General features: G+C 74.6%; 93 protein-coding genes (1 of these 93 only partly in view). 44 read left to right on the forward strand and 49 right to left on the reverse strand.

The window, feature by feature from the left end; genetic code table 11:
• Positions 1–310: 310 nt before the first annotated feature.
• Positions 311–1,222, forward strand: a complete 912-nt coding sequence (locus tag ACIRST_RS04485; protein WP_350525766.1) for a LysR family transcriptional regulator — start codon at positions 311–313, stop codon at positions 1,220–1,222.
• 184 nt (positions 1,223–1,406) lie between these two features.
• Here ACIRST_RS04485 and ACIRST_RS04490 read toward each other — a convergent pair whose 3' ends face one another.
• On the reverse strand, positions 1,407–1,610 hold the full coding sequence (locus tag ACIRST_RS04490) for a hypothetical protein (RefSeq protein ID WP_402799979.1): 204 nt from the start codon (positions 1,608–1,610) through the stop codon (positions 1,407–1,409).
• 82 nt (positions 1,611–1,692) lie between these two features.
• Here ACIRST_RS04490 and ACIRST_RS04495 point away from each other — a divergent pair, with 82 nt between their 5' ends.
• The 5 genes from ACIRST_RS04495 to ACIRST_RS04515 all read left to right on the forward strand — a co-directional run bounded on the left by ACIRST_RS04495 (position 1,693) and on the right by ACIRST_RS04515 (position 7,308).
• Positions 1,693–2,235, forward strand: coding sequence for a TetR/AcrR family transcriptional regulator (locus ACIRST_RS04495; protein ID WP_350525768.1), 543 nt, complete (start codon positions 1,693–1,695; stop codon positions 2,233–2,235).
• A gap of 181 nt (positions 2,236–2,416) precedes the next feature.
• Positions 2,417–3,571 (forward strand): alpha/beta hydrolase-fold protein, encoded by a 1,155-nt coding sequence (locus tag ACIRST_RS04500; RefSeq protein ID WP_350525769.1) that lies wholly within the window; start codon positions 2,417–2,419, stop codon positions 3,569–3,571.
• A 74-nt stretch (positions 3,572–3,645) separates the two neighbouring features.
• The gene (locus ACIRST_RS04505) at positions 3,646–4,599 is read left to right on the forward strand and encodes a Gfo/Idh/MocA family protein (RefSeq protein WP_402799982.1); all 954 of its coding nucleotides are present in this window, start codon (positions 3,646–3,648) and stop codon (positions 4,597–4,599) included.
• Positions 4,600–4,825: 226 nt separating this feature from the next.
• A complete protein-coding gene (locus ACIRST_RS04510) occupies positions 4,826–6,694 on the forward strand; it encodes an endonuclease/exonuclease/phosphatase family protein (protein WP_402799985.1) in 1,869 nt (622 codons plus the stop codon).
• Positions 6,695–6,783: 89 nt separating this feature from the next.
• The gene (locus tag ACIRST_RS04515) at positions 6,784–7,308 is read left to right on the forward strand and encodes a GNAT family N-acetyltransferase (protein WP_402799987.1); all 525 of its coding nucleotides are present in this window, start codon (positions 6,784–6,786) and stop codon (positions 7,306–7,308) included.
• Between the two features lie 73 nt (positions 7,309–7,381).
• On the opposite strand, the gene ACIRST_RS04520 is transcribed toward ACIRST_RS04515, so the two are convergent.
• Entirely contained in the window at positions 7,382–9,778 is a 2,397-nt protein-coding gene (locus ACIRST_RS04520) for an ATP-binding cassette domain-containing protein (protein ID WP_402799989.1), read from the reverse strand.
• Between the two features lie 212 nt (positions 9,779–9,990).
• Positions 9,991–10,404 (reverse strand): VOC family protein, encoded by a 414-nt coding sequence (locus ACIRST_RS04525; protein WP_402799991.1) that lies wholly within the window; start codon positions 10,402–10,404, stop codon positions 9,991–9,993.
• A 359-nt stretch (positions 10,405–10,763) separates the two neighbouring features.
• Between ACIRST_RS04525 and ACIRST_RS04530 the strand changes: the two genes are divergently transcribed.
• A complete protein-coding gene (locus ACIRST_RS04530; protein WP_402799993.1) occupies positions 10,764–11,084 on the forward strand; it encodes a hypothetical protein in 321 nt (106 codons plus the stop codon).
• 187 nt (positions 11,085–11,271) lie between these two features.
• Here ACIRST_RS04530 and ACIRST_RS04535 read toward each other — a convergent pair whose 3' ends face one another.
• The 5 genes from ACIRST_RS04535 to ACIRST_RS04555 form a co-directional block, all read right to left on the reverse strand.
• Positions 11,272–11,592 carry a hypothetical protein gene (locus tag ACIRST_RS04535; RefSeq protein ID WP_402799995.1) on the reverse strand — a complete coding sequence of 107 codons (321 nt, stop codon included), beginning with the start codon at positions 11,590–11,592 and terminating at the stop codon, positions 11,272–11,274.
• Between the two features lie 80 nt (positions 11,593–11,672).
• Positions 11,673–11,900, reverse strand: a complete 228-nt coding sequence (locus tag ACIRST_RS04540; RefSeq protein WP_350525184.1) for a hypothetical protein — start codon at positions 11,898–11,900, stop codon at positions 11,673–11,675.
• A gap of 81 nt (positions 11,901–11,981) precedes the next feature.
• On the reverse strand, positions 11,982–12,251 hold the full coding sequence (locus ACIRST_RS04545) for a hypothetical protein (RefSeq protein WP_402799998.1): 270 nt from the start codon (positions 12,249–12,251) through the stop codon (positions 11,982–11,984).
• Between the two features lie 30 nt (positions 12,252–12,281).
• Positions 12,282–12,473, reverse strand: coding sequence for a hypothetical protein (locus ACIRST_RS04550; RefSeq protein WP_350525186.1), 192 nt, complete (start codon positions 12,471–12,473; stop codon positions 12,282–12,284).
• Between the two features lie 96 nt (positions 12,474–12,569).
• The gene (locus tag ACIRST_RS04555; RefSeq protein ID WP_402800000.1) at positions 12,570–15,080 is read right to left on the reverse strand and encodes a S8 family serine peptidase; all 2,511 of its coding nucleotides are present in this window, start codon (positions 15,078–15,080) and stop codon (positions 12,570–12,572) included.
• Between the two features lie 679 nt (positions 15,081–15,759).
• Here ACIRST_RS04555 and ACIRST_RS04560 point away from each other — a divergent pair.
• The 8 genes from ACIRST_RS04560 (at position 15,760) to ACIRST_RS04595 (ending at position 28,688) form a co-directional block, all read left to right on the forward strand.
• Entirely contained in the window at positions 15,760–16,395 is a 636-nt protein-coding gene (locus ACIRST_RS04560) for a BTAD domain-containing putative transcriptional regulator (protein WP_350525188.1), read from the forward strand.
• A gap of 234 nt (positions 16,396–16,629) precedes the next feature.
• On the forward strand, positions 16,630–18,429 hold the full coding sequence (locus ACIRST_RS04565; RefSeq protein ID WP_402800146.1) for an acyclic terpene utilization AtuA family protein: 1,800 nt from the start codon (positions 16,630–16,632) through the stop codon (positions 18,427–18,429).
• Positions 18,426–20,024 carry a carboxyl transferase domain-containing protein gene (locus ACIRST_RS04570; RefSeq protein WP_350525189.1) on the forward strand — a complete coding sequence of 533 codons (1,599 nt, stop codon included), beginning with the start codon at positions 18,426–18,428 and terminating at the stop codon, positions 20,022–20,024. The genes ACIRST_RS04565 and ACIRST_RS04570 overlap by 4 nt, the downstream gene beginning before the upstream one ends.
• A 40-nt stretch (positions 20,025–20,064) precedes the next feature.
• A complete protein-coding gene (locus ACIRST_RS04575) occupies positions 20,065–22,095 on the forward strand; it encodes an acetyl/propionyl/methylcrotonyl-CoA carboxylase subunit alpha (RefSeq protein WP_402800003.1) in 2,031 nt (676 codons plus the stop codon).
• A 14-nt stretch (positions 22,096–22,109) separates the two neighbouring features.
• Complete coding sequence (locus ACIRST_RS04580; RefSeq protein WP_350525191.1) at positions 22,110–23,282, forward strand: acyl-CoA dehydrogenase; 1,173 nt, start codon at positions 22,110–22,112, stop codon at positions 23,280–23,282.
• Positions 23,283–23,646: 364 nt separating this feature from the next.
• Positions 23,647–25,245: a 4-coumarate--CoA ligase family protein gene (locus tag ACIRST_RS04585; RefSeq protein ID WP_350525192.1), complete on the forward strand. Its 1,599-nt coding sequence runs from the start codon at positions 23,647–23,649 to the stop codon at positions 25,243–25,245.
• Between the two features lie 88 nt (positions 25,246–25,333).
• A complete protein-coding gene (locus ACIRST_RS04590) occupies positions 25,334–25,954 on the forward strand; it encodes a TetR/AcrR family transcriptional regulator (protein ID WP_396553599.1) in 621 nt (206 codons plus the stop codon).
• A 148-nt stretch (positions 25,955–26,102) separates the two neighbouring features.
• Complete coding sequence (locus tag ACIRST_RS04595) at positions 26,103–28,688, forward strand: SpoIIE family protein phosphatase (RefSeq protein ID WP_402800006.1); 2,586 nt, start codon at positions 26,103–26,105, stop codon at positions 28,686–28,688.
• A gap of 99 nt (positions 28,689–28,787) precedes the next feature.
• Here ACIRST_RS04595 and ACIRST_RS04600 read toward each other — a convergent pair whose 3' ends face one another.
• The 8 genes from ACIRST_RS04600 to ACIRST_RS04635 form a co-directional block, all read right to left on the reverse strand.
• Positions 28,788–30,410, reverse strand: a complete 1,623-nt coding sequence (locus ACIRST_RS04600; RefSeq protein ID WP_402800009.1) for an MFS transporter — start codon at positions 30,408–30,410, stop codon at positions 28,788–28,790.
• A 99-nt stretch (positions 30,411–30,509) separates the two neighbouring features.
• Positions 30,510–31,106 carry a helix-turn-helix domain-containing protein gene (locus ACIRST_RS04605; RefSeq protein ID WP_350525196.1) on the reverse strand — a complete coding sequence of 199 codons (597 nt, stop codon included), beginning with the start codon at positions 31,104–31,106 and terminating at the stop codon, positions 30,510–30,512.
• A 190-nt stretch (positions 31,107–31,296) separates the two neighbouring features.
• Positions 31,297–31,689: a cell division protein SepF gene (locus ACIRST_RS04610; RefSeq protein ID WP_350525197.1), complete on the reverse strand. Its 393-nt coding sequence runs from the start codon at positions 31,687–31,689 to the stop codon at positions 31,297–31,299.
• 283 nt (positions 31,690–31,972) lie between these two features.
• Entirely contained in the window at positions 31,973–32,488 is a 516-nt protein-coding gene (locus ACIRST_RS04615; RefSeq protein WP_402800012.1) for a DinB family protein, read from the reverse strand.
• Positions 32,489–32,592: 104 nt separating this feature from the next.
• Positions 32,593–33,288, reverse strand: a complete 696-nt coding sequence (locus ACIRST_RS04620) for a TVP38/TMEM64 family protein (protein WP_402800014.1) — start codon at positions 33,286–33,288, stop codon at positions 32,593–32,595.
• Between the two features lie 181 nt (positions 33,289–33,469).
• Complete coding sequence (locus ACIRST_RS04625) at positions 33,470–34,015, reverse strand: RICIN domain-containing protein (RefSeq protein ID WP_402800016.1); 546 nt, start codon at positions 34,013–34,015, stop codon at positions 33,470–33,472.
• 23 nt (positions 34,016–34,038) lie between these two features.
• Positions 34,039–34,809 (reverse strand): dienelactone hydrolase family protein, encoded by a 771-nt coding sequence (locus tag ACIRST_RS04630; RefSeq protein WP_402800018.1) that lies wholly within the window; start codon positions 34,807–34,809, stop codon positions 34,039–34,041.
• Between the two features lie 92 nt (positions 34,810–34,901).
• Positions 34,902–36,143 carry an MFS transporter gene (locus ACIRST_RS04635; protein WP_402800020.1) on the reverse strand — a complete coding sequence of 414 codons (1,242 nt, stop codon included), beginning with the start codon at positions 36,141–36,143 and terminating at the stop codon, positions 34,902–34,904.
• 181 nt (positions 36,144–36,324) lie between these two features.
• On the opposite strand from ACIRST_RS04635, the gene ACIRST_RS04640 reads away from it, so the two are divergent.
• From ACIRST_RS04640 to ACIRST_RS04665, 6 genes are all read left to right on the forward strand, one after another.
• The gene (locus ACIRST_RS04640; RefSeq protein WP_350525203.1) at positions 36,325–37,515 is read left to right on the forward strand and encodes an ROK family transcriptional regulator; all 1,191 of its coding nucleotides are present in this window, start codon (positions 36,325–36,327) and stop codon (positions 37,513–37,515) included.
• 221 nt (positions 37,516–37,736) lie between these two features.
• A complete protein-coding gene (locus ACIRST_RS04645) occupies positions 37,737–38,153 on the forward strand; it encodes a TOBE domain-containing protein (RefSeq protein ID WP_350525204.1) in 417 nt (138 codons plus the stop codon).
• A 41-nt stretch (positions 38,154–38,194) separates the two neighbouring features.
• Positions 38,195–38,932, forward strand: a complete 738-nt coding sequence (locus tag ACIRST_RS04650) for a glycerophosphodiester phosphodiesterase (RefSeq protein ID WP_350525205.1) — start codon at positions 38,195–38,197, stop codon at positions 38,930–38,932.
• Positions 38,929–40,038: a winged helix DNA-binding domain-containing protein gene (locus tag ACIRST_RS04655; protein ID WP_402800023.1), complete on the forward strand. Its 1,110-nt coding sequence runs from the start codon at positions 38,929–38,931 to the stop codon at positions 40,036–40,038. Before ACIRST_RS04650 ends, ACIRST_RS04655 begins: the two co-directional genes overlap by 4 nt.
• Before the next feature lie 91 nt (positions 40,039–40,129).
• On the forward strand, positions 40,130–41,212 hold the full coding sequence (locus ACIRST_RS04660; RefSeq protein ID WP_350525207.1) for an AI-2E family transporter: 1,083 nt from the start codon (positions 40,130–40,132) through the stop codon (positions 41,210–41,212).
• A 78-nt stretch (positions 41,213–41,290) separates the two neighbouring features.
• Positions 41,291–42,172, forward strand: a complete 882-nt coding sequence (locus ACIRST_RS04665; RefSeq protein WP_402800025.1) for a virginiamycin B lyase — start codon at positions 41,291–41,293, stop codon at positions 42,170–42,172.
• Positions 42,173–42,238: 66 nt separating this feature from the next.
• On the opposite strand, the gene ACIRST_RS04670 is transcribed toward ACIRST_RS04665, so the two are convergent.
• From ACIRST_RS04670 to ACIRST_RS04680, 3 genes are read right to left on the reverse strand one after another with little or no spacing between them, the layout of a single operon-like run.
• Positions 42,239–42,796, reverse strand: coding sequence for a GAF domain-containing protein (locus ACIRST_RS04670; protein ID WP_350525209.1), 558 nt, complete (start codon positions 42,794–42,796; stop codon positions 42,239–42,241).
• Positions 42,780–43,631, reverse strand: coding sequence for a S8 family peptidase (locus ACIRST_RS04675; protein ID WP_402800028.1), 852 nt, complete (start codon positions 43,629–43,631; stop codon positions 42,780–42,782). Before ACIRST_RS04675 ends, ACIRST_RS04670 begins: the two co-directional genes overlap by 17 nt.
• A complete protein-coding gene (locus ACIRST_RS04680) occupies positions 43,628–46,741 on the reverse strand; it encodes an adenylate/guanylate cyclase domain-containing protein (RefSeq protein ID WP_402800030.1) in 3,114 nt (1,037 codons plus the stop codon). The genes ACIRST_RS04675 and ACIRST_RS04680 overlap by 4 nt, the downstream gene beginning before the upstream one ends.
• 389 nt (positions 46,742–47,130) lie before the next feature.
• Between ACIRST_RS04680 and ACIRST_RS04685 the strand changes: the two genes are divergently transcribed.
• The 3 genes from ACIRST_RS04685 (at position 47,131) to lanKC (ending at position 51,269) form a co-directional block, all read left to right on the forward strand.
• Positions 47,131–47,304, forward strand: a complete 174-nt coding sequence (locus tag ACIRST_RS04685; protein WP_350525212.1) for a hypothetical protein — start codon at positions 47,131–47,133, stop codon at positions 47,302–47,304.
• Positions 47,305–47,468: 164 nt separating this feature from the next.
• Positions 47,469–48,689 carry an MFS transporter gene (locus ACIRST_RS04690; protein WP_350525213.1) on the forward strand — a complete coding sequence of 407 codons (1,221 nt, stop codon included), beginning with the start codon at positions 47,469–47,471 and terminating at the stop codon, positions 48,687–48,689.
• 48 nt (positions 48,690–48,737) lie between these two features.
• Complete coding sequence (gene lanKC, locus ACIRST_RS04695) at positions 48,738–51,269, forward strand: class III lanthionine synthetase LanKC (protein WP_402800033.1); 2,532 nt, start codon at positions 48,738–48,740, stop codon at positions 51,267–51,269.
• Between the two features lie 49 nt (positions 51,270–51,318).
• On the opposite strand, the gene ACIRST_RS04700 is transcribed toward lanKC, so the two are convergent.
• Positions 51,319–53,157, reverse strand: coding sequence for a BTAD domain-containing putative transcriptional regulator (locus ACIRST_RS04700; protein WP_402800035.1), 1,839 nt, complete (start codon positions 53,155–53,157; stop codon positions 51,319–51,321).
• Positions 53,158–53,889: 732 nt separating this feature from the next.
• Between ACIRST_RS04700 and ctaD the strand changes: the two genes are divergently transcribed.
• From ctaD to paaI, 5 genes are all read left to right on the forward strand, one after another.
• Complete coding sequence (ctaD, locus tag ACIRST_RS04705; RefSeq protein WP_402800147.1) at positions 53,890–55,602, forward strand: cytochrome c oxidase subunit I; 1,713 nt, start codon at positions 53,890–53,892, stop codon at positions 55,600–55,602.
• A 125-nt stretch (positions 55,603–55,727) separates the two neighbouring features.
• Entirely contained in the window at positions 55,728–56,261 is a 534-nt protein-coding gene (locus tag ACIRST_RS04710; protein ID WP_402800037.1) for a hypothetical protein, read from the forward strand.
• Positions 56,262–56,397: 136 nt separating this feature from the next.
• Positions 56,398–57,117, forward strand: coding sequence for a response regulator (locus tag ACIRST_RS04715; RefSeq protein ID WP_396552101.1), 720 nt, complete (start codon positions 56,398–56,400; stop codon positions 57,115–57,117).
• Positions 57,118–57,272: 155 nt separating this feature from the next.
• Complete coding sequence (locus ACIRST_RS04720; protein ID WP_402800040.1) at positions 57,273–57,677, forward strand: pyridoxamine 5'-phosphate oxidase family protein; 405 nt, start codon at positions 57,273–57,275, stop codon at positions 57,675–57,677.
• Between the two features lie 60 nt (positions 57,678–57,737).
• Positions 57,738–58,151: a hydroxyphenylacetyl-CoA thioesterase PaaI gene (paaI, locus tag ACIRST_RS04725; RefSeq protein ID WP_350525219.1), complete on the forward strand. Its 414-nt coding sequence runs from the start codon at positions 57,738–57,740 to the stop codon at positions 58,149–58,151.
• A 9-nt stretch (positions 58,152–58,160) separates the two neighbouring features.
• On the opposite strand, the gene ACIRST_RS04730 is transcribed toward paaI, so the two are convergent.
• The 10 genes from ACIRST_RS04730 to ACIRST_RS04775 form a co-directional block, all read right to left on the reverse strand.
• A complete protein-coding gene (locus ACIRST_RS04730; RefSeq protein ID WP_402800042.1) occupies positions 58,161–59,417 on the reverse strand; it encodes a phenylacetate--CoA ligase family protein in 1,257 nt (418 codons plus the stop codon).
• Between the two features lie 105 nt (positions 59,418–59,522).
• A complete protein-coding gene (locus ACIRST_RS04735; protein WP_402800044.1) occupies positions 59,523–60,467 on the reverse strand; it encodes an SDR family NAD(P)-dependent oxidoreductase in 945 nt (314 codons plus the stop codon).
• Complete coding sequence (locus tag ACIRST_RS04740; RefSeq protein WP_402800047.1) at positions 60,464–61,756, reverse strand: MFS transporter; 1,293 nt, start codon at positions 61,754–61,756, stop codon at positions 60,464–60,466. Before ACIRST_RS04740 ends, ACIRST_RS04735 begins: the two co-directional genes overlap by 4 nt.
• Positions 61,753–62,979 (reverse strand): AMP-binding protein, encoded by a 1,227-nt coding sequence (locus ACIRST_RS04745; RefSeq protein ID WP_402800049.1) that lies wholly within the window; start codon positions 62,977–62,979, stop codon positions 61,753–61,755. Before ACIRST_RS04745 ends, ACIRST_RS04740 begins: the two co-directional genes overlap by 4 nt.
• Positions 62,976–64,085 (reverse strand): RimK family alpha-L-glutamate ligase, encoded by a 1,110-nt coding sequence (locus tag ACIRST_RS04750; RefSeq protein WP_402800051.1) that lies wholly within the window; start codon positions 64,083–64,085, stop codon positions 62,976–62,978. The genes ACIRST_RS04745 and ACIRST_RS04750 overlap by 4 nt, the downstream gene beginning before the upstream one ends.
• Positions 64,082–65,605: a KamA family radical SAM protein gene (locus ACIRST_RS04755; RefSeq protein ID WP_402800053.1), complete on the reverse strand. Its 1,524-nt coding sequence runs from the start codon at positions 65,603–65,605 to the stop codon at positions 64,082–64,084. Before ACIRST_RS04755 ends, ACIRST_RS04750 begins: the two co-directional genes overlap by 4 nt.
• An 18-nt stretch (positions 65,606–65,623) precedes the next feature.
• The gene (locus ACIRST_RS04760; RefSeq protein WP_402800055.1) at positions 65,624–67,330 is read right to left on the reverse strand and encodes a class I adenylate-forming enzyme family protein; all 1,707 of its coding nucleotides are present in this window, start codon (positions 67,328–67,330) and stop codon (positions 65,624–65,626) included.
• A 252-nt stretch (positions 67,331–67,582) separates the two neighbouring features.
• Positions 67,583–68,929 carry a flavin monoamine oxidase family protein gene (locus tag ACIRST_RS04765; RefSeq protein ID WP_402800057.1) on the reverse strand — a complete coding sequence of 449 codons (1,347 nt, stop codon included), beginning with the start codon at positions 68,927–68,929 and terminating at the stop codon, positions 67,583–67,585.
• Positions 68,930–69,015: 86 nt separating this feature from the next.
• Positions 69,016–69,258: a phosphopantetheine-binding protein gene (locus ACIRST_RS04770; RefSeq protein WP_402800059.1), complete on the reverse strand. Its 243-nt coding sequence runs from the start codon at positions 69,256–69,258 to the stop codon at positions 69,016–69,018.
• A complete protein-coding gene (locus ACIRST_RS04775) occupies positions 69,248–70,816 on the reverse strand; it encodes an AMP-binding protein (protein WP_402800062.1) in 1,569 nt (522 codons plus the stop codon). The genes ACIRST_RS04770 and ACIRST_RS04775 overlap by 11 nt, the downstream gene beginning before the upstream one ends.
• A 353-nt stretch (positions 70,817–71,169) precedes the next feature.
• Between ACIRST_RS04775 and ACIRST_RS04780 the strand changes: the two genes are divergently transcribed.
• The 3 genes from ACIRST_RS04780 (at position 71,170) to ACIRST_RS04790 (ending at position 76,361) form a co-directional block, all read left to right on the forward strand.
• Positions 71,170–73,170: an ATP-binding protein gene (locus ACIRST_RS04780; protein WP_402800065.1), complete on the forward strand. Its 2,001-nt coding sequence runs from the start codon at positions 71,170–71,172 to the stop codon at positions 73,168–73,170.
• Between the two features lie 145 nt (positions 73,171–73,315).
• On the forward strand, positions 73,316–74,878 hold the full coding sequence (locus ACIRST_RS04785) for an MFS transporter (protein ID WP_402800067.1): 1,563 nt from the start codon (positions 73,316–73,318) through the stop codon (positions 74,876–74,878).
• A gap of 115 nt (positions 74,879–74,993) precedes the next feature.
• Positions 74,994–76,361, forward strand: coding sequence for a carotenoid oxygenase family protein (locus tag ACIRST_RS04790; protein ID WP_402800069.1), 1,368 nt, complete (start codon positions 74,994–74,996; stop codon positions 76,359–76,361).
• 167 nt (positions 76,362–76,528) lie between these two features.
• On the opposite strand, the gene ACIRST_RS04795 is transcribed toward ACIRST_RS04790, so the two are convergent.
• Positions 76,529–78,226 (reverse strand): GAF domain-containing protein, encoded by a 1,698-nt coding sequence (locus ACIRST_RS04795; RefSeq protein ID WP_402800149.1) that lies wholly within the window; start codon positions 78,224–78,226, stop codon positions 76,529–76,531.
• Between the two features lie 337 nt (positions 78,227–78,563).
• Between ACIRST_RS04795 and ACIRST_RS04800 the strand changes: the two genes are divergently transcribed.
• On the forward strand, positions 78,564–79,439 hold the full coding sequence (locus ACIRST_RS04800; RefSeq protein WP_402800071.1) for a universal stress protein: 876 nt from the start codon (positions 78,564–78,566) through the stop codon (positions 79,437–79,439).
• Positions 79,440–79,593: 154 nt separating this feature from the next.
• Positions 79,594–80,646: an Acg family FMN-binding oxidoreductase gene (locus ACIRST_RS04805; RefSeq protein ID WP_402800073.1), complete on the forward strand. Its 1,053-nt coding sequence runs from the start codon at positions 79,594–79,596 to the stop codon at positions 80,644–80,646.
• Between the two features lie 74 nt (positions 80,647–80,720).
• On the opposite strand, the gene ACIRST_RS04810 is transcribed toward ACIRST_RS04805, so the two are convergent.
• Genes ACIRST_RS04810 through ACIRST_RS04820 form a run of 3 tightly spaced genes read right to left on the reverse strand, consistent with a single transcriptional unit; the run spans position 80,721 to position 83,742 of the window.
• Positions 80,721–81,230, reverse strand: a complete 510-nt coding sequence (locus tag ACIRST_RS04810) for a copper chaperone PCu(A)C (RefSeq protein ID WP_402800074.1) — start codon at positions 81,228–81,230, stop codon at positions 80,721–80,723.
• Positions 81,231–81,271: 41 nt separating this feature from the next.
• Complete coding sequence (locus tag ACIRST_RS04815; protein ID WP_402800075.1) at positions 81,272–83,542, reverse strand: heavy metal translocating P-type ATPase; 2,271 nt, start codon at positions 83,540–83,542, stop codon at positions 81,272–81,274.
• The gene (locus ACIRST_RS04820) at positions 83,539–83,742 is read right to left on the reverse strand and encodes a hypothetical protein (protein ID WP_350525237.1); all 204 of its coding nucleotides are present in this window, start codon (positions 83,740–83,742) and stop codon (positions 83,539–83,541) included. Before ACIRST_RS04820 ends, ACIRST_RS04815 begins: the two co-directional genes overlap by 4 nt.
• Positions 83,743–84,004: 262 nt before the next feature.
• Here ACIRST_RS04820 and ACIRST_RS04825 point away from each other — a divergent pair, with 262 nt between their 5' ends.
• Positions 84,005–85,720, forward strand: a complete 1,716-nt coding sequence (locus ACIRST_RS04825) for a TROVE domain-containing protein (RefSeq protein WP_402800077.1) — start codon at positions 84,005–84,007, stop codon at positions 85,718–85,720.
• Positions 85,721–85,760: 40 nt separating this feature from the next.
• On the opposite strand, the gene ACIRST_RS04830 is transcribed toward ACIRST_RS04825, so the two are convergent.
• A complete protein-coding gene (locus ACIRST_RS04830; RefSeq protein ID WP_402800079.1) occupies positions 85,761–86,156 on the reverse strand; it encodes an NTP pyrophosphohydrolase in 396 nt (131 codons plus the stop codon).
• Positions 86,157–86,342: 186 nt separating this feature from the next.
• On the opposite strand from ACIRST_RS04830, the gene ACIRST_RS04835 reads away from it, so the two are divergent.
• From ACIRST_RS04835 to ACIRST_RS04845, 3 genes are all read left to right on the forward strand, one after another.
• Complete coding sequence (locus tag ACIRST_RS04835) at positions 86,343–86,837, forward strand: hypothetical protein (RefSeq protein WP_350525240.1); 495 nt, start codon at positions 86,343–86,345, stop codon at positions 86,835–86,837.
• 89 nt (positions 86,838–86,926) lie between these two features.
• Positions 86,927–87,475 carry a hypothetical protein gene (locus ACIRST_RS04840; RefSeq protein WP_402800080.1) on the forward strand — a complete coding sequence of 183 codons (549 nt, stop codon included), beginning with the start codon at positions 86,927–86,929 and terminating at the stop codon, positions 87,473–87,475.
• On the forward strand, positions 87,472–88,644 hold the full coding sequence (locus tag ACIRST_RS04845) for an MAB_1171c family putative transporter (protein WP_402800082.1): 1,173 nt from the start codon (positions 87,472–87,474) through the stop codon (positions 88,642–88,644). Before ACIRST_RS04840 ends, ACIRST_RS04845 begins: the two co-directional genes overlap by 4 nt.
• A 60-nt stretch (positions 88,645–88,704) precedes the next feature.
• Here ACIRST_RS04845 and ACIRST_RS04850 read toward each other — a convergent pair whose 3' ends face one another.
• The 6 genes from ACIRST_RS04850 to ACIRST_RS04875 all read right to left on the reverse strand — a co-directional run bounded on the left by ACIRST_RS04850 (position 88,705) and on the right by ACIRST_RS04875 (position 96,661).
• Complete coding sequence (locus ACIRST_RS04850) at positions 88,705–89,910, reverse strand: transglycosylase family protein (protein WP_402800083.1); 1,206 nt, start codon at positions 89,908–89,910, stop codon at positions 88,705–88,707.
• Positions 89,911–89,939: 29 nt separating this feature from the next.
• Positions 89,940–91,961 carry a glycoside hydrolase domain-containing protein gene (locus ACIRST_RS04855; RefSeq protein WP_402800084.1) on the reverse strand — a complete coding sequence of 674 codons (2,022 nt, stop codon included), beginning with the start codon at positions 91,959–91,961 and terminating at the stop codon, positions 89,940–89,942.
• Positions 91,962–92,103: 142 nt separating this feature from the next.
• The gene (locus tag ACIRST_RS04860) at positions 92,104–93,528 is read right to left on the reverse strand and encodes a CHAP domain-containing protein (protein ID WP_402800086.1); all 1,425 of its coding nucleotides are present in this window, start codon (positions 93,526–93,528) and stop codon (positions 92,104–92,106) included.
• Between the two features lie 91 nt (positions 93,529–93,619).
• On the reverse strand, positions 93,620–94,075 hold the full coding sequence (locus tag ACIRST_RS04865; protein ID WP_350526820.1) for a hypothetical protein: 456 nt from the start codon (positions 94,073–94,075) through the stop codon (positions 93,620–93,622).
• 801 nt (positions 94,076–94,876) lie between these two features.
• Positions 94,877–95,287: a PPOX class F420-dependent oxidoreductase gene (locus ACIRST_RS04870; protein WP_402800088.1), complete on the reverse strand. Its 411-nt coding sequence runs from the start codon at positions 95,285–95,287 to the stop codon at positions 94,877–94,879.
• Positions 95,288–95,359: 72 nt separating this feature from the next.
• Complete coding sequence (locus ACIRST_RS04875; protein ID WP_402800150.1) at positions 95,360–96,661, reverse strand: D-alanyl-D-alanine carboxypeptidase family protein; 1,302 nt, start codon at positions 96,659–96,661, stop codon at positions 95,360–95,362.
• 274 nt (positions 96,662–96,935) lie between these two features.
• Here ACIRST_RS04875 and ACIRST_RS04880 point away from each other — a divergent pair, with 274 nt between their 5' ends.
• Positions 96,936–97,133: a hypothetical protein gene (locus ACIRST_RS04880; protein WP_350526818.1), complete on the forward strand. Its 198-nt coding sequence runs from the start codon at positions 96,936–96,938 to the stop codon at positions 97,131–97,133.
• A gap of 27 nt (positions 97,134–97,160) precedes the next feature.
• Here ACIRST_RS04880 and ACIRST_RS04885 read toward each other — a convergent pair whose 3' ends face one another.
• Positions 97,161–98,549 carry a serine/threonine-protein kinase gene (locus ACIRST_RS04885; protein ID WP_402800090.1) on the reverse strand — a complete coding sequence of 463 codons (1,389 nt, stop codon included), beginning with the start codon at positions 98,547–98,549 and terminating at the stop codon, positions 97,161–97,163.
• Between the two features lie 227 nt (positions 98,550–98,776).
• Positions 98,777–100,561, reverse strand: coding sequence for a S8 family peptidase (locus tag ACIRST_RS04890; protein WP_402800152.1), 1,785 nt, complete (start codon positions 100,559–100,561; stop codon positions 98,777–98,779).
• 275 nt (positions 100,562–100,836) lie between these two features.
• Here ACIRST_RS04890 and ACIRST_RS04895 point away from each other — a divergent pair, with 275 nt between their 5' ends.
• Entirely contained in the window at positions 100,837–102,015 is a 1,179-nt protein-coding gene (locus ACIRST_RS04895; RefSeq protein ID WP_402800093.1) for a HEAT repeat domain-containing protein, read from the forward strand.
• Here ACIRST_RS04895 and ACIRST_RS04900 read toward each other — a convergent pair.
• A complete protein-coding gene (locus ACIRST_RS04900) occupies positions 102,012–102,797 on the reverse strand; it encodes a TetR/AcrR family transcriptional regulator (protein ID WP_402800095.1) in 786 nt (261 codons plus the stop codon). The genes ACIRST_RS04895 and ACIRST_RS04900 overlap by 4 nt on opposite strands.
• A gap of 81 nt (positions 102,798–102,878) precedes the next feature.
• Between ACIRST_RS04900 and ACIRST_RS04905 the strand changes: the two genes are divergently transcribed.
• Positions 102,879–103,730: a siderophore-interacting protein gene (locus tag ACIRST_RS04905; protein WP_402800097.1), complete on the forward strand. Its 852-nt coding sequence runs from the start codon at positions 102,879–102,881 to the stop codon at positions 103,728–103,730.
• A gap of 251 nt (positions 103,731–103,981) precedes the next feature.
• Here ACIRST_RS04905 and ACIRST_RS04910 read toward each other — a convergent pair whose 3' ends face one another.
• The gene (locus tag ACIRST_RS04910; protein ID WP_396552074.1) at positions 103,982–104,149 is read right to left on the reverse strand and encodes a hypothetical protein; all 168 of its coding nucleotides are present in this window, start codon (positions 104,147–104,149) and stop codon (positions 103,982–103,984) included.
• Here ACIRST_RS04910 and ACIRST_RS04915 point away from each other — a divergent pair.
• A complete protein-coding gene (locus ACIRST_RS04915; RefSeq protein ID WP_402800099.1) occupies positions 104,148–107,600 on the forward strand; it encodes a S8 family serine peptidase in 3,453 nt (1,150 codons plus the stop codon). The two genes, ACIRST_RS04910 and ACIRST_RS04915, sit on opposite strands and share 2 nt — an antisense overlap.
• 138 nt (positions 107,601–107,738) lie before the next feature.
• Positions 107,739–108,719 carry an alpha/beta hydrolase gene (locus tag ACIRST_RS04920; RefSeq protein ID WP_350525358.1) on the forward strand — a complete coding sequence of 327 codons (981 nt, stop codon included), beginning with the start codon at positions 107,739–107,741 and terminating at the stop codon, positions 108,717–108,719.
• A gap of 145 nt (positions 108,720–108,864) precedes the next feature.
• On the opposite strand, the gene ACIRST_RS04925 is transcribed toward ACIRST_RS04920, so the two are convergent.
• From ACIRST_RS04925 to ACIRST_RS04940, 4 genes are all read right to left on the reverse strand, one after another.
• Positions 108,865–109,377 carry a hypothetical protein gene (locus tag ACIRST_RS04925; RefSeq protein ID WP_402800101.1) on the reverse strand — a complete coding sequence of 171 codons (513 nt, stop codon included), beginning with the start codon at positions 109,375–109,377 and terminating at the stop codon, positions 108,865–108,867.
• 50 nt (positions 109,378–109,427) lie between these two features.
• Entirely contained in the window at positions 109,428–110,948 is a 1,521-nt protein-coding gene (locus ACIRST_RS04930; RefSeq protein WP_402800103.1) for a VWA domain-containing protein, read from the reverse strand.
• On the reverse strand, positions 110,945–111,835 hold the full coding sequence (locus ACIRST_RS04935) for an AAA family ATPase (RefSeq protein ID WP_402800104.1): 891 nt from the start codon (positions 111,833–111,835) through the stop codon (positions 110,945–110,947). Before ACIRST_RS04935 ends, ACIRST_RS04930 begins: the two co-directional genes overlap by 4 nt.
• 168 nt (positions 111,836–112,003) lie before the next feature.
• On the reverse strand, positions 112,004–112,672 hold the full coding sequence (locus tag ACIRST_RS04940) for a Tat pathway signal sequence domain protein (RefSeq protein ID WP_350525354.1): 669 nt from the start codon (positions 112,670–112,672) through the stop codon (positions 112,004–112,006).
• A gap of 560 nt (positions 112,673–113,232) precedes the next feature.
• On the opposite strand from ACIRST_RS04940, the gene ACIRST_RS04945 reads away from it, so the two are divergent.
• Positions 113,233–113,731, forward strand: the 5' portion of a protein-coding gene (locus ACIRST_RS04945) for a TetR/AcrR family transcriptional regulator (protein WP_350525353.1). 368 nt of this gene lie beyond the right edge of the window; the window shows 499 of its 867 coding nt (coding positions 1–499); the start codon lies at positions 113,233–113,235; the stop codon falls past the right edge of the window.

Here is a 113,731-nt window from a genome sequence, read left to right on the forward strand (position 1 = left end):
TCATCCTCCCCAGATGTCGGTGCCGGGCCCGCTCGACCCCCGCGGCCCGGTTCGGCACGAGCCAAGCGCCGGGCGGCGCCGGTGGTCAACGAACGGAAGCGATCTCGTCCGGAAATACGCCACCGGCTGTACCTCCGGCCGGAAGCGGGCCGTGCGGGCCGTGCGGGCCGTGCGGCGGTGCGGTGCCGGTCCGCTGCGGTGGTTCGGGGAGGGTGCTCGCTGCGCCTGGCCGCCGCGCTGGGGTCGCTCCGATGTGCCGGGTTCGGTCCGGGGCGCCCGGTCCACTCCGCCGCGCTGGCAGAATTGGCCTGTGATCGACGCACGACGGCTGCGGACCCTGCGGGCCGTGGCGGACCACCGCACCGTGACCGCCGCGGCGGCCGCCCTCTACCTGACCCCCTCCGCGGTCTCCCAGCAGCTGGCCGCCCTGGAGCAGGAGACCGGGCACCACCTGCTCGCCCGCGAGGGCCGCGGCGTGCGGCTGACCGCCGCCGGGGAGATCCTGCTCGGCCACGCCGACGTCGTGCTCGCCCAGCTGGAGCGGGCCGAGGCCGACCTCGCCGCCTACAGCGCGGGCGTCTCCGGGGAGGTCACGGTCGCCTCCTTCGCCACCGGCATCGGGCTGGTGCTCGCCCCCGCCATCGGGCTGCTCGGCGAGCGCGCGCCGGGCGTGCGGCTCAAGGTGCTGGACGCGGAGGGCGACGCCAGCCTGCCGATGGTCCTGGACGGCCGGGCCGACCTCGCGGTGGCCGTCGAGTACCGCGGCGCACCGCGCGCCGACGACGCCCGGCTGACCCGGGTGCCGCTGTACGCCGAGCCCTTCGAGGCCGTCCTGCCGCTCGGCCACCGGCTGGCCGGCGAGTCCGGCCCGCTCGCCGTCGCCGAGCTCGCCGACGAGCCCTGGATCGGCCCCTACCCGGGCAACCCCTGCCACGACGTGGTCCTGCTGGCCTGCGAGAACGCCGGGTTCCAGCCCCGGCTGCTGCACTCCTCCGACGACTTCCGCGCCGTGGTGGCGCTGGCCTCGGCGGGCGCCGGGGTCGCGCTCGTCCCGCGCTCGGCGCTGCGCGGGGTGGACCTCTCCCGGGTGGCGGTCCGCCCGGTGGACAGCGAGCTCGCCACCCGTAGGGTCTTCGCCGCCGTCCGGGCCGGCGCCGACGGGCACCCGCTGATCCGCCCGGTCCTCGACGCCCTCGCCGAAGCGGCCGCCGCGGGCGCGTAGCGCCGGGCCGGTGCGTCCGGAGGGCGCGGGGTGCCGGGACGACGCGGGGGTCCGGAAAGGCCTGTGCGGCTGCTCGGCGTCCCGGGTCGGGCGGCCGCGCCGGGTGCAGGTGGCGTGGCGTCCCGGCGCGGGCGGCCGTGCAGCCGCCGGTCCGTGGGGGCGGTCGGGTGTCCGACCGCCTGGGTCACCAGGTGGTGAGGGTGATCAGCCGGACGGCGGGGGCGGAGACCACCTGCACCGTCCCGGTGCCGGGGATCCGCAGCTTGACGAACCCGCCCTGGAACGACACCAGCGCCCGGGGCACCGAGGCGACGACCCGGCCGTCGCCGTTCATCACCGTGTAGCCGTCGACCAGTTCGACACTGGCCTCGGCCCAGTCCTCGTTCATGCGTCCCCCCGCTGTACGACTGTCCCGGTGAAACGGTACCGATCGGTGCCGTTTGGCGTCAAGGGTGGTTAGGATCGGTGGCATGGCAGTCAACGCACGGGCGCGCCTGCTGAACACGGCAGAGTCCCTCTTCTACGCCAACGGGATCCACGCGGTCGGGGTGGAGCGCATCCTGTCCGAGTCCGGCGTGGGCCGGGCGTCCTTCTACCGGCACTTCGCCGGCAAGGAGGCCCTGGTGACGGCGGTCCTGGAGGGCCGTGACGAACGGTTCCGGGCCTGGCTCGCCGAGCGGGTCGCGGCCCACGGCGGCCACCCGCTGCACGTCTTCGACGCGCTCGCCGAACGGTTCGCGGCGCAGGACTACCGCGGCTGCGTCGCGATCAACACGATGACCGAGATCGCCGACCCCGCCAGCCCGGCGCGCGAGATGGCGGCGCTGCACAAGCGGCGCGTCGTCGAACTGGTGGAGCAGCTCATGCGGAACGCCGACATCCCCGAACCGGCCTCCCGCGCCCGGGAGTTCGCCCTGCTGATGGACGGCGCCATCGTCACCGCCCTGCGCGAGGGCACCCCGGACGCCGCCTGGCGCGCCCGCGGCATCGCGGAGTCCCTGCTGGCCGCCTGAGCCGCCGCGGCGACCGCGCTCGCCCCCGGATTCGGCCGCGGCCTCGACCCCGGGGCCGACCGGGACGGACGGCTGCTCCCAGGAACCTTCCAGGAAGGGGCAACCGAACAGCCGTTCCGAGCCGTCTCCCGTGCGACCGGGCACACGGGCCCGGACGGCACAGAAACCGGGCACGCACGCAATGAACCTGACTGGCACTCCCGTTCTCGTCCTCACCATCGTCCTGTTCGGCGCCGCCCTGGCGCTGGCCATGGCGCAATGGCTGGGCAGAGGCCGCCTCCTGGGGCCGGCCCGGACGGTGGAGGGGCGGCGCAGGCCGCTGCGCGCGCTCTCGTACCTCGGCACGGTGCTGCTCTGTCAGTTCACCGCCGTGGCGATGGTCTTCGTGATCGTCAACGACGAGAACCAGCTGTACGACACCTGGGGCGACCTGCTGGGCACCGCCAGCCACGTCCGGGCCGTGCCGGAGCCCCCGAAGGACGAGGGCCTGACCGGCGGCCCGTCCGGAGCCCCCGTGGCGAAGGTGCCGCAGGCCTTCCACGCGCCCGACTCGGACGCGGTGCCCAGGAACGTGAAGCAGGCCGACCTCAAGGGCAGGCTCTCCGGAGTCGACGGCGAGGTGCTGGTCTGGACGCCGCCGCAGTACGACGACCCGGCGTTCAAGGACAAGACCTTCCCGGTGGTCGAACTGCTCGTCGGGTACCCCGGATCCTCCAGCGCCTGGTTCGGCGACGACGCCATGGCGGTGACGAAGCAGCTCGAACCGTTGATGAAGTCCGGTCAGGTGACGCCGTTCATCCTGGTCGCACCGCGCGTCACCCTCCTCGGCAAGAACGACAGCGGGTGCGCCGACATCCCGGGCAAGGTCAACGCCGAGACGTGGCTCTCCCGGGACGTCCCGCAGATGGTCGTCGACAACTTCCGGGCCGACGCCACCGCGGACCGCTGGGCCGTGTCCGGCTACTCGGCCGGCGCGCACTGCGCCCTGCGCCTCGCGCTCTCCCACCCCAACCGCTACCGCGCCGCGGTCAGCATGTCCGGCTACAACGACCCGGCCGGTGAGCCGAGTTCACTGACCGGCAAGGACGCGAAGCTGCGGGAGAGCGACAACCCGCTGAACATCCTCACCCACGCCACGACCCCGCCGAACGTCGCGCTCTACGTGACCGGCAAGCGGGGCGACGGGCTGGAGGACGGGCTCGCCCTCCAGCGCGCGGCGAAGAGCCCGACCACCGTCACCCCGTTCGAGACCACCGGACCGCACCTGACCTCGACCTGGAAGCCCCTGGTCGTTCCGACCTTCACGTGGCTGACCGGCATCATCCCGCCCCGCTGACGGGTTGGTGGAGCACGGGAGCGGGTGCATAGGGTGGCGGGTGACGGTGTCGGCGCGCGTGTGTGGAGAATCCGATGAGTACGACCTCTGTTCCTGACGGCCCGCTCCCGGTGGGGGTCATCGGGCTCGGTGACATCGCGCAGAAGGCGTACCTGCCGGTCCTGACCGCGCTGCCGGGGCTGGACCTGCGCCTGATGACCCGGGACGCGGCGAAGCTGGACCGGATCGGGGACGCGCACCGGATCGCCCCGGAGAAGCGCTTCACCGATCTGGGGGAGCTGATCGGCAGCGGGATCCGGGCGGCGTTCGTCCATGCCGCGACCAGCCAGCACGTGCCGATCGTGGAGCAGTTGCTGACGGCCGGCGTGGACGTGTACGTGGACAAGCCGCTGGACTACACCGTGGACGGCTCCCGCCGGCTGGTCGACCTCGCCGACCGTACGGGCCGCTCGCTGATGGTCGGCTTCAACCGGCGCCACGCGCCCGGCTACGTCCAGGCCAAGGAGCGCCCGCGCGACCTCATCGTGCTGCAGAAGAACCGCGAGGGCCTGCCCGAGGAGGCCCGCGCCCTCGTCTACGACGACTTCATCCACGTGGTGGACGTGCTGCGCTTCCTCGTCCCCGGCGAGATCGAGCACGTGGACGTCCGCTCGCGGGTGCGGGACGGCCTGGTGGAGCACGTGGTGCTCACCCTCGCCGGGCAGGGCTTCACCGCGCTGGGGATCATGAACCGGCTCTCCGGCTCGACCGAGGAGGTGCTGGAGGTCTCCGGTGGCGACTCCAAGCGCGAGGTGCACAACCTCGCCGAGGTGATCGACCACCGCGGTCAGCCCACCGTCCGCCGCCGCGGGGACTGGGTGCCGGTCGCCCGGCAGCGCGGCATCGAGCAGTGCGTGCTCGCCTTCCTCGACGCCGTCCGCACCGGCAGGACCCTCGACGCCCACGACGCGCTGCGCACCCACGAGCTGTGCGAGCTGGTCGTCGAGCGGATCGAGTCTTCCTGGGAGTCCGCTGGGAGCGGGCTGTGAGCACGCTGGACTGACCGACGGTCAAGTCACCCGGGCGGAACCGACAGTTCACCGACGAGGTCTTGTCGGGGCATTTTCTACGCGCGTATCTTGAGGGGCGCCGCGGGGGGCGGCCGTCCGTCCCCTGCTCTGTCTCTACGCGAGTAGCGCGCGCTTCGAGCGCGCCTCCGCCCGGACCGCCGTGCCACCGACCGTGCCGCACGGCGGAGCTAGGAGCCCTGCCCAGGTGACCACTGCCCCCGCACCCCGCCCGCGTCGGACCCTGCTGCGCGCCGCGCTCGTCCCGGCCTCGCTGGCCGCGTCGCTGGTGCTCGTCCCGCTCCCGGTGGCCAACGCCGCCGGCGCGGCCACCCCCGCCCCGACCGAGGCCGGCCCGCTGCGGATCCACGACATCCAGGGCACCACCCGGATATCCCCGCAGGCCGGCAAGCCCGTCACCGGCGTGCCCGGCATCGTCACCGGCGTGCGCGCGTACGGCAGTTCCAAGGGCTTCTGGATCCAGGACCCGAACCCGGACGCCGACCCGGCCACCAGCGAGGGCATCTTCGTCTTCACCGGCGGCAACCCGACCGTCAAGGTCGGCGACTCGGTGCTGGTGAGCGGCAAGATCACCGAGTACTACCCGAGCCTCTCCGGCGGCTCGCAGTCCGTCACCGAGATCTCCGCCCCCGGCATCACCGTCGTCTCCTCCGGCAACCCGCTGCCCGCCCCGGTCGTCGTCGACACCCGCAACATCCCCGGCACCTACTCCCCGGCGGCCGGCGCCGACGGCACCATCGAGGGCGGCAAGCTCGACCCGGAGAAGTACACCCTGGACTTCTACGAGTCCCTGGAGGGCATGCTCGTCCAGGTCAAGGACGTCCGGGTGATCCAGGCGACCGACAAGTACAACGAGCTGTGGGTCGCCGCCGACCGCCAGGACCAGCGCAGCAAGCGCGGCGGCGTCCTGTACGAGTCCTACCGCGAGCCCAACGTCGGCCGCCTGATGATCCAGCAGCTCGCCCCGGTCTCCCAGCAGCCCTTCCCGGTGGCCAACGTCGGCGACGAGCTGACCGGCACCACCACCGGCCCGCTGGACTACAACAACTTCGGCGGCTACACCCTCGTCGCCGGCACCATGGGCACCCTGAAGGACAACCACCTCCAGCGCGAGGTCACCGCCCAGGCGAGCGACCGCGAACTCACCCTCGCCACCTACAACGTGGAGAACCTGGCCCCGAACAACCCGGACTCCAAGTTCGCCGAGCTGGCCCAGGGCATCGTCACCAACCTGCGCTCGCCCGACGTCGTCGCCCTGGAGGAGATCCAGGACAACAACGGCTCCAAGAACGACGGCACCGTCGACGCGAGCCAGACCGTCGCCAAGTTCATCGCCGCGATCAAGGCGGCCGGCGGCCCGGCCTACGACTGGCGCTCGATCGACCCGCAGGACGGCAAGGACGGCGGCGAGCCCGGCGGCAACATCCGCCAGGTCTTCCTGTTCAACCCGCAGCGGGTCTCCTTCACCGACATCGCGGGCGGCGGCACCACCACCGCCGTCGGCGTCACCGGCACCGGCGCCGCCACCGCGCTGACCGCCTCCCCCGGCCGGATCGAGCCGAACGACGAGGCGTGGACCAACAGCCGCAAGCCGCTGGTCGGCCAGTTCGTCTTCCGCGGCCAGAAGGTCTTCGTGATCGCCAACCACTTCAACAGCAAGGGCGGCGACCAGGGCATCGACAGCCGGTTCCAGCAGCCGACCCGCAGCTCCGAGGTGCAGCGGCTCAAGCAGGCCACCGTCGAGCAGTCCTTCGTCGCCCAGCTGCTGGCCGCCGACAAGGAGGCCAAGGTCGTCTCCCTCGGCGACTTCAACGACTACCAGTTCTCGCCCGCGCTGGCCGCGCTCACCAAGGGCGGCGTGCTGCGCGACCTGGTGAACGAGCTGCCGGAGACCGAGCAGTACTCCTACGTCTACCAGGGCAACTCGCAGGTGCTGGACCACATCCTGGTCAGCCCCGAGGTCGGCTACGCCAAGTACGACGTGGTGCACATCAACTCCGAGTTCGCCCAGCAGGCGAGCGACCACGACCCGCAGGTGGTCCGCATCAAGCCGTAGTCCGGAATACGGCTATCCTGCCTCCGCCGCCGGTGACCACCGGTGGCGGAGGCAGCGTCGTGTGACGCCTCGGGCTGACGGGGGAGAACGTGCAGTACCGGATCGAGCGGATCGGCCGCGAGGACTGGCAGCAGCTGCGGAAGGTGCGCCTCGCCCAACTCCTCGACACGCCGATGGCGTTCGGCGAGACCCACGAGTACGCGAGCCACCAGGGCGAGGGCAACTGGCGGGCCCGGACGGACTGGGTCAACGAGCCCGACAAGGTCGGCCTGGTCGCGGTCGACCCGGAGGGGGAGTGGGTCGGCACCATGCTGTCGACCGCCAGCAAGGACCGGGCCGGCGCCGTCGACCTGATCGGCGTCTGGGTGGACCCGGCGCACCGCGGCCGCGAGCGCGGCGTCGCCGACGCCATGCTGGACACGGCCCTCGCCTGGGCGCGCGGCCGGGGCGCCGACCTCATGCTGCTCGGCGTGCACGAGGCGAACCCCCGCGCCGCGGCCTTCTACCTGCGGCGCGGGTTCGCGTACACCGGCGGCGAGACGCCCTACGTGCTGGACGCCTCGGCGCGGATCCTGGAGATGGCCCTCCCGCTGGAGCCGTCCGACACGCCCTGACCGACGTACGCCGCCGGCCGCCGGCCAACCGACGCACGCCGCCGGCCGCCGGTTAACCGACCTACGCCGCCGGCTAACCGACGTACGCCGCCAGGGCCTCGCCGGTCGGCGTGGAGCGGGCGGCGACCAGGTCGGCCGGGGTGCCCTCGAAGACCACCCGCCCGCCGTCGTGCCCGGCGCCCGGGCCGAGGTCGATGATCCAGTCGGCGTGCGCCATGACCGCCGGGTGGTGCTCGATCACGATCACCGACTTGCCGGACTCGACCAGCCGGTCCAGCAGCCCGAGCAGCTGCTCGACGTCGGCCAGGTGCAGGCCGGTGGTCGGCTCGTCCAGGACGTAGACCCCGCCCTTGTCCGCCATGTGGGTGGCCAGCTTGAGCCGCTGCCGCTCACCGCCGGAGAGCGTGGTGAGCGGCTGGCCGAGGCTGACGTAGCCCAGCCCGACGTCCGCCAGCCGCTCCAGGATCCGGTGGGCGGCCGGGAGCGCGGCCTCGCCCGAACCGAAGAACCCCTCGGCCTCCGTCACCGACATCGCCAGCACCTCGGCGATGTCCCGTCCGCCAAGCCGGTACTCCAGCACGGCCGGCTGGTACCGCTTGCCCTCGCAGTCCTCGCAGGTGCTGGCCACCCCGGCCATCATCGCCAGGTCGGTGAAGACCACCCCGGCGCCGTTGCAGGTCGGGCAGGCACCCTCGGAGTTGGCGCTGAACAGGGCCGGCTTGACGCCGTTGGCCTTGGCGAAGGCCTTCCGGACCGGCTCCAGCAGCCCGGTGTAGGTGGCCGGGTTGCTGCGCCGCGACCCCTTGATCGCGCCCTGGTCGACCGAGACCACGCCCTCGCCGGCCGCCCCCGACCGTCGACCCAGCGAGCCGTGGATCAGCGAGCTCTTGCCGGAGCCGGCCACCCCCGTCACCACCGTGAGCACCCCGAGCGGGACGTCCACGTCCACGTCCCGCAGGTTGTGGGTGTCCGCGCCCCGGATCTCCAGCTTCCCGGTGGGCCTGCGCACGCTCTCCCGCAGCGGCGCCCGGTCGGCCAGGTGGCGGCCGGTGACGGTGCCGCTGCTCCGCAGCCCCTCGACGCCGCCCTCGTAGCAGACCGAGCCGCCGGCCGTCCCGGCACCGGGGCCGAGGTCGACCACGTGGTCGGCGATCGCGATGGTCTGCGGCTTGTGCTCGACCACCAGCACCGTGTTGCCCTTGTCGCGCAGGCGCAGCAGCAGCTTGTTCATCCGGTCGATGTCGTGCGGGTGCAGGCCGGTGGTGGGCTCGTCGAAGACGTACGTGGTGTCGGTGAGCGAGGAGCCGAGGTGGCGGATCATCTTGACCCGCTGCGCCTCGCCGCCGGAGAGCGTGCCCGCCGGGCGGTCCAGCGAGAGGTAGCCGAGGCCGATCTCCACGAAGGAGTCGAGGGTCTGCCGCAGGGTCGTGAGCAGCGGCGTCACCGAGGGCTCGTCGAGTTTGCGCACCCAGTCGGCGAGGTCGGTGATCTGCATCGCGCAGGCGTCGGCGATGCTGATGCCCGCGATCCTGGAGGAACGGGCGGCCTCGCTGAGCCGGGTGCCCCCGCAGTCGGGGCAGGCGGTGAAGGTGACGGCGCGCTCCACGAAGGCCCGGATGTGCGGCTGCAGGGCGTCCTTGTCCTTGGACAGCATCGACTTCTGGATCTTGGGGATCAGGCCCTCGTAGGTGAGGTTGACGCCCTTGACCTTGACCTTGGTCGGCTCCCGGTGGAGGAAGTCCTCCAGCTCCTGCCCGGTGTACTCGCGGATCGGCTTGTCCGGGTCGAGGAAGCCGGAGTTGGCGTACACGCCGACCGTCCACCAGCTGTCGGTCTTCCAGCCGGGGATGGTGATCGCGCCCTCGGCGATCGACTTGCTGTCGTCGTACAGCTGCGTCAGGTCGATGTCGGAGACGCTGCCCCGGCCCTCGCAGCGCGGGCACATGCCGCCGGTGATGCTGAAGCTGCGGCGCTCCTTGACGGTCTTGCCGGCGCGCTCGACGGTGACGGCGCCCGCCCCGCTGATCGAGGGGACGTTGAAGGAGAAGGCCTTGGGCGAGCCGATGTGCGGGGTGCCGAGGCGGCTGAAGAGGATGCGCAGCATCGCGTTGGCGTCGGTGGCGGTGCCCACGGTGGAGCGCGGGTCGGCGCCCATCCGCTGCTGGTCGACGATGATCGCGGTGGTCAGGCCCTCCAGGACGTCCACCTCGGGGCGGGCCAGGGAGGGCATGAAGCCCTGGACGAAGGCGCTGTAGGTCTCGTTGATCAGCCGCTGGGACTCGGCGGCGATGGTGTCGAACACCAGCGAGCTCTTGCCCGAGCCGGACACGCCGGTGAACACCGTCAGCCGGCGCTTGGGGATGTCGACGCTGACGTCCTTGAGGTTGTTCTCGCGTGCGCCGTGGACGCGGATCAGGTCATGGCTGTCGGCGGCGTGCGGCGCGGGGTGCGCGTCCGTCCTCTTGGGCATCGTGTCGTCTCTCCCTGTCGATCGGGCGGGCCCGTCCCCGCGGCCACGGTCGGCGGTCCCCTCGATCCAACCAGAGTCGAGGGGGACCGCTCCGGCCGGTGGGGGTGGGGACGGGCCCGGCGGGCTGTGGCGGGTGCCGACCCGCCGGCCGGGCGAGCCGGCGGGTCGGCGGTGCGGCGGCCGTGCGGTGCGGCGGTTCGCCGGCGGCCGGCTCAGCGCACCTCGTTGAACCGGATCAGGTTGCCCGCCGGGTCGCGGAAGGCACAGTCGCGCGCGCCCCACTGCTGCTCGGTCGGCTCCTGCACCAGCTCGGCGCCGCCGGACTTCAGCCGGTCGAAGACGCCGTCCAGGTCGGCGGTGCCGAGGACGAGCCGGGCATAGGTGCCCTTCGCCATCATCTCGGTGATGGTCCTGCGCTCGTCCTCGGTGACGCCCGGGTCGATCGCCGGCGGCTCCAGGACGAGGGAGACGCCGGGCTGGTCCGCGGGGCCGACGGTGATCCAGCGCATCGCGCCGCCGCCGAGGTCCTTGCGGACCTCGAAGCCGAGCAGGTCGCGGTAGAACGCGAGGGAGGCCTCGGGGTCGGTGTGCGGGAGGAAGGTCCAGTGAATGGTGATGTCGCTCATGACCGCAACGCTAGGCGCGGGCCCGTGCCGGGTGCTTCTCCAAAACTGATCGACCTGATCGACCCGGTCGATTCGACCGCCCCGATCGTCGGGGCCTCGGCGCCCGGTGCAGAAGTCGGGTCCTGGCGGCCGGGGCCGGCGTCGGGGCCGGTCTTCAACCACCAGTGGCTGTGGCTGTTGCCGCGAGGACGGTTCGAGGCTGGAGAGGTGCTGACCACCAGGCGTGCCCGACGTGTCGGAGGCCGGGCCGACCGGCGGCAGGCTTGACTCCAACTCGACTGCTGCTGCCATCATCTGAACCGAGTACCTGGCACACGTCCGGACTGCCCGGTGGGTGGTCCGGCCCGTTCGAAAGGCTGGTGCTGCATCTGATGGCCAAGGATCGGGGACAACTGGTCCTCGTGCCCGCCTCCTACAACCCCGCCGAGGTGCTGTGGGCGATGGACGGGCGCACGGTGGTGGGCATGGTGATCGCCAGCGATGTCCACAACGGCCGTTACCGTGCCGGTGTCTACACTCCGCAGACCCAGTGGCTCGGCGATCTTCCGGTGTCAGGCACCCTGTGGATCTGCGTGCAGCGGCACGGCGAAGCCTTGGTGGACAAGCCGCAGGCGGGCACGGAGGAGTTCCTGAGCGTGCAGGATGCGCTCGCCGCGATTGCCAGGAACAGGATCGTCTAAGGGCCTGCAGATCACCAGCCCGTGGCTTCCGTCGTTGTCGCCGGTCGGTGTGCTGTGGGCGCTTCGCCAGGTCAACGATCCTTGCCGGCAGGGAGGTTCAGAACGATCCTCCCGCACGTGGACGGACCCGTACCCGGGCCCCCGGGCAGGAGCCGGGGGCCCGGGGGCGGTGCCGGGCGGCGCCGGATCAGTGGCGCCCGCCGATCACCGGCGGTGGGGGCGGCAGACAGCCTGGGGTGGGCCGTGCACCGCACGTCCACGGGGCCGGATCGCCGGGCGGGGCACCGAACAGTCCGCCGGGGCCGTCCAGCAGGACGGGGAGCGCCGTCGTCCCCGCCGGGGAGTCGCCCGGGCCGCCGAGGGCGGCCGGCAGGGGCTTCGCCGGCCCGTGCTGCACGGCGACGATGGCGTCCCCCTCGGCGGGGGTCCGGTCGCCGAACGGCTTGAGGTCGGGCTGGTAGGGGATCCTGCGGTCGATCGGCGGTAGTTGTGGCGGGTCGTGACGCATGGTTCCGCCTCTCTGGATTCATCCGCGTTCCGGTCGGCGACAGGGCTCCGGGCCCTGCCGCCGGTGTGGGGGAACGCCGTTCAGAAGATGCCTCCGAGGATGCCTCCGAGGCCCGGGACCACGGTCTTGGCCACCTTGCCCAGCCCGCTGACGAGGTCGCCCAGGCTGAAGTCGGCCTCGACGCCGGGGGCGGCGCCGAGCGCTCCGCCGCCGGTGCCGGTGCGGTCGACCGGCGGGGCCAGCCGCGGGAGCTGCGGCCCGGGCGTGGGCAGCCCGGTCGCTTCGCGCATGCCTTCGTTGATCATCATCCTTCTCCCTTCCGGGTGGTTCCCGCACCCTTCCGCCGCCGTTCACATGCGGGAGGGTGCGGGCGTCGGGAGCCGCGGGCGTCAGCTGAACCAGCCCGCGACGGTGCTGCCGATGCTGCTGACCGCGTCGCCGATGGCGTCGCCGATCTGGTCGTAGGGCAGGTCGGGCAGGCCGACGTACGGGTCGAGCGTCCTGCCGAGGTACTCCAGTGCTCCGATGCTCGGTTCCACGCCGCCACCGGCGGCGCCGCCCGGCCCGTGCCCGGCCCGCAGGACGGGCGGGGCCAGCCGGGGGATCCGTGGCGCGGGCGGCTGGAACGCCGTGGGGGCTGCCAGGGGCTGGTCGGTCATCACGGTCTCCTTCCTCAGGTGTCGGACCGGTCAGGTGCCGTACTGCGCCGCGTAGCACATCTGCCGGGCCAGGCCCGGCATGCCGGCGCACTGGGAGAGGGCCGCTTCGACCCCCGGGCCGGTCCGTTGGTGGGCGGGCTCCCCGGGGCCGTCCCGGCGGACCGGTCGGGCCTGGGCGGGGAGCGCGGGGGCGGGCTTGGGGAGCCTGTCGGGGGCGTTCATCGTGGTTCTCCTCCTCGTGGGGGCTGCCGTGCGGTCGTCCCGGACCCGTCCGGGGCCCGCGTCGCGGACGCGACCGCGTCCGGCTCAGCCGAGGAATCAGTCGAGGAACTGGTGGGTCGGCGCCAGGCTGACCGGCATCTCGTCGCTGACGTCGATGGTGAAGAGCCAGGTCACCCGGGCCCTGCGGTCGTTCTCCGGGTCGAAGAACCGGACCGTGACGTCCTGGCAGTCCGATCCCATCCGGCAGTACGGGCTCTTCGCGACGCTGATGGATTCGAGGGTGTACAGCCGGTCGCCCGGTCCGGGCACGTGCTTGGCGGCGAGCATGCCCGCGCTGATCTGGCTGCCGAACAGGAACGCGTTGGTTCCGGCGTAGTTGAGGGCCCGGTCGGCGGAGCTCTGGCCGAGGTTGCGGAACTGGTAGTAGATCTTGTCCAGGAACGCGCGGACGGTCGTGCGGATCTCCGTCTCGTCGACCGTGATCTTGCGTGCCTTCGTGTCGTCCTCGACGGCCTTCAGCACCTCCTGGGTCAGCAGCGCCTCCGTCCAGGTGTAGAGACCACGACCCTTGACCTCGACGACCGGCACGACCTGGCCCGAGAACAGCCGGACGGTGCGGTCGGTCAGCCGACCGGGTATCGAGACCCTGGAGACGTACGTCGGGTCGCTCGTGCCCTGGGCCTGGCCGAGCAGCGCGTCCCGGAGCGTGCGGTACACCGTGGAGACCGGCGGGGAAGCGATCCGCAGCAGGACCTGGGCGAGCTCGTCGGGCCGGCCGGCCAGCTGCTGCAGCCGGGCGGTGTCGAAGGACGGGTCGAGGATCGGCGCGCTCCAGTCCATTCCGGCAGCGGGCTCCGCCTCCAGCGCGTAGAGCGGGGTGCCGTCCGCGGTCAGCGTCCAGGTGACCTTGTCGGACGCCCAGGGGTTCTGGACCAGGTAGCCGTACAGCTGCCGGGCGTCGTAGGGGTTGGCGGGCGCCTCGGTCGGACGGCCGTCCGCGGTGGGCGCGCCGGCGACCGGGCTCATCAGCTGGCGGAAGCTGTCCCGGCGGGCCTCGGTGAGGAAGTCGACGCCGACCTGTCCGATCGCGTAGACGAGCGGGCGGTCGTTGGTGGACGCGCACGAGGGGCGCACGCCGCCGCCGACCGCGGCCGCCGGCGGGGCGGGTTCCGTGCGGGGCGGGGCGAAGGTCCGGACCGGCGGCGGGAGCGGCTGGGCGGCCGACTGGGCGGCCGGGGCGGAGGCGAGGGCGCCGCCGGTGCCCGGCCCGGCCTCCTGGGGCCCGCCGCCCTGACAGCGGCAGGCGCCGGGGGCCGGGGGCGCCGGCGGAGTGGTGCCGACCGCGGTCGCACCGGCGGGCGCGAGGCCGGCCGGTTCCGGTACCGGCGGCGTGGGGAGGACGGAGCCGGCCGGATCGCCGCCCGGACCGCCCGCACCCGCGGGGACGGGCGCGGCGGCCGGGTCGGAGGCCTGCTGCTGTGCGGTGACGACGGAGGCGCTCTCGGTATCCATGGTGGTGACTTCCTCGTGCAGGTCGGACGAGCCGGACTCGTACAGGTCGGACGAGCCGGAAAGGAAGGCCCCGGCCGGGACGGCGCCGGCAGCGCGGGCCCCGGACCCGGGGGAGGGTCGGACGACGAGCGCGGCGGCCTCGGTGCCGGCCGTGACCGACTCCTGAGGACCGGTCACATCGCCCCGGCTGACGAGCCGGTACGCCCGGGCGGTGTCGAGCCGCCCGGCCAGCCGGCGCCGGCAGTCGGGGGCGTCGACGGGTTGGCAGGGGACGGCGTCCGCGCCGCGCAGCACGGCTCGACCGGCGCCCTGCGGATCGGCCCCGTGCCCCGTGCGCAGTTGCGCGCCGACCAGCAGGGCGGCGACCCCGGACACCAGGGGTGTGGCGAAGCTGCTGCCCGTGAGGGCGATCCGCCCGCCGCCCGGGGCGGCCCCCTCGATGTCCTGGCCCGGGGCGAGGACGCCGGTGGCTGCGTAGGCGGAACTCCAGTTGTTGATCTCCAGCGGCGAACCGTCGGCCGCGGCGGCGCCGACGGCGAGCACCGACGCCACGGCCGCCGGCACCTGTTGGCAGTCGCAGCCGTCGTTGCCGACGGCTGCGACGACCAGGACCCCGCTCTCGTCGCACAGCCGCAGCGCGCGCTCCAGCATGCCGTCCGCCTGGGCGTCCTGGCTGCGTTCGCCGCCGCTGATGTTGACGATGTGCGCGCCCTCCTGCACCGCCCGTTCGACGGCCCGGGCCAGATCCAACTGCGGGACCCGGCCGGCCCCCTCGTCCGTGAAGACCGGGAGGATCAGGCCCCGGCAGCGCGGAACGATCCCGACCACCGCGCTGCCGGGCTGACCGAACAGGAGGCTCGCGACGTGGGTGCCGTGCAGAGACATCGGGCCGGGCCCGGCCGGCTCCCCGACCAGGGTGTCCAGCCGGGTCAGGTCCGCACCCGCGAAGCAGGGATGGTCGAGGTCGACCGGACCGTCCAGGACGGCGATGCACACCTCGGTGTCGCCCAGCAGGTCGTCGCCCGGCAGGAGCCCGCCGGGCGGGTCGGCGCCCGTCGGCGGCTGCAGGCCCCGCAGGACCGATCTGGCCTCCATGCGGCACCGCCTTCTCGGTGGTTCGGGTCGGGTCGGGGCGCGTCAGGCGCGTCGGGGTGCGTCGGGGTGCGTCCGGTGCGTCGGGGTGCGCCCCGCCGAGGGGTGCTCCGTGCCGCTTCCGTACGGCGACGCCGTCTTCGGCGTGTGCCGGCCGGTCGCTCCGGTGCGGTGGCCCGCACCGGGTGAAGCCAGCGTCCGTACCGCCCGTCGGGCCGGTGTGCGGCGGTCCGTCGCGAGTGCGTGCGTCCGGGCGTCCCCGGGGCGTCGCGCGGCCGTGGCGTGGTGGTCGTTCGGGGTGACGGTCCGCTCCCGGGCCCAACGCTCGGACGGCCGGGGCGAGCTGGTCGCCCGGTGTGCGGGCGTGGCACGGCGGGGTCGGCCGTGCCACGCCCGTGCGACCCCGGTGCGATGTTCGGGTGACGCCGGCGCAACGGCCGCGCGACGTCCGCCGAGCCCTGCGTGGACGGACGGGGGACGGTGCCGGGATCGGGTCGCGACGAGGCGGTGATCGTGCCGCGACGGGGCAGTGCGGCGCCGGCGGCCGGAGCGGCGGTGCTCCTGACGGGGTGCGAGAATCCGCCGGGGACTGCACAGTGGTGGTGTGTCATGGATTGCTCCGGGCATCAAACTACTACGGGGCTTCGAAGCCACCAGCGCGGGAGAGCGTGTTCCCCTCCCGGTGGGCGCACAGCGCCTGTTGGCGTTCCTGGCCCTGCACAGCGAGGGCGCTTCGCGCGGCACGGTCGCCGAGCAGCTCTGGCCGGACTGCACCCGTTGCCGGGCGGCCGCCAACCTGCGGTCGGCCCTGTACCAGGTCCGGCGGTTCGGCCTGACGCTGGTCGTCGAGAGCGACGGCCGCCGGCTGCTGCTCTGCGAGGACGTCCGGGTCGACCTGTGGCGCGCCTGGGGCAGCGCCCGACAAGTCGCGGCGGGAGGCGCCCAGTTGCCCGCCGACATCGACCAGCTGGTGGACGACCTCGCCGCCGATCTGCTGCCCGACTGGGAGGACGAGTGGCTGGCTCTGCCGCGCGAACGGTGGGGCCAGCTGAGGCTGTACGCGCTGGAGGGCCTGGCCCGCCAACTCTGCGGCGCCGAGCGCTACCTCGCGGCCCTCCAGGCCGCGTTGGCCGCCATTGCGATCGACCCGATCCGTGAGACGGCGCACCGGATCGTGATGGAGGTGCACCTCGCCGAGGGCAACATGGCGAGTGCGCTGCGCGCCTACCAGCACTACCGCTCGTTCCTGCAGCGGGAACTCAACGTGGCGCCCTCGGCCAAGATGACCGGCCTGGTGCAGAACCTGCTCGCGCGGTGAACCCGCCCGCCCGGCGCGCGCGGCGGGTGGCGCGTGGCGGGAATCGGGTGCCTGAAAACAAGCAGGCATGATTGCTTTTTTCTCCGGGCGGTGCCACGCTGCTGCCCGGCGGCGCCCGTCCGGGGTCGGCGCCAACTCACCGTCAGGGGAGGCGCCTTGGTGCGCGAACGCACGGTACTGCGGATCGGCAACGCCTCGGGGTTCTACGGGGACCGCTTCGACGCGGTGCGGGAGATGCTCACCGGCGGGCCGTTGGACGTGCTCACCGGGGACTACCTGGCCGAGCTGACCATGCTCATCCTGGCGCGCGACCGGTTGAAGGACCCGGCGCGCGGCTACGCCCGGACCTTCCTGCGGCAGATGGAGGAGTGCCTCGGGCTGGCCCGCGAGCGCGGCGTACGGATCGTGGTGAACGCGGGTGGCCTCAACCCGGCGCGGCTCGCCGACGACCTGCGCGCACTGGCGCGGCGCCTGGGTGTCGAGGCGGCCGTCGCGCACGTCGAGGGCGACGACCTGTTGCCGCGCCGTGAGGAACTCGGCCTTCCGGACGGGCTGTTGGCCGCCCATGCCTACCTCGGCGGCTTCGGCATCGCGGCCTGCCTGCGGGAGGGCGCGGACGTGGTGGTCACCGGCCGGGTCACCGACGCCGCGCTGGTCGTCGGCCCCGGCATCGCCCACTTCGGCTGGACCCCGGACGACCTCGACGCCCTCGCCGGGGCGGTGGTCGCCGGACACGTCCTGGAGTGCGGCGCCCAGGCGACCGGCGGCAACTACGCGTTCTTCCGCGAGCACGACGTGACCCGCCCCGGCTTCCCGATCGCCGAACTGCAGGCCGACGGCTCCAGTGTGATCACCAAACACCCGGGCACTGGCGGCGCCGTCACCACCGGCACCGTCACCGCCCAACTCCTGTACGAGACCGGCGGATCCCACTACCTCGGCCCGGACGTCACCGCCCGGCTGGACACCGTCCGGCTCACCGGGCAGGGCCCGGACCGGGTCCGGATCGACCCGGTCCGGGGCGAGGCGCCGCCGGCCACGCTCAAGGTGGGCCTCAACGCGCTCGGCGGCCACCACAACGAGGTGGTGTTCGTCCTCACCGGCCTGGACATCGAGGCCAAGGCGTCACTGGTGCAACGGCAGTTCACCGAGGCGCTGCCGCCCGGGGCCCGCCCCGCCGAGCTGCGCTGGACGCTGGCCCGTACCGACCACCCCGACGCCCCGACCGAGGAGACCGCCTCGGCCCTGCTGCGGCTGACCGCCCGCGACCCCGACCCGGCCAAGGTGGGCCGTGAACTCGGCAAGGCCGCGGTGGAGTTGGGGCTGGCCGGCTACCCAGGCTTCCACCTCACCGCCCCGCCGGGGCCGGGCGCGCCGTACGGGGTGTTCACCGCCGCGTACGTCGACGCGAAGGCCGTCGAGCACACCGCCGTGCTGCCGGACGGCCGCCGGATCGCCGTCCCGCCCGCGCCGGTCACCGGCCACCCGGCGTCGGCCGAACTACCCGTTCCAGAGCCGGAGTTGCCCGAGCTGGAGTTGCCAGAGCCGCTGCCCGACGGGCCCACCCGGCGGGCTCCCCTCGGCCTGGTGGCCGGCGCCCGCAGCGGCGACAAGGGCGGTGACGCCAACCTGGGCGTCTGGGCCCGTACCGAGGACGGCTGGCGCTGGCTCGTACACACCCTCACCGTGCAGCGGCTGCGCGAACTCCTGCCCGAGACGGTCGCGTTGGACATCACCCGGCATGTGCTGCCGAACCTGCGCGCGGTCAACTTCACCCTCACCGGTCTGCTCGGCCAGGGCGTCGCCGCCCGTCACCGCTTCGACCCCCAGGCCAAGGCGCTGGGCGAGTGGCTGCGCTCCCGCCACCTGGACATCCCGACCTCGCTCCTGAGCCCGACCGCGCTCCCCGGTCCGCTCCCGACCGCGACCACGCTCCTGACCGCGACCACGCTCCTGACCGCGACCACGCCCCCGACCCCGGAACCGCTCCCGACCCCGGAACCGCTCGCCGACAGCCCGGAGACGCCGCTGTGACCGTCCTGCCCACCCGCGTCGACCCGGCCGGGCCCGAGTACGCCGACCACCGTGCCGCGATGCTCGCCAAGCTCGCCGAGCTGGACGCCGAGCACGCCAAGGCCCTGGCCGGCGGCGGCCCCAAGTACGTGGAACGCCACCGCAAGCGCGGCAAGCTGCTGGCCCGCGAACGGATCGAGCTGCTGATCGACCCGGACTCGCCGTTCCTGGAGCTGTCCCCGCTGGCCGCCTGGGGCAGCGACCACCCGGTCGGCGCCGCGCTGGTCACGGGCATCGGCGTGATCGAGGGCGTCGAGTGCGTGATCACCGCCAACGACCCCACCGTGCGCGGCGGCGCCAGCAACCCCTGGACGCTGCGCAAGGCGCTGCGCGCCAACGAGATCGCGCTGCAGAACCGCCTGCCGCTGGTGAACCTGGTCGAGTCCGGTGGCGCGGACCTGCCCAGCCAGAAGGAGATCTTCATCCCCGGCGGCGCCCTGTTCCGGGACCTCACCCGGCTGTCCGCCGCCGGAATCCCCACCGTGGCCGTGGTGTTCGGCAACTCCACGGCCGGCGGCGCGTACGTCCCCGGGATGTCCGACCACACCGTGCTGGTGAAGGAGCGGGCCAAGGTGTTCCTCGGCGGTCCGCCGCTGGTCAAGATGGCCACCGGCGAGGAGGCCGACGACGAGTCGCTCGGCGGCGCCGAGATGCACGCCCGCACCTCCGGCCTCGCGGACCACTTCGCGGCGGACGAGGCGGACGCGCTGCGGCTGGCCCGCCGGATCGTCGCCCGGCTCGACCACCGCAAGCCCGGCCCGGGCCCCGACCCGCTCGCCGAGCCGCCGAAGTACGCCGAGGAGGAGCTGCTGGGCATCGTCCCCGGCGACCTCAAGGTGCCCTTCGACCCGCGCGAGGTGATCGCCCGGCTGGTCGACGGCTCGGACTTCGACGAGTTCAAGCCGCTCTACGGCACCAGCCTGGCCACCGGCTGGGCCCGGCTGCACGGCTACCCGGTCGGCGTCCTGGCCAACGCGCAGGGCGTGCTGTTCAGCGCCGAGTCGCAGAAGGCCGCCCAGTTCATCCAGTTGGCCAACCAGCGGAACACCCCGCTGCTGTTCCTGCACAACACCACCGGGTACATGGTCGGCAAGGACTACGAGCAGGGCGGCATCATCAAGCACGGCGCGATGATGATCAACGCCGTCTCCAACTCCACGGTGCCCCACCTGTCCGTCCTGATGGGCGCCTCCTACGGCGCCGGCCACTACGGCATGTGCGGCCGGGCGTACGAGCCGCGCTTCCTGTTCTCCTGGCCGAGCGCCAAGTCCGCGGTGATGGGCCCGCAGCAGCTCGCCGGGGTGCTGTCGATCGTCGCCCGGCAGTCGGCCGCGGCGAAGGGCCAGCCGTACGACGAGGACGCGGACGCGGCGATCCGGGCGATGGTCGAGCAGCAGATCGAGGCCGAGTCGCTGCCGGTGTTCCTGTCCGGCCGCCTCTACGACGACGGTGTGATCGACCCGCGCGACACCCGTACGGTGCTGGGCCTGTGCCTGTCCGCGATCCACAACGCGCCGGTCGAGGGCGCGCGTGGCTACGGCGTCTTCCGCATGTGAGCCGGACCCCTGTGAGCCAGACCCTGTGACGGAGCCACCCATGACTTCCACGACACTGATCGGCAACCTGCTGGTCGCCAACCGGGGCGAGATCGCCCGCCGGGTCTTCCGCACCTGCCGGGAACTCGGCATCGCGACCACCGCCGTCCACTCCGACCCGGACGCCGACGCGCCGCACGTGCGCGAGGCCGACGCGGCCGTCCGCCTGCCCGGTGCGGCGCCCGCCGACACCTATCTGCGGGCCGAGGCGATCGTCCGCGCCGCGCTCGCCGCCGGGGCCGACGCCGTCCACCCCGGCTACGGGTTCCTCTCCGAGGACGCCGGGTTCGCGCAGGCGGTGCTGGACGCCGGTCTGCTCTGGGTCGGCCCGCCGCCGGCCGCGATCGCCGCGATGGGCTCCAAGACGGCCGCCAAGCGGCTGATGGCCGAGGCCGGGGTGCCCGTCCTGGGCGCGCTCACCTCGCCCGGCGAGGCCGACCTGCCGCTCCTGGTGAAGGCCGCGGCGGGCGGTGGCGGCCGCGGCATGCGGGTCGTCCGGAGCCTCGCGGACCTGCCCGGCGAGCTGGCGGCCGCCCGGGCCGAGGCGGCCAAGGCCTTCGGCTCGGACGAGGTGTTCTGCGAGCGCTACCTGCCCGCCGGGCGGCACGTCGAGGTCCAGCTGCTGGCCGACGCGCACGGCACGGTCTGGGCGGTCGGCGACCGCGACTGCTCGCTGCAGCGACGGCACCAGAAGGTGATCGAGGAGGCCCCGGCCCCCGGCCTCCCGGCGGACGTCCGCGCCGAGCTGCACGAGGCCGCGGTGAGCGCCGCCCGGGCGATCGGCTACGTCGGCGCCGGGACCGCCGAGTTCCTGCTCGCCGAGGACGGCCGGTTCTGGTTCCTGGAGATGAACACCCGCCTCCAGGTCGAGCACCCGGTCACCGAGGCGGTCACCGGGCTGGACCTGGTGGCCCTCCAACTCGCCGTCGCCGAAGGGCGGCAGCTGCCGCCGGAGCCCCCGGCGCTGCGCGGTCACGCGATCGAGGCCCGCCTGTACGCGGAGGACCCGGCCAAGGACTGGCAGCCCGCCACCGGCACGCTGCACTGCCTCGAACTCACCGTGCCGCACCAGGAGTTCACCGGGGCCGGGGCCCGAACGGACGCCGGGAGCCGGCCGGACACCGGGAGCCGAACGGACGCCGGGGCCCGAACGGACGCCGGGGCCGGACCGGACGCCGGTCTGCGACTGGACTGCGGCGTCGAAGCCGGCAACGAGATCACCCCGCACTACGACGCGATGCTCGCCAAGGTGATCGCCTGGGCGCCGACCCGCGCGGCCGCCGCCCGCCGGCTGGCCGACGCCCTGGCCCGCGCCCGGATCCACGGGCCCGCCACCAACCGGGAGCTGCTGGTCCGCGCGCTGCGGCACCCGGCCTTCCTGGACGGGCGCCTGCACACCGGCTTCCTCGCCGAGCACGGCGCCGAACTCACCGCGCCGGACACCGGGGGCGTCGAACGCGCGGCCCTGGCCGCCGCCCTCGCCGACGCCGCCGCCCGGCGCACCGCGCTCCCGTCCGGCTGGCGCAACCTGCCCTCCCAGCCGCAGCTCAAGCGCTACCGGGCGGACGACGGCGCCGAGTGCGAGGTCCGCTACCGCCTCACCCGCGCCGGCCTGCAGGCCGAGGACCACCCGGACGTCGAGCTGGTCGAGGCCGGCCCCGACCGGGTCGTGCTGCGCGAGGGCGGGCTGCGCCGCACCTACCGCGTCGCCCGCCACGGCGACCGGGTGTACGTCGACACCCCGGCCGGCGGCACCGCGCTCACCGCGCTCCCGCGCTTCCCCGAGCCCACCGTCGAGACCGACCCCGGCGCCCTGCTCGCCCCGATGCCCGGCACCGTCGTCCGCGTCACCGCCGAGGTCGGGGACGCCGTCACCGCCGGACAGCCGCTGCTCGTGCTGGAGGCGATGAAGATGGAGCACCGCGTCACCGCTCCGGCCGACGGCGTCCTCGTGGAACTCCGCGCCACCCCGGGCCGGCAGGTCGAACTCGGCACCCTGCTGGCCGTCGTCAAGTCCACCCAAGAGGTCTGAGGAAGGACCCCCGCATGTCCGCCATCGGCAGTCAGCTCCTCGAAACCCCCGAACGCCGCGCCCTGCGCCAGGCCGTCGGCGACCTCGGCCGCCGCTACGGCTCCGCCTACTACCTCGCCAAGGCCCGCGCCGGCGAGCCCGCCGACGAACTGTGGGCGGAGGCCGGCAAGGCCGGCTACCTCGGCGTCAACCTGCCCGCCGAGTACGGCGGCGGAGGCGGCGGCATCACCGACCTCGCCATCGTCCTGGAGGAACTCGGCACCGCCGGCTGCCCGTTGCTGCTGCTCATCGTCTCCCCGGCGATCTGCGGCACGGTGATCGCCCGCTACGGCACCGAGGAGCAGAAGCGGCGCTGGCTGCCCGGCCTCGCCGACGGCAGCCGCCGGATGGCCTTCGGCATCACCGAGCCCGACGCGGGCTCCAACGCGCACCGGATCTCCACCGTCGCCCGCCGCGACGGCGAGGACTGGCTGCTCACCGGCCGCAAGGTGTTCGTCTCCGGCATCGACCACTGCGACGCCGTCCTGTTCGTGGCCCGCACCGAGGACGCGCGCACCGGCAAGCTCAAGCCCTGCCTGTTCGTCGTCCCGCGCGAGACCCCGGGCTTCGAGTACCGGGCGATACCGATGGAACTCGTCGCCCCCGAGAAGCAGTTCCAGGTCTTCCTGGACGACGTGCGGCTGCCCGCCGACGCCCTGGTCGGCGACGAGAACGCCGGCCTGCTGCAGCTGTTCGCGGGCCTGAACCCGGAGCGCATCCTCACCGCCGCGTTCTCGCTCGGCCTGGCCCGCCAGGCCCTCGGCAAGGCCGTCGAGTACGCGAAGACCCGCACCGTCTGGTCCACCCCGATCGGCGCCCACCAGGGCCTGGCCCACCCGCTCGCCCAGTGCGCGGTGGAGATCGAGCTGGCCCGGCTGATGACCCAGAAGGCCGGGCTGCTCTACGACGAGGGCGAGGACCTCGCCGCCGGGGAGGCCGCCAACATGGCCAAGTACGCCGCCGGCGAGGCCGCCGCCCGGACCGTCGACCAGGCGGTGCAGACCCTCGGCGGCAACGGCCTCACCCAGGAGTACGGGCTGGGTGCCCTGCTGGCCGCCACCCGGGTCGGCCGGGTCGCCCCGGTCAGCCGCGAGATGGTGCTCAACTACGTCGCCCAGCACACCCTCGGCCTGCCCAAGTCGTACTGAGTCACCGGCCGGGGACGGCCGTGCGAACACCGCGCTGCCTCCCGTACGCGGCGCCCGGGCCGGTGCGGGACGGCCGGCCCGCGGCGGGTGACGGCCCGGTGTGGGTGACGGCCACCGGAGTGGTGTCGCCGGGCCGGCGGCGGGGGAGGGACGGGGGCGCTCCGGGGCCGGGACCGCGCCAGGGGGCGGGCGGGCGTGGTGCGGCGGCGTCCGGGCGGGCGCCCCCGGGAACACACGTGCCACGCGAGCTCCGCCCCCGGTTCCCCACAATGGCCCAGCCTGCCCCCTGACTGTCCGTATGCTCCTGAACGCGCACCGCACGCAGGTTTAGTTGCCGCGTCAACTTCCTTACTGGAGGCATGCCTTGGTGTTCCGAAGCGAGTTCCCGGACGTCCCCGTGGTCGACCTGCCGGTCCATGACGCGGTCCTCGGCGCCGCGGCCCGGTACGGCGACCGCCCGGCCCTGATCGACGGCCTCACCGGGGAGCACGTCAGCTACGCGCAGCTCGCCGCCGCCGTCGAGCGGGTCGCCGCCGGCCTGGCCGAGCTGGGCGTGCGCCGGGGCGACGTCCTCGCCCTGTTCAGCCCCAACTCGACCGTCTACCCGATGGCCTACTACGGCGCCACCCGGGCCGGCGCCACCGTCACCACGGTGTCCTCCCTGGCCACGCCCGCCGAACTGGCCGGCCAGCTGTGCGACAGCGGCGCCCGCTGGCTGGTCACCGTGTCCCCGTTCCTGCCCACCGCCCGTGCGGCCGCCGAACTGGCGGCCGGGCAGGGCCGCCCGCTGACCGAGATCGTCGTCCTGGACGGCGCGAACGGCCACCGCTCGCTCGCCGACCTGCTCGCCGCGCCCGGCCCCGCCCCCGAGGTCGCCATCGACCCGGGCGAGGACGTCGCCGTGCTGCCCTACTCCAGCGGCACCACCGGCCTGCCCAAGGGCGTCATGCTCACCCACCGCTCGATCGCCACCAACCTCGCCCAGTGCGACGCCCTCTACCGCCCCGCCGAGGGCGAGCGGGTGCTCGCCGTCCTCCCCTTCTTCCACATCTACGGCCTCGCGGCGCTGCTCAACCAGCCGCTGCGCTGCGGCGCCACCGTGGTCGTGCTGCCCCGCTTCGACCTGGAGCAGTTCTGCCGGGCCGTCGAGGAGCACCGGGTGCAGGCCCTGGTGGTGGCGCCGCCGATCGCCCTGGCCCTGGCCAAGCACCCGGCCGTGGACCGGTACGACCTCTCCTCCGTCGAGTACCTGCTGTGCGCCGCCGCCCCGCTCGACCGCGAACTCGCCGACGCCTGCGCCCGGCGCCTCGGCCTGCCGCACCTGCTCCAGGGCTACGGCATGACCGAGCTCTCCCCGGTCACCCACGTGGTCTCCCCCCGGGAGGGCGACCCCCCGCGCGGCTCGGTCGGCCGGATCGTCCCCTCCACCGAACTGCGGGTCACCGCCCTGGACGGCTCCGCCGGGGACCTCGGCGCGGGGGAGCGCGGAGAACTGCTGATCCGCGGCCCCCAGGTGATGAAGGGCTACCTCGGCCGCCCCTCCGCGACCGCCGCCGTGATCGACGCCGACGGCTGGCTGCACACCGGCGACGTCGGCTACGTGGACGAGCGCGGCTACCTGTACATCGTCGACCGGGTCAAGGAACTGATCAAGTACAAGGGCTACCAGGTCGCCCCCGCCGAACTGGAGGCCGTGCTGCTCGGCCACCCCGAGATCGCCGACGCCGCCGTGATCGGCGTGCCGGACGCCGACGGCACCGAGTGCCCCAAGGCCTTCGTGGTCCGCACCCCGGGCAGCGCCCTGACCGCCGAGGAGGTCACCGGATACGTCGCCGGGCTGGTCGCCCCGTACAAGAAGGTCCGCGCGGTGGAGTTCGTGGACGCCGTCCCCAAGTCCGCGGCCGGCAAGATCCTCCGCCGTGAACTGCGCGCCCGCGAGGCCGAGCGCGCCGCCGTCAACTGAGCGGGCGGGCCCCCGCGGACGAAGACCGGTGCCCGTCTGTGAGGATCGACCCACCGCGCCCCCACCGGAACAGGAGCCGCCCGCAGCCATGGCCAGCCACGCCGCCGCCCGCACGCCCCAGCAGGACCGCAGCCGCGCGACCAGGGCCCGGCTGCTCGCGGCGGCCGTGGACTGCCTGGCCGAGCTCGGCTGGAACGGCTCCACCGTCACCGTCGTCGCCGAGCGCGCCGGCGTTTCCCGGGGCGCCGCCCAGCATCACTTCCCGACCCGCGAGGACCTCTTCACCGCGGCCGTCGAGCACGTCACCGCTGAGCGGCTGGCGGCCGTCCGCGCGCACGCGGACGAGCTGCCCGCCGCCGGCCCCGACCGCACCCGCGCCGTGGTCGACATGATCGTCCGCCTCTACACCGGCCCGCTGTTCCGCGCCGCCCTGCACCTGTGGACCGCCGCCGCCACCGAGGAGGCGCTGCGCGAGCGGATCATCGCCCTGGAGGGGCACGTCGGAAGAGAGGCCCACCGGGCCGCCGTGGAGTTCCTGGACGCCGACGAGAGCCGCCCCGGCGTGCGCGAATCGGTGCAGGCCACCCTGGACCTCGCCCGCGGGCTGGGCCTGGCCAACCTGCTCACCGACGACAGCCTCCGACGTTCCGGAGTGATCCGGCAGTGGGCGGGCGTTCTTGAGAGTACGCTGCGCCCGGTACGCCCATGACGCCCGTACATCCGGAGCGGCCGGACAACCCCTGACCAAGGGGTCGCCGGGCGGCTGATGTCCGTGCAGTCTGGAGAAGAACCCCGGCCGGCACGGACCGCGAGGCCCACCCGGCCGGGCACGAGCCGAACCGGGGTGCTGCCTGATCATGCACGGACACGAGTGGGACGCGACCGACGCCGCGCGCACGGCACCGGGCGGCACTCCGGCACGTCCCGAGGGCGGCGGCCACGACGGCGAACGCCACGAGGGCGAACACCCCGGAGGTGAGCACCGCGGGGGTGATCACCACGGGAGTGAGCGCCACGAGGGCGAACACCTCGAAGGCGTACTCCCCGAAGGCCACCGGCTCGTCCCGCTCGCGACGGCCCTGCTCCAGGACGACGGCCTGATCCTGCACTGGAGCGAGGACGCCGAGGCCCTGCTCGGCTACACCAGCGAGGAAGCCGTCGGCAGCTACGCCGCCCAACTGCTCACCGACGGCGGCGACCGCGCCGAGGTGCTGGACCTCTTCGAACGGATCATGACCGGCAGCGGCTGGTCGGGCGTCTTCCCGGTCCGCCACCGCGACGGCCACAAGGTCGACCTGGAGTTCCGCACCTACCCCATCGCCGGCCCGGCCGGCACCCTGCTGCTCCTCGCCACCGCCTCCGACACCCGCGCCCTGCACGCCGTCGAGGCCGACCTCGCGGTGCTGGACGGCATCTTCGGCCGCTCCCCGATAGGGATGGCCGTCTACGACACCGACCTGCGCTACGCCCGGATCAACGAGTCGCTGGCCCGGATGAACGGCGTGCCGGTCGCCGCGCACCTGGGCCGCCGGATATCCGCGGTGCTCCCCGGCATCAACACCGCCGAGATCGAGCAGATCATGCGCCAGGTGCTGCGGACCGGCAAGCCCGTCGTGGACGCCCGTTCGCACGGCCGCGTCCCCGGCGACCCGAAGCGGGACCGCGCCTGGTCCGCCTCCTACTTCCGCCTCGAAGACTCCACCGGCCGGGTCTTCGGCGTCTGCTCCTCGATCATCGACGTCACCGAGCGCTTCCAGGCCGAGGCCCGCGCCTCCCGGGCCCAGGAACGGCTCAGCACCATCGCCGAGGCCACCGCGCGGATCGGCACCACCCTCGACCTCCAGCGCACCGCCGAGGAACTGATCGAGGCCGTCGTCCCCCGGTTCGCCGACTTCGCCACCGTCGACCTGCTGGAGCCGGTGCTGCGCGGCGCCGAGCCCACCCCGATCCCCACCGACCGGACCGTCACCCTGCGCGCCGTCGCCGTCGGGGAGAACTACGAGACCGGGCTCGCGCACGCCGTCGACGTCGTCGGCGAGACCTCCGAGTACGCCCCCGACCGCAGCTACACCCAGTGCCTGCGCAGCGGGAAGCCGCTGCTGCGGGCCCAGGTGGACGAGGAGGTGCTGCGCGGGCTCGTCTCCAGCGAGGACCGGGTGGCCCCCGGGATGGCGGCGGGCATCCACTCCTACCTGATGGTGCCGATCACCGCCCGGGGCATGGTGCTCGGCGGCTCCGAGTTCATCAGGATGCGCAACCCGGAGCCCTTCACGGCCGCCGACGTCGCGCTCGCCGAGGAGCTGGTCGCCCGCACCGCGCTGGCGCTCGACAACGCCCGGCTCTACCGGCGCGAACGGGAGACCGCCCTCACCCTGCAGCGCAGTCTGCTGCCGCAGGAGGTGCACCGCACCCTCGGCCTGGAGATCGCCTACCGCTACCTGCCCAGCAGCGTGGTCAGCGAGGTCGGCGGCGACTGGTTCGACGTCGTTCCGCTGTCCTGCGGGCGGGTCGCCCTGGTGGTCGGCGACGTGATGGGCCACGGCATCCGGGCCGCCGCGACGATGGGCCAGCTGCGCACCGTCGCCCGGACCCTCGCCACCCTGGACATGCCGCCCGAGCAGGTCCTCACCCGGCTGGACGAGACCGCCTCCGGAATCGGCGAGGGCCAGTTCGCCACCTGCATCTGCGCGGTGTACGACCCGCTGGAGCGCACCGTCCAGGTCGCCTCGGCCGGGCACCTGCCACCGGTGCGGGTCGCCCCCGACGGCACCGCCGAGCGGGTCGACGTGCCGCCGGGCGTACCGCTGGGCGTGGGCGGGGTCGCCTTCGAGTCGATCGAGTTCACCATCCCCGAGGGCGGCATGGTCGCGCTCTACACCGACGGCCTGGTCGAGCGGCGCGGCCAGGACCTGGACGACGGGATCGACCTGTTCGCCCGCACGCTCTCCGGGCCCGGCCGGACCCTGGAGGAGAGCTGCGACGCCGTCCTCGCCGCCCTCGTCACCGACGGCACCGAGGACGACATCGCGATGATCATGGCCCGGGTGCTGCCACTGCCCGCCGACCGGATCGCCACCCTCCCGCTCAGCGGCGGCGGCCGGCTGCCCGGCAAGGCCCGCCGCTTCACCCGCGCCACCCTGGAGGCCTGGGGCCTGTCCGCGCTCACCGACTACGCCGAACTGCTCGTCAGCGAGCTGGTGACGAACGCCCTGCTGCACGCCGACGCGCCGCGCCGGCTGCGGCTGTTCCGCGACCGGGTGCTCACCGTCGAGGTCTCCGACGCCGGCGGCCAGACCCCGCAGCTGCGCCCGTTCGCCGAGCAGGACGAGGGCGGACGCGGGATGTTCCTGGTCAGCGAGCTCGCCCAGCGCTGGGGCAGTCGGCTCACCCGGGACGGCAAGGTCGTCTGGGCGGAGCTGGAGCTGCCCTTCGGGGCGAAGTAGCGGCGCCCGACCACGCGGGAACGGCCGCTCCCCTCGGGGGAACGGCCGTTCTACCGAGCTACGGAGGGGGTGTCACGCGCCGGTCCTCGGGAGGGCAGGTCAGGCGTGGACCTTCTCCGCCGCCCCGGCAGGCGCGTCCGCCGCCCCGGCAGGCGCCTCGGCCGGCTCGGTGGGCGCGTCGGCCGCGTCCGCCGTCTCGGCCGGGCTGCCCGCCGCGCCGTCCGGCCCGGCGAGTCCGCGCAGCAGGCGCCAGGCCATCACGGCTGCGCCGACCAGCAGCGCGGCGGCCAGCAGCCCGGCACCGTTCATGCCGCCGACGAAGACCTGCTTCGCGCTCGCCAGCAGCGGCTGCGCCACCTCCGCCGGCAGGCCCTGCGCCACCTCGACCGCCGAGCCGAGCGACTCGCCGGCCCGGGCGGCGGCCACCGGGTCCGTTCCGGCCGGGACGACCAGACCGTTCGCGAAGACCGAGCCGACCACCGAGCCGACCAGGGCGATGCCGAGCGCGGTGCCCAGCTCGTACGCCGTCTCCGAGACCGCCGAGGCGGCACCGGCCTTGTCGGCGGGCGCGGCGCGCAGCACCAGGTCGGCACCGAGCGTGTAGACCACGCCCTCGGCCGTCCCGACCAGCAGGAAGGAGGCGGCCAGCAGCAGGTAGGTGGTGTCCTGCTCCAGCCAGCCGAGGGCGCCGACGCCCAGACCCATCGTCAGCAGACAGGCCGTCAGTGCCGTGCGGGCGCCGAAGCGGCGGGCCACCCGGGCGGTCAGCAGACCGCCGACCACCGAGCCGGCGAAGGCCGGCAGCTCGGCCAGGCCCGCCTGGAGCGGCTGGTAGCCGCGGACCAGCTGCAGGTACTGCGAGACCACGAAGATCACGCCGGAGAGGCCGACCAGGGAGATCAGCGAGGCCGAGACCGCCGCGGTGAACCGGCGGTCGCGGAACAGCCGGACGTCGAGCAGCGGGGTCTCCAGCCGCAGCTGGCGGCGGACGAAGCCGGTCAGCGCGGCGGCGCCCAGCACGAAGGCGACCGGTACGTCCCAGCGGGTCACGCCGTGTGCGGCGGCCTCCTTGATCGCGTACACCACGCCGATCACGCCGGCCATCGACAGCACGACGCTCAGCACGTCCCAGCGGCCCGGCTTCGGGTCCTTGGACTCCGGCAGCAGCCAGGCGCCGAGGCCCAGCAGCAGGAGCAGCACCGGGATGTTCATCAGGAACACCGAGCCCCACCAGAAGTGCTCCAGCAGCACCCCGCCGACCACCGGCCCGAGCGCGGCGCCGGCGGTGGCGGCCGCGCCCCAGATGCCGATCGCGGTGGCCCGCTCCCGGTCGTCCGGGAAGAGGCTGCGGATCAGCGACAGGGTGGACGGCATGATCGTCGCCCCGGCGACGCCGAGCAGCGCGCGGGCCAGGATCAGCCAGCCCGGGCCGGGTGCGTAGGCGGCCAGCAACGAGGCCGCGCCGAAGGCGGCGGAACCGGCCAGCAGCAGCTTCTTGCGGCCGATCCGGTCGCTCAGCGCGCCCATGCTCACCAGCAGGCCGGCGAGCACGAAGGAGTAGGAGTCGCCGATCCAGAGCAGCTGGGTGCCGCTGGGGCGCAGCGTCTCGCTGATCGACGGGATGGCGAGGGACAGGACGGTCGCGTCCAGCGCGACCACGGTCACGGCCAGGACGAGGACGGCGAGGCCGGTCCAGCGCTGGCGGGCGGTCAGGGAACTCATGGCGTATCGGTGTCCGGTCTGCAGTCGGAGGTGCTGCGGTCCGTGGCTGTGGGGTGAGGTGTGGTGGCGCGTGGTGCTGCGGTGCGGGGCGCTGCGGCTTCAGGTGCTGCGGGGTGAGGTGTCGGTGGTGGTGGGAGCCGGGGAGGGGGCGTCCGGTCTACGCAGTGCGCCCCCGAGGAAGAGCTCGGCGAGCGAGAAGGCGGCGTCGCGCGGGGCGAGCCGGCCGTCCTGGATGGACCAGCCGACGCCGGCGACGAGGTCGAAGAAGGCCTCGCTCAGCCAGGCGGCGCTCAGCTCGATGCGGAACACGCCCTGCTGCTGGCCGCGCAGGAAGAGCGCGTGCAGCCGGGCGATCTGGAGCTCCCAGAGGTCGTTGATCTCGTCGTTGTCGTAGAGCTGGTTCTCGCCGGCCAGGAAGGCGCAGAGCATGGCGTCCGGGACGGAGGCGTCCACCAGGCGGCGCAGCGCGGCCTCGGCGTCGCCCTCCTCGACCCCGGCGGTGTCCAGCGCGGCGGCGAACCGGCGCAGGCCGAGCAGGCCGACCTCGCGGATCAGCGCCTCGCGCCCGGGGAAGATCCGGTGCAGCGTGGCGCGGCTGATGCCGGCGGCGCGCGCGATCTCGTCCAGGTGGGCGGTCGGGCGGCGGGAGAGCACGCCGACGGCGGCTTCGAGGACGGTGTCGCGGTCGGTGGCCATGAGTCGAGTGTAGTTCATGTGAGACATGGATGTCTCAGAATTATGTGGAGCGTCTCAAGCGAGCCTCGGATGACCCTCGACCGACCCGCCGACGATCGGGTTCCGGGCAGCAAAAAACCGGGGACGGCGGGTGCCGTCCCCGGTCGGGGGTGCCGCCGCGCCGGGGCGCCGCGGCTCAGCTCTGGTCGGCTCAGCTCTGGTTGTAGAAGCCGGTCTCGTCGAGCGGGCGGTCGATCACCATCACCTCGACGTCGGCCGGGGTGAGCAGGAAGACCCGGCGGGCGATCCGCTCGATGCCGCCCCGGGTGCCGAAGATCAGACCGGAGGCGAAGTCGACCATGCGCTTGGCCTCGGCCTCCGCCATCTCGGTGAGGTCCATGACCACCGGGGTGCTCGCCCGGATGTGCTCACCGACCGTGCGGGCCGCCTCGAAGCCCGTCGGCCGCAGGGAGACGATCTTCGCGGGCGCGGCGACGGACGGCACCGTCTCCTGGTCCACCCACTCGTCGTCGTACACCGCGGCCGGGTAGTTCCCCGAGGGCATCAGCCACCCGTTGTGGTGCTCGTCGCGAAGTGCTCCCATGCCGCGCCTCCCTGTCCCGTCCCGTCTGGTCCCCCGGGGTTGCGTGCCGTTCCTTGACACGTCATCCACTCGTCGGAACTGTCCGAGTATCGCACTGTTCACCGGTCCCGTGCCCGCTCGCGACCCCCGTACGAGTCGTGCCGCGCCGGAAACCCGGGCGGACCCGGGCAAAAAGAGCGGACGCGGCGCAGCGTCGTACGGTTGCGCGCGTAGACCATATCGGTCGCGGTCACCGCTTAATTGACCTTCTGTCAACAATGCGGAAACGATTTCACACGGTGGATCACTCGCCGGTCGAGCCGTCCACCAATTCGCGCAGAAGATCGGCGTGGCCGTTGTGCCGCGCGTACTCCTCGACCATGTGGGCGAGGATCCAGCGGAGCGTCACTTCCTCGCCGCGGCGCGGTCGCTTGCCGACGGTGTCGAGCGGCAGACCGGCGGCCGCGCGGCGGGAGGCCTCGATCTCGGCGCGCCAGGTGGCGACGTCGGCCGCGACGTCGGCGGTGTCGACGTTGTCGAAGTCGCCGTCCGGGTCGGCCTCGGTGCAGTAGTGGCCGCCCTCGACCTCCTCGCCGCGCAGGATGCACTGGAACCAGTACCACTCGACCTCGGCCATGTGCCGGACCAGGCCGAGCAGCGAAAGGTTGGACGGCGGGACGGAGCGCAGGCGCAGCTGGTCGTCGGTCAGCCCCTCGCACTTGAGCGCGAGGGTGTGGCGGTGGTAGTCGAGGAAGGCGGTGAGGGTGGCGGCCTCGTCGGCGGCCATCGGCGGGTCCACCCGCGGATCGATGTCGGTCATGCGGGCCATCCTGGCGCCCGGCCCGGCAGGGGCGCGAACGATTTGTTCCGCCGGTCGGCCGGCCCGTCGACCGCCAGGCGGCCGTGGCCCGGCCCGCCGACCGCTCAGGCGGCCGTCGCCCGGCGACGGGCCCTGGCCGCCCGCCAGAGCCCCGCCGCGCTGCCCAGGCCCAGCAGGGCGATCAGGCCCGCCGACACCAGGAACGCCGCCGAACCGGGCTCGCCCGCGCTGGCGGCCGCCGTCACGTACACGGCCGTGGTCGGCACCGCGCCGATCGCGGTGGCGAGGACGAAGGGCAGTGCGCCGGTCCCGGAGAAGGCGGCGCCGAAGTTGATCGCCTGGAACGGCACGCCGGGCATGAGCCGCAGCACCAGCACGCTGCGGAAGCCCTGCTCGGTGAACCGCCGGTCCAGGGCGGCGAGCACCTTGCCGCGCAGGTGGGGGCGCAGTGCCTCCCGGCCGAGGCCCCGGCCGAGCCCGAAGGCCATGGCGGCGCCCAGGGTGGTGCCGAGCACCGCCATCGCGAGGCCCTGCTGGATGCCGAGCAGCAGCCCGGCCGCCGCGTTCAGCGCCGGCCGGGGCACGAAGGCGAGCGTGCCCACCGCGTACACCAGGGCGAACAGCGGCGCGAACCAGTACCCGGGCATCCGGTCCGCCAGCCCGCCGGAGAGCAGCTCCGTGGGGCTCCACAGCAGCAGCGAGCCGGCCGCCGCGCCGAGCAGTGCGATCAGCAGCGCCAGCCGCCACCAGGCGGAACGCGGGGTGGCGGGGGGCGCGGGGGTGGAACCGTGCTCGGACATCCGCCCGAGCCTAACCGGGCCGACCGGCTCCCGGGCCACCGGGCCGTGCTGCCGCCGGGTGGTGCTGCCGCCGGGTCACCGGGCCGTGGGCCCGCCGGGCCGCAAGGCCGTCGGCGGCCGGGTCGACCGGCCGCCGACGGAACGCGGGATCACGGGATCAGCGGATCACGGGATCACGGGATCAGCTGTACGGGTCCTTCTCGGGGTTGTAGTGCCAGAACTGGTTGGGGGTGCCCTGGTACCCCCACTGGATCACCGGGGTGCCGGGGGTCAGGGAGCCGCCGTAGACGTCGAGGACGAGGCCGCTGTGGGCGTTGACGATGCCGCGCGGGGTGCCGGGGTGGCCGGCCGGCGGGTCGCTCCACTTCTGGTTGCTGCGGCCGTCGCAGGTCCGCTGGTCGGCCTGGGTGCCCCAGGCGGTGCTGCCGTCGGGGATCTCCAGGCACTTGCCGCTGTGCAGGTTGATCCAGCCGTCGGCGGTCTGGGTCCACTTCTGGTAGTCGCCGCCGGTGCAGGTCCCGATCCGGACCAGGGCGCCGTCGGCGGTGCTCCCGTCGGCGATCTCCAGGCAGAGGTTCGGCGGCCCGGCCAGGGGCCGGATCTCGGCGGGGCCGAAGTCGTCCGCGGCCGCGGGGGCCGCCGGGGCGGCGTGGGCGGCTGCGGGGGCGGCGAGGGCGGTGGTGGCGAGGACGGTGGTGGCGGCGGCGAGCCGCGTACGACGGAACATCGGTCGACCTCCGGTGGTGCGGTTCAGCGCGACCGGGCGAGGAACTCCAGCAGACGGTGCCAGGAGTCCCGGGCAGCGCCGAAGTGTTCGACTGCCGACATTTCGAAGAAGTTGTGCGGGGCACCCGGATAGGTGACGAACTCGTGCGGGTGGCCCGCTCCGGTGAGGGCCGCGTCGAAGGCTTCGACCGCGGCGGACGGGATGTGCTCGTCGGCGCCGCCCCAGAAGGCCAGGATCGGGGCGGTGAGGTCGGCGGCGAGCTGGGTGGGCCCCGGGGCCCCGTTGATCGTGTCGGGGTAGCCGTAGTACCCGACCGCGCCGGTCAGGCCGAAGCGCGGTGCGGCGGCGCGGAAGGCCTGGCGGCCGCCGAAGCAGAAGCCTAGCGCGACCACTTCGGCCGGGCCATCCGTGCGCAGTCGCTCCAGGGCGGCGGTGAGGTCGGCGTCCAGGCCCTCGGGGGTGAGCGCGAGCAGGTGGGGGAGCAGGTTCGGCAGTTCGCCGAATTCCGTCGGGCGGTTTTCCGGAAAGGCCCCGGCGGTTCGGCCGTAATAGTCGAGGACGAGCGCCGGGTGCCCCTGTTCGGCGAGCCGTTCGGCGGTCTTCCGGTAGAAGCCGGAAAGGCCCTTGTTGTCCGGGAGGACGAGCACGCCGACCCCGGTGGTGACCTCCGGGCGGGCCAGGAAGGCACCGAACTCGGTGCCGTCCGCGGAGGTCAGGGTGAGCGGTGCGGCTTCGGCCGGGGGCCGGGCGGCGGGGGAGAAGGCGGGCGGGGCGGCGTCCGGGTCGTAGCACACGGGAATCCCTCTCGCGGATCGCGAAAACCGCCGGGCGCGGCTGCGCCCGACGGTCGGTGATGCTAGCGGGGAATTCCTTCCGGAATTCGCCATCATATCGTGGAGAGATCTTTTCCGGAAGGCCTTTCCGATTCCGGTGCGGTCACGTTTTCGTCGGCGGGATTCCGCTCGGCCCGGCGCAGCGCTCCGGCGCTCAGGAGCAGGGCGAGGGCGAGGGCGGTGACCAGGCCGAAGGAGGCGGTCAGCGAGGTGGCCTGGGCGAGGGTGCCGATGACCGCGGGGGCGATCAGGCCGGAGGTGTAGGTGACGGTGGCGACGCCCGCGATGGCCTGGCTGGGGTTGCTGCCGATCCGGCCGGCGGCGGCGAAGGCGAGCGGGACGATGACGGCGATGCCGATGCCGATCAGCGCGAAGCCGGGGATGGCGAGGGCGGGGCGGTCGGCGGCGACCACCAGCAGGCCGCCGACGGTGGCGACGGCGCCGCCGATCCGGGTGGTCCGGACGGCGCCGAGGCGGCGGATCGCGGTGTCCCCGGCGAGGCGGCTGACGGCCATGGTGAGCGAGAAGGCGGTGTAGGAGGCGGCGGCGACGGTGGCCGAGGCGCCGGTGACGTCCCGCAGGTAGACGCCGCTCCAGTCCATCGAGGCGCCCTCGGCGAAGACCGCGCAGAAGCCGACCAGCCCGATCACCAGCGAGCTGCGCGGCGGCAGCGCGAACCGCGGCGGTTCCTGGGCGTCCTCGTGCGCCCGCAGGTCGGGCAGGCCGCGGCAGACCGGCTGGGCGAGCGCGAGCAGGACCAGTGCGGTGACGGCCAGCTGCAGCCGGGCGTCGAGGGCGAGGTGGGCGGCGAGGATGCCGAAGCCGGAGGCCAGCAGGCCGCCGGCGCTCCACATGCCGTGCAGGCCGGACATGATCGAGCGGCCGAGGCGCTCCTCGATCTCCACGCCCTGCGCGTTCATCGCGACGTCCGCCATCCCGGCGGCGGCCCCGTACGCCAGCAGCGCCACGCACAGCAGCGGCAGGGAGGGGGCGAGCGCGGGCAGGGCGAGGGCCAGGCACCAGAGCGAGAGCAGGCCGCGCACCGCGGCCCGGCCGCCGTACCGGTGGACGAATCGGCCGGCCAGCGGCATGGCGAGGGAGGAGCCGATGGCGGGCATGACCAGGGCCAGGCCGAGCTGTCCGGTGGACAGGTCCAGGCGGTCCTGGAGCCACGGGATGCGGGTGACGAAGCTGCCGCTGACGGCGCCGTGCACGCCGAAGACCAGGGCGATGCTCGCCCGGGCCCGGCGCGGGGCGGTCAGCGGTCGCGGCGGTGGCGCGGTGGTGCGGTTCATCGGCGTTCCCTCCCGGTCGCGCGGTGCGGGGCGCGACGGTGCCCTGTGGGTGGCCTTGTCGGTAGTCAAGCGCAGGTGCGCGCAGGACGGGCCGCGCGGCGGAGGCGCGACCGGCCGGCGACGGTTCGATAAACTATCAGGAAGGGACCCTGATAGAAACACTCTGGAAGGATGAGCGGCCATGACCACCGCGCGTACGGCCACGCCGAGCACCGCCCGGGCGATCAACGACCGGCTGGCGCTCAACCTCCTGCTCGAACAGGGCCCCCTGACCGCGACCGAGCTGCGCGACCTCACCGGCCTGTCCCGGCCGACCGTCGCCGACCTGCTCGACCGCCTCCAACGCACCGGCCTGGTGGCCGTCGTCGGCGAACGCGGCGAACAGCGGCGCGGCCCCAACGCCCGGGTCTACGCACTCGTCGCCTCCCGCGCGCACATCGCCGCCTTCGACGTCCGCGCCGGCGGCGTCAGCCTGGTCGTCGCCGACCTCGCCGGGCAGGCCCTCGCCACCGCCGAGATCCCGGTCGAGGGCGCGGGCGGGCCCGGCACCGCCGCGGTGATCACCACGACCCTGCTGGAGACCGCGCGCGGCGCCGGCGTCGAGCGGCTGCACACCGTCGCGGTCGGCGCCCCCGGCCTCGTCGACCCCGCCACCGGGCGGCTGCAGAGCACCGGCAACCTCCCCGCCTGGCACGCCGAACTCCTCGCCGCACTGGAGCAACTGCCCGGCACCGACGTGATCCTGGAGAACGAGGTCAACCTGGCCGGGCGGGCCGAGTACCGGGTCGGCGCCGCGCGCGACCGCGACACCTTCGTACTGATGTGGCTCGGCCACAGCGTCGGCGCCGCCGTCATCCTGGACGGGCGGCTGCGCCGCGGCTTCTCCGGCGGCACCGGCGAGATCTGCTTCCTGCCCGTCCCCGGGACCGTCGGGCTGCCCAGCGCCGACAGCTGCGAGGGCGGCTTCCACGACCTGGTCGGCAGCGCGGCGATCTGCGACCTCGCCCGCGCGCACGGGCTGCCCGCCGCCCCGGCCGGGGACGCCGCCGCGGCCGAGGCCGTCGTCCGGGCGGCGGTCGCACCCGGGGCCGGCGAGGCCGACGGGCGCTTCCTGGACGAACTGGCCGAACGGATCGCCATCGGCGCGGCGAGCGTCTGCGTGGTGCTCGACCCCGGCTGCGTGGTGCTCGGCGGGGAGATCGGCCGGGCCGGCGGCGCCGAACTCGCCGGCCGGGTGGAGCGGCGGCTCGCCCGGCTCTCGCCGCTCAGCACCGAGGTGCGGGCCGGCACGGCGGGCGGCGGCGCGGTGCTCGCCGGGGCGGTGCTGACCGCCGGGGACGCGGTGCGGCGGGACCTCTTCGGCGAGCCGTAGCGCCCGTCCTCGAACCCCCGTCGCCCCGCGGGCGAGGGCCGTAGACGGGCGCCGGGCCGCTCCGCGCACCCGACCCGGCGGCCCTGGCTTTCCCGCCGCCGCACCCGGTACGGCAGGATGGCGGCGGGGCCGCGCACCGCCGGATACCCCGGTGCTCCGAAGCCCCCCGAAGTCCCCGAAGTCCCCCCCGAAGACCTTCGAACCACCGTCAGGAGTCGCTCATGGGCCAGCCCGAGGCGCCGGCCAACCCGTACCGCATCGGAGAGGCCGCGGCGCTGCTCGGCGTCAGCGCCGACACCATGCGGCGCTGGGTGGACGCCGGGCGGCTCGCCGCCACGCGGGACGAGCACGGTCACCGGATCATCCCCGGTGCCGAGCTCGCCGCCTTCGCCCGCGAGCTGGCCCGGCCGGAGAACGCCGAGGCCGAGGGCCGCCCGTCCTCGGCCCGCAACCGCTTCCCGGGGATCGTCACCGACGTGCTGCTCGGCGACGTGGCCGCCCAGGTGGAGATCCAGGCCGGGCCGTTCCGGGTGGTGTCGCTGATCAGCCGGGAGTCGGCGGAGGAGCTGAACCTGGTCCCCGGCGCACCCGCCACGGCGGTCATCAAGTCCACCAACGTGATGATCGAACGGCGCTGACGCCGCACCGACGAGTCCCGGAACCGCAACGAGAGGCCCGGATGCCACACCTGCCGACCACCCCGAGCGCGAGCACCGACCGCCGCCCCCGGGTGCTGGCCGTCGCCCACCGCGGCGACCCCTACCGGTACCGCGAGAACACCCTGCCCTCCGTCGAGTCCGCGCTGGCCGCCGGCGCCGACGCCGTCGAGGTGGACGTCCAGCTCACCCGCGACCGGGTGCCCGTCCTGCTGCACGACCGCACCCTCGAACGGCTCTGGGGAGACCCCCGGTCGATCGACCGGGTCACCACCGAGCAGCTGGACGAGCTGCGGCAGGGCCCGCTCGCCGTCCCCACGCTCGTCGAGGCGATCAAGGCGGTGAGCGGCTTCGACGGCCGCCGGCTGCTCATCGACCTGGACGAGCCCGGCCCGGCCGCCGCGACCTGGTCCGTGGTCACCGAGCTCGGCGCCGAGCGGCTGGTCGCCTTCTGCGGCCCCGTCACCGCCATGCTCGCCGTGCGCGAACAGACCCCGGACGCCGAGATCGCGCTCACCTGGAAGCAGCCGCGGATGCCCGTCCGCACCCTGCTGGACGACCTGCGCCCGCGCTACCTCAACCCGCCGTTCGGCCTGGTCACCCCCGCGTTCACCGCCGCCGCCGCGGACGCCGGGCTCGCCGTCTCCACCTGGACCGCCGACCGGCGCCGCACCATGCGCCGACTGCGGGACACCGGGGTCGCGTCCATCACCACCAACCGGATCGACGTGCTGCGCTCGGTGCTGGACGGCCCACGGTGACGGAGCCGCAGCCGGTGCTCGGCACCCGGGCGCTCGGCCGGGCCCTGCTGGCCCGTCAGCACCTGCTCGCCCGCACCGACCTGACACCCGCCGCGATGGTCCGCCACCTCGGCGGCCTCCAGGCCCAGGCAGCGCCCCAGCCGCCCTACCTCGGGCTGCTCGCCCGGCTCGACGGCTTCACGCCCGAAGCGCTGAGCACCCTGCTGGAGGAACGGGCGGCGGTCCGGATCGCCCTCCAGCGCGGCACCATCCACCTCGTCACCGCCCAGGACTGCCTCACCCTGCGCCCCCTGCTCCAGCCCCTCCTGGACCAGCAGCTGCGCACCACCTACGGCAAGCGGCTCACCGGGCTCGACCCGGCCGCGCTCGCCGCCGAGGCCCGGGAACTGGTCGAGGAACGGCCGCGGACCTTCCAGCAGCTGGGCGCGCTGCTCGCCGGGACCCGCCCGGACCGCGACCCGGCCGCGCTCGCCCAGGCGGCCCGCTGCCTGCTGCCGCTGGTCCAGGTGCCGCCGCGCGGCCTGTGGGGGCGCGGCGGCCCGGCCGCGCACACCACCGCCGAGGCCTGGCTCGGCCGCCCGCTCGACCCGGCGCCCTCCCTCGACGACCTGGTCCTGCGCTACCTCGCCGCCTTCGGTCCGGCCACCGCGGCCGACGTGAAGAAGTGGTGCGGCCTCAGCGGGCTCACCCCGGTGCTGCGCAGGCTCGCGCCGCGGCTGCTGACCTTCCGGGACGAGCAGGGCCGGCTGCTGTACGACCTGCCGGAGGCGCCCCGGCCGGACGGGGACACCTCGGCGCCGGTGCGGCTGGTCGCGCCGTTCGACAACCTGCTGCTCTCGCACGCGGACCGCACCCGGGTGCTGCCCGAGGAGTACCGGGGGCGGGTCATGACGCAGAACGGGATCGTGCTGGGCACGCTGCTGGTGGACGGGCTGGTCGCCGGATCCTGGCGACTGACGGACGGGGAGGGCGTCGTCGTGCAGCCCTTCACGGCGCTGCGGCGGGCCGACCGCCAGGCGGCGGAGGCCGAGGCGCAGCGGGTGCTGGACTTCGCCGGCGGGGGCGCCGGCGGCAGCGGGACCGTACGGGTCGAGGCGGCGGAGTAGCCGGGGCGGGGGCGCAGAACGGGCGGACCGTCACATTCTCTGCTGAGATGGGTCGGTTCGGACCCGAAGACGATCCCCCGCGGAGGTGGCCGTGTCCGTGGAGCGCCCGCCCGGTCCGCAGCCCGACCGCCGCAGGCCGTACCAGATGCTGCCGCCCGCGCTGCGGCAGGCGGCGGCCTGGTCGGCGGCCGTCATCCTGCTGATCGCCGTCGCCTCGCTGGTGGTCTTCGCGCTGGTCGAGCTGCGGGCCGCGACCGTGCCGTTCATCCTGGCGCTGCTCGGCGCCTCACTGCTCTACCCCGTGGTGCCGTGGCTGGTACGACGGGGCGTCGGGCGGGGGCTGGCCGCCGGACTCACCTGCGCGGTGCTGGTCGTCGCCGCCGGCGGGGTGATCGCCCTGCTGGTCAACTCCCTGGTGCACAGCGCCCCGCAGATCGCCGAGGCACTGCCCACGGCCGGGCGGCGGCTGGAGCAGTGGCTGGGCCCGCTGGGGAAGAAGGTCCAGCACGCCCTGAGCAACGCCAAGGGCGAGACCAACTCACTGGTCTCGACCCTGACGAACAGCGTGCTGTCCGGCCTCGGCCTGCTCACCCAGCTGATCACCGGCGGGGTGCTGGCGCTGGCCCTGGTCTTCTTCTTCCTCCGCGACGGCCACCGCACCGGCGAGGCCATCCGCTCCTACCTGCCCGGGCGCAGCGCCGACACCGTCATCGCCTGCGCCGAACGGGCCTTCGAGGCGATGGCCGGCTTCATGCGCGGCACCACGCTGATCGCCCTGATCGACTCGGCCTTCATCACCATCGGCCTGCTCGCCCTGGGCGTGCCCGGCGCGCCCGGCCTCGGCGCACTGGTCTTCATGGGCGCCTACATCCCCTTCGTCGGCGCCTTCCTGTCCGGCACCGTGGCCGTCCTGGTCGCCCTCGCCGACGGGGGCCTCGGCACGGCGCTCTGGGCGCTCGGCGTGGTCCTGACCGTCCAGATGATCGAGGGCAACATCCTGCAGCCGGTCATCCAGAGCCGGACGGTCGAGCTGCACCCGGCCACCATCATGGTCGCCGTGGTCGCCGGTTCGGGCATCGCGGGCATCATCGGCGCCCTGCTCGCCGTCCCGGTCTGCGCGGCGGCCACCGGCGTCGTCTCGGTCCTGCGCGGTCTCCCGGGGCGGGGTGCGTAATCGGCTTGCCGTGGCCGGTCGGGGCGTGGCAGCATCACTAATGCGACCAGGGTCGCGATAGTGCTCGGAGGGGTAGACGTGGAACTGTTCGAGGTGGCGGGCGAGGGTGCCGGGCCGTACGGGGTCGCCGTGGGGGCCGACGGGGCGGTGTGGTTCACGCTGGTGCACGCCGGGGAGATCGGGCGGCTGGCGGCGGACGGCACCGTGGAGCGGTACGGGCTCGGGGCGCCGGAGTGCGGGCCCGCCGTGATCGCGGCCGGCCCCGACGGGGCGATGTGGTTCAGCCGGATGCGCGATCACCGGATCGGGCGGATCGACGCGGACGGGACGGCGAGCTCCTTCGCACTGCCGGGCGAGGGCGCCGGGCCGTACGGGATCGCCGCCGGGCCGGACGGGGCGGTGTGGTTCACCGAGATGACCGCGAACCGGATCGGGCGGATCACCGTGGACGGAGACGTGACGGAGCATCCGCTGCCGGTCCCCGGGGCGTTCCCGTCGCTGATCACCGCCGGGCCGGACGGCGCCCTGTGGTGCACGCTCAACCAGGCGGACGCCGTCGCCCGGATCACCGTGGCGGGCGAAGTGACCGTCCACCGGCTGCCCACCGGCGGCACCGCGCCGGTCGGGATCACCGCCGGGGCGGACGGCGCGCTCTGGTACGTCGGCATCGGCGGCGGGCTGGTCGGGCGGATCACCGTGGACGGAGACGTGACGGAGCACCCGCTGGCCGACCGGGCGGCCAAACCGCACGCGATCGCGGCGGGCCCGGACGGCCGGCTCTGGTTCACCGAGTGGGGCGCCGGCCGGATCGGGGTGCTCACCCCGGACGGGCGGCTCGACGGCCACCCGATCCCGGGCGGGGGCGCCGAGCCGCACGGCATCGCCCTCGGCCCGGACGGCGCGGTGTACGCGGCGCTGGAGCGCGGTCAGATCCTCCGCCTCGACCCCGCCCGGGGCTGACGACACCGTCCGGGGCTGACGACACCGTCCAGGGTTGACGGCTCCGTCCGGGGCTGACGGCTCCGCTCAGGGCTGACGGCGCAGCAGCTCCTCCAGGTCGGCGAGGAGGCCGAGGGCGGCGGCGCGGTCCGGGGCGGGCTCCGGGGCCGGGGTGCGGTCGGCGATCACCCGCAGGGCGGCCGCGGCCTGGCGGGCGAACATGGCCAGCAGGTCCAGCTCGGGCAGGCTCGCGCGGGCCTGCGGGGCCGGGTCCAGGACCTCCAGCACGCCGAGGACCCGGCTGCCGTGGGTGAGCGGCGCGGCCATCAGGGCGTCGGGGACGTACGCGGTGGACTCGGCGAAGTCCCGGTCGAAGGTGCGGTTCGCGCCCAGGTCGTCGACCACCATCGGCTCGCCCGAGGCGGCGACCCAGCCGGCGATGCCCCGGCCGGCCGGGAAGCGGCGGCCGACCAGGGACTCCTCGCCGCGCCCGGAGACCGCCTGGAACACCAGCTCCCCGGCCGTCTCGTCGAGCAGGCAGACCGAGCCGGCCTGGGCGCCGAAGATCGCCCGGGCGACGTCCACCACGGACTGCAGCAGCTCGCGGGCCAGCGGATCGACGGCGGGGTCAGTGCTGAGGGTCATCGGGCGCCTCCGGGGTGGGGGTGGTCGGGACCTGGACGTTGGCCGCGGTGAGGTAGAGCGCGCTCTTCAGCTGGAAGGTGGTCAGCCTCGGCCGCCGGGACAGGAAGCGGGCGCAGAGCCCGGCCACGTACGGGGTGGCGAAGCTGTTCCCGGTGGTGCGGATGGTCGCCCCGCCGAGCCAGGGCACCCGGACGTTCTGGCCGGGGGCGAAGAACTCGACCGGCGGCGCCGGGTTGTACAGGTGCAGCGCCGGGTCGTCCTCCTGGTGGCTGCCCACCGAGATGACCGAGGAGAACCGCCACGGGAAGCTCTCCACCGGGGTGTTGTGGGCGGAGGCGACGATCGCGGTGCGGGCGAAGAAGGCGTCGTCGGCGATCGCGTGCAGCTCCTCCAGGAAGCGGGTCCGGGTGGTGGAGAGGCTGAGGTTGACGACGTCGAAGCCCTGCCGGACGGCCCAGCGCAGGCCTTCGATCAGCATGTCGCCGGTGCCGGTGAAGCGCTCCCCGAGCACCCGGACGCTGTAGAGCTCGCAGTCCGGGGCGGTGCGGCGGATGATGCCGGCGCAGGCGGTGCCGTGGCCGCAGGTGTCGCCCGCGGTGTCGGGGCGGACGGTCAGCTCCCGGGTGACCGGGTCCTTGACCACCGCCCAGGAGCCCTGCAGCGGGCCGACCAGCGGGTGGTCCGGCTCGACCCCGGAGTCGACCACGCAGACCCGCACGCCCTTGCCGGTGCCGTCGCCGTCGTCACCGCCGTCGGCGAGGCGGTCGGCCAGGACCGGCAGGTCGGCGGGGCCGCGGTCGCGCAGGCTCCAGGTGAGGCCGGCCGGGCCGCTCACCGGGTGCCCCCGAGCCGCTCGGCCCGCCGGACACCCGGCAGGTGGCCCTTGGCGGCGAAGTGGTCCCGGGCGAGGGCGGCGGCCACGGCGGCCTCGGCGGGGCGGTCGAGCAGCAGCAGGGCGTGCGCGCGGTCGAGCGCGGTGAGCGCCCGGAGCAGCAGCGACTCGGTGGCCTCGGCCGCGTCCAGGGCGGCCGCGGTGAGGTCCAGCGCCGGCAGGGCCTCGCCCCGGGCGGCGGCGAGCCGGCCGCGCAGCGCGTCCAGCTCGACGGCGAGCACCGGCGGCAGCGAGGCGACGGCGTCCGCGCCGTCCAGGTGCCGGGCGGCCTGGGCCGGGCGGTCGGTGTCCAGCAGGACCCGGGCGGTGGTGAGGGCGAGGCGCGGCAGCGGGGCGGCGGTGCCCTGGTGGCGCGCGATCTCGGCGGCGTCGGCCAGCAGGTCCAGCGCCTGGCCGGACTGGCCGGTGGCGGCGGCGGCCTGGGCGGTCAGAGCCGGCAGAGCGACCATCGCCTCCGCCAGGGACAGTTCGCCGGCCAGCCCGTTGGCCTCGGCGAGCAGCAGCTCGGCCTCCTCGGGGCGGTCCCGCAGGGCCAGCAGGACGGCCAGCGGGCCGTTCAGCGCGACCCGGACGGTCCGGCGGCCGGTACCGTGCTCGGCGAGCAGGGCCCGCAGCCGGAAGGTGGCGTTCGGCACGGGCTCGGGGCCGGCCAGCAGCGAGGCGGCCAGCGCGGCCAGCACGGCGGCCCGGTCCAGCTCGGCGTCGGTGCGGGAGACGTGGTCGAGCGCCTGCTCCAGCAGCTGCTCGGCCTCGGTGTGCCGGCCCGCCAGCAGGCGCTCCTCGGCGAGGCGCAGCCGGGCGCGGGCCTGGCCGAGGTCGTCCCCGCTGTCGGTGAACAGGGGCAGGACGGCGCGGGCGGTGGCGGCGGGCTGGTCCTGGCCGGGCGGCAGGCCGCGGGCGGCCAGGGCGAGCCGGGCGTGCGCGGCGTCCAGCGGGTCGGCGGCCGCGTCCCGCACCTGGGCGAGGACGGGCAGGGCCTCGTCGGCGCGCCCGACGGCGAGCCGGGCCTCGCCGAGGCGGCGCAGGACGGGGCCGGCGGCGCGCTCGTTGGGGTAGTGCAGCCGGACGGCGCGCTCCAGCAGGTCGACGGCGGCGGGCAGGTCGGCGCGGGCCAGGGCGCCGGCCCCGGCGGCGCCGAGGGCGGCGGCCGCGCGGGTGCGCAGGGTGTCGGTGCGGGCGTCCAGCAGGCCGAGTTCCAGCCGGTAGCGGTGGGCGCGCTCCAGGTGGCCGCCGACGGCGCCGTCCCCGGCGGAGCGGACGGCGGGCAGGTCGGCGGCGCGCTCGTGGCGCTCGGCGCGGGCCCGCTTGGACATGGACTGGTAGACCGACTCCTGGACCAGGCCGCTGCTGAACCGGTAGCCGGGGCCGGTCGGTTCGACCAGGCGGCGCTCGGCCAGCCGGGCCAGCGCGGCGTGCAGCCGCGGCGGGGTATCCGCGCCGTCGGCGGCCGGGCCGGCCGGCAGGCCGTCGATCGGGCCGGTGAAGACGTCGTCCTCAGGGTCCGCGAAGGTGTCCTGATCGCTGCCGCCGTGGGCGAGTTCGGCCAGCTCGGCGGCGGTGAAGGCGCGGCCGAGCACGGCGGCGAGGTCCAGCGTGGCGCGCTCGTCGCGCTCCAGCCCGTCGATCTGGGCGCTGAGCAACGCCCGTCCGGTCGGCGGGAGTTCGTCGTGCGCGGGGCCCTCGGCCTCGGTGAGGGCGGCCAGCAGCTCCTCCAGGTGCAGCGGGTTGCCCTCGGCGCGCTCCAGCAGCCGGGACGGCACCGTGTCCTGGTGGGCGCTCAGCTCGGTCAACTGGGCGGCGAGCAGGGCGGACTCGTCCCAGGACAGGCCGCCGACCGGGAGCGCCGGCAGCTCCGGGCGGGCGGCCGGGAGCTCGGGGCGGGCCAGGCAGAGCAGCAGCACGGGGGCCGTGCCGAGCGCTTCGGTCAGCCGCTCGGCGGCGTCCAGCAGGGCCGGGCCGGCCCACTGGCAGTCGTCCAGGACGAGGACGGCGGGGCGCTCCACGGTGCGTCCGCGCAGGATCGCGGCCAGCAGCTCCAGCGACTGCCCGGCGCCGACGCCCGGCGCGGTCGCCTCGTCCAGCCGGGCCAGCGCCTCGGCCGGGGCGGCGCCCTCGGGCTCGTCCAGCAGGGTGCGGACGGCCTCCGCGAGCGGCGCCAGCACGCCCTGCTCGCCGAAGCTGCGGCAGCGGGCGGTGCCGCAGCGCGCGGTGCGCCGGCCCACCCGCTCGCGCCACTCGCGCACCAGCCGGGTCTTGCCGATCCCGGGCTCGCCCACCACCAGCAGCAGCTCGGCGCCCGAGCCGCCCGCCACCCGGGCCAACGCGGCGTCCAGCTCGGCCAGTTCGCGCTCCCGGCCGACCAGCGGGACGTCGAAGCGGCGCAGCAGCTCCGGGTCGTCCTCGTCCAGGCCGACCAGCCGGTAGGCGGTGACCGGTTCGGCCTTGCCCTTGAGCTGCAGCGGGCCGACCTCGTCCACCTGGGCGGCCGGGCCCGCGGCCCGCAGCGTCTGCGGGCCGATCAGCACCTGGCCGGGGGCGGCCCGGGTCTGCAGCCGGGCGGCGATGTTCACGGTCTCGCCGGAGATCAACGCCTGGCGCGCCGAGGCGTCCGAACCCGCCACCACCTGGCCGGTGTTGACGCCGATCCGGACGTCCAGACGGACCCCGAGGGTGGCGTCCAGCTCGGTGTTCAGGTCCTCCAGGTCCTCCAGCATGGCGAGCGCGGCGGCCAGCGCCCGGTGGGCGTCGTCCTCGCGGATCACCGGGACGCCGAAGACGGCCATCACGGCGTCCCCGATGAACTTCTCCAGGGTGCCGCCGTGCGCCTCGATCTGTCGGTGCATCCGCTCGAAGTAGCGCAGGATCACCTCGCGCAGCGTCTCCGGGTCGAGCGCGCCGGACAGGGCGGTGGAGTCGACCAGGTCGCAGAACACCACCGTGACCAGCTTGCGCTCCTCGGCGGCCAGGTCGAGGGCGGCGGCCCGCGGGGTGCCGCAGGAGGGGCAGAACTGGTCGTTCGTGGCGACGAGTTGGGCGCAGAGTGGGCAGGGCATGGGGCCGTCCTTCGGTCGTCCTCCGCTGTGCGGGGCGTACGGGGCGCGGGCGCTGCGGGTGCTCGGGCGAGGCCGGTGCCGCGTGCGTGGGCGTTCGGGCGTTCGGGCGTTCCGGGTCAGGGTCGCGGGGGTGGCTTCGGGCCCGGTTCGGGAACGCCTGGCGGCCGGTATGGCCGCAGGTGGGGCCGGGTGCGGGGGCGTCGCGCGGCGCTGCGGAGGCCCGGCCGGCGGTGTCGGCGGCGCCCCGGCCTGCGGCCATACCGGTACCCAACCGGCTCCGAAGCCGGGCGCAGCCGGCCGCGCCCACCATGGTCGGCACGGCGGCCGGCAGTCGGTCACGACGCCGCCGTCACCACCGCGACAACCCACCTGTGGAAGGGAGTTCGACCATGGCTGAGAACATGGACCAGAACCTCGGCGAGAACGGCGAGGAGACCCCGGAGGTCGAGGCGCACGCCGCCAACGTCCTGGACCTGCAGTCGATGAAGGTGCTCTCCGAGGCCTCGGACGGCAACTGCTTCAGCCTGATCAGCTACGTCGCCGGCGCCGAGACCTCCGCCTGACACCGGCTGTCACCGGGCCGGCCTCCGGACCGGTCATCAGGCCGAGCGCGGGGGCGGGCGCACCACCGTTCCCGGCCGCCGGCCGTAGCGCAAGGCTTCCGGGGCGGTCCCGTCGCGACGGGACCGCCCCGGCCCGATGCCACCACCCACCACGGAGGACGGCCATGGAGCCCACCCCGCTCGCCCGCAACCGGGACTTCCGGCTGCTCTGGGTCGGCGGCCTGCTGGCCTCGCTCGGCTCCCAACTCGCGTCGATCGCCCTGCCGTTGCTGGTCCTGCGGGAGACCGGATCGGCCGCCCGGGCGGGCGCCATCGGCACCGTGTCGGTCGGTGCGCTGCTGCTCACCATGCTGCCCGGCGGCGTGCTCGCCGACCGGATCGAGCGCCGCCGGCTGATGCGGATCTGCGACGTCGGCAGCCTGCTGGCGGTCAGCGCCCTGGTCGTCGCCGTGCTGCGCGGGCACACCCCGCTGCCGCTGGTCCTGCTGGTGGCCGCCGCCGGGGCGCTGATCTCCAGCGTCTACGGACCCGCCGCCGGCGCCCTGCTGCGCGCGGTGGTGCCGCGGGAGCAGGCCCGGGAGGCCTCCTCCCGGATGCAGGCGCGCGGCGCCGCGGCCCGGCTGGTCGGACCGCTCGGCGGCGGCGCGCTGTTCGCCTGGCACCCGGTGCTGCCGTTCCTGGCCGAGGGCGTCGGACTGCTGCTGTCGACGGTCTGCGTGGCCCTGATGCGGACCCGCTCGACGCCCGCCGAGAAGAGCGGATCGGTGTTCAGCAGACAGGAGTTGACCGCCGGGCTGGCCTTCATCTGGCAGCAGCCCTACCTGCGGACCCTGCTGCTGATCTTCGGGCTCGGGATGAACTTCGCCTTCAGCGCACTGATGTTCGCCACCCTGGCCGTCGCCTCCGACGGCGGGCACTCCGGGATCGGCGGCGGCACGGTGGTCTCCTGCACCGCGGCCGGCGCCCTGGCGGGTGCGCTGCTCGCCCCCCGGCTGGGGAGCAGAGCACGGGACGGCAGCCTGGTGGCGCTGGCCTGCTGGGCCTCCGCGCTGACGGCCGGGGTGCTGACGGTGACCAGGGCGCCGCTGGTGATCGGGCTGCTCTGCGCCGCCTGCATGTGCCTGTCCACCGTCGCCAGCATCGGCTTCGTCTCCGGCATGCTGCTGGCCGCGCCGCCGGACCGGATCGGCCGGGTGCAGAGCGCCGCCGGCTTCCTGTCCACCCTGATCCAGCCGTTCGGCCCCCTCGTGGGCGGCACCCTGCTCGGCTCGGTCGGCGGCACCCGGACCTTCGGCCTGCTGGCGCTCGCCATCGCGCTCTGCGCGGCCGTCGTCACCTGGGCGCCGCCGGTGCGGCGCGGACCGGCGCCGGTGCCCGCCGTCTGACCCACCCCGCACCGCTCGCCCCGGAGTGACCGGAAGAGGAGGCGCGCCATGGCCGGCGCCCACGAGACCCAGCTGTACTGCCTCGCCGACCCGCTGTACTACGACACCCCGGGGCGGCTGCGCGACCGGGCGAGCCGCTACGCGCCGGGGCTCGGTGAGCCGCCCGAGGGCTGGCGGCGCGAGCAGCGGGGCCTGTGGACCGTCCTGCGGCCCGACGGCGTCGTGCTGCCGGAACAGGGCTGGAAGCTGCACGTCTCGGCGGTGGAGGACGGCGCCGAGGAGACGCTGGCCGTCGTCGCAGGGATCTGCACGGCGCGCCGGGTGGCGTTCAAGTTCCAGCGCAGCGCGGCGGCACTGCGGGTGGCGAACGGCAAGTTCATCGGACGCGGGAGCAGCGGCAAGTTCGTCACCGTGTACCCCGTCTCGCCGGAGCAGTTCGTCGAGCTGGCCGAGGAGTTGGCGGCCGCGCTGGACGGGCGCCCCGGGCCGTACGTGCTGACCGACCTGCGGATCGGCAATGCCCCGGTGTACGCGCGCTACGGCGCGTTCGTCGAGCTGTGGTGCGAGGACGGGGCCGGCCGGCCGGTGCCCGCGCTGCGCGATCCCTCCGGAACGCTGGTCCCGGACTCGCGCGAGCCGGTGTTCCGGCTGCCGGAGTGGGTCGAGCCGCCCGCGGCGCTGCGCCCGCACCTGGCCGCGCGGGAGGCGGCCGCCGGCCACCTGCCGTACCGGATCACCGAGGTGCTGCAGTTCTCCGGCGCCGGCGGGATCTACCGGGCCGAGCGGGCGGACACCGGGGAGCGGGTGGTGCTGCGCGAGGCCCGCCCGTACGCCGGGCTGGACTCCGCCGGGGCGGACGCGACCACCCGGCTGCGGCGCGAGCAGTGGGCGCTGGAGCGGCTGGCCGGGCTGGAGTGCGTGCCCCGGCTGCACGAGGTGCGCACGGTGTGGGAGCACACCTTCCTGGTGCAGGAGCACATCGAGGGCGTCCAGTTGTTCGCCGAGGCGATCCGGCGCTACCCGCTGGTGCACCAGGACTGCACGGCCGAGCAGCGCGCCGAGTACGCGCAGTGGGTCGCCGGCGTGGTCGCGGGGCTGGAGAAGGCGCTCGGCGCGCTGCACGAGCGGGGCGTGCGGTTCGGGGACCTCCACCCGGCCAACGTGGTGCTCCGGCCGGACGGCTCCGTGGTGCTGGTGGACTTCGAGTACGCGGCGGAGCTGGACGACCGGCGGGTGCCGACGGCCGGCCCGGCCGGGCTGCGGATCCCGCCGGGCCTCGACGGCGCCGAGGCCGACCGGTTCATGCTGTGGGCGACCTGGCTGATGCTGCTGATGCCGGTGCTGGAGCTGGCCGACCGCGACCCGGGCAAGCTCGCGGCGCTGGAGCGGCGGGCACGGGAGTGGTTCGGACTCGGGCCGGAGGAGGGGCCGGTGCGCCCAGGCGTGTTGACGGCGCGGACGGACTCGGTGAGCGAGCGGCGGGGCCGGGAGCTGCTGGCCGGCCCGTCCTGGACTGCGGCGCGGCGCGAGCTGGTCGCGGGCATCCACGCGGGCGCCACCCCCGACCGGCCGGACCGGCTCTTCCCCGGGGACGTGGCCGGGTTCGCCGACGGCGGTACGGGCGTCGCGCACGGCGCGGCCGGGGTGCTGTACGCGCTGCACCGGGCGGGCGCCGACCGGCCGCAGGAGTACACGGACTGGCTGGTCGCGGCGCTCCGCCGGCGCGGAGCCCGGCCGGGCACGGGCGGGCTGTACGACGGCCCGCTCGGCGTCGCCGTGGTGCTGGCCCGGCTGGGGCGGCCGGAGGCGGCCGAGGAACTGCTGGCCGGGGCCCGCGCGGCGCGGCCGGCGCGTCAGGCCGGCCTGTTCGGCGGGCGGGCCGGCGCCGCGCTCGCCCGGCTGCGGCTGGCGGACGCGCTGGGCGGCCGGCGGGAGGAGGCGGCCGCGCTGGCCGACGCCTGCGAGCTGGCGGCGGTGGTCCGCGGCGAGCCGGTGGACGGCCTCGACGCGCCCGCGGCGGCCGGGCTGCTGTACGGCCTGGCGGGCATCGCGCTGCTGCAGCTGCGGCTGTACCGCCGGACCGGCGAACGGTGGCTCCTGGACTCGGCGCGGCTGGCGCTGGAGCGGGCGACGGCGCAGTGCGTCCGGGTGCCGGACGGCTCGCTGCAGGTGCTGGAGGCCGGACGGCGGCTGGCGTACCTGGACCGCGGGAGCAGCGGGATCGCGCTGGTGCTGCGGGAGTACCTGGAGACGGCCGAACTGCCCGGCGGGGAGGCGTTCCTGGCGGACGTGCGGAAGGTCTGCGCGCCCGGGTTCATCCGGGAGCCGGGGCTGTTCCGGGGGCGGGTCGGCCTGACGCTGGCGCTGGACCGGCTGGGCGGGGCACCGGAGGCGGTGGCCGGGCAGGTGGCGCGACTGCAGTGGCACCTGGTGGCGCGGCCCGAGGGGCTGCTCGTCCCCGGGATGCGACTGCGGCGGTTCTCGGCGGACCTGCACACCGGGGCGGCGGGCGTGCTGCTGGGGTTGTGGGGGCTGGAGGAGGAGCGCGGGGGCGTGCTGGACCTGCTGACCCTGGGGTGAGGCCCCGCTCGGCGGCCGCAGGGCCCCGGCAGAGAGGCCCGGCGCGGCGTCAGGAGGCGGCGGTGAGCGGATCCGCGGTGCGTTCGCGGGCGTGCAGGTGGGTCAGCCGGGGCAGCGCGTAGAGGGCGGCGTGGGCGGTGACCTCGCCGGTGGGCGAGGTGACGGCCCCCGTGTCGGTCAGCGCCTCCAGGGTGCGCAGGGCCAGGCGTTCGGGGCGGCCGAGGGCGGCGGCGGCCTCGGGGAGGGTGAAGAGCAGCGACAGCGGCAGCGCGGCGAGCCGGGCGAGGGCCAGGCGGCCGTGGTCGGTGAGGTCCCGCCAGCCGGAGTCGAGGCGGGCGCGGACGGTGACGTCCCCGGCGACCAGCTCGTCCAGGGCGCCCGCCGGGTCCTCCAGCCGGGCCGCGTACTCGGCGAGCGGGAGGTGGCGCAGCACGGCGAGCCGGGTGCCGGCCACCCGGATGGCGAGCGGCAGCAGCCCGCAGGCGGCCACGATCCGGGCGGCGGCCGCGCGGTCGGTGCCGATCCGGCCGGTGCCCACGATGCGGCCGAGCAGTTCCAGGGCCTCGGCGGGCGTCAGCGGCGGGACGGTGATCCGGTGCACCGAGGCCAGACCGGCGAGCTGGCTGCGCGAGGTGACCAGGACGGCGCTCGGGCCGTGGCCCGGCAGCAGCTCGCGGACCACCGACTCGTCCGGCGCGTCGTCCAGGACCAGCAGCATCCGGCGTCCGGCGAGGGAGGCCCGCCACAGGGCGGCGGCCTGGCCGGGGTCGGCCGGGGCGGGGTCGGCCGGGGTGGTGCCCGGTCGGCCGGTGAGGGCGGCGAGTTCGGACAGCACCTCGGGCAGCGGGCGCGGGGCGCCGTCGGCGGTGCGCAGCCGGACGAGCAGCCGGCCGTCCGGGAACCGGTCGGCGAGCAGGTGGCCGGCGTGCACGGCGAGCGCGGTCTTGCCGCTGCCGGCCGGGCCGGAGAGCACCGTGACACCGCCGCCCGTACCCGACTCGTCCACCAGCTCGCGCAGTTCGGCGCTGCGACCGGTGAAGTCGGCGGTGTCGGCGGGCAGCAGGACACCGTGCGGGGCCGCGCCGCGCTCGGGGCGGGCCGAGGCGGGCCCGGAACGGCCGCGGGCGAGCAGTTCGCGGTAGCGGGCGGTCAGGGCGGGGCTCGGCTCCAGGCCCAACTCGCGGGCGAGCAGCTGGCGGTGGGTGTCGTAGACGGCGAGCGCCTCGGCCTGCCGGCCGCACAGGTGCAGGGCGTTCATCCGGGCCGCCTGGAGGCGCTCGCGCAGCGGGTGGCGCTCGGCGGGCTCGGCCAGCTCCTCGGCGACGGCGGCGGCGTTGCCCAGCTCCAACTCCGTCTCCGCCCAGTCCTCGTGGACGCCCAGGCAGCGGGTCTCCAGCCGCTGGGCCTCGGCCGCGACGGCGGGGGAGGAGCGCAGGTCGGCGAGCGGCGGGCCCTGCCACAGGTCGAGGGCCTGGCGCAGCAGCCGGGCGGCCGGGGCGAGCGCGCCGCCGTCGGCGGCGGCCCGGCCGGCCCGGGCGAGGGCGCGGAACTGCAGGAGGTCCAGCTCGGGTTCGGCCGCCCGGAGCAGGTAGCCGCCGGCCGAGTGGACCAGCCGGTCGGGCCCGTACTCGCGGCCCAGCAGGGTGCGCAGGGTGCAGATGTAGACCTGGAGGTTCTTGCGGGCGGTGCGCGGCGGCTCCTCGGGCCAGACCGCGTCGGTGAGCAGGTCGACCGGGACGGCGGTATTGGCGCGGCTCAGGAGGACGGCCAGCACCAGTCGCTGCTTCAGCGGGCCGAGGGCCAGCGGGCGGCCGTCGGCGGCGCCGTCGAGCGGGCCGAGGACGGAGAAGCGCAGCAGCGTGGGGGCGGCGGGCTGGGCCAGGGGCATCGGCGTACCTCCGGGGCGAGAGCGGTTCTGCGGTGGTTCTGCGGCGGTTCCGGGGCGGTGCCGGCGGTGCGGAAGCGTGCGGGCGTGGTGCCGGGCGGTGCGGCGGCGGTGCGGGACGTTCGATCGTGGTCGTCGGTGGGCGCAGGCTACTTGACGGTCGATCGGCACTGAAGGGCACGGGATCGGGCGGGTTCGCGCACGCCGCCCTCACAATCCGGGCGTCCCGGGGTGGGATCGGCGGGTGGATTCGCACCGCTGTACGGATGGCGTTCCGGCAGGTCGGGCGGGCTGTGCGGCAGGGCCGGCACCCGGCGCGGCGGCGGCCCGCCGTCGTCCGCCGGCCGCCCGCCCGGGGGCGTGGGGAACGCGCCGTTCCGGTGGTTCTCGACCGGGCCTCCGCGGCCGGGTGAGCGCGGCCCGAGCGGGACGGGGGTGCCGGGAGGTCCCGGTCCGCCGGTCGGGAGGTCCCGGTCGGGGCCCGGGAACTCGGGCCCAGCGGCCCCGGCCGGGCGGGCCCAAGGGCCCTGGGGCGGGGAGCCGGCCTGTTCGGATCATGGAGCGCCAATCATTCGCACGACGTTCCTAAGGAGCGGGTCCTTGAGCGCCACCCAGGCACAGGGCGACCCCGTACGACCGCCGACGGCCGTACCGGCCACGGCGGTTCGGGCCAGGCGGCCCGGTTCGGCCCTGGTCAGGCTGCTGACCACCACCGACCACAAGACGATCGGCACCATGTACCTGGTGTCGTCGTTCGCGTTCTTCCTGATCGGCGGCATCCTCGCCCTGGTCATGCGCGCCGAACTCGCCCGGCCGGGGACGCAGATCCTCTCCAACGAGCAGTTCAACCAGGCCTTCACCATGCACGGTTCGGTGATGCTGCTGCTGTTCGCGATGCCGCTGTTCACCGGCTTCGCGAACTGGATCATGCCGCTGCAGATCGGCGCGCCGGACGTCGCCTTCCCGCGCCTGAACATGCTGTCCTACTGGCTGTTCATGTTCGGCTCGCTGATCGCCGCCGCCGGCTTCGCCACCCCGCAGGGCGCCGCCGACTTCGGCTGGTTCCTCTACGCGCCGCTGTCCGACGCCGTCCACTCGCCCGGTGTCGGCTCCGACATGTGGATCATGGGTGTGACGCTCTCCGGCTTCGGCAGCATCTTCGGCGCCGTCAACTTCATCACCACCATCATCTGCATGCGCGCCCCCGGACTGACCATGTTCCGGATGTCCATCTTCTGCTGGAACGTGCTGCTCACCTCGGTGCTGGTGCTGCTGGTCTTCCCCGTGCTGGCCGCCGCGCTGCTCGCCCTGGAGGCCGACCGCAAGTTCGGCGCCCACGTCTTCGACCCCGCCAACGGCGGGGCGATGCTCTGGCAGCACCTGTTCTGGTTCTTCGGCCATCCCGAGGTGTACATCCTGGCCCTGCCGTTCTTCGGCATCGTCTCCGAGATCATCCCGGTGTTCAGCCGCAAGCCGATGTTCGGCTACGCCGGCCTGATCGCCGCCACGGTCGCCATCGCGGGCCTGTCGGTGACGGTCTGGGCGCACCACATGTACGTGACCGGGCAGGTGCTGCTGCCGTTCTTCTCCTTCATGACCTTCCTCATCGCGGTGCCGACGGGCGTGAAGTTCTTCAACTGGGTCGGCACCATGTGGAGGGGCTCGCTGAGCTTCGAGACCCCGATGCTGTGGACGGTCGGCTTCCTGGTCACCTTCCTGTTCGGCGGCCTGACCGGCGTGCTGCTCGCGGCGCCGCCGATCGACTTCCACGTCTCGGACTCGTACTTCGTCGTCGCCCACTTCCACTACACGCTGTTCGGCACCGTGGTGTACGCGATGTTCGCCGGCTTCCACTTCTGGTGGCCCAAGATGACCGGCAAGAAGCTCGACGAGCGCCTCGGCCGGATCACCTTCTGGACGCTGACGGTCGGCTTCCACGCGACCTTCCTCGTGCAGCACTGGCTCGGCGCCGAGGGCATGCCCCGCCGCTACGCCGACTACCTGGCGTCCGACGGCTTCACCACCCTCAACACCGTCTCCACCATCGGCTCGTTCCTGCTCGGCCTGTCGATCCTGCCGTTCCTCTACAACGTCTGGAAGACCGCCAAGTACGGCGAGAGGGTCACCGAGGACGACCCGTGGGGCTGGGGCCGCTCCCTGGAGTGGGCCACCTCCTGCCCGCCGCCGCGGCACAACTTCGTCAAGCTGCCGCGGATCCGCTCCGAATCCCCGGCCTTCGACCTGCACCACCCGGACATCGCCGCCCGGGACGTGCTGGAGAACAGCGGCAAGCCCGCGACGTACCTGGGCGACGTGGAACCGGCCAAGTACGACCGGCCGCTGAGCCGGGCGGACCGCGCCCGGGTGGCGTCGGCCGCCCCCGTCCCGGCGCCGGCCGCCGGTGCGCCGGCCGACGCTCCCACCGGTTCGCCCACCCCCGGCGGCTGAGGCCGCTCCCCGGAACGCCGTCCCCGCCCGCGTCGCTGCCCCCGGGCGGGCGGGGACGGCCCGTCAGCTCCCTCCCCTCACCCCTCTCACCCCTCTCACCCCTTCGTGACCAGGAAGGCCGGGTCGTGAACCACACCGTTCTCGCCATCGGCACCGCTGCCCTCACCGCGAGCGGCTGTGTCTGGTACCTGCCCGCCATCGCCGACCTCCAGGCCGGCGCCGACCGCCCCCGCTCCACCCGCACCGCCGCGGCGGCGTGCGTGCTGTGGTGGGCGGCGCTCGCGCTGGCGGGCGGACTGCTGCTCGTCGTACCGGACTGGCAACCCGCCGCGCAGATCGCGCTGGCCGGCCTGGTCGGCGGTGCGGCGCTGCGGGTGCGCGCGCAGTGGGACCGTCGGCAGGAGGTGCGGGAGACGGCGGCGCGGTGGGCCGCGCTGGACACCGGCCCCGCCCCGCGCACCGGCCGGCCGCTCGCCGTCGCCCTCGCGGGCTGGCTGGTGGTCGGCGCCGCCGTCGGCTCGCTGGGCGCGGCGGCGATCCTGCTGTCGGGCGACGGCGGGATCGGCCCGCGCGTGGTGCCGGCGGGGGTCGGCGGCGCGGCCGTCGCCCTGGGGTTCCTGCTGGTCGGGCTGGGGAACGCGAGGCGGCAGGGCCGCTGACCGCGAGGACGGAGGACGCGCGCCACGCCGCCGGCGCGAATGGGGCCGTTCGGCCCTGGGAGGCGGCCGCACGGTGGGCGATGATGCCCTGGGCCCCGCTGGGAGTGTGCGGGGGTGACGAAGGTGGAGCCGAGTGATGGCGACCAAGACGGAGGGTGCCGGGGCCCCGGCACCGGTCCGGGTGTTCCTGCTGGACGACCACGAGGTGGTGCGCCGCGGGGTGCACGACCTGCTGGACGGCGAGCCCGACCTGGAGGTGGTCGGCGAGGCGGCGACCGCCGAGCAGGCGCTGGTCCGGGTGCCCGCCCTGCGGCCCGACGTCGCCGTGCTGGACGTCCGCCTGGGCGACGGCGACGGCGTCACGGTCTGCCGCGAACTGCGCTCCCGGATGCCCGACCTCGCCTGCCTGATGCTCACCTCCTTCGACGACGAGGAAGCACTGCTGGACGCCGTGATGGCGGGCGCCGCCGGGTACGTGCTGAAGCAGATCAGCGGCACCGACCTGGTCGCCGCCGTCCGCACCGTCGCCTCCGGCCGCTCGATGCTCGACCCCGGCGCGGCGACCCGCCTGCTCAACCGGCTGCGCAGCGACGCCGAACCCGCCCAGCCGGTCACCACCGGCCCCGGGCTGACCGTGCGCGAGCAGGAGGTGCTGGCGCTGATCGGCGAGGGCCTGACCAACCGGCAGATCGGCGAGCGGCTCTACCTCGCCGAGAAGACGGTGAAGAACCACGTCTCGCGGCTGCTCGCCAAGCTCGGTGTGGAGCGGCGGGTGCAGGCCGCGCTGATCGCCACCGAGCTGCGCCAGGCGTCCGCCGCCGCCCAGCCGTCCCCGCTGCGCGGCGGCCGGGGCTGACGGCGGGGGCCCGCGCTGACGGACAGGGGCGGAGGGACCGGGGCTCAGGGGCTGACGGACAGGCCTGACGGGCCGGGGCGGAGGGGCCCTCGGCGGGCGTCGCCGGGACCATCGGCCCTCGTGAGCGGGCCCCGGGCCGGGCGAGCATCGCCGGTATGAACCGCGACCACGTTCCGGCCCCCCGGCCCTCCTCGTACGACCGGCCCGCCCTGCCCGGGCTCCGTGAACTCGACCCGAAGCGGGCCTTGGAGCTGCTGGCCCGGGCCGCCGTCGGCCGGGTGGTCTACACCGTCGGAGCCCTCCCGGCCGTCCTGCCGGTGCCCTTCCGGCTGGTGCCCGCCGGCGTGCTGGTCTCCGCGCCCGCCGACTCCGAACTGGCCCGGGCGGTCGACGGCGCCGTGATCGCCTTCGAGGCCGACGAGGTGGACGGCCGGGACGGCTCCGGCTGGTTCGTCACCGTCCTCGGCCACGCCCACGTCCGCCGCGCCACCGCGACCGCCCCCGACGCCCTGCGGATCCGCATCCGCCCGGAGCTGGTCATCGGCCGCTGCCTGGCGTAGCGTCCGAGGGCGCCGGACCCGGGCTGGGCCGGACATCGCCGACGGAGGGACCGCGACGCCGTGTTCGACCCCGTGATCGCCGCACTGTACGAGCGGGACGAGACCAGCCGGTCGCTGGGCATCGCCCTGGAGGAGGTGTCCGCCGGGCGGGCGGTGATGCGGATGACGGTGGCCGCGACGATGGTCAACGGGCACGGTACGGCGCACGGCGGCTTCCTGTTCCTGCTGGCCGACGCGGCGTTCTCGTACGCCTGCAACAGCCACGGCCCGGTGACCGTCGCCCAGGCCGCACAGGTGGCCTTCCTGGCCCCGGCGGCCGTCGGGGACGAGCTGGTCGCCGAGGCGGTGGAGCGTTCGCGGGCCGGGCGCGGCGGGATCTACGACGTGACGGTGCGCCGGGTGGACGGCAAGGTGATCGCCGAGTTCCGGGGGCAGAGCGTGACGATCGGGGGCCGGCCGCAGCCGGCGGCCTGAGTCGGGGCCTCAGTCCTTCGGGCGCTCGTCCAGGACCTGCTGGAGCTTGCCGGTCCGCGGGTTGGTGACCAGCTCCGAGCGCGGCACCCACTCCACCGCGAGGTCGTGCAGGCTGCCGAGGGCGACCTCCGAGGGGTAGAGCGGCAGGGCCGCGTAGACGGCCTCGACCAGCCGGTCGCCGAGGTCGGCGGGCGGCAGGCCGAGGTGGCCGAGCCGCAGGATCAGGCCGTCCCGGCCGTCCCAGCGCCGCTGCACCAGCTGCATCCCGGCGATGTGCCGGTCCGGGTCGGCGGCGATCAGGACGGCCCGGACCTCCTCGGTGGGCAGGGTGACGGTGCCGACCCTGGCGCCCTCGGCGGAGCGGCCGAGCAGCCGGAAGCGGCGGCACCCGCTGTCCGTCCACTCGGCGCGGTCGCCGGTGGGGTAGCGCAGGATCGGCATCAGGGTGCGGAACAGGTTGGTGACGACGACCCGGCCGGGCCTGCCGGGGGCGGTGATCGCCTCGCCGGTGGCCTCGTCGAGCAGTTCCACCACCGTGCGGTCGGCGAAGGCCTCGTGGACCCGGACGTCGTCCCCGGGGACGGGGGCGCCCACCAGCCCGGCGTCGTTGGAGGCGTAGCCGACCGACGCGACGGCCGCCTTCGGGAAGGCCCGGGACAGCAGCGGGCGGAGGTCGGCGAAGAGCAGGTCGCCGCCGAACAGCAGGAGTTCCACCCCGTCGGCGCGCTGCCCCCGCTCGATCAGGCACTCGGCGACGGCGCTGAGCTTCATCGGTTCGCCGGCCAGCACCTGCACGTCGAAGCCGGCAATCAGGTCGGCGATGTACGGGTTCGGGGCGGCGCCGCCCACGCCGAGCCGGACGTTGTCCACCGGCGCGTGGTGCAGGGCGTTCTCGATGTAGAGGAAGCCGCCGTAGAGCTCGCCGGCGGTGAAGAGGTTGGCCACCCGGTGTCCGGGCCGCAGGCCGGCCCGGACGAGCCCGGCGCCGAAGGCGGTCACCGAGTCGGCGTGTTCGGTGCGGGTCCACGGCGAGAACTTGGGGACGCCGGTGGTGCCGCCGGTCTTGTAGACGCCGGCGTCGGTGAGCGGGCCGGTCAGCACCCGGTTGTCGGGCCAGGTGTTGGCGGCCCAGAACGCGGCCTGGTCGATCACCGGGAGCAGCTCGATCCGGTCGGCGTCCGGGGGCAGGTCGCGGTAGAGCTCGGCGTAGAACGGGGAGTTGGCGCGGGCGAACCGGATCAGCTCGGCCAGGGGCTTCGCGGGCATGGGGGCTCCGTGGGCAGAAGGCGCGGCGGGCGACAGGCAGGCAGACGGGCAGGCAGACAGGCAGACGGGCGGGCGGGCTCAGGCCGGTCGGAGGCAGCAGGCGGGTCAGGAGGCGGCGGGTGCGGGCTGCCCGAGCCAGGTCCGGGCGAGGGCCTGGACGGCGGAGCCGTCGGGGTCGGCGAGCTTGGCGGCCAGGTACCCGGCGGCCCACGGGTCGGTGGGCACCCGGAACGGCGGCCGCCGCTCGCGCAGGGTGCGGACCACGACGTCGGCGACCTCCCGGGCGGGCCGGCCGGCCGACTCCCAGCCCTGGCCGCCGACCCAGTCCAGGTAGCCGGCGAAGGTGGGCGCGTACGGGCCGGAGGCGGCGTGGATGGTGGTCCGGTCGATGTCGGGGAAGACGCCGAACGCGGTGTCCGGGACGAAGCCGGGCACCACCACCGAGACCCGGACGCCGTGCGCCGCCGCGACCGGGGCGAGCGCCTCCATGAACCCCTCCACGGCGAACTTGGCCGCGCAGTAGGCCTCGTTGAACGGCTGGCCGACCACTCCGTGCACGCTGCCGACGGTGACCAGCCGCCCGCTGGCGGCGCGCAGCAGCGGCATCGCGGCCCGGCTGACCGCGGCGACGCCGAAGAAGTTGACCTCCAGGTTGGCGCGCAGCGCCGCGTCGGTGGACATCTCCAGGGTGGGGTCGGAGTTGGACACGCCCGCGTTGTTGACGACGGCGTCGAGCCGCCCGTACGAGCGGTGCACGGCGTCCAGGCAGGCGGTGACCGAGCCGGGGTCTGTGACGTCCAGCCGGCGGACGTCCACGGTGACCCCGGCGGCCCCGGCCGCGCTGCGCAGCGCGGCGGCCCGGTCGGGCTCGCGCATCGTCGCGACCGTGGTGTAGCCCGCGCGGGCCGCGGCGACGGCGGTGGCCAGGCCGATGCCGGAGGAGGTGCCGGTGATCAGCAGGACCCTTCCGGCCGGGTCGGCGAGTTCCTCCCCCTCGGGCGCGTTCATGCTCTCCTCGGGCTCGCTCGTGGTCTCCTCGGGCTCGTTCATGCGGTGCCGCCCTCCGTCCGCGGTTCGGCGGCGTCCAGCAGCGGCTGGAGGCCGAGGGCGGGGAGGAAGGAGCAGGCGGCGAGCAGGGTGCCGCCGGCCATCACCGCCCGGGCGGCGTCCAGGATTCCGAGCGGCCCGGTGAGCAGCGAGACGGCCAGGCCGCCGACCAGTGCGGCGAGCGGGATCACCCCCCAGGTGACGGTCCGGAAGGCGGCGTGCATGACGCCCTGGTTGTGGGCGGACATCCGGGACTGCCGGCACGGGGCGCTGCACACGTTGATGCAGGACATGAAGAAGCCGTAGCAGCCCATGGTCACCGCGATCACCGGTCCGGCGGGCAGGGCGGGCGCGGCGAGCACGCCGAGGCCGACCAGGCAGTGCAGCAGCAGCGACCAGGCCATCGTCCGCCCCAGGCCGAACCGCCGGGAGAGCCGGGGCGCGACCACGGCTCCGGCCAGTGCGCCGAGCGCGGCGACCGACATGGCCGCACCGAAGACGCCGACCTGCACGCCCAGGCCGCGGTAGGCGAGGACGGGCAGCACGGTGACGAAGACCGGCCCGCCGCAGTTGAGCGTGACGGCGGCCAGGACCACCCGGCGCAGCACCGGGTCGGCCCAGTTGAGCCGGAAGCCGCGGGCGAGCCGCTCCCGGATCGAGCCCTGCTCCACCGTCCGTTCGCCCCACGGGCGCATGGCGCGGAAGCAGACCGCCGAGACCAGGTAGCTGGCCGCGTCGACCAGCAGGGCGGCCACGCCGAGCGCGCTGTAGAGCGCGGCGGCGACGGACGGCCCGGCGACCTCGGCGACCGAGCCGCTGCCCTCCAGCCGGGAGTAGGCGCGGACCATGCCGTCCTCCGGCACCACGGCGGGGACGGCGACGAGGTAGCCGACGTTGAAGAAGATCGTCGCGCCGCTGATCACCGCCACGCAGCCGAACAGCAGCGGGGTGGAGAGCGCGTCCAGGGCGTAGGCGAGCGGGATCACCGCCACCGCGACCAGCCGGACCAGGTCGCAGACGAGCATCGTGCGGCGCTTGTCCCAGCGGTCGACCAGCACCCCGGCGACCGGCCCGAGCAGCGGGATGCCGAGGTACTGGGCCATCGCCACCACGCCGACCTGGAGGGCGGAGGCGTGCAGCACGAAGATCATCAGGGTGGGGACGACGAAGACCGTGACCTTGTCGCCGACCAGGCTGACGGTCTGCCCGGCCCAGAAGAGCGAGAAGCTCCGGCCGAGCGGCGCCGGGCGGGCCGGGTCCGCGGTGGCGGCACGGGCGGAGTCCGCCGTCACGACTCCTCCCGGACGACCAGGGCGGCGGTCTTGCCGGTGCGGCCGTTGCTGACCAGCTCCGCCACCGGGCGCACCCGGAAGCACCCCGGGTCGTGCTGGAAGGCCGTGCTGAGGGTGAAGGTGGCGGCGAACAGCTCCTTGCGCAGCCGCTCGACGTCCGGGGCCGCCGTCGGGTCGGTGGCCAGGAGCAGCAGCTCCACGGCCGTCGCCCGGCCGCCCCGCTCGGTGAGCACCACCTGGGCCCGGGCCACGCCCGGTTCGCGTTCCGCCCGGGCGATCAGCTCGTCCACGTCCAGCCCGAGGCCGCGGACCTGGACGACGCTGTCGCGCCGGCCCAGGACGCGCATCGCCGGCTCCGGGCGGCCGCACGGGCAGGCGGTCAACTCGCCCGCGTCGCCGGTGCGGTAGCGCAGCACCGGGTTGAGCACCGCCGGGTCGAGGCAGGTGAAGTCCAGCAGGCCGTCGGCGTCGGCGTGCACCAGCTGGGTCGGCAGCGGGTGGAAGACGTCCGCCGGGCAGTCCGGGGTGTTGGTGCCCACCACCCAGGTCTCGGTGCTGCCGAACATGCCCCAGCGCCGCGCCCGCGGGGCCACCACGGCCAGGTCCTCCGCCAGCTGGTCCTGCCAGGCCTCGCCGAGCCACAGCACCTTGCGCAGCGACGGCAGTTCGAGGCCGGCGGCGCGGGCGTGGGCGAACCAGAGCCGCAGCACGCTGGGCGTGCCGCCGATGGCCGTCACCCGGCGGGCGGCCAGGAAGTCCAGCCAGTCGCCGTACTCCTCCGCGGCGACCGAGCCGAGCGCGATGATCCGGCAGCCGGAGAGGTCGGCGAGTGCGGCGGCGAGGAAGTGCGCGCCCCACATCCGCCCGGCGCCCCAGGCGTTGACGAAGACGTCGGTGCGGTCGAGGGGCTGCCAGTGGGCGTGCACGCCGGCCATGTAGAAGCCGGTGGGGGCGTAGCCGACCTTGGGGGCGCCGGTGCTGCCGCCGCTCTGGAACAGCCAGGTGGCGGACTGCTCGGCGGCCGGCTCCAGGTGGGCGAGGGCGGTGTTGAGGTCGTCCTTGGCCAGCGGCGGGAGTTCGGCGAGCCGGTCCAGGGTGTCGGCGCCGAGGCGGTCCGGGTAGCGCGCGGCCAGGTCGGGGACGCTGCGCAGCCGCTCCAGGGTGTGCCGGGCCACGTGCAGCCGGGGCCCGGCGGCCTCGGGGGACAGCGAGAAGGCGGTCATCGGGGGTCCGTCCGGTGGTCGGTGGAGGTGACGGGCGAGGCGGGGGCCGGGTCGGGTGCGGGTGCGGGTTCGCGGACGTCGGTGCCGCCGGAGAGGTCGAGGGTGAGCGGGCGGGCGCCGTCGGCCAGCCACTTGGCGTGGCCGTCCCGGTAGGCGGCGAACCGGGCCCGGGTGACGTCCCGCTGGAGGGTGCGGTCCGGGTCGGTGAGGTCCGGGGCGATCACGCCGTCCGGCTCCAGCTCGGAGAACCAGTACCGCTCGCCGTCGTGCAGGAAGTCGACGCAGAAGAACGGGATCGGCAGCCGTTCGGCGAACCAGGCGGTGGCGGCGGCGAGTTCGGGCGGCACCGGCGGGAACTCCATGGCGCCGCCGCGGCTGGCGTTGGCGACCGGGGAGCCGGGTTCGGGGGTGCGCTTCATCACCGCGTACGGCCGGCCGTCGACCACGTAGACCCGGTAGTCGACGGTGCCGTCGCCCAGGTACGGCTGGATCACCAGGGTGGTGTCGCCGCCCTGGGCGAGGCTGGCCAGGCCCCGGACGTCCTCCGGGCCGCGGGCCAGGTTGATCCCCCCGCCGCCGCACCAGCCGGCGGGCTTGACGATGGCCGGGTAGGTCATGTTCCCGAGCGCGACCTCGTAGCCGTGCTTGGCGGTGTCCCGGCCCGTCCCGATCCGCACGGTCGGTACGGCCGGCACCGGGGAGCCGGCCAGGAACAGCAGGGTGGCCAGCTTGTCGTTGCCGATCAGCGACACCTGCGGCGGGAACGGCAGGTAGAAGCCGGCCTGTTCGAGCACCGCGTACAGCGCGTACTGGTTGAAGACGTCCATCGACTGGTACGGCAGCGAGTAGAGCGCGGTGATGAAGAGGGTGTCCTCGGGGGTGACGGGCTCGTCGTCCACGTACACCCGGGGCCGGCCGGGCGTGGTGGCGTCCACGGTGACCGCGTCCGGGGCGTGCCGGCTCCAGCGCAGCCCGAGGTCGGCGGCGCTCTCGGCGTAGAGGTCCCAGAAGAAGCCGTGCCACATCTGCGCCATCCGGGAGGACTCCCGGTCGGGGAAGATCCAGCACATCCGGCGCAGGCCGTCGGCCGGGGGACTGCTGCTCATCGTGCTCCTCGGGCTGCTCGGGGCGCCTGCGCCGCGGCGGGTTCCGGTGCTGCGGCGGGGTCCTGTGCTACGGGGCGTGTCGGTGCCGCGGGGGGTGCGTGTGCTGCGCGGGGCGCCGGTACGGCGGGGGGTGTCCGTGCCGCTCCGGGCGGGGCGGAGGGCCCGGCCCACCAGCGGCGGCCGGCCTCGGGGAGGGTGTCCACCGGGTCGTAGTAGGGGTGGCGCCGGTCGAGCGCGGCCTGCGGGGCGCCGCCGGCCTCCAGACTGGTGCGGTAGTTCTTGGTCCAGTACGAGATGCCGCGCTCGCGGTCGTACTCCACCGCCTGGTGCACCCAGCGCTTGCCGACGTGCGGGACGTCGCAGACCAGCCGCGGGGTGGCGTACCCGGGCAGGTAGCCCATGATCGCCTCCTGCAGGTGCTGCGCCCGGTGCAGCGGGGTCCGCCAGTGCTCCGCGCCCGGGACGAGGTCGCAGAGGTAGAAGTAGTACGGCAGGACGTTCGCCTCGCCCTGCAGCGCGAAGCAGAGGTCCAGCAGGTCCTCCGGGGTGTCGTTGACGCCGCGCATCAGCACGCCCTGGTTGCGGACGTCCCGCACGCCCGCGTCCAGCAGCGCCCGGGCCGCCTCGGCGACCAGCGGGGTGACCGAGCGGACGTGGTTGGCGTGGGTGTGCACCGCGAGGTTGACGGCGCGGCGGGCGGCGACGGCGGCGACCCTCGCCACGCCCTCCAGCACCGCGGGCTGCAGCCAGTGCTGCGGCAGGCCGACCACGGCCTTGCTGGCCAGCCGGATGTCGCGCACCGAGCCGAGGTCCAGCAGCCGCAGCAGGAAGGTCTCCAGGCGCGGCCAGGGCACGTTGGCGAGGTCGCCGCCGGAGACCACCACGTCGCGCACCGCGGGGGTGCGCTTGAGGTAGTCGAGCATCTGCTCCTGCCGGTCGGCGGGGCGCAGCCGCAGTCGGGCCTTGGTCACCTGCGGCGTGGAGGTGCCGACCAGGTCCATCCGGGTGCACTGGCCGCAGTACTGCGGGCAGGTGGCGGTCAGTTCGGCCAGCACCTTCGTCGGGTAGCGGTGGGTCAGGCCCTCCACCGCCCACATGTCCGTCTCGTGCAGGGAGTCCCGTTCGGCCAGCGGGTGGCTGGGCCAGCGCGGGTGGCGGTCGCTGCGCACCGGCAGCATGTAGCGGCGCACCGGGTCGGCCAGGAACGCCTCGGTGAAGGCCTCCGGGGTGGTGGGCGCGCCGGGTGCCATGGTGTTCAGCACCTGCGGCGGCAGCAGGATCGGCATGGTGGCGACGTCGGCCTGGTCGGCGGCGAGTTCGTCGTAGAAGCGGTCGGTGAGCAGGTCGCCGGCGACGGCCCGCAGCTGGCGGGCGTTGCGGACGGAGTGGGCGCGCTGCCACTGGGCGTCGCGCCACTGCGCCGCGGTGACCTGCCGCCAGCCGGGCAGCCGGCGCCAGTCCGGTTCGACCAGCGCCGTCCGCACGTACTGGTACGGCTGGCGGATCACGGGGTGGTCCACGGGGTGGTCCACGGCGCGCTACCGGGCGGTGAGGAGGGCGGCGTGACGGGTGCGCAGTTCGCGTTTGAGTACCTTGCCGGTCGGCCCGAGCGGGAAGTCCTCGGCCGTGCGGGCGATCCGGACGGCGGCGAGGGCGGCCAGCCCGGCGTCGGCCAGCGCCGCGTTGGCCGCGGCCCGGACCTCCTCGGCGGTGGCCTCGGCCGCGTCGGCCTGCAACCGGACCACGGCGACGGGTTGTTGGCCGGGGCCGGAGCCCGCGGGGACGCCGACGACCGAGCAGTCCTGGACGAGGCCCGCGCAGTCGGCCAGCAGCACTTCCTCGATCGGCAGGCTGTAGACCGGGCCGGTGGCGGTGTCGATGACGTCCACCGTGCGGTCGAGGTGGTAGTAGCGGCCGTCGGCGTCGCGGCGGGCGACGTCGCCGGTGAGCCAGTAGCCGGACAGTTCGAAGCTCGCGGTCAGCCGCTCGTCGTTCCAGTACCCCGGTGTCAGGGAGGGGGCGTCCACGGCGAGCAACCCGACGGCGCCGTCCGGGACTTCGGTGCCGTCGTGGTCCAGGACGGCGGCCCTGCGGACGACCTCCAGCGGCTTGCCGACGCAGCGGTCGTCGCGGTCGCTCTCCGGGGTGGTGACCTGGCCGAACAGCGCCATGCCCATCTCGGAGGAGCCCAGGCCGTCGATGAACTGCGAACCGGGCAGGGCGGGTTGCTCGGCCTTCTCGTGCGGCAGCAGCCAGGGGCGGATCAGCCCGGCGGGCCGCTCCCCGAGGGTGACCAGGCGGCGGATGTGCCCGTGGTGCGCGCTGTCGCCGGTGTTGAACCAGGAGTGCACCCGGGCCGCGCCGCGCACCGGCAGCTCACCGGTGGCGAGTTCGACGAAGGTGCGCGGGAAGGAGGCCACCATGGTCGGCCGGAAGGCCTCCATCACCGGCTCGACGACGGCGCGCCGCCAGTCGGACATCACCACGGTCGGCAGGCCGAGCAGGACGGCGGTGAGGAAGTAGCTGAGACCGCCGGCGTGGGTGTGCGGCATCAGCGACATCAGCCGGTCGTACGGCTCGGCGGGGAAGCGCACCATGCGCGGCTGCTTGCCGTCCCAGAAGGCGCGGTGCGCCAGCATGGTGGACTTGGGCGTGCCGGTGGTGCCGGAGGAGTGGATCAGCGCCACCACGTCCTCGGCGGCGTGCCGGTACGGGTGGGCGGCGGGCAGGGCGACGGCGGCGGCGTCGAAGGCCCGCACCTCCGCGGCGAGGGCCAGGAAGCGCGGGCGGCGCTGCGGGTCCTCGCGGTAGGCGGCGGCCAGCCGGGTGGTGTCGTCGGCGACGACACCGACCACCCCGACGTGGTCCAGGTAGCGGACCATCACGTCGTGCCGCATCGCGTCGTTGACGAGCGCGGGGACGGCGCCCAGCGAGGTGAGCGCGAGGAAGTGCAGCAGCGGCTCCAGGCCCTCGCCGATGACGACGGCGACCGGCTCGCCGGGGCGCACCCCGTTGGCGTGGTACCAGGCGGCGTAGCGGTCGCGCAGGGCGACCAGGTCGAGCAGGCTGTGGCCGCGCAGCACGACCTCGCCGCGGTGGTCGGTGCGGTGGGTGAAGACGAACGGGACGGACCGGTGGGGGTTCGCCGCGACCGCGTGGTCGAGGAAGTTGCCCGCCCCGAGGTCGGGTTCGGTCATCAGTCGCTCGCGGGCGGCGAGGGGCGCGATGGGACTCTGGTCGCTCATGGCGGTCTCCGGGCGTGGGGTGCCGGGCGCGGGTTCTCGTGGAACGGCGCCTGGGAGGGGGTGAGGGGGTGCCCGCGGGCCCGTCGGGGCGTGCGGGCGGAGGGGAAGAGCGGGGACGGCAGGACGGTGGTGACGCGGGGCAGGGGCGTTCCGGGTGACGGGGGACGGGGGACGGGGGACGGGTGACGGGTGACGGAGTGACGCGGGCCGGGTGACGGGTGACGGGTGACGCGGGCCGGGCCGGTGGCGGGGTCAGGCGCGGTCGAGGATCTCGGCGACCACCCGTCGGCCGGAGCGGATCGCGCCCTCCATCAGCCCGAAGAACGCGGTGCTGGTCTCGGTGCCGGCCCAGTGCACCCGCCGGTGCGGCGCGGTCAGCGTCGGGCCGAGCCGCACCCAGTCGCCCGGCCCCAGCAGGGCGGCGTAACACCCCTGGCTGTACGGGTCGTTGAGCCAGTCGGTGACGTGGAAGCCGGTCGGCTCGGGGAGCATCGGGAACAGCCGCGCCGCCTGGGCGAGGGCTTCGGCGCGCTGCTGCTCCGGGGTGAGCGCGCCGAAGCGGTGGGCCTCGGCGCCGGTGACGAAGCCGGTCAGGACGCCGATCCCGCTGCCGGGGGAGTCGTCCACGGTGGAGAGCAGCGGCCCCCGGGCGTTGACCGACCAGCCGGAGAGGCCGTGGTCGCGCCAGAGCGGCGCGGGGTAGACCAGGTGGACCTTGACGGCGCAGCCGCGGGCGGTGCGCTCCCCGGCCCGGGGTACCGGCGGGGCCGGCTCGTGGGCGATCGCGTCGGCGAGCAGCGGCGGCAGCGCCAGCACCGCGACGTCCGCCCGGTACGCGCCGCGCCCGGTGTGCACCGTCACCGCGTGGTCGTCCTGGTGGACGGCCCGGACGGCCTCGCCCAGCCGGACCCGGTCGCCGAGGCGCTCGGCGAGCCGCTCGCACAACTGGTGGGCGCCGCCGTCGATCCGGTCCTGCTGGGCGCCGCCGGCGAAGGCGTTGAGGTAGCGCAGGCCGCCGCCGGAGCGCAGGTAGAAGGCGAGGTGCAGGACGGAGACGTCGGCCGGATCGGCGGCGCACATCTCGCCCAGGAAGAGCGGGAAGAACAGCCTGGCGTCCGGGTGGGCGAGGTGTTGCTCGGCCCAGTCGGCGGCGGTCAGGGTGTCCAGGCGTTCGGCGTCCGGGGTGAGCCAGGGGGCTTCCGGCCGTACGGCGGCGGTGAGTTCGGCCAGCCGCTCGAACAGGTCGCCGAGGGCGACGGCGTCGAGCGGGGGGAAGCGGCCGTCCCGGGTGGCCGCCGTGGTGCCCTTCGACGCAGGGGCGGCCGGGGCGTCGTCGGCAGTCGGGTCGAGCGCGAAGCGGCTGGCGCCGAGCATTGTGGTGGGGATGGTCTTCAGCCCCAACTCCGTGATCAGCGCGTGCAGTTCGGTGTGCTTGTCGCCGAGGTAGGCCGCGCCGGCGTCCACCCGGGTGCCGGGGGAGGCCTCGATGCCGTGGGTGCGTCCGCCGACCCGGTCCCGGGCCTCCAGGACGGTGACGTCGATCCCGTGGGCCGCCAGCCCGTCGGCGGCGGTGAGGCCCGCCAGGCCGGCACCGACCACGACCGCCGATCTTCGCCGGCCGTCGGCTCCGCGACCGTCGGGTCTGAGGCCGCCTGGCCCGCGGCCGTCGCGTCTGCGGTCCTCGCTCATGCGGAGGCCGTGATGCGCTGCGCGAGGCGGGTCGGGGTGGGGGCGAGCAGGAAGTCGTCGAAGCCCAGCTCGACGCCGTGGGCGCGGGCGACGGCGCTCAGCACCCGGGTGGCGACCAGCGAGTCGCCGCCGAGGTCGAAGAAGTCGGAGTCGGCGGTGACGTCCTCGCGTTCCAGGACGCGCCGGAAGACGGCCACCAGGGCCTCCGCGGTGGCGGGTGTGGTGAGGTCAGTGCTCAAGGGAGGTCTCCTTCGACCTGTTGGGGGCAGCCGCGTAGCGCAGGTGGCAGCCGGCCCGGTCGATCTTTCCGCTCGGGGTGTGCACCAGGTGGGGCACGACGGTGATCCGGCCCGGAACGAGGTGGCCGGGCACCCGGTCCCGCAGGTAGGACAGCAGGTCGCGGTCCAGCCGTCGGGCCGGGGGTTGCGGGCGCGCCACCACGTACGCGACCAGGGTGGTGCGGCCGGCCGCGGTGGCGCCGGTGACGGCGGCGGCGGTGACGTCGGGATGCCCGGTGAGGTGCGCCTCGACCTCGGCCGGGTCCACCCGGATGCCGCGGACCTTCAACTCGCCGTCCAGGCGGCCCTGGTGGGTGAGCAGTCCGTCCGGATCGCGGCTCATCCGGTCGCCGGTGCGGAAGAACCGCGCGCCGTCCAGGGCGGTGAACCGCGCCGCGGTCGCCTCCGGCAGGCCGAGGTAGCCGAGCGCGACGGCGGGGCCTCCGATCAGCAACTCGCCCTGCTCGTCGAGCCGTTCGACGACGTGCGGCAGGGCGTGGCCGATCGGCGCGCGGGTGGTGCCGTCCCAGGTCCGCCCGGGTGCCCGTGGGCCGGCGAGGTCCACGGCGTGGGTGATCTGGGTGGTCTCGGTGCAGCCGTAGGTGTTCAGCAGCCGGATCGCCGCGGTGGGCAGCCGGGCCCAGTCGGCCAACCGGGCCGGACCGGCCGCCTCCCCGCCGATCACCAGCAGGCGCAGGCAGGACGGCAGTCGGTCGCCCGACTCGACCAGGTGGTGGACCAGTTCGTGCCAGAAGGCGGTCGGCAGGTCCAGCACGGTGATCCGCTCGCGCTCGACCGCCCGCAGGAACCGGGGGAACGAGCCGCTGTGCGCGTCCCGGTCCATGACCAGGGCCGCGCCCGTGGTGAGCGTCGGGAGGATCTCCTCGAAGCAGGTGTCCCAGTTGAGCGAGGCGAACTGGAGCACCCGGTCCTCGGGGGTGAGGTCGAACAGTCCGCCCAGTGCGCGGGCGGTCGCCGCGACCGCGCGGCGCGGTGTCACGACGGGTTTCGGCTGCCCGGTCGAACCCGACGTGAAGAGAATGTAGGCCGGTCGGTCCGGGTCGTGTTCCGGACCGCTCCCGACGGGGTTCGCCGGGAGGGTTCCCGGGGGGTCCCCGGGGATTTCCGTCGGTTCGGGTAACCCCCTTGACGGAAGGTCGAGTCGGAGGATGTCACCGGTGCTGCCGGACACCGCCGTACGGCACCGGGCGGCCGCCGCCATGGCGTGCCGGCGGGCCGTCGGGAATGCCGGATCGACGGGGCAATAGGTGCCCCCGGCGGTCAGCACGCCGAGAAGTGCGACCACCGTTTCCGGCGTGTGGAGCGCCGGCACGGCGACCGTGCCGGGATCCGGGCCCAGGCGGGTGGCCAGGGCGTTCGCCGACTCCAGGAGCCGGCCGTAACTCAGGGCGTGTCCGTTGTGGACAATCGCCGGACGACGGGGATTTCGACGTGCGATATCGCTGAACACGTCGAGCAGGTCGGGGACGACCCGGAGGGAACCACGATTAATTGACATGCCCGCCCCAAATGGCGCTGAGAAGTGCTCATCCGTGCTCGGCGAACGGCGACTCTACCTTCGAACATGCGTGGCGACAATGGATGTTGAGGGTGTTCTTCCAAGGGGTCGTGGCAGAACTGTGAACCACCCTCGGGCGGTACGGTCGTTCGGGTAAGGACGGCGCAGGAGAACGACTCTGACGTCACATCAGCACCGGCGGGCGGTACTTGCCCGCCCTTGGTGTCCGTCACCGCCCACCGGTGTCCGTCACCGCCCACCGGTGTCCGGGGCGCGACAACCACACGCGGGTCCCGTCGCGTGTAACCGGCGGGGACCGCAGGTCCGTCACCGACACGAGGGAGAGGAGCCTCATGGCGTCCGTCAAGGAGAGACTGAGCACCGCACGGGGCCAGGCGTTCATCGGCCGGGAGGAGGAGGTCGCGTGCTTCGCGCGGGCCCTGGCCGGGGATCCGCAGTCCCCGTTCGTGTTCTCCGTGGTCGGTCCGGGCGGCATCGGCAAGTCCACGCTGCTGCGCCGCCTGGCGGACCGCGCCCGGGCGACCGGACGGCTGCTCCTGGAACTGGACGGCCGCTTCGTCAGCCGGGACCCGGCGGACTTCGAGCGGGTCGCCGCGCCGTTCCTGGACGTCCCCGGCACGGTCCTGTTCGTCGACTCCTTCGAGCACTGCCAGTGGCTGGAGAGCTGGCTGTGGCAGCGGTTCCTGCCCCGCGCCGCCGACGACACCCTGGTGGTCCTGGCGGGCCGGCAGGCGCCCCAGCCGCAGTGGACCGCCGATCCCGCCTGGGCCGGCCTCCTGCACGTCCGTGAACTGCAGCCGTTCTCCGCGGAGCAGGCCCGGAGCCTGCTGACCACGGCGCAGGTGCTGCCCGAACTGCGCGAGCGCGTCCTGCGGTTCGCCGGGGGCAACCCGCTGGCGCTGTCGCTGGCCGCCGCCGCCCGGGTGTCGGACTGGAGCCGCGAGGACGTCTGGGCGCCCTCGGCCGACGTGCTGCGCACCCTGCTCTCGGGCCTGATCGGCGAGGTGCCGAGCGCGGCGCACCGCCGCGCCCTGGAAGTCGCCGCGCAGGCCCACTCCACCTCCGAGGAACTCCTCGCCTCGGTGCTGCCCGGCGAGGACGCCCACGTGCTGTTCGCCTGGCTCCGGGGCCTGCCCTTCATGGAGTCCACCCACCGCGGACTCCACCCGCACGACGCCGCCCGCGAGACGCTCGCCGCCGACCTGCGCTGGCGCGCCCCCAACGCCTTCGTGACGATGCGCGGACGCCTCGCCGAGGAGTACCTGCGCCTGCTGCGCGAGGCCCCGGAGGAACGGGTCTGGACCGTCACCGACGAGCTGTTCTACCTCTTCCGGGACGGCGAGATCGTGGCCCGGACGCGCACCTGGTCCCGGGAGGAGGAGGTGCACGACCGGCCGCTGCACCCGGACGACCTCGACGCCGTGCTGCGGATGGCCGAGCAGACCGAGGGCCCGGCCTCGGCGGAGCTGGTCCGCTACTGGGCGCAGCGCCAGCCGCAGGCCTTCAGCGTCTACCGCCTGGTGAGCACCGGCCGCGTCGTGGCGTTCACGGCCCGCCTCGCGCTGCCCGCCCCCGCCGACCCGCAGGACGTGGCCACCGACCCCGTCGTGGCCGCGGCGTGGGCGTACACCGAGGCCACCGCACCGGTGCGCCCGGGCGAGCACATCGGCATCAGCCGTTTCACCGTCTACCCCGAGCGGTACCAGGTGCCCTCGCGCGTCATCGACCTGAGCAGCTCCCGCGCCCAGGCCGAGTCCGCCCGGGCCCGCGCCCGCGCCTACGGCTTCGCCGTCTGGCGGGACGCCGAGGCGTGGTCCGCGCGCGTCAGGGGCAGCCTCACCGACACCGGTGCACGGCCCCGGGTCGGTGAGCACACCTACGGCGTGTTCGGGGTCGACTGGCGCCAGGTGCCCGTGGAGGCCTGGCTGCGCCACTTCATAGCGGCCACGGCCGTGCCCGCCCAGGCGGGCCCGTCCGGGGTCTCGCGCAACGCGTTCGACCAGGCCGTGCGGGAGGCCCTGGTGCACTGGCGCGACGCCGGTGCCTTCGCGGCCTGCGCGCTGCTGCGGGCCCGGCTGGCGGCGGACCTCGACGATCCGGTCGAGCAGCTTCGCGCCCTGCTGCGCCGGGAGGTGGACGAGCTCGCCCGCGACCCGCGCGGTGCGCGGGCCCGGGAGGCCCTGACGGCGGGCTACTTCTCCGGTGCGCCCACCCAGGAGGCCGCGGCCCGCCGCCTGGGTCTGCCGTACGGCACCTACCGGCGCCACCTGCGCCAGGGCCTGGACCTGCTCTGCGAGGCGCTGTGGCAGCAGGAGCTGTTCGGGCCGCGCTGAGCCGGCGGGCCCGGGCCACGCGAGGCCGCCGTCCCTGTTCCTGCTGAGCCCGCGGGAGCGGGTGGACAGGTGCGGACAGCGGTGGACAGTCCTCGCCCCGCCCGGGCCTGGCAGGTGGACAGCGCCCGGTCCGAGTCTGTGCGGCATGAACGTTGCGTACGGACACAACGGAGCGCGCCGGTCCGCCCGACCGGGGGCGGCGCTCGGGGCGCTCGCCGCGGCCCAGTTCACGGTCATGGTCGCCACCTCGATCGTGAACGTCGCGCTGCCGCAGATCCGCGCCGGCACCGGCCTCTCGGACGGCGGCGTCACCTGGGTGGTCAACGCCTACGGCCTGGCGTTCGGCGCGCTGCTGCCGGCCGGCGGGCGGGCGGCCGATCTGCTCGGCCGCCGCCGGCTGCTGACCGCCGGGCTCGCGCTGTTCGCGGCCGGCTCGCTCGCCGCGGGACTGGCCGACTCCGCGGGCCCGCTGATCGCCGCCCGGGCCGTTCAGGGCCTGGCCGCGGCGGCGATCGCCCCGGCCGCGCTCGCCCTCGCGGTGGAGCAGTTCCCCTCCGGCCCCGGGCGCGGCCGGGCCCTGGGGGTCTGGGGCGCGGTCTCGGGCGCGGGCGGGGCGGGCGGCGTCCTGCTGGGCGGTGTCCTCACCGAGGCGTGGGGCTGGCCCTGGGTCTTCCACGCGGTCGCGCTCGGGTCGGTCCCGGTGCTGGCCGCCGTGGTGGCGCTCGTACCGGCGGAGCCGCCCCGGGCGGCCCGGCGCGGGGCCGGGCGGTTCGACCTGGCCGGCACCGTCGTCGTCACCCTCGCCCTGACCGGCCTGGTCTGGGGTCTGACCACCGCACGCGGAGCCGGCTGGGGCGACCGGCGGGTGGTCGGATCCCTGGGCGCCGCCGTCGTCCTGCTCGCGGCCTTCACCGTGATCGAGCGCCGCCGGCCGAACCCGCTGATCCCGCCGCGGCTGCTCACCACCGGACGGGTGGCCGTGGGCAACCTCCTGATGGCGCTGCTGGGCTCGGTGTGGATCGCGCTGTTCTTCTTCCTGCCGCTCCACCAGCAGCAGGTCCTGGGATCGGGGCCGCTCGCCACCGGGGCGGCCCAACTCCCGCTCGCCGCAGCCAACATGCTCGGCGCCGCGCTGGCACCGCGGCTGTCCCGGCGGGTCGGGGCGACCACGACGCTGGTCGCCGCGCTGCTCACCGAGGCCGCCGGCCTGCTGTGGCTGGCCCGGATCAGCGCCGACGGCAGCTACGCCACCGACGTCCTCGGCCCGAGCCTGCTGGTCGGGCTGGGCCTCGGCACCGCCTTCGTCGGGCTCACCGCACTCGCGGTGGACGGGGTGCCGCCCCGGGACTCCGGGCTGGCCGGGGGACTGGTCAACACCACCCGCCAGGTCGGCGGCGCGATCGGCCTCGCGGTCCTGACGACCCTCGCCGGGTCCGTCACCGCCCACGCGGCCGCCCACCAGCCCCACCGGGAGGCCCTGGCCGCCGGCTTCCGCGCCGCCTTCGCGCTCTCCGCCGGCGTGCTGGCCGTCACCGCGCTGCTGGCCGTGCTCCTCGTGCGCCGCACCGGCGGGAGGGTCGCGACGGCCGGGCCCCCGGTGCCCGAGCCCCCGGCACCCGGGCCCGAGCCCGGGTACCAGCCCGAGCCCGAGCCCGAGCCCGAGCCCGAGCACAAGGGCGGCCGGGCCCGTGCCGAACTGCCCGGCTGACACCGGGCCACCGACCGACCGACCACCCGACCGACCATCCACCCGACCGACCATCCACCCGACCGACCGACCGTCCACCCGACCGACCGTCACACCCATCGAAAGGGCTCTCGGCATGACCGCCAAGCCGTACCTGACCGGCCACTACACCCCCGTCGCCGACGAGATCACCGCCACCGGCCTGACCGTCGAGGGCACCCTGCCCCCGGAGCTCAGCGGCCGGCTGATCCGCAACGGCCACAACCCCAAGCCCGGCGTCACCCCCACCCACTGGTTCAAGGGCAGCGGCATGGTCCACGGCATCCGGCTGCGCGACGGGCGCGCCGAGTGGTACCGCAACCGCTGGGTGCACACCCCCGCCCTGGACGGCGCGCCGTACCTGACCGAGCACGGCCCGGACCTGACGGCCAGCGTCGCCGGTACCCACGTCATCGAGCACGCCGGGCGGCTGCTGGCGCTGTGCGAGGCCAACCTGCCCTTCGAGCTGACCCCCGAACTGGAGACCGTCGGCGCCCACGACTTCGGCGGCAGGCTGCGCACGGCGATGACCGCGCACCCGAAGGTCGACCCGGTCACCGGCGAGCTGCACTTCTTCGGCTCCTCGCCCGTCCCGCCGTTCCTGACGTACCACGTCGCCGACGCCGGGGGCGAGATCATCCGCAGCGTCGAGGTCCCCGGGGCGAGCGCCGCCCTGAAGCACGACTTCGGCCTGACCCGCCACCACGTGGTCTTCATCGAGGGCAACGTGACCTTCGACCCCGCCGAGCACTCCGGCATCCCGTACGGCTGGCGGGACGAGCAGCCCGCCCGGATCGGCCTCATGCCGCGCGCCGGGGACGGCGCCGGGCGGATCCGCTGGTTCTCCATCGAGCCGGGCAACCTGCTGCACGTCGGCAACGCCTACGAGGACGGCCTGGGCCGCGTCGTCCTGGAGGGCCCCACCGTGGACGCGGAGGGCTTCCGCCGCTCCTGGAACTGGTGGGTCGGCGCGCCCGGGCGCGGCAGCGAGCCGCTCTCGCGCTCGTTCAACCGCCGCTGGGTGGTCGACCCGGCCGCCGGCACGGTCGACGAGCAGATCATCGACGACCTGCCGGTGGAGTTCCCCACCCTCAACGAGGAGTACCTCGGCGCCGAGCACCGCTACCAGTACGCCGTGTCCTTCCCCGACGACGAGGGCTACGGGGAGTACGGCATCGTCAAGTACGACCGGGTGACGGGCGCCCGCCGGATCCGCCGGATCGGTGACGCCCGACTGCCCAGCGAGGCCGTGTTCGTGCCCGCCGCGGGTGCGACCGGCGAGGACGACGGCTACCTGCTCACCGTCGTCTCCGACCTCAAGCAGGACGCCTCCCAGCTGCTCGTGCTGGACGCCTCCGGCCTCGACCGGGTGGCCACCGTGCACCTGCCGCGCCGGGTCACGGCCGGCATCCACGGCTCCTGGATCCCCGACCACGGGCCCGACGCCGACGCGGACCGGGGCTGATACGGGCCGGGGCTGATACGGGCCGGGGCTGACCCGGACCGGGTGCGGAAACCCGCTGCCGGGCCGCCGCCCCGTCGCCGCCCGGTCACCCTCGGGTGGCCGGGTGGCCGGGTGGCCGGGCGGCCCGTCGGTCGGCGGAGGGCGACCGGCCCCGGCGGGTGCGGGCCTCAGGACCCGATCGGGGCCTCCCAGGCCAGCCGGGTGCCGCCGCCCTCCGCCGGTCCGACGGCGAAGGACCCGCCGACCCGCTCCGCACGCTCGGCGAGGTTGCGCAGGCCGCTGCGCCGCCCGCCCTCGGGCACGCCGACACCGTCGTCCGTGACGGTCAGCACCACCCGCCCGGCGAGGGCGCGCAGCGTCACCTCGACCCGGGAGGCCTGCGCGTGCCGGGCGGCGTTGCTGAGCGCCTCGCCGAGGACGGCCACCACGTGCTCGGCCAGCTCCTGCGGCACGTCGGTGTCCAGCAGGCCCTCCATGCTCAGCCGGGGCGCCAGGCCGAGCGGCCCCTGCGCGTCGGTGACCACCCGGGTGGCCCGGGCGCGCAGGCCCCGGTCGGGCTCGCTGTGGGCGCGCAGGCCGAAGATGGTCGAGCGGATGATCTTGATGGTCTCGTCCAGGTCCGCCACCGCCCGGGCCACCCGGTCCGCGGCGGCCGGGCTCTCGATCAGCCGGCCCGCGCTCTGCAGCGTCATCCCGGTCGCGAACAGCCGCTGGATCGCCAGGTCGTGCAGGTCCCGGGCGATCCGGTCACGGTCCTCCAGCAGGTTCAACTGCTCGGCGTCACGCCGCCGTTCGGCCAGCTCCAGGGCGAGCGCGGCCTGGTCGGCGAAGCCCAGCAGCGGGCCGGTCTCCTCCGGCCCGAACGCCGGCTGCCCCTGCGCCCGGGCCAGCAGCAGCACGCCCCGCCCGTACCCGGAGCCGGTGCCCAGCGGCACCGCCACCGCCGCGCCCAGCCCGTCGAACCGGCCCGCCGGGCCGGCCGGGAACCGGGCGTCGCAGGCCAGGTCGTCACTGGTCACCGGCGAACCGGAGGCGTACGCGGCGCCGGACAGCGTGCCGTCCACCGGCACCGTCACCCCCAGCCGTCCCGACGGCACGCCGCCCAGGGCCACCTCCACGGCCAGTTCCTCGGCCCGCTCCTCCGGACCGGCCAGCGCCACCGACACGTCCGCCAGCTCGGCGCCGGATATCTCCCGGGCCCGCCGGGCGATCAGCTCGACCACCTCCAGGCGCGGCGCGCCCGACAGCAGGCTGCGGGTGATCTCGGTGCTGGCCCGCAGCCAGCGCTGGCGCAGCTGCGCCTCCTCGTACAGCCGGGCGTTGTCGATCGCCACCCCGGCCGCGACCGCCAGGGTGGAGATCACCGCCTCGTCGTCCTCGTCGAAGTCCAGCCCGCCGCGCTTGTCGGTGAGGTAGAGGTTGCCGAACACCTCGCCGTGCACCCGGACCGGCACCCCCAGGAAGGTGTGCATCGGCGGGTGATTGGCGGGGAAGCCGACCGAGGCCGGGTGGTCGGACAGCACCGGGCAGCGCAGCGGCTGCGGCTCGCGGATCAGCTCGCCGAGGATGCCCCGACCGGACGGCGGCGGCCCGATCGCGGCCATCTCCTCGTCGGTCAGACCGACCGTCAGGAACTGCGACAGCGAGTGCCCGTCCGGACCGATCACCCCCAGTGCGCCGTAGCGGGCGTCGACCAGGTCCGCCGCCGCCTCGACGATCCGGTGCAGCGCCTGGGCCAGATCCAGCTCACGGCCGACCGCGAGCACCGCCTCCAGCAGGCTGTGCACCCGGTTCTGCGTCCCGCGCGCCGCGTCGATCCGCCACTGGAGCTCCTCCAGCAGCTCGTCCAGGCGCAGCCGGGGCATCCGCGCGCCGCCACCCGCCGCGCTGCCGTCCGCTCCGCCCACCGCTGTCCTCCTCGTGTTCCGCCCTGACCGGCCGAGCCCGCCCCCGGCCCGGCTCGGGTGCCGTCCGACCAGCGGGATCTCCCCGTTCACGGTAGTGCCCGCGGGGCGGTGAGCGGTACGGCGGGGTCGGATCCGGGCTCCGCCGGATCGGGCCTTTGGTCCCGAGCCCGGGGGCCCTGCGGCCCCTGCCGCCGGTACGGTGCGGCTGACAGGGTGGGGACGGAGCGGACGGGGCGTCAGCACGCGCCCGTATCCTGCGCCCGAACCGCCGAACGCGACACCGTGGAGGACGCTCATGACCGAGCGGAACGAGTTGACGTCAACCGTACTGGCCGGGGTCGACGGCTCGCTGCAGAGCACCGCCGCCGTGCACTGGGCCGCCGAGGAGGCGGTGCGCCGGGGCGCGTCGCTGCGGCTGGTGCACGCGTGGCCGTGGCTGACCGACGGCGTCTCCTCGTTCGCCGAGCCCGACGACCTGCCCGACGTCGTCCAGCGGACCCTGGCCGAGGCGGCCGAGGACGTCCGCGGGCGCCACCCGGAGCTGGCCGTGCAGACCGACGCGGTACTGGACGCGCCGGTCGACGGCCTGGTGGCCGCCGCCGCGGACGCCGAACTGCTGGTGCTCGGTTCGCGCGGCCGCGGCGGCTTCACCGGGCTGCTGCTCGGCTCGGTCGGCATGGCGGTGGCCGGCCGCAGCGGCGTGCCGGTGGTCGTGGTGCGCGACGCCCACGAGGGGGTGCAGGACACGGGCGAGGTGGTGGTCGGCGTCGACGCGCACGGCGCGGAGGAGGAGGTGCTCGACTTCGCCTTCCGTGCGGCCGTGCTGCGCGGCGCCCGGCTGAGGGCGGTGCACGGCTGGGACCTGCCGCCGGTGTTCGGCTACGCGGGCGGGGCCGTCCCGGCGGGCGAGATCGAGCAGCTGGAGGCGCTGGAGGCGAAGCTGCTCTCGCTCGCCCTGGCCGGCCCGCGCGAGCAGTACCCGGGCGTCGAGGTGGTCGAGGACGTCCGGCTGGGCGACGCCCGCGCGCTGGTCGAGGCCTCGGCCGGGGCCTCGCTGGTCGTCGTCGGCCGGCGCAACCGCCCGGTCGACTTCGGCCCCCGGCTCGGCCGGGTCGCGCACGCGGTGCTGCACCACGCCGAGGCCCCGGTGGCGGTCGTCCCGCACGGCTGACGGCTGACCGGGGCCCGAGGACGGGCCCTTGGGCCCGGCGGACGGGGGGCCGTACGGCTCTGTCGTCCGCCGGGCCGGGAGCGCAGGCTCGGTAGCAGTGAGGACCACGCGGTCGCGCCAGTGGACCGCTCTCCGGCCGAAGGAGTGGATCGTCATGACGCGCACCCAAGCACCGACCCCGGTGCCGAACCCGAACCCGACCCCGGCACCGGCCCCGCTCGCGGCACTCGGCCCGGCCGAGCTGCGGCTGCTCGCCGCCGCCGGCGGAGCGGCGCCGTCGCTGCACAACAGCCAGCCCTGGCGCTTCGCACCGACCCCCGACGGCCGCGGCCTCGCCGTGCACGCCGACCCCGGCCGCTCGGTGCCGCTGGCCGATCCGGTCGGCGCCGCGGTGCACATCGCGGTCGGCGCGGCCGTGTTCAACCTGCGGGTGGCCGCCGGGCGGCTCGGCCGCGAGCCGGTGGTCCGGCTCCTCCCGGACGCCGCCGACCCCGGCCTGCTCGCCGTGCTCGACCTCTCCGGTCCGGCCCGGGAGCGGACGCCCTTCGGCCGCGACCTCCACCCCGCCGTCGCCGCCCGGCACTCCAGCCGCGAGCCGTTCGCCCAGCGCGACGTCCCCGAGGCGGTGCTCGGCGAGCTGATCGCCGCCGCCCGCGAGGAGGGCGTGGCGCTGGCCGCCCTGGAGGAGGACGGCGTGCGGCGGGTGCTGGCCCTGACCGCCGAGGCCGAGCACCGCAACACCGCCGACCCGGCCCGCACCGCCGAGTCCCGCGCCTGGCTGCGCACGGACGGCGCCGCGGCCGGGGACGGCATCCCGTGGTCCGCGCTCGGCTCGCAGGACCACGACGCCCGGGTGCCGATGCGCGAGTTCGCCGGCCGCCCGCCGCTCGCACCCGCGCAGCCCTCCCAGCGCTTCGAGGCGCTGCCGCAGCTGTGCACCCTCACCACCCCCGGCGACGGCCCGCCGGACTGGCTGCGCACCGGCCAGGCGCTGGAACGGGTGTGGCTGCTGGCCACCGTGCACGGCGTCCGGCTGACGGTCTGGCACCAGGCCGTCGAGTGGCCGGACACCCGCTGGGCGTTGCGCGATCCGGCGGAGGGGCCGGGGCACGTCCAGGTGGTGCTGCGGGTCGGCTACGGCCCACCGGGTGCGGCCACGCCCCGCCGCCCGGTCACGGAGACGCTGGACGGGCCGGCGGGGGACTGAGCGGTCCGGCGGGCCGCTCGGTGCGCGGCAGCTCGGTACCCGGCTACTCGGTGCGCGGCCGCTCGGGTACCCGGCTACTCGGTACGCGGCCGCTCGGCGCGCGGCCGGTCGGACGGCGCCAGCACCTGTGCCCTGAGCCGCAGTTCGGGGCTGCGGCGGAAGGTCAGGGTGAACTCCACCCACTGGCCGGCCCGCAGCGGTGGCGGGTCGGCGATCATCAGGTCGGCGTCCTCCGGGGACATCGCCAGCTCGCCGCCGCCCGGGACGGCCAGCGACGACGCGGGCTCCCAGCGGCCCGCCGCGCCCTGGTGGAGGTGCCGCTTCGGCGTGATCCTGCCGCCGAACTCCCAGCGGGCGCCGATCAGTTCGTCCGGAACGTCACCCGGGTTGCGGACCGTGAAGAAGGCTGCCGTCGCGGCCGAGGCCGCGCCCGCCGCCGGGAGCAGCACCCAGCCCGGCCCGGCCTCCAGCGGACGGGTGCGGCCCGCCCCGCCGACCGCCGTCCACCCGGTGAGCAGCACCAGCGCCAGCGCGGCCGCGCCGACCGGCGGTCCCACGGCCGCCAGCCGCTGCCGCGTGCGCACCGACAGACCTCCGCCGCGCCGCCCGGCCGTCTCCCGCGCGCTCACCGGAGGCCCCCCGTCCGGCCGCGCGGGCGCCCCCCGCGCGCCGGTCCGCCCCGCCCCGGCTCCCAGGTCCGCAGCCGCAGGCTGTTGCCCACCACGAGCAGTGAGCTCAGCGACATCGCCACCGCCGCCAGCATCGGGTTGAGCAGCCCGACCGCGGCCAGCGGGATCAGCACCAGGTTGTAGCCGAAGGCCCACAGCAGGTTGGCCCGGATCGTGGCGAGGGTCCGCCGCGCCAGCCGTACGGCGTCCACCACCGCCTCGATGTCGCCGCGCACCAGGGTCAGTCCGGCCGCGCCGATCGCGGCGTCGCTGCCCGAGGCCAGCGCCACCCCCAGGTCGGCCGAGGCCAGTGCGACCGCGTCGTTGACGCCGTCGCCGACCACCGCCACCGTCCGCCCGGCGGCGCGCAGTTCGGCCACCACCTCGGCCTTGTGCTCGGGCGAGGCCGAGGCCACCACCCGCTCGATGCCCAGGTCCCGCGCCACAGCGCGGGCGGCTCCGGGGCCGTCCCCGGTGAGCAGGACGGCCTCCAGGCCCATCCCGCGCAGCCGGTGCAGCGCCCGCCAGCTGCCCGAGCGCAGCGTGTCGCCGACCGCCAGGACGGCTGCGGGCCGCCCGTCCAGCTCGACGGCGACGGCCGTCCGGCCCGCCTCCCCGGCCTGCGCCACCGCCTCGGCCAGGTCCGGGGGCAGCGCGGTGTCGTCCGGGCGCACCACCCGGACGGCCCGGCCCTCGACGGTGCCGGACACCCCGAGCCCGGCGGCGGCCGCGAAGCCGTCCACGGCGGGCAGCTCGCCGCACCGCTCCCGGGCGGCGGCCGCGACGGCCCGGCCGATCGGGTGCTCGGAGCGGTGCTCGACCGCGCCCGCGAGCCGCAGCGCCTCCTGCGGTGCGACGCCGTCGGCGGCGGTCACCGCGGCCAGTTCCATCCGGCCGGTGGTCAGCGTCCCGGTCTTGTCCAGCACCACGGTGTCCACCCGGCGCAGGCTCTCCAGCACCTCCGGGCCGCGCACCAGCACACCCAGCTCCGCGCCCCGCCCGGTCGCCGCCAGCAGCGCCGTCGGCGTCGCCAGCCCGAGCGCGCACGGGCAGGCCACCACCAGCACCGCGACGGCCGCCGTCACCGCCGCCTGCGGGGCGGCGCCCGCGCCCAGCCAGAAGCCCAGCACGGCGGCCGCGATCGTCAGCACGCAGGGCACGAACACCCCGGCCACCGCGTCGGCCAGCCGCTGCGCCCGCGCCTTGCCGGCCTGGGCGTCCGCCACCAGGGCGGTGATCCGGGCCAGTTGGGTGTCCGCGCCGACGGCGGTGGCCCGGACCACCAGCGCGCCGCCGACGTTCACCGTCGCGCCCGCCACCCGGTCCCCGGGGCCGACCTCGACCGGCACGCTCTCCCCGGTCAGCAGGCTCAGGTCGAGGGCCGAACCGCCTTCGACCACCACCCCGTCGGTGGCCACCCGCTCACCCGGACGCACCACGAACTCCTGCCCGGGCAGCAGCAGTTCGATCGGCACCGGGCGCTCCTCGCCGTCCGCGCCGCGCAGGCACACCTGCTTGGCGCCCAGTTCGGCCAGCGCCCGCAGCGCGGATCCGCTGCGCCGGCGCACCCGGCCCTCCAGCAGCCGCCCGGCCAGCACGAACAGCGGCACCCCGACCGCCGCCTCCAGGTACACGTGCGCCGCGCCGCCGCCGTCGGCGGTCAGCGAGAACGGCATCCGCATGCCCGGATCCCCGGCCCCGCCGAACACCAGCGCGTACGCCGACCAGCCGAAGGAGGCCACCACGCCGAGGCTGACCAGGGTGTCCATGGTCGCCGCCGCGTGCCGCAGCCCCTGCCACGCCCGCCGGTGGAACGGGGCCGAGCCCCAGGTCACCACCGGGACGGCGAGTGCGAAGCACACCCACTGCCAGGCGGTGAACTGCAGCGCGGGCACCATCGACAGCACCAGGACCGGGACGGCCGCCAGGGCGGTGACCAGCAGCCGCCACCGCTCGTCCGGCTCCTCCGCCGGCCCCCCGACCGGTGCTCCCCGCGGCGCCAACTCGGCGGTGTAGCCCGCCCGTTCGACCGCCGCCACGAGATCCTCGACCGGCACCCCGGCCGGGTGCAGCACCCGGGCCCGCCCGGTCGCCAGGTTCACCCCGGCCGTCACCCCGTCGATCCGGCCCAGCCGCTTCTCCACCCGGCCCACGCACGCCGCGCAGGTCATCCCGCCCACCGCGAGGTCGGTGGACACCAGGGCGTCGGCGCCCGCGACCGCGCTCACCGCGTCCCGCCCATGCCGTGCCCGTCCATGCCGTGCCCGCCCGTCCCCGGCGACGCACCGCCGCTGCCCGGCCGCAGCCCGGGCGCCACCGGCCCCACCTGCCGGCCCACCCCGTAGGCCACCACGAACACCACCACCAGCAGCAGGGCGAACCCCGCCAGCACACTCGACGGCCGGACACCCGGCGATTTCGCACTCACCCCACAGCAGTCGGACGCGCCCCGCGATCGGTTCCCGTACGCTCCAGGAATCCCGCGCGCAGGCCTCGGAAATAATCGGATGACGGGCCGGGCCCGACGGAGTAGCGTCCGGGACGGCGCCTCCCGATGCGCTCGGCCCCGGTTACTTCATCTGACAAAAACAAGTGCCCCCGGTGCCACTTCGATCCCGGGAGGCGCCCGCCTCGGCGTGCGCCCGCACCCTCCCTTCCCCAGCCTGACCACCCACCAGGGGGACCTCTGCATGACCCGGTTCAGCCGCGAACGGACCAAGGCCGACACCAGGGCCGAGATCCGGCGAGAACTACCGGGACTCACCAGGCGCGGGGTGTCCTCCCCGCTCGCCACCGACGGCCAGTGGCCGGTCCCCGAGGTCGCGCACCTGCGGTCGGCACCGCCGCCCTTCCTCTCCCGCAAGCCGGTCGCCCCCAGCAGGGCCCCGGGCACGGCGGTCACCAACCACCAGGGCGGAACCGGGTACGTCCGCGAGCCGAAGTCCGAGCTGTTCCTCCTCGCCGTCACCCACCTGTTCGGCCAGGAGAGCTTCTACGAGGCGGCCGCCGAGCGCGACGAACGCTACGTCCGGCTGATCCGCGAGCACGCCGTGAGCGACCCGCAGTGGACCCTCGGCCTGCTGCGCTGGCTGCGCGCCGAGGCCCGGATCCGGACCGCCGCGGTGGTCGGGGCGGCCGAGTTCGTCCACGCCCGGGCCGCGGCCGGCGCCGCCGGACACTCCCGGCAGGCCGTCGACGCCGTGCTCCAACGGCCCGACGAACCCGGCGAACTGCTCGCCTACTGGACCGGCCGGTACGGCCGCCGACTGCCCCAGCCGCTGCGCCGCGGCATCGGCGACGCCGCCCGCCGGCTCTACACCGGCCGCGCGCTGCTGAAGTACGACACCCCCTCGCACGCCTTCCGCTTCGGCGACGTCCTGGAGCTCACCCACCCCGCGCCCGACCCGGCGAAGCCCTGGCAGGGCGCGCTCTTCCGGTACGCCCTGGACCGCCGCCACCGCCCGGAGCACGCCCTGCCCCCCGCCGACGAGCGCCTGCTGACCGCCCACCACGCCCTGGTCGCCGTCCCGCCGGCCGACCGCCGGGCGCTGGTCACCGAACCCGGCGGGGTGGAGCGCCTGGCGGAGGCCGGGATGACCTGGGAGGCGCTGGCCGGCTGGCTGCAGGGCCCGCTGGACGCCGCCGCCTGGGAGGCCGTCATCCCCTCGATGGGGCCGATGGCGCTGGTCCGCAACCTGCGCAACTTCGACCAGGCGGGCGTGGCCGACGAGGTGGCCGCGGCGGTGGCCCGCCGGATCGCCGACCCGGAGGAGGTGCGGCGCTCCCGGCAGTTCCCGTTCCGCTTCCTGGCCGCCCACCGGGCCACGCGCCCCTCGAAGTCGTCGCACTCCTCCCGCTGGTCGGACGCGCTGGAGACCGCCCTCGGCCACTCGCTGGCCGGGGTGCCCGCGCTGCCGGGCCGCACCCTGGTGCTGGTGGACCGCTCGGGCTCGATGTTCGACCAGCCGTCGGCCCGGAGCCGGCTCAACCGGGCCGACACCGCCGCGGTCTTCGGCACCGCGCTGGCCGTGCGGGCCGAGCAGGCCGACCTGGTGCAGTTCGGCACCGGCAGCGGGGTCGTCCAGCCGGAGGCGTCGGTGCTGGAGACCCTGCGGCGCTTCCGCAACCTGGGCGGCACCTCCACGGCCGCCGCGGTCCGGGCCCACTACCGGGACCACGACCGGGTGGTCGTGGTGACCGACGAGCAGGCCCACTGGCCGTCGCAGAACGTCTTCGCGCCCGTCCCCGAGGGTGTCCCGGTCTACACCTGGAACCTGGCGGGCTACGCCGCCGGCCACAGCGCCCCGGGCCCGCACCGCTACACCTTCGGCGGCCTCAGCGACGCGTCCTTCGCGCTGATCCCCCTGCTGGAGCGCGGCGACAGCGCCGCCTGGCCCTGGGACTGACCGCCCGGCCCCGGGGCGGATCGTCCGGCCCCGGGGTGGATCAGGGCCGTACGCTGCGCGGCCCGGTCACCGCGGCGCCCAGCGCGCCGACGCGGGCGCGCAGCTCGCGGTCGGCGGTGGCCACCAGGCAGTCCCGCTCGGGGTGCTCGGCGCGGGCCGTCCGGACCAGCTCCACGATCCGGTCGTCCCCGCTGCCGCTCGCCTCGACCACCCGCACCGCGGGCAGCCCGGCGACGCCCCGGGCCGCGCCCTCCACGACCAGCACCACCTCCAACGGGCCCGGCCGGTCCGGCAGGCCCCGCTCGGCGACGGCGACCAGCGCGTCCCGCAGCCGCTCGGCGGCGCCCCGCCGGTCCCGCCACCAGCCGTCGGGCACCGACCCGACCACGTTCGCGCCGTCCACCACCAGCAGCGTCGGCCTGCTCTCGTGTCCCATGACCGCCAAGCCTGCCACCCCGCACCGCCCCCGGCCGAACCGGCGCCGCGACCGGCTCCGTGACGTAGCCGTAGCCGTAGCCGGTGCCGTGACCGGCCCGTCCGGCGGTGCTTGCGGCGAGCTGGGTACATTGCCTTCATACGGGGTGGACGAGCCCCACCGGATCCGACCAGGGGCGGGACAGCGATGGACGACGAGAAGGAACCGCTCGACGGCGAGGACGCCGGGCACGAGGCGGACCCGGAGGCGGAGCTGCTGGGACGACGCGTGGAGTACCTGTTCGAGCACGTGCAGCCGCTGGGCCGACGGTTCACGCTGCAGGAAGTCGTGGACGGCATCCGGCAGAGCGGCCCCAACGCACCGAAGCTCTCGGTCGGACGCCTGTGGACGCTGGTCAAGGGCAAGGCGTCGAACCCCACGGTGTCGACCCTGCGGGCGCTGGGCGACTTCTTCGGCGTGCCGCAGGCCTACTTCATCGACGACGAGGTCGCCGCCAGGGTCTCCGCCCAGCTGTCGCTGATCTCCGCCATGCGCGCCAACGACGTGCGGTCGGTGGCTCTCCGGGCCGCCGACCTGGCCACGATGTCCAGCCAGGGCCTGGACATCGTGCGGTCACTCGTCGAGCAGGGCGGCGCGCTGGAGCGCGGGGCCGAAGAGGAGGGACCCGGGAAACGGGCGTGACCTGCGTTTCGTCAGGCCGTTCCAGAGCGGTCCGCCATAATGATCACGGCTGACGGGAGGTCAGCTCGTCGGATCCGGGGGGAACGGGTATGGACGTCGATGAATGTCAGGACCAGGCGGGCAGGTTCGCGGAGCTGCTCCGGCGCTTCGACCTTCCGAGGCCGTTCCGCCTCGCCGACCTGTGTGAGGCCGTGGCCGCGCTTCGGGGCCGGCCGCTCCGGCTGCTCCCGATGCCCCGGCCGGCGGACGCCGGAGTGTGCGGCCTGTGGGTGGCGTTCGGGGCGGTGGACCACGTCTACTACGCGCCCGTGGCCAGTGGCGTCCACCAGACCCACATCATCCTGCACGAACTGGCGCACATGCTGCTCGACCACCGCCAGCCGTCCGGCGCCGCACCCGAGATGCTGGCCCAGCTCTTCCCCGACCTGGACCCGGCCATGGCGGTGAGGCTGCTCGCCCGCAGTCGGTCCGGAGCGGCCGACCGGCAGGAGAGGGAAGCCGAACTGCTGGCGTCCATGATGTGGCAGCACTTCAACGTCGCACCGCTGACCGCGCCGACCGCGCCGACCGAGGACGCCAACACGCTCAGGCGGGTCATCGACGCCTTCACCCGCTCGGGACGCGGAAGGTCGTCATGAGGCTGTTCGACCTGATCGTCGTTCCGCCGATCTCACTGATCGCCCTGTGGAAGGCCAGGGGTCTGGCGTCGGCGGACCGGCGCGATCGGGTGCTCTGGGCGATGTGGGCGATGTTCGCCGTCTCGTTCGTGATCGGCGTGCCTGCCGTCCGGAGGGTGATCGACGAGGCCGTCGGGGTCCGGAGCGTCACCAACCTCCTCGTTCACATCCTGGCCCTGTGCGCCGTGACGGCCTTCTTCGAGTTCGTCCGGGAAGCCACCGAAGCCCCCGGTCGACTCTCCCCGCTCCGCTGGGCCTTCCTGGCAGGCTCGACGCTCGGTCTCACCGGCCTCTTCGCGGCGATGCCGCGCCCGGACGGCGAGGCGGACCTGCTGACGGCCAACGTGGGCCAGCCACTGACGGACGCCTACTGGGCGGTCTTCCTCGGATACATCTCCATCGGCTGTGTGATCGGAACCAGGCTGTGCTGGCAGTACGGTCGGCACGCGATGCCGGGGTCCTCGCGAACCTTCATGACGCTCGTGGGCCTGGCCAAGCTGGCCGGATTGCTCTATGTCGTCCAGCGCTCGGTGTACCTGCTGCTCGGCACGCTGGGGTGGCGGAACCTCGACCCCGCACTCGCGGTGGCCACCACCCAGGTGCTGTTGGCCGCCTGCGTCCTCCTGATGATCACCGGGATGACGTGGCCGTCACTCTCCGAACTGATCCGGCGCCGACGGGCATGGCGGCAGGTGCGTGCGATCCGACCCCTGTGGAACATGGTGAAGGCGGCGACGCCCGAGACCGTGCTCCCCTTGCCCCGGAAGCTCCGGTCGGAACCTGACCTCGTCCTCTACCGCTACGTCATCGAGATCCACGACGGCGTTCTGGCGTTGGACCGGCACCTCTCCCCGTCCGACCGGGACGAGGCCGAACGCATGCTGTCCGCCACCATGCCGTCGGGGACGGATCTGGACGCCGCCGTGGAGGCCGTCCTGCTCTCAGTCGCACTGCAGGCGAACCTCGTGGGTGCAGCACCGCGGGGCACCGGGAGCGCGCTGACGCTCGGGAGCAAGGAACTCACCGACGAGATCGACTGGTGCCGGAAGGTGGCGGCGAAGGTCAGGTCCGAGCGGGTGACCTGCGCCGCGCGGAGCCTGCGACCCGCCGGCGACCGGCTGTGCCCGTGAGCCGGAACGCGCGCCGGGGCCCTGTGCCGCAGGGCCCCGGCGCGCGTCGCCCCCCGAGGATCAGCCGGGAATGGCTGCGGCGGAGATGTTGGTGATCTGGCCGTTGTCGTCCAGCAGGGCTGCGCCGGTCCAGGTGCCGTTGGTGTTGCGCTGGTTGTCGTAGACGTTGCCGTTGGCGAGGGTCTGGACGTGCATGGTGCCGTTGGTGAGGCCGGTGGCGGAGACGGCGGTGATCTGACCGTTCCCGTCGAGGAGGGCTGCGCCGGTCCAGTTGCCGTCCGGGTTGCGCTGGTTGTCGTAGACCTTGCCGTTGGCGAGGGTCTGGACGTGCATGGTGCCGTCGGTGAGGCCGGTGGCGGAGACGGCGGTGATCTGACCGCTGCCGTCGAGGAGGGCTGCGCCGGTCCAGGTGCCGTTGGTGTTGCGCTGGTTGTCGTAGACCTTGCCGTTGGCGAGGGTCTGGACGTGCATGGTGCCGTCGGTGAGGCCGGTGGCGGAGACGGCGGTGATCTGGCCGTTGTCGTCGAGGAGGGCTGCGCCGGTCCAGTTGCCGTCCGGGTTGCGCTGGTTGTCGAAGACCTTGCCGTTGGCCAGGGTCTGGACGTGCATGGTGCCGTCGGCCAGACCGGTGGCCGAGACGGCGGTGATCTGGCCGCTGCCGTCGAGGAGGGCTGCGCCGGTCCAGGTGCCGTTGGTGTTGCGCTGGTTGTCGTAGACCTTGCCGTTCGCCAGCGTCGTCACGTGGAAGGTGCCGTCCGGGAGGGCGGTCGTGGCCGTCTGCGTGATCTGACCGTTCCCGTCCAGCAGCGCGGCGCCCGACCACGAGCCGTCCCTGCTGCGTTGGTTGTCGAAGACGGAACCGCCCTTCACCGTGTCCACCCGCATCGGGAACGGGTCCGATCGGTCGGACCCCAGCCGGTACTTCGGTCCGCAGCTCGGCCAGGCACCCTCTCCCTGGACGGCCAGGACCTTCTCCGCGATCACGATCTGCTGCGCCTTCGTGGCGAGGTTCGCGGTGGGCGCGTACCGTTGACCGCCGTACGCCTTCCAGGTGCCGTAGTCGAACTGCAGGCCGCCGTAGTAGGTGACTCCGCCGACCACGGCGACGATGCTCCAGTTGCCGCTGCTCTCGCAGGACGCGACCTTGTCCCACGTGCTGATGGACGCCGCCTCCGCCGTGCCGGCCGTGACTCCGAGCCAGGCGGTCGACGCGAAGGTGGTCGCGAGCGCGCCCGAAAGGAAGCGCCGACGGAACAACGTTGACACGAGTTCACTCCGTTCGTTGAGGGTTGCGGTCACTTGAGGAAGCCGGCGGCGGAGATGTTGGTGATCTCGCCGTTCCCGTCCAGTAGGGCTGCGCCGGTCCAGGTGCCGTTGGTGTTGCGCTGGTTGTCGTAGACGTTGCCGTTGGCGAGGGTCTGGACGTGCATGGTGCCGTCGGTGAGGCCGGCGGCGGAGATGTTGGTGATCTGGCCGCTTCCGTCCAGCAGCGCCGCGTTCGACCAAGTGCCGTCCGGGTTGCGCTGGTTGTCGTAGACCTTGCCGTTGGCGAGGGTCTGGACGTGCATGGTGCCGTCGGTGAGGCCGGTGGCAGAGACGGCGGTGATCTGGCCGTTGTCGTCGAGGACGCTGGCGCCGGTCCAAGTGCCGTTGGTGTTGCGCTGGTTGTCGTAGACCTTGCCGTTGGCGAGGGTCTGGACGTGCATGGTGCCGTCGGTGAGGCCGGTGGCGGAGACGGCGGTGATCTGGCCGCTTCCGTCCAGCAGCGCCGCGTTCGACCAAGTGCCGTCCGGGTTGCGCTGGTTGTCGAAGACCTTGCCGTTGGCCAGGGTCTGGACGTGCATGGTGCCGTCGGCCAGACCGGTGGCCGAGACGGCGGTGATCTGGCCGCTGCCGTCCAGGAGGGCTGCGCCGGTCCAGGTGCCGTTGGTGTTGCGCTGGTTGTCGTAGACCTTGCCGTTCGCCAGCGTCGTCACGTGGAAGGTGCCGTCCGGGAGGGCGGTCGTGGCCGTCTGCGTGATCTGACCGTTCCCGTCCAGGAGTGCCGCGTTCGACCAGCTGCCGTCGGGGTTGCGCTGGTTGTCGAAGACGGAACCGCCCTTCACCGTGTCCACCCGCATGACCGGCGGGTTGGTGCTGCCGGATCCGGCGGCGACGTCCAGGTAGTTGCGGTCGATGTCGATCGTGACCCCGCCGTAGGTCTCGGCCGCGCCCTTGTCGCTGAAGTACTGGTGGATGCGCTGGTGGTTCGCCCACAAGGAGGCCGGGACCACTTCTTCATCGGTGTTCGCCACGCCGTTCCACCTGGCGATCCAGATCACGTCGGGCATGGTGTAGCCGCTCACGTTGTCGGCGAGGTCCTGGATGCCGGAGGTGGCGCCCGCGTAGACGCCGGAGCGGTACCCGCGGGCGTGGAGCTGCGCCGACCAGGCGGAGAGGTAGGACAGCACGGCGCCGCGGTAGCCGGAGGCGTAGTTCTCCATGTCGACGTACAGGGTCGAGCCGGGTCCGAAGCCAACCCCGGCGGCCGCGGCGACCGCGCTGTTCGCCGCCTCGACACCCTGGCTTGTCGGGTTGCCGAGCGAGGCGGCCTGCGGACCCGCCCAGATGGGCATGAAGTGCCACCCGGCGCCGGCCTGCTGCTGGACCCAGCCGGCCGACAGGTTGGGCTGGCCGCAGACCCGGGTCGGCCCACCGATGTAGATGCCCACGGCGCGGTACGGGGACGACTGCATCCAAGCCGACATGGCGCTCGAACTCGGGGCGGTACAGGCGTCGAAGCCGTACCCGGTGAAAGCGGTGTCGGCCGCGCCGGCGGCGGTGACCGAGGGCGCCAGCGGAGCGGCGGCGGCCCGGGGTCGGCGGATGTCGGCCGTCACCGGGGCCAGGCCCGCCTTCCGCAGCACGTCCTCGACCACGGACCGGTGGTCTCCGTAGGCTGCGGTGACCTTGATCTTCGGTGCGACCGCGTGGAGTTCGGCGGCAGAGGTGTCATCCGTGGTCACCCTGTCGGTGGCCGCGGTGTCCTGAGGCTCGACCAGGAGGGCCTCGGTACGGCCGGACGGATGGCTCGGGCAGGCCTGGTCCGTTCCGGGGGTACCGACGTAGACGGTGTGCCGATCGAAGCGCACACAGGCCGACGGGTCGCTCGCGAGGTCGACGACCGACCAGTCGCGGGGCACCTGGAAGTCGTACCCCCGGACGGACACCGTCCTGGTGGCGGCACCGGTGTCCGCGTGCGCCGTGCCGGGCCCGGAGGCGATCGACACCAGGGCGGCGCCCAGTGTCAGGGCCGCACGCAGGCGTTGGGCGTTCAACGTTCGATCTCCTTGTACGTAGTCACATGGCAGTTCGCGGTCGGTCGGAGCGGAGGGTGCTTGTCGGCCGCGCGTCATTCGGTAGGGGCCCGGGGCGGAGCTCGACCTGCCGCGCCCGGGCCCTTGGATCCGTCGTGCCGGGTTACTTCAGGAAGCCGGCGGCGGAGATGTTGGTGATCTCGCCGTTCCCGTCGAGCAGGGCCGCGCCGGTCCAGGTGCCGTTGGTGTTGCGCTGGTTGTCGTAGACCTTGCCGTTGGCGAGGGTCTGGACGTGCATGGTGCCGTCGGTGAGGCCGGCAGCGGAGACGGCGGTGATCTGACCGCTGCCGTCCAGCAGTGCCGCACCGGTCCAGGTGCCGTTGGTGTTGCGCTGGTTGTCGTAGACCTTGCCGTTGGCGACGGTCTGGACGTGCATGGTGCCGTCGGTGAGGCCGGCAGCGGAGACGGCGGTGATCTGGCCGTTGTCGTCGAGGACGCTGGCTCCGGTCCAGTTGCCGTCCGGGTTGCGCTGGTTGTCGTAGACCTTGCCGTTGGCGAGGGTCTGGACGTGCATGGTGCCGTCGGCCAGACCGGCGGCGGAGACGGCGGTGATCTGACCGCTCCCGTCCAGGAGGGCTGCGCCGGTCCAACTTCCGTTGGTGTTGCGCTGGTTGTCGTAGACCTTGCCGTTGGCCAGGGTCTGGACGTGCATGGTGCCGTCGGCCAGACCGGTGGCCGAGATGGTGGTGATCTGGCCGCTCCCGTCGAGCAGGGCTGCGCCGGTCCAACTTCCGTTGGTGTTGCGCTGGTTGTCGTAGACCTTGCCGTTCGCGAGCGTCGTCACGTGGAAGGTGCCGTCCGGGAGGGCGGTCGTGGCCGTCTGCGTGATCTGACCGTTCCCGTCCAGCAGAGCCGCGTTCGACCAGCTGCCGTCCGGGTTGCGCTGGTTGTCGAAGACGGAACCGCCCTTCACCGTGTCCACCCGCATGACGGGTGAGTTCTGCTGCTGCTGCAACCCGACCGGGCTGGCATAGCCCTTGAGGTGCACGTTGTAGCCACCGCTGACCCATCCGACGGCGCCGACGGCGCCGGAGCCGTGGTTGCGTGAGACGATCCGGTGCTGGTTGCCCCCGATCCAGTCGATCGTTCCGTCGGAGTACACGGCGGTGACGATCGCGACGTGGTCGTAGTCCGTGCCACCGAAGGACTGCGGGTGGAAGAAGACCGCGTCGCCGACGTGCGGGGTCGGGGAGAGCCCCCCGTCGTACTTGTTGGCGTAGGTCTCGAAGCTGTTGGCGAGGTCGTTCAGCACGCCGAGGCCCTGCACGCCGTTCTGGGACCAGACCCATCCGGCGAAGTCGGCGCACCAGGCCTGCCCATTGCAGGAGTTGTGCTGTGCACTGCCGGGGGCGTAGTAGCCGTTGCCCTCGTTGCCGCACTCTCCGCTGCCGAGCTGGCCGGCGGCCGTGCTGACGATTCCGCTTGCACTTCCGGCGTGGGCCACACCGGACGCGAGCATGCTCAGGCTTGCCACGGCCAGTGCGGTGGTGACACCGATCGATGCGAAGCGCTTGGCCATCTCGGACATGTCTGTCCCTTTCGGATTGATGGAGCTGAAGTGGAGGTGGAGAGGTCGAGGTGCTTCGGCCCGCTTTCGGCGTGGCGCCGAGCGGTACCGGTCAGCCCGCGGTGAGCGCGACGGACTGCGTGGCGGCTGCCAGTTGGGAGCCGTCGGCGCCGACGACGGAGAGGGACGTCCGCGACTGCTGCGGCCGCGAGCCGGCCGATACCGCGATCCGGTACCGGATCGTCAGGGAGCCGCCGGCCGGGACGGCATAGGAAGCGGCGGTCGGATCGACACCGATCGGGGCGGCACCCGTGTCGGTTGCCGAGTCCGGCAGCCAGGTGCCGGTCGCCGGGTCGAGGCGGGACAGGGTGCTCGTGATCCCCCGGCCGGAGAGCACGAGCGAGGGGGAGGCCGCGGCCAGCGCCTTGCCGGTGCGGTCGGTGAGGATCACGGAGAACTCGACGGGCGTCCCGCCGGTCTTCAACTCGGCTGGCAGCCCGCTGAACTGGGCATCGAGTCCGGTCTTCCTCGGAGGGTCGGCCGGTGCGGCGCCGTTGTCGGCGGGCATCGCCGGCGGTGGTGCGGGCGGTGCGGGCTTCGGTGCCGGGTCGGCGCCGGTCCGGGGGCCGGCCGGCAGGGAGCTCGGTGCGACGAACGCCGGCGCTGCGGGAAGAGCTGATGGAACATCAACTGCGCTGTCAGAGGCAGACGGTGGTGTCGGTGACGCCGGAGCGGTCGCCGACGGAGGCGCCGTGGTGGCGGCGCTCCCCGCCGGGGGGCCGGAGGCCGCCGCGGTGCCGTGTCCGGCCGGTGTGGCGGCGCACCCGCCGAGGCCGAGGGCAACGAATGTCATGCCCATGACTAACAAGGGGGCGGTTCTCCGGGTGGATTCGGGCATGACGGTTCTTCCTCGGGTCGGTGGAGGGGTGATCCGCGGCGGCTGGGCGTGCCGTGCCGTGTCGCGCGCGGAGCGGGGTGAACGTACCTGTGCCGCCGCATCCGGGGGAGCGTTCGGGGCGGCGCCCGGTGTGCGGCGTGCCCGCTGTGAAGCCCGGGCCCGAAGGCCCGGCGCCGCGGAGGTGCGGTCACATAGTCATCCGCAATCTGATCTGCTGTCAATCATTGATTGAAAATGCCGGTGCTGGAGTGACGGCATTTCGCCAACAAAATCCCGACAAATGGTGCCAAAAGTTGGGCTGCGTGACTCCGCCTCCGGCATGAGGTTTCACTTTGTTGAACGGTCCGGAGATCCGCCCGCGGGCATGGCAAAGCACCGATCCGCCGGGTCGGTCGGATCGGTGCGATGGGGGAGTGGTCGGGTCGCGGTGATGAGGCCGGTGCCGTCAGGTGACGTCGTCAGGCGGTGTCGTCAGGCCAGGGTGATCCGGATGCCCACGGTGCCGCGCTCGCCGCGGCGCAGCCGGCTGCCGAGCAGGGTGAGCACGCCGAGCAGGCCGTACTTCTGACGCAGCAGGGTGCGGTAGGCGGCGGTGCGCTCGGGGCCGAGGATCTCGGCGGTCGCCGGGTACTGGTCACCGGTCGGCCGGCCCTTGACGTCGCACGGGCCGACCAGCACGTCGGCGCGGTTGCGGATCCGCTTGACCTTCCAGGAGTCCGCGACGGTCCAGATGCCGAGCGCCTCCCCGTCACGGACCACCCACACCGGGGTCGGCACGGTCGTGCCGTCCTTCTTGTACGTGGTGACGAGCAGGTAGCTCCCGGAGGAGAGCTGGACGATCCGGGCGAGCCGGTCCGAGGCGGAGGGGTCGGGCGTGGTCATGGCCGGAATTCTAGAGGGGATCGGCCGTCGGCCGTGCCGACCGGCCGTGGACCGCGCCGCAGGTCAGCGTCCTCAGCGCGGCCGGCGGGTGCGGCCGGTGTGCAGCAGCGCCCGGGCGCGGCGGGTCAGCCGCCGGTGGCCGCGGCCGCCGACGCCGGTGGCGCCGCCCACCGCGGTCGCGCCGCCGCCGCGGTGCGCCGCGCCGGCGCCGGCCGGGGCGTGGGCGGGTGCGGTGCGGCGGAGCGCGGCGGTGCGGACGCCGGCCCAGACGGCGAGGGCGGTGCCGAGGACGGCGGCCGTCCAGACGGCGGGGGCGGCACCGGGGTCGTCGCCGCCGATGACGGGCGGCTGGGCCCAGGGCGGCAGCTGGGAGGCGGCTGCGGCCTCCGGGGCCCCGGGGGCCTCCGAGGGACCCGCCGAGGCGCCTGCCGACGGGCCCGCCGACGCGGCCGGTGCGCCGGTGTCCTCGACGAGCTGCCCGACCGGCTGGACCTTCCCGAGCGCCCCGAATCCCCAGTCGAGCAGGGCGGCGGCCTCGTCGTAGACCTTGCCGTTCGCCTCGGGGTGCATCACCGTCACCAGCAGGGTGCGGCCGCCCCGTTCGGCGGCGCCGGTGAAGGTGGCGCCCGCGTTGGTGGTGTAGCCGTTCTTGACGCCGATCAGGCCCGGGTACTTGCCGAGCAGCTTGTCGGTGTTGGCGATGTCGAAGCTGGTGCGCTGGCCGGTGAGCGTGTCCAGCCCGCCGGGGAAGCGCGCGGTGCGGGTGGCGCAGTAGGAGCGGAAGTCGGCGTTGCGCAGCCCGGCGCGGGCGAAGAGGGTGAGGTCGTAGGCGGAGGAGACCTGGCCGTCCATGTCGTAGCCGTCGGGGGAGACCACCTTGGTGTCTCCGGCCTGCAGCGTTCCGGCGCGGGCCTGCATCTCGGCGACGGTCTGCTTGACGCCGCCGTTCATGTGGGCGAGGACCTGCACGGCGTCGTTGCCGGAGGCGAGGAAGACGCCTCGCCAGAGGTCCTCGACCCGGTACGACAGGTTCTCCTTGACGCCGACCAGGCTGCTGCCGGCGCCGACGTCGGCCAGTTCGGCCGGGGTGACCCGGTGTTCCAGCGAGCGGTCGAGCTTGGGCATCACGGTGTCCGCGAACAGCATCTTGAGCGTGCTGGCCGGCGGCAGTTGCAGATGGGCGTTGCGGGCGGCGAGCACCTCGCCCGTCCCGGCGTCGGCGACCAGCCAGGACCGGCCGCTCAGCTCGGACGGCAGCGCGGGCGCTCCGGCGAGCGGTGCGACCTGGACGTCCGGGCTGCCGAGCCGCTCCCCGCCGACGACGCCGACGAGGCCGGTGCCGCCGCCGCCGCGTATGAGGGCCGCGAGGGCCATCGGCGTGCCGGCGGCCAGAACCAGCACCGTGGCGGCGGCGCCGGCCGCGGCCCGGGTGACGTACGGGGGCTTCTGCTGCACACACTTGGGCTGCACATACTTGGGCTGCACACCGCGAACGTACCCGGGCCGCCGTCCGGCCGCCGTGCCTGCTGCTCCGTCCGGTGCCTTCTCCCGGCGCCTTCTCCCGGCGCCGCCGTGCGCGACTTTGGTGGTGCCGGGCCGCGCCGAAAGTCGGATGACCGTGCGGTGGCGGATTCCTAGGCTCGGGGGTATGAAGACCCTGCTCGGCTACCTCGGTTTCGTGCTGATCCTCGGCGGCGCCTCCGGCCTGCTGTCCGGTTGGCTCGGGGGTTTCCGGTTGTTCGGCTTCGTCCGCCTCCTGGTGCCGCACGGCCACGAGACCGCCGGGTACGCCGTCCTGCTGGCGCTCGGCGTCCTGCTGGCGATACCGGCCGCCCGGCGCGGCTGAGGCGGTGCCGGCGTCCCGGGGCCCGTCCTAGCTTCCCGCCGTCGGCCGGACGTCGACGGTGAGCGGGCCGCCGTCCCGCGGGTGCAGCGTGCAGTAGGCGAAGCGTTCGGCGCCCGAGAACCAGTCGGCCTCGGACGGGCCGAGCACCGCCCGGGCGAGGTGCTGCCCGGGGTGGGCGGACTCGGCGTCCAGGGCGACGCCGGTGCAGCCGGCGCCGAGCACGGCCAGGGCGGTGTTCCACTGCGACGCCGACGTCGGCCGGGTCATCGTGAGGACCTTGCCGACCTGCGCCTGGTGCGGTCGGCCGCAGTCGACCGCCTGCCAGCCGACGGGGGTGTTCAGGTTGACCTCCGCCGGGCCGACCGGGGCGGTGTAGTCGATGCAGTCACCGGGGTTCAGCTGCGCCGGACGTGCCGAGGCCGTCGGGTGGTTCGGGGTCCGGACCGGGGCCGCGGAGTCGTCGGACGAGCCGAAGGGCGGGTCGGAGACCAGCCGCATCGCGATCACGGCGACCACCAGGACACCCGCGCTGAACAGGACGGCGTTCCTGGCCTGCTTCCTCTGCTTGGGGACGGGCCCCACGGTCTGCGGGGCCTTGCGACGGCCGTGGCGCCCGGCCACCTTCCACAGCTGCTCGGCGACCGCTGCGGCCCCGGCGGGGCGGCGCGCCGGGTCGCGCGCCAGCAGGGAGCCGATCAGCAGGTCGAGCTCCCTGGGCACGTCGGGCCGTTCGTCCCGCAGGCGCGGCGGAGGGGCGGGCTGCACCCGGTCTGCCCGGCCGCGGACCGGCGGGTGCCCGACCAGCAGGGCGTACAGGGTGCCGCCGAGTGCGTACAGGTCGGCCCGGGCGTCGACGCTCCGGCCGAGGTACTGCTCGGGGGCCATGTAGGCGAGGGTGCCGGCGGCGATGGTGTGGTCGGCCTGCTGCGGACCGTCCTGGGCGGGCTGCGGGCGCTCGTGCACGAGGCCGAAGTCCAGCAGCTTGACGCCGCCGTCCGCGGTGAGGAAGAGGTTGCTCGGTTTGACGTCCCGGTGGACGAGCCCGGACGCGTGGGCCGTCGCCAGCGCCTCGGCCACCCGGGCGCCGACCTCGGCGACCCAGCCCACGGTGACCGGGCCGTCGTCCGGGCGGGCCTCCAGCGAGCGGCCCTCCAGCAGCTCCATCACCAGGAAGGGCGCGTTCTCGAACTCGCCGAAGTCGTGGACCACGACGATCCCCGGGTGCTGCAGCCCCGCGGCCGCCCGGGCCTCGCGCAGGAAGCGCTCCCGGCCGTCCCCGGTGGTCCGGTGCAGCAGCTTCACCGCGACCCGCCGGTCGAGCAGCTGGTCCTGGGCCGCCCAGACCTCGCCCATGCCACCCGCGCCCATCGGGCGGTCCATGACGTACCGCCCCGCCACGATCGTGCCGCTCAGCACCGCGTCCGCCTTCCCATGAGTCCCGGAAGCACCACAGGCTAGGGCCACGCGCGGACGCTCCCGCCACGGGGGTTGACGTTCCGTCGTCGGCCGCTGCCGGAACCGGCGTCGGCCGCACACGATCGAGGGCGGTGCCGGAGCGGAACGCCCCGTGCTCCGCCGGCCGGCGCGCTCGGGCGGCGGGCGGCGGAGCACGGGGGTCGGAGCACGGGGGTCGGTCCGGTGGGTCAGAAGGTGAGGTTCCAGGCGTCGATCGTGCCGGTGTCGCCGGCCGCGCCGTCCTTCACCCGGAGCTTCCAGGTGCCGTTCGCCGTGCTCGCGGCGGCGTTGACGGTGTAGGTCTTGGCGACGTCGTCGGTGCTGTCGTTGTTCGGGAAGTCCTCCAGCAGGTAGACCGTGCCGTTGGGGGCGACGAGGGAGAGGACGAGGTCACCGCGGTAGGTGTGCTTGATGTCCACGCCGACCTTGAGCGTCGCGGGGGCGTTGCCGGTGACGCCGGTGACGGTGATCGGGCTCTCCACCGTGGTGTTGTCCGGGATCGCCACGTCGGTGGTGTTCTCGAAGTACGTGCCGGTGGGCGGGGTGGTGCCGCTGACCGCCTTCAGCGCGTCGACCTGGCCCTCGCCGAAGAAGGAGTTGACGGCGGTGGTGCCGGTGCAGCGGCTGTCCGACGCGGGGCAGGCCAGGTCGTTGGCCTGGCTCGCCAGCCGGGCCCGGATGTCGGCCGGGGTGAGCGTCGGGTCGGTGCTCGCGATCAGCGCGGCCACCCCGGTGACGTGCGGGGAGGCCATCGAAGTGCCGCTCTTGGTGCCGTACTTGCCGCCGGGCAGGGTCGAGTAGACGCCGGTCGCGCCGTCGCCGCCGGGCGCCGCGACGTCGATGACGCCCCGGCCGAAGTTGGAGTAGGAGGCCTTGCCGCTGCCGCTGCCCGTGGCAGCGACGGTCACCACACCGGGGAGTTCGGTGGGGATGTCGAGGCAGGCGTTGCTGATGGTCCGGGTGACCTTGGTGGAGTCGTTCGGGCTCTCGGTGTCGGTGGTCTTGTTCGCCAGGTCGTAGTTCGCGTTGCCGGCGGCCGCGACCTGCAGCGACCCCTTGGCCTCGGCGTACTCCTGGGCGCGCTTGACGCCCTCGATGATGGCCGCCTGGTCGAGGTCGTCCGGGCAGTTGAACTGCCACGGGTCGGTGTAGTAGCTGTTGTTGGTCACCTTGAAGCCGTGGTCGCCGGCCCAGACGAAGCCGCAGACCGTGTTCTCGGCGTAGAACAGGGTGCTGGTGGGCTCGGCGATCCGGACGGAGGCGATCTTCACGCCCGGTGCGACGCCGACGACGCCCTTGCCGTTCTTCGCGGCGGCGATGGTGCCGGCGACGTGGGTGCCGTGGGTGTCGACGTCGCGCCAGGCGCCGGTGCGGGTGTCGGCCTTGCCGTACGCGCAGGAGGCCGAGTCGGCGGCGTCGAAGTTCGGCGCGAGGTCCTGGTGCTGGTCGTCCACACCGGTGTCGAGCACGCCGACCTTGACGGACGGGGAGCCGGTGGTGACGTTCCAGGCCTGGTCGGCCTTGATCTGGGTCATGTCCCAGCGGTTGGACTCGGTGAGCGTGGTGGCCGACTGGGCGGGGTTGGCGGGCAGGGCCGGGTTGTAGGCGTCGGCCGGCACGTCGGAGGTGCGGGTCGCGCCGACCTGCTGGATGCCGCTGACGGTCCGCAGCGCGGCGGCGAAGCCGGCGCTGGTCGAGTGGGCGACGATGACGCCGATCGCGTCGTAACTCGCGAAGACCGTACCGCCCTTGGCGGCGACGGCGGTCTTGGCGGCGGCGATGTCGGCGGGGGCGCTGATCACCAGGTAGGCGCGGGTGCCGGCGGCCCAGCCGGCGGCGGTGGCCGGGGCGGTGACGGCGGCGGGGGCCTGCGCGGCCGCCGGGGCGACGGGCGCCGTGACGCCGCCGGGGGCGGCGGGCGCGGTGTTCGCGGGGGCGGCGGTCGCGAGTGCCGTGGGGGTGGCGAGCGCCATGGCCGAGAGAACGGCGAGGGCGGCGGCCGGGCGGCCGAGCCGCCGGGATATCAGGGGTGACACGTGTCCTCCGATTCGACCCGTGGGTGTGAGGGGATCGCACGGGATTTGAAGGAAACATGCCAGATGGGGGAGGACTTGGGGAAGACTTTACGCCTGACGACTTTTCACGGAAACGTTACGTTTTGATGTCGTGGGGTGCAGGACTCTGGCCGGACCCCGGGCCGGACGGAAAACCCGTTGGCCGCCGGCATCCCTGCTGGAACGATCCCGGGATGACCGACCACCGTGACGCCGTCCTCCGCCTCTGGGGCCGCCAACTGTACGAGCGCCAGGGCACACCGCCGGCGTGGGCGGAGGCGGTGCTGGGGGCCGCCGGCCGTCCACCGGCCGCCGTCGCGGCGGCGATGTCCGGCCGGCTCGACGCCCTCGCCGACGACCCGTCGGGCGATGCGCGGCTCCTGTTCCGGACGGTCGCCAAGCTGGCCGCCAACCTGTGCGCCGACGGTCTCTACGACGCGGACGTCGGCACCCGGATCGGCCCCCTCGCGCTGCGGCTCGGCGAGTCCGAACCGCCGCTCGCCGGCCCGCTGGGGGATGCGCTCGGCCCCCCGCCCGACGGGCCGGCGTCCCTGGTCACCGTCCACGCCGCCGAGCTGCGCGGGGCCCGCGCGACGAGGCTGCGGGCGATCGACGCGCTGCTGGAGTGGGCCCAACTGGGCCATCCGCAGGCGCTGACGGCTCTGTCCGAGGTCGCCGCCGATCACCGGACCCAGGACGTCACGGTCTGGACCAAGGCACTCAACCGGATCGACCTGTTCGGTGACGAGAGCCTGGAACCCGGCCTGCTGCGCGCGCTCGCCGACACCGGGCACGGCGGGGTGCGGTGGTCGGCGCTCGCCTGTGCCGCACTCGGCTTCCACCGGGCCGTTCCGCTGGTGACGGCCCTGCTGGAGCACCCGGACCCGATGGTCCGTGAGGGCGCCTGCGAGGCGCTCGGCCTCCTCGGGGATCGGGCCGCCGTACCCGCCCTGGCGGCCCTGCTGGACGACGAGATCCACTGGGTGCGCAGCAGCGCCGCCCGGGCCCTCGGCGAGCTCGGCGGGGACCAGGCGCTCGCCGCGCTCTGGCTCGTCATGACGGAGCGCCGGAACCCGAAGGCCGGTCATCTCGCCTCGGCGGTGGCCGCTTTCGGCCCGCCGGTGGTGGACGACCTGATCGCCCTCACCGCGGACCCCGACCCGGACCTTCGGGCGCTGGTCGCCCGCGCCCTCGGCGCCACGGCCGACGACCGCGCCCTGCCGGTGCTGGAACGCCTCGTCGCCCACGACCGCGCCGGAACCAGCCTCGGCGGCCTGGTGGCCACCGCCGCCAAACAGGGGCTGCGCACCGCGCACCGCATCCGCGCGCGACGCGCGGCGCCGGGGCGCTCGTCCGAGGAGGAAGCCGTCTAGCCTGCGACGGCCGTCGCGTCGGCGGGCGGCCCCGAGGAGGCGATGCCGTCGAGCAGGACGGCGAGCCCGCTGTGGAAGGCCTCCCGGTGGCTCTCCTCCGGTGGGCCGCCGGCGGTGCTCTGCAGGGCGGTGAGCAGCGGGAAGCGCTCGGCGAAGTCCGGTGCCAGTACGGCCAGTTGGGTGGAACGCTCGATCCACCAGTCCTCGTCGGCGACGCCGGTGGCGTCCGCGGCGGCGCGGGCGTCGGCGGTGGCGGCGGCGAGGCCGCGGACGAACTGCCAGAGGGCGGCGACGGCTCCGCGCAGCGTCCGCGGGGGCAAGTCGGCCGGTCGCAGGGCGCGCAACAGGCTCTCCATCGCGGCGAGTTCGGCCGGGCCGAGCACCGGCCGGGCCTGTGAGACCTGGAGCACCCAGGGGTGGCGCAGGTAGCAGTCGTACAGGTCCCCGGCCCAGGCGGTGACGGCCTCCCGCCAGTCGCCCGTGGGCGGCGGACCGGCCGGGAGTTCGGCGAGCGCCCGGTCGTGCATCAGGTCGAGCAGTTCGGCCTTTCCCGGGACGTATGTGTAGAGCGCCATCGCGGTGCGGCCGAGTCGTTCGCCCACGGCGCGCATCGACAGCGCGGTCATGCCGTCGGCGTCGGCCACCGCGATTCCGGCGGACACGATCGCGTCCACACTCAGGCCCGGTTTGGGGCCGCTGCGCCCGGTGCGCGTTTCCGCGGGCGCTCCCCACAGCAGGACGAGCGACCGGTGGGCGTCGCCCTGCCCGGCGTAGACGGTCATCCGGCATCTCCTTATGACGTAAAGTATCGCTCCCGTGGCAACTCTTTATGCCGTAAGGTTACCAATCGAAGGGGTTTCCCGATGACACTGCCCGTCACGTTCGTCGAGGTCGTCGAGGTCCGCCGGGCCACGCCGCGCACCGCCCGGATCACCTTCGCCGCCGAGGAACTCGCCGACACCGTCGGCACCGCCCCGGACCAGCAGCTCAAGCTCTGCTTCCCGCGCCCGGGGCAGACCGAGCCCGTGCTGCCCGCGCGGCAGGACGACCCGATGGGCTGGTACCGGGCCTACCTGGCGATCCCCGAGGCCGAGCGCCCCCTGATGCGCAGCTTCACCCTGCGCCGCCGCCGGCCCGGCACCCGGCTGGTCGAGATCGACTTCGTGCTGCACGGCGACACCGGCCCGGCCGCCGCCTGGGCGCTGCGGGCCGAGCCGGGGGCGCGGCTCGGGATGGTCGGCCCCTCGGCCGAGTACGCCCCGCCGGTCCCGTACGCCGAGGCCGCCGCGGCGGCCGACTGGGTGCTGCTGGCCGGGGACGAAACGGCGCTGCCGGCGCTCGCGACGCTGGTCGAGGCGCTGCCGGCCGGGGTGCGGGCGCTCGCGTACGTCGAGGTCGCGGACGCGGCCGAGCAGCAGCCGCTGGAGAGCCGCGCCGACCTCGCCGTGCACTGGCTGCACCGGGGCGCCGCCGCCCCGGGCGCGGTGCTGGCCGCGGCGGTCCGGGCGGCCGAACTGCCGGGCGGCACGCCGTTCGCCTGGCTGGCGGGGGAGGCCGGGGCGGTGCGGGCGCTGCGCCGGCACCTGGTCGAGGAGCGCGGCGTGCCCAAGGCCTCGGTCGACTTCACCGGGTACTGGCGCCACCGGCTGACCCAGGACGACGCGCCCACCGCCGAGGACCTGGCGGACGCTCAGGAGCGGCTGGCCGGGTACTGATCCGGAGCGGGGGCGGGCCGGGCGGCGCGGCGGCTCCCCGGTCCGTCCCCGGAGGCCGCCGTGGTCGGCCCGGTTTCGGCCGGGGCGGAGCGGGAAGGGAACGTCGTGGTGTCGACAAATGGTCAACCCGGTGGCGGGGTTTCGCCAGTGTCCGGAGTTCGCCACGGGAATCCCCGGCGCAGCGGCATCCCGTTCCGCACAGGGCCGATCGGCTGAAAGATGCGGATTCGGCCCGATTTCCGCCACGAATTTTACTGAGTGATGGTCAACTTTACTTTCTGATGGGTATTTACCCCCTTGTCGTGATCGCGCTCAGCTGAGTTGGATTGCGTCAGCCATTCATCAGACGAAAGGATGTCCATGATCGGCTGGCGGAAAGCCCAGCTAACAGCTGCCGTCACGGTCACCGCCGCGTCCATGGTCCTGAGCCTCGGGACCATCGCCGACGCAGCGCCGAACCCGGATCCGCAGAACGCCCAGGCGGCGTCCGCGGACGGGGCCCCGGCACCGGTGATCGTGATCCTGAAGGACCAGATCGCGGACGCCCCGGCCGACCACGGCCACCTCGGCGCCCGTCAGCAGAAGACCGCCTCCGCGCAGGCGCCGCTGCTGAACAAGGTCAAGGCGGGCGGCGGCACCGACATCAAGACCTTCGTGGTCGGCAACGCCTTCTCGGCGACCGTCAGCCCCGCTCTGCGCGCCCAGCTGCAGGCCGACCCGGCCGTCGCCGCCGTGGTGGCCGACGCCCAGGTCCAGGTCGCCCCGGCGTCCGCCGGCAAGGCGAAGCAGGCCAAGGACGCCGCCGACTCCGCGAACGCCGCCGGCGCGAAGGCGCCCAAGGCCGCCGCCGCTCCGCAGGCCGTCTCGGGCAGCAACGGCCAGGGCGCGGAGGAGAACGCGACCAACACGGCGTGCCCCTCCGACCCGAGCAAGCCCCTGCTGGAGCCCGAGGGCCTGTACTCGGTCCGGGCCTACACCGGCAACGGCAAGCCCGGCGTGGAGAACCTGGCCACCGGCAAGGGCGTCAAGGTCGCCTACATCGCGGACGGCCTCGACCCGAACAACCCGGACTTCATCCGGGCCGACGGCTCGCACGCCGTCGTCGACTACAAGGACTTCGCGGGCGACGGCTGGGACGCGCCGACCGGTGCCGCCGAGGCCTTCGGCGACGCCTCGGCGGTCATCGCCCAGGGCCGCCAGGTCTACGACGTCTCGCAGTTCGTCAACCCCTCGCACCCGCTGCCGGCGGGCTGCAACATCCGCATCCGCGGCCTCGCCCCGGACGCCGACCTGGTCGCCCTGAAGGCCGGCGGCGAGCTGATGTCCAACTCGTCGATCCTGCAGTCGATCGACTACGCGGTGCGGGTCGCCCACGTCGACGTGCTGAACGAGTCCTTCGGCGGCAACGTCACCCCGGACAGCGGCGCGCACGACACCATCTCGCTCTTCAACGAGCAGGCCGTCAAGGCCGGTGTGACCGTCGCCGTCTCCTCCGGTGACGCCGGCATCAGCGGCACCGTCGGCACGCCGTCGACCGACCCGTCCGTGATCTCGGTCGGCGCCTCCACCGACAACCAGAACTACCAGCAGACCGGCTACGCGGCCGCCCAGTTCTCCAACAAGACCTGGAGCAACAGCCGCATCTCCGCGCTCTCCTCGGGCGGCTTCACCCAGGCCGGCCGCACCGTCGACCTGGTCGCCCCGGGCGAGTCGGACTGGGCGCTGTGCACCCCGGACACCGCCAAGTACGAGGACTGCACGGGCTTCAACGGCAAGCCCTCGCCGATCCAGCCCTTCGGCGGCACCAGCCAGGCCGCCCCGTTCGTCACCGGCGCCGCGGCCCTGGTCATCCAGGCCTACCGCGACACCCACGGCGGCGACTCGCCGGCCCCGGCGCTGGTGAAGAAGTTCCTCACCGGCACCGCCACCGACCTCGGCGTCCCGGCCGAGGAGCAGGGCGCCGGCCTGCTGAACGTCCGCGCCGCCGTCGAGGCCGCCCGCGGCTACGACGACGGGGACGGCACCGACGGCGCCAACACCGTCGTGGTCAACACCGGCCAGGTCGACATCGCCGGCACCCCCGGCTCGGCCCACACCGCCGACGTGTCCGTCACCAACACCAGTGACGAGCCCCAGACGGTGAGCGCCGCGACCCGCAGCTTCGCCCCGCAGGCGAGCAACCAGCAGACCGTCCAGCTGGACTCGGCCTCGACGGACACCTTCAAGTACGCCACCAACGGTACGGACTGGGTGCAGAAGCAGGTCAAGTTCACCGTCCCGGCCGGTGCCGACCGCCTCGCGGCGTCGATCGCCTGGCACGGCGCGCCCAACCCGGTCACCAACGGCCCGGTGGTCCGCATGACGCTGCTCGACCCGTCGGGCCGCTTCGAGACCAACACCCGTCCGCAGGGCGGCGCCACCCCGGCGAACTTCGGCCTGGTGGACGTCCCGCACCCGGTCGCCGGCGAGTGGACCGCGATCCTCTACACCCCGGCGGGCAAGGCCGGCTTCACCGGCCCGGTCCAGTTCGGCACCGCCACCCAGCGGGCCGTCCCGGCCGGCGCGGTGAGCCCGAGCACCGCCGAGCTGAAGCCCGGTCAGACCAAGACCCTCAAGGTCCAGCTGACCACCCCGGCGACCAGCGGTGACTCCAGCGAGGCGATCACCGTCTCCAGCTCCAACGGCAACACCACCAGCGTGCCGGTCACGCTGCGCAGCCTCGTCCCGGTCAACCAGGGCAAGGGCACCTTCACCGGCACCATCACCGGTGGCAACGGCCGCAGCGCCTCGCCGACGCAGGGCTTCACCTACGGCTTCGACGTCCCGAAGGGCCAGAAGGACCTGCGGGTCGGCGTCACCGTCGGCAAGGACTCCAACCTGCTCATGCAGGGCGCGCTGATCAGCCCGAACGGCACCCCGATCGACATCGAGGGCAACGGCCTGTTCGACGCCCAGGGCAACCTGACCGGCACCGCGGCCGGCGTCTCGGCCACCACCGTCAACCCGGCCGCCGGCCGCTGGCGGTTCGTCCTGAACGTGCTCGGCCCGGTCAGCGGCCAGCAGCTCGCCCAGGACTTCACCGGCACCGTCGCGTTCAACCAGGACCAGGCCACCGCGGCCGGTCTGCCGAACGACGCGCACACCAAGCTGGCGGCCGGCAAGCCGGTCACCGTCCAGGTGAACTACACCAACAACACCGTCGCCACCCAGAAGATCGCGGCCGACGGTCGCCTGGACCGCCGGGTGGACGTGCCGCTGGTGCCGCAGGGCGCCTCGGCGAACGTCAACCTGCCGCTGAGCCTCAGCTCCACGGTGCCGTCCTTCCTGGTGCCGCCGGGCACCGACCAGCTCAAGGCCGTGGCGGCGTCCTCGACGCCGGCGCAGATCGAGCTGAGCGCCACCACCGGCTCGCCGGACCTGTTCGGCGACCTGAAGAAGGCCCAGAACGGCTCCACCATCTCGGTCGTGACCGACAACGGCACCGCCGAGCAGCCGGTCGTCCCGGGCAACTGGAGCACCTTCGTCCAGCAGATCGGCCCGTTCGGCACCGGCGGCGCGCCGACCGGCACGTCCACCATCACGGCCACCGCGCACACCCAGGCCTTCGACCCGGCGCTGGCCTCCAGCACCGGTGACCCGTACGCCGCCTCGGTGAACGCCTCGGCCCAGGCCGCCACTCCGGTGACCGTCGCCCCCGGCGCCACCGGCTCGCTGCAGGTGACGCTGACCCCGACCGGCCCGAAGGGCAGCACGGTCAAGGGCGTGCTGTACCTGGTGTCCGGCCCGACCGGGGTGGCCACCACCAACAACGTCCTGAACACCACCGGTGCGGTGCTCGCGGCGATTCCGTACAGCTACACGGTGAACTGACGCTCCGTCACTGAACCGAAGGCCGAGGCCGTCCCGGATTCCCGGGGCGGCCTCGGCTGCTTCCCGCCGGAGGGTGGACGCGGGGTTCCGGGGCCGGGCGGCTGGGCAGGTTCGGGAACGGACGGACGTTCTTGAGGAATGGGGAACCACGTGTCGTACGAGGCCGTCAAGCACAGCGACGTCGAGGTGAACGGGGTACGGCTGCACCTGGCCGAGCAGGGGGAGGGGCCGCTGGTCCTGCTGCTGCACGGCTTCCCGGAGAGCTGGTACTCCTGGCGCCACCAGTTCGGGCCGCTCGCCGAGGCCGGCTACCGGGTGGTGGCGCCCGACCAGCGCGGCTACGCCCGCAGCGAGCAGCCCGCGAGCGTGGACGCCTACACCCTGCTGCACCTGGTCGGCGACGTGACGGCGCTGATCGGCGCGCTCGGGGAGGAACGGGCGGTGGTGGTCGGGCACGACTGGGGCGCCCCCGTCGCCTGGGCCACCGCGGCCCTGCGGCCCGACCTGGTGCGCGGCGTCGCCGGGCTGAGCGTGCCGCCGCTGCCGTCCGGGCCGACACCGCTGGCGCTGTCCCGGGAGCGGTTCGGCGAGGGCTTCTACCAGATCTACTTCCAGGAGCCGGGCCGGGCCGACGCCGAGCTGGCGGCCGACCCCAAGTCCTCCTTCCGCCGCATCCTCGGCGGGATCTCCCGCGACGGGGAACCGAGGGCGTGGGTCGTCCCCGAGGGCATGAAGCTGCTGGACACCGTCCCGGAACCGGCGCGGCTGCCGGGCTGGCTCACCGAGGCGGACATCGACGCCTTCGCGGCCGACTACGCCCGGCACGGCGAGCGCGCCTTCACCGGGGGACTCAACTGGTACCGCAACATCGACCGGAACAACGAGCTGATGGCGGCGTTCACCGGCCGCCGGATCGAGGCGCCCGCGCTGTACGTGACCGGTGAGCAGGACCTGGTCAACGCGATGGTCCCGCGCGAGGTGATGGCGTACCTGCTCCAGCAGGTGACGCCGCGGCTGCACCGGCACCTCCGGCTCCCGGACACCGGGCACTGGACGCAGCAGGAGCGCCCGGCCGAGGTCAACGAGGCGCTGCTGGACTTCCTCGGCTCGCTGGACTGACGGCCCGCTCCCGGGCGGCCGCAGGCCGGCCGCCCGGGCCGGGTCGGTGCCCCGGGCCGGGTCGGTGCCCCGGGCCGGGTCGGTGCCCCGGGCCCGGTCGGTCCGCCGGGCACGGACGCGGTTTTCAGGCATGGGCGGACCGCGGTCACGCCCCGGTGCGCGGCGCGGGCGGCGGAAGCTCGGTGAGCGGATCCTCGGCGAGATGGACGGGGTGCGCGAGCGCGTTCCCGTAGGCGGCCCAGGGGAAGACGAACGGTCCGATGGCGAGGTCGCCCCAGGCGGGGCGGTGGGGCTGACGGAAGCCGGACCACGCGACGGTGCCGCCGTCGGCGGTGATGCGGGTCAGCAGCGGCCAGCACTCCCAGATGCCGCACGGACAGCCCAGGACGGCGGTCGCCCCCGTCCGCCGGTCCCGGGCCTCCGGGAGGGCGGCGCCGAGGAAGTGGCGCACCGGGTCGCCCAGGTGCCGCTCCGTCATCCCGGCGTACTGGTGGAACAGGAAGTCCTCGGTGTCCTCCGGCGTCCGCTCGTCGTGGCTGTCCTCCCGCCGCCAGCAGGGGCGGACGGCGTCCGCGGCGAGGACGCGCAGGTCGGTCCCGTCGACGCGCAGGCCCCACGACCTCTCGGAGGTGTACGTGAAGAACTCGATGTCGTGCACGGGGCCATGATGGCGGTCCGGCCCGGAGGGCCGGGAGCCGGGGGCGCGGCTCAGACCGGCAGGAGGCGGGCGATGAGCTCGCCGAGGCGGCGGGCGTTGCGGCACGGGTGCATGTCGACGACGTCCGCGTAGGCGTGGGCGGCGGAGTCGCCGGTGGACCACAGGGAGGCCTGCTCGGGGTTGAGCCAGATGACCCGCCGCGCCCGGCCGGCGATCCGGCGCAGGGCGTCGAGGTTGGGGTCGCGGTGGTTGGTGCGGGCGTCGCCGAGCACCAGGACGCAGGTGCGCGGGCCGACGGCGTCGAGGTGGTGGTCGGCGAAGCCGCCGAGGGCGGAGCCGTAGTCACTGTTGCCGTGGTAGCCGGTGACCTGGGCCTGGCCGAGGATCCGGGCGGCCAGCCGGGCCGGGTCGTCGCCGTTCCGGAGCAGGTCGGTGACCTCGGCGGTGCGGTTGACGAAGGCGAACACCCGGACCTTGCTGAACTGTTCGCTCATCGCCTGCACCAGCAGCATGGTGAAGTCGGCGAAGCCCGCCACCGAGCCGGAGACGTCGCACAGCAGCACCAGCTCCGGCCGGGCCGGGCGGCGCAGCCGGTGGGCCGGGCGCAGCGGCACGCCGCCGGTGCCGAGGGAGCGGCGCAGGGTGCGGCGCAGGTCGATGTGGCCGCGGGCGGCGCGGCGGCGCCGGGCGGCCAGGCGGGTGGCGAGCTTGCGGGCCAACGGGTGGACGGTGCGGCGCAGTTCGGCGAGCTGGTCGCGGCCGGCGTAGAGGAAGTCGATCCGGTCGGCGGTCGGGGCGACGGCGCGCTCGGCGATCCGCTCGGGGCCGCGCAGCTCGGCGACCCGCCGGCGGGCCTCGCCGGCGACCAGGGCGCGGAAGTCGCGGATCCGGCGGCGGACCTCGTCGGCGAGGACGAGGTCGGAGAGGTCCGCCGTGCCCGGCCCGCTGCGCAGGGCGGCGAGGATCCGGGCGAGCAGGGTGTCCGGGTTGATCCGGCCGAGCGCCTGCTGGGCGGACCAGCCGTCGGAGCCGGGCGCGCCGCCGGCGCCGTACCGGCCGAAGGCCTCCACGACCTCGCCGGCGAGCCGGGCCTGGGCGGCGCGGTCGTCGGCGGCGAGGGCGGCGGCGAGGCGTTCGCGCAGGTCGTCGCGGAGCGGGTCGGGGCGGCCGAAGCGCGGTGGCTCGGGGTCCTCGGGCACCGGCGGCGGGTCGGTGCGGAAGGCTTCGGGCGTGCCGACGCCGAGGGGGAAGAAGAGGTCGAAGGTGGCGTCGAAGACGGTCCGCTGGCCGTCGGAGCGCAGCAGGGCGGCGGCCAGACCGGCCCGCATCTGCTCACGGTCGGCGAAGCCGAGGACGTCGAGGACGGCGGCGGCGTCGACGGTCTCGGCGGGGCCGATCCGCAGTCCGTGGCCGCGCAGGGCGCGGACCAGGCCGGTGAGGCGGGCGGCGGTGTCGGCGGGGCCCGCTGCTCCGGTCGCGGGCGCCGGCGTCGTGCCTGCTGTTGTGGCACCTGGTGCCGTCGTGCCTGCTGCCGTCGTGCCGGCTTCGGCGGGCTGCGGTGCGCCGGTCATGCCGGGGTGAGCTTCCGGGTGGCCTTCCGGATGTCGTCCTGGTGCTTGAGGATCACCCCGAGGGTGTCGCGGACGGCCGCCTCGTCGAGGGTGTCCGCGCCGAGGGCGAGCAGGGTGCGGGCCCAGTCGATGGTCTCGGCGACGGACGGCGCCTTGCGCAGCTCCATCGCGCGCAGCGCGCCGACGATCCGGACCAGCGATTCGGCCAGCGTGTCGTCCAGTCCGGGCACCTTGAGGCGGACGATCCGGCGCTCCAGCTCGGCGTCCGGGTAGTCGAGGTGGAGGAAGAGGCAGCGGCGGCGCAGGGCCTCGGAGAGCTCGCGGGTGGCGTTGGAGGTGAGCAGGACGAAGGGGCGGCGGCTCGCGGTGATGGTGCCGAGCTCGGGGACGGTGACCTGGAAGTCGCTGAGCACCTCCAGCAGCAGCGCCTCGACCTCCACGTCGGCCTTGTCCATCTCGTCGATCAGCAGCACCGTCGGCTCCTCGCCGCGGATCGCGGTGAGCAGCGGGCGGGTGAGCAGGTACTCCTCGCCGAAGATGTCGCCGCGGGCCTCGTCCCAGCTCTCGTCGCGGCCGGCGGTGATCCGCAGCAGCTGCTTGGCGTGGTTCCACTCGTAGAGCGCGCGGGCCTCGTCGATGCCCTCGTAGCACTGGAGCCGGACCAGCCTGGCCCGGCCGATCGCGGCGACGGCCTTGGCGAGTTCGGTCTTGCCGACCCCGGCGGGGCCCTCGACGAGCAGCGGCTTGCCGAGCCGGTCCGCGAGGAAGACGGTGGTGGCGACGGCGGTGGAGGCGAGGTAGCCGGTGGCGGCGAGCTGTTCGGCGGCGTCCGCGACCGAGGTGAAGAAGCCCGTGCCGTCGCCGTTCCCGCTGCTGCCGCTGGTCATCCGCCTGCCCCGTTCCGGTTCGCCGTCTCCGTGCGGCGCCACCCTACCGGCCGGTCACTTCCTTGTCGCGGGGGTCGGGGCCGTGTGGCGGGCGCCTCCGGGCGTGGCGGAGCGGCGTACGGCCTGCCGGGGCCGTACGCCGCGGGTCGAACCGGTGGGCCCGCTGCGTCAGTTGACGAAGATGACCGGGCTGCCGGCGACGGAGGTGTCGGTGACCGGGCCGTAGGTGGCGCTGAAGTAGCCCGTCGAGAAGCACAGGCCGGGGCCGGAGACCAGGGTGAACGGCTGGGCGGAGAATCCGATGGTGTTGCCGGTGTTCGAGGTGGTGCCGTTGATCCCGGTGGCGTTCTGGTAGTTGCAGCTGATGCTGCCCAGGATGGTGCTGAGCACCACGGTGGTGCCCATCGGGCCGGCTGCGCCGGGGGTGAGCTTGACCGGGTTGCCGGGGGCGTCGCTGACCGTGTTGGTGAACGGCAGGTTGGTGACGGTGATGCTCCTGACGCCCGTGACGCCGAGGACGTTGGAGGTGCAGGAGCCGAAGGTCTGGGTGTTGAGCTGCTCGACGGCGCTGCCCGGGGCGGCCGGGTTGGAGGTGACGGTCGCCGAGAAGGAGGAGGCGGCGCACTTGATGCCGCTCGTCCCGGTGGCGCTGTTGTAGAAGGTGGCGAAGCCGCCGGAGACCAGGTTGGCACTCAGGACGTCGCCGACGGCGACGGCCGGGCCGGCCGGGCTTCCGGTGGTGAGTACGGCGGTGGCGGCCTCGGCGGGTGCCACGGCCGCGCCGGTGAGGGCGAGTGCGGCGAGGGCGGCGGTGGCGAGGGTGCGGCGGATGCGCATGAGGGTACCTCTCTCCGTCCCGGGGACGGGTGGGGGGAATCCCGGCGTGCGGGTGTGGTGGTGTGCACGACGGGGGAGGTGCATGGCGTACCGGGGGCTCCGGCGGGGCCGCGGTGCGGGCGGGCCCGGCGCCACGGGCCCGCTCGTGCGGTACGGAGGTGTGTTCGGACGGCGGTGCACGACACAGCGGCGCTGAGGAGCGGCCCTGCGACGCGGCTCGGCGAAGTGGTCCTGCGAGGTGGCCCTGCGAAGTGGCTCTGCGCATCCGCTCCGCGAAGCCCACTGCGGAGCGTCATGTCGGAGCGGCACTGGGCAAAGGCGCTGCGCAGTGGTACTGCGCCGAGTCGTTGCGGACGTGCGGTGCTGTGGGGGTGCACGTCGGCGGCTGCCACCGCCGCGGGCCTGCGCCCGCCGTGGTCCCGTGGTCCGGGAGGTTCGCCCGGATCCTGGGAGCCCCTGGAGGTCGGCCGGTGGGGGCCTGCTCGCCCACCGGTTGGAAACCTGTCAGTGTTGTAAACCCGCTGTTGCGTCAATGTCAATACAGGACACAGGAGTTGGTGATGGATCGGAACTACCTCCGGAGTGCCGACGTGGTCCTGCTGCCCGGTGCGCGGACCGGCCGCGACCCCGCCCGGTCGATCAAGCCGGGCCCGCGCCGGCAGCCCGCCGGCGTGGTCGCCGCGACCCAGCGCGAGCGGCTGCTGGACGGGCTGGTCCAGACCGTCGCCGAACGCGGCTACCAGCACGCGACGGTGAGCGACATCTGCCGCGCGGCGGGCGTGACCAGGCCGGTCTTCTACGAGCTGTTCAGCGGCAAGGAGGACGCCTTCCTGGCGGCGCACCGGTACGGCACCGGGGTGGTGCTGCGGCGGATGGCGGGGGCCTTCGCGGCCGAATCCGACTGGTGCCACGGGATCCGGCAGGCGCTCGGCGCGATGCTCCAACTGCTCGCCGGGACACCGGCGTTCGCGACGATCGCGGTGATCGAGATCGAGGCGGTCGGCGCGGAGGGGCGGCGTGAGCGCGAACAACTCCTCACCAGGTTCCGGGCGTTCTTCG

It is taken from the genome of Kitasatospora sp. NPDC101447, assembly GCF_044767225.1.
Taxonomy (GTDB): domain Bacteria; phylum Actinomycetota; class Actinomycetes; order Streptomycetales; family Streptomycetaceae; genus Kitasatospora.

What these genes read in the sequence shown, in the direction of transcription:
- ACIRST_RS04490 (WP_402799979.1), bottom strand. Translation starts at nt 1,610, where the DNA reads ATGAACGAGGACTGGGCCGAGGCCAGTGTCGAACTGGTCGACGGCTAC.
- ACIRST_RS04495 (WP_350525768.1), top strand. Translation starts at nt 1,693, where the DNA reads ATGGCAGTCAACGCACGGGCGCGCCTGCTGAACACGGCAGAGTCCCTC.
- ACIRST_RS04500 (WP_350525769.1), top strand. Translation starts at nt 2,417, where the DNA reads ATGAACCTGACTGGCACTCCCGTTCTCGTCCTCACCATCGTCCTGTTC.
- ACIRST_RS04505 (WP_402799982.1), top strand. Translation starts at nt 3,646, where the DNA reads ATGAGTACGACCTCTGTTCCTGACGGCCCGCTCCCGGTGGGGGTCATC.
- ACIRST_RS04520 (WP_402799989.1), bottom strand. Translation starts at nt 9,778, where the DNA reads ATGCCCAAGAGGACGGACGCGCACCCCGCGCCGCACGCCGCCGACAGC.
- ACIRST_RS04525 (WP_402799991.1), bottom strand. Translation starts at nt 10,404, where the DNA reads ATGAGCGACATCACCATTCACTGGACCTTCCTCCCGCACACCGACCCC.
- ACIRST_RS04535 (WP_402799995.1), bottom strand. Translation starts at nt 11,592, where the DNA reads ATGCGTCACGACCCGCCACAACTACCGCCGATCGACCGCAGGATCCCC.
- ACIRST_RS04540 (WP_350525184.1), bottom strand. Translation starts at nt 11,900, where the DNA reads ATGATGATCAACGAAGGCATGCGCGAAGCGACCGGGCTGCCCACGCCC.
- ACIRST_RS04545 (WP_402799998.1), bottom strand. Translation starts at nt 12,251, where the DNA reads ATGACCGACCAGCCCCTGGCAGCCCCCACGGCGTTCCAGCCGCCCGCG.
- ACIRST_RS04550 (WP_350525186.1), bottom strand. Translation starts at nt 12,473, where the DNA reads ATGAACGCCCCCGACAGGCTCCCCAAGCCCGCCCCCGCGCTCCCCGCC.
- ACIRST_RS04555 (WP_402800000.1), bottom strand. Translation starts at nt 15,080, where the DNA reads ATGGAGGCCAGATCGGTCCTGCGGGGCCTGCAGCCGCCGACGGGCGCC.
- ACIRST_RS04565 (WP_402800146.1), top strand. Translation starts at nt 16,630, where the DNA reads ATGCTCACCGGCGGGCCGTTGGACGTGCTCACCGGGGACTACCTGGCC.
- ACIRST_RS04575 (WP_402800003.1), top strand. Translation starts at nt 20,065, where the DNA reads ATGACTTCCACGACACTGATCGGCAACCTGCTGGTCGCCAACCGGGGC.
- ACIRST_RS04580 (WP_350525191.1), top strand. Translation starts at nt 22,110, where the DNA reads ATGTCCGCCATCGGCAGTCAGCTCCTCGAAACCCCCGAACGCCGCGCC.
- ACIRST_RS04590 (WP_396553599.1), top strand. Translation starts at nt 25,334, where the DNA reads ATGGCCAGCCACGCCGCCGCCCGCACGCCCCAGCAGGACCGCAGCCGC.
- ACIRST_RS04595 (WP_402800006.1), top strand. Translation starts at nt 26,103, where the DNA reads ATGCACGGACACGAGTGGGACGCGACCGACGCCGCGCGCACGGCACCG.
- ACIRST_RS04600 (WP_402800009.1), bottom strand. Translation starts at nt 30,410, where the DNA reads ATGAGTTCCCTGACCGCCCGCCAGCGCTGGACCGGCCTCGCCGTCCTC.
- ACIRST_RS04605 (WP_350525196.1), bottom strand. Translation starts at nt 31,106, where the DNA reads ATGGCCACCGACCGCGACACCGTCCTCGAAGCCGCCGTCGGCGTGCTC.
- ACIRST_RS04610 (WP_350525197.1), bottom strand. Translation starts at nt 31,689, where the DNA reads ATGGGAGCACTTCGCGACGAGCACCACAACGGGTGGCTGATGCCCTCG.
- ACIRST_RS04615 (WP_402800012.1), bottom strand. Translation starts at nt 32,488, where the DNA reads ATGACCGACATCGATCCGCGGGTGGACCCGCCGATGGCCGCCGACGAG.
- ACIRST_RS04620 (WP_402800014.1), bottom strand. Translation starts at nt 33,288, where the DNA reads ATGTCCGAGCACGGTTCCACCCCCGCGCCCCCCGCCACCCCGCGTTCC.
- ACIRST_RS04625 (WP_402800016.1), bottom strand. Translation starts at nt 34,015, where the DNA reads ATGTTCCGTCGTACGCGGCTCGCCGCCGCCACCACCGTCCTCGCCACC.
- ACIRST_RS04635 (WP_402800020.1), bottom strand. Translation starts at nt 36,143, where the DNA reads ATGAACCGCACCACCGCGCCACCGCCGCGACCGCTGACCGCCCCGCGC.
- ACIRST_RS04640 (WP_350525203.1), top strand. Translation starts at nt 36,325, where the DNA reads ATGACCACCGCGCGTACGGCCACGCCGAGCACCGCCCGGGCGATCAAC.
- ACIRST_RS04645 (WP_350525204.1), top strand. Translation starts at nt 37,737, where the DNA reads ATGGGCCAGCCCGAGGCGCCGGCCAACCCGTACCGCATCGGAGAGGCC.
- ACIRST_RS04650 (WP_350525205.1), top strand. Translation starts at nt 38,195, where the DNA reads ATGCCACACCTGCCGACCACCCCGAGCGCGAGCACCGACCGCCGCCCC.
- ACIRST_RS04670 (WP_350525209.1), bottom strand. Translation starts at nt 42,796, where the DNA reads ATGACCCTCAGCACTGACCCCGCCGTCGATCCGCTGGCCCGCGAGCTG.
- ACIRST_RS04680 (WP_402800030.1), bottom strand. Translation starts at nt 46,741, where the DNA reads ATGCCCTGCCCACTCTGCGCCCAACTCGTCGCCACGAACGACCAGTTC.
- ACIRST_RS04685 (WP_350525212.1), top strand. Translation starts at nt 47,131, where the DNA reads ATGGCTGAGAACATGGACCAGAACCTCGGCGAGAACGGCGAGGAGACC.
- ACIRST_RS04690 (WP_350525213.1), top strand. Translation starts at nt 47,469, where the DNA reads ATGGAGCCCACCCCGCTCGCCCGCAACCGGGACTTCCGGCTGCTCTGG.
- lanKC (WP_402800033.1), top strand. Translation starts at nt 48,738, where the DNA reads ATGGCCGGCGCCCACGAGACCCAGCTGTACTGCCTCGCCGACCCGCTG.
- ACIRST_RS04700 (WP_402800035.1), bottom strand. Translation starts at nt 53,157, where the DNA reads ATGCCCCTGGCCCAGCCCGCCGCCCCCACGCTGCTGCGCTTCTCCGTC.
- ctaD (WP_402800147.1), top strand. Translation starts at nt 53,890, where the DNA reads ATGTACCTGGTGTCGTCGTTCGCGTTCTTCCTGATCGGCGGCATCCTC.
- ACIRST_RS04715 (WP_396552101.1), top strand. Translation starts at nt 56,398, where the DNA reads ATGGCGACCAAGACGGAGGGTGCCGGGGCCCCGGCACCGGTCCGGGTG.
- ACIRST_RS04720 (WP_402800040.1), top strand. Translation starts at nt 57,273, where the DNA reads ATGAACCGCGACCACGTTCCGGCCCCCCGGCCCTCCTCGTACGACCGG.
- ACIRST_RS04730 (WP_402800042.1), bottom strand. Translation starts at nt 59,417, where the DNA reads ATGCCCGCGAAGCCCCTGGCCGAGCTGATCCGGTTCGCCCGCGCCAAC.
- ACIRST_RS04735 (WP_402800044.1), bottom strand. Translation starts at nt 60,467, where the DNA reads ATGAACGAGCCCGAGGAGACCACGAGCGAGCCCGAGGAGAGCATGAAC.
- ACIRST_RS04745 (WP_402800049.1), bottom strand. Translation starts at nt 62,979, where the DNA reads ATGACCGCCTTCTCGCTGTCCCCCGAGGCCGCCGGGCCCCGGCTGCAC.
- ACIRST_RS04750 (WP_402800051.1), bottom strand. Translation starts at nt 64,085, where the DNA reads ATGAGCAGCAGTCCCCCGGCCGACGGCCTGCGCCGGATGTGCTGGATC.
- ACIRST_RS04760 (WP_402800055.1), bottom strand. Translation starts at nt 67,330, where the DNA reads ATGAGCGACCAGAGTCCCATCGCGCCCCTCGCCGCCCGCGAGCGACTG.
- ACIRST_RS04775 (WP_402800062.1), bottom strand. Translation starts at nt 70,816, where the DNA reads ATGTCAATTAATCGTGGTTCCCTCCGGGTCGTCCCCGACCTGCTCGAC.
- ACIRST_RS04780 (WP_402800065.1), top strand. Translation starts at nt 71,170, where the DNA reads ATGGCGTCCGTCAAGGAGAGACTGAGCACCGCACGGGGCCAGGCGTTC.
- ACIRST_RS04785 (WP_402800067.1), top strand. Translation starts at nt 73,316, where the DNA reads ATGAACGTTGCGTACGGACACAACGGAGCGCGCCGGTCCGCCCGACCG.
- ACIRST_RS04790 (WP_402800069.1), top strand. Translation starts at nt 74,994, where the DNA reads ATGACCGCCAAGCCGTACCTGACCGGCCACTACACCCCCGTCGCCGAC.
- ACIRST_RS04795 (WP_402800149.1), bottom strand. Translation starts at nt 78,226, where the DNA reads ATGCCCCGGCTGCGCCTGGACGAGCTGCTGGAGGAGCTCCAGTGGCGG.
- ACIRST_RS04800 (WP_402800071.1), top strand. Translation starts at nt 78,564, where the DNA reads ATGACCGAGCGGAACGAGTTGACGTCAACCGTACTGGCCGGGGTCGAC.
- ACIRST_RS04805 (WP_402800073.1), top strand. Translation starts at nt 79,594, where the DNA reads ATGACGCGCACCCAAGCACCGACCCCGGTGCCGAACCCGAACCCGACC.
- ACIRST_RS04825 (WP_402800077.1), top strand. Translation starts at nt 84,005, where the DNA reads ATGACCCGGTTCAGCCGCGAACGGACCAAGGCCGACACCAGGGCCGAG.
- ACIRST_RS04830 (WP_402800079.1), bottom strand. Translation starts at nt 86,156, where the DNA reads ATGGGACACGAGAGCAGGCCGACGCTGCTGGTGGTGGACGGCGCGAAC.
- ACIRST_RS04835 (WP_350525240.1), top strand. Translation starts at nt 86,343, where the DNA reads ATGGACGACGAGAAGGAACCGCTCGACGGCGAGGACGCCGGGCACGAG.
- ACIRST_RS04840 (WP_402800080.1), top strand. Translation starts at nt 86,927, where the DNA reads ATGGACGTCGATGAATGTCAGGACCAGGCGGGCAGGTTCGCGGAGCTG.
- ACIRST_RS04845 (WP_402800082.1), top strand. Translation starts at nt 87,472, where the DNA reads ATGAGGCTGTTCGACCTGATCGTCGTTCCGCCGATCTCACTGATCGCC.
- ACIRST_RS04860 (WP_402800086.1), bottom strand. Translation starts at nt 93,528, where the DNA reads ATGTCCGAGATGGCCAAGCGCTTCGCATCGATCGGTGTCACCACCGCA.
- ACIRST_RS04865 (WP_350526820.1), bottom strand. Translation starts at nt 94,075, where the DNA reads ATGCCCGCCGACAACGGCGCCGCACCGGCCGACCCTCCGAGGAAGACC.
- ACIRST_RS04870 (WP_402800088.1), bottom strand. Translation starts at nt 95,287, where the DNA reads ATGACCACGCCCGACCCCTCCGCCTCGGACCGGCTCGCCCGGATCGTC.
- ACIRST_RS04875 (WP_402800150.1), bottom strand. Translation starts at nt 96,661, where the DNA reads ATGGCCCTCGCGGCCCTCATACGCGGCGGCGGCGGCACCGGCCTCGTC.
- ACIRST_RS04880 (WP_350526818.1), top strand. Translation starts at nt 96,936, where the DNA reads ATGAAGACCCTGCTCGGCTACCTCGGTTTCGTGCTGATCCTCGGCGGC.
- ACIRST_RS04890 (WP_402800152.1), bottom strand. Translation starts at nt 100,561, where the DNA reads ATGGCGCTCGCCACCCCCACGGCACTCGCGACCGCCGCCCCCGCGAAC.
- ACIRST_RS04895 (WP_402800093.1), top strand. Translation starts at nt 100,837, where the DNA reads ATGACCGACCACCGTGACGCCGTCCTCCGCCTCTGGGGCCGCCAACTG.
- ACIRST_RS04900 (WP_402800095.1), bottom strand. Translation starts at nt 102,797, where the DNA reads ATGACCGTCTACGCCGGGCAGGGCGACGCCCACCGGTCGCTCGTCCTG.
- ACIRST_RS04905 (WP_402800097.1), top strand. Translation starts at nt 102,879, where the DNA reads ATGACACTGCCCGTCACGTTCGTCGAGGTCGTCGAGGTCCGCCGGGCC.
- ACIRST_RS04915 (WP_402800099.1), top strand. Translation starts at nt 104,148, where the DNA reads ATGGTCCTGAGCCTCGGGACCATCGCCGACGCAGCGCCGAACCCGGAT.
- ACIRST_RS04910 (WP_396552074.1), bottom strand. Translation starts at nt 104,149, where the DNA reads ATGGACGCGGCGGTGACCGTGACGGCAGCTGTTAGCTGGGCTTTCCGC.
- ACIRST_RS04920 (WP_350525358.1), top strand. Translation starts at nt 107,739, where the DNA reads ATGGGGAACCACGTGTCGTACGAGGCCGTCAAGCACAGCGACGTCGAG.
- ACIRST_RS04930 (WP_402800103.1), bottom strand. Translation starts at nt 110,948, where the DNA reads ATGACCGGCGCACCGCAGCCCGCCGAAGCCGGCACGACGGCAGCAGGC.
- ACIRST_RS04935 (WP_402800104.1), bottom strand. Translation starts at nt 111,835, where the DNA reads ATGACCAGCGGCAGCAGCGGGAACGGCGACGGCACGGGCTTCTTCACC.
- ACIRST_RS04940 (WP_350525354.1), bottom strand. Translation starts at nt 112,672, where the DNA reads ATGCGCATCCGCCGCACCCTCGCCACCGCCGCCCTCGCCGCACTCGCC.